Below are 115,343 nucleotides of genomic sequence, written 5' to 3'. Positions count from 1 at the left end.
GAGATGCGGATCTGGCGGCCAGGGCGGAGCAGACTCGCGGACGTCGTGATGTCCGGACAGATGTGGACGAGGCTTAAATGTACAAGCTCTCGGTAATATTCCCTGAAGAAAGTGACCGTAGGAGGAGTGTTCGGTAGTGGTGTGGGCAATTGTTAGCTTGGTTGCGCTGCTCGTAATCCCCGGCGCTGCTGTAGTGCGAGCCAGCGGCGTTCGTACACCGTGGGCGCTGGCCCTCGGTCCTGCGGTGACGTTTGGTATCGCAGGCACCGCAGGGTGGGCGCTCGGCGCTATCGATGTGCGCTTTACCTTGGTCAGTGCGTCTATCTGCTGGGCCGTGACACTACTTCTCGCGCTTTGCTGGAGTGGCGGCAGCGCTTTGATTCGGCGGCGTCGCGGTAGTGTTGATCGCTCGGCGTCGGCCGAGGCGCAGCCGCTCGCCGCAAGTCGATGGCGCGAGTTGGGCTATGGGCTAATCGCAAGTATCGGGGTCATCATCGCAGCGGCGGTTCTCACGTGGACCGCTATCGGCCGCATCGCTTCAATGTCCGAGGGGATGGCGACCATCCAGCAAGGCTGGGACACACTCTGGCATGCAAGTGTGCTCCGTTCGATTACGGAAGACGGCATGGCCTCGGCCACTAGGATGGGCGAGATCCAGAATGTGGAAACTCAGTCGGTGTCCTACTATCCCGCCGCATGGCATGCGTTCGGTGCGCTTTGGGTACTGATTGTCCGTCTACCAATCACCGAGGCGGTCAATTACCTCGGCATTATCATTCCGGCCGTGACCATACCCACGGCTGCTGCGGCGCTGACCTGGCGAATTATTGATCGCCAAAAGCTGTCCACCGCCGTTGCCGCGGGGGTTGCGGCGCTTGTTTCCGCAGCGCTTCCGGTATTGATGCCCGTCGGGGTCTTCGTGGGGGCTTGGCCGTACCAGGTCTCGATTGCACTAGCGATTACCGTTTTTGCCTTTGTTACGTCGCTCCCACACACACCTCAGCGCATCTTGAGCGCCGCTTTTGCGATAATCGGTATCGGAGAGCTCCATCCGGCATCGGTGCCTACAGTCGTTATGCTCGGTGCAATCTGGTGGTTGTGCTACCGCCTGCCGCGTCCCGCGCATCCTGAACTGGGTGCAGTTCGCGCCAAGCTTTACGACGTCGCGGTGATTGCAGCCGCCTTTGTGCCAGCAGTGGCAGTTCTACTGCCGCAGTGGCTTACGGGAACTTCTCAGACCGAGGATGTGCGTGCGGTTAGCGCTGAAGTAGACGACCTCGATCGTTTCGATGCGTGGTATCGAGGCGCCACAATGCTGACTCGCCACACTGAGGAATTCCGGCCGTTCTGGCCAATTATCATCCTCGGTTTCATCGGGATGGCGGTTTTGGTTTTCGCAGGTACTTCGCGCCGACGGGTGTGGGTAGTACCGGCCTGGTTTGTTTCGGCGTTGATGACGACCCACGCGCTCAACCATTTTGGTGGCGTGCCGGGCGATATTCTCGCGCTGTATACGGATCTTCACTATTCGACGCCTCACCGGTTGGTGATGGTCACCGCGTATCTGTATTCCGCGTTTGCGGGTATCGCCGTGGCGTGGGGCTGCGCGTGGGCGGCTCGAATTAGTGAGTCAAAGGTGCCATCGACGGGGCGGGTTCTGGGGTTGAGCTTAGCGACGGTGAGCTCTGCTGTACTTGTGGTCTATGGAGTGGCGTCTAATGCTAGCGCTGCGGATTTCGCCTACAAGAGCCCTCGAGAATGGCAAATCATTTCCAATGCTGACTTGAAGGCATTTGATTGGTTGGCCGAGCAGCCGGAGGCACATAAGTACCGCACGTTTACGAATCCGCCGGAGGGGTCCAGCTGGATGTACGCTCGCAATGATCTGCCGGTAGTGTTCCCGCACTATGACTGGCCAGTGGCGAATAAGTGGACTGCCACCTCAATGCTGTATTGGCACGCTGATTACCTCGGTTTTCCAGACCCCGATCGGCCGGATGGGGTGAACGATGTCGATCGCTCAGCCCGAAAGCTGAACGTGGGATTCATCTATTTGTCACCCCCTGGTATTTGGGATTCCAAGGAGGATTTAGAGTTTCCTGGTGAAGGGCTCTGGGTAGCTCCAGGGGTAACCCCTGTTTATCGAGATAGGGAAGTAACCATCTTCGCTTTCAATGATGTGATTACGCCAGAACGCATCGACGAGATGCGAGCTAGTTCTCCGGAAGTAATTCCTCCCTCGGCTACTAGGGGATGGAGCGATGGTCGGGTAGGTTAGGACACCATGCGGATGAATAAATTTATGGCAACAATCGCAGCCGGTGTGATGATGACTTTCGCGCTGGCCGGATGTGGAGACGACGAGCCGGCTAAGCCGGAAGTCTCGAATCGCTCCGTCAGTTCTTCCGCAAAGACTAAATCCTCGACTCCGCCGAAACCGACTGAGGAGTCGACGAAATCGACAGAATCAGAGACGCCGACGGAAACTCCTGCAATCACCCAGGTCAATGATGCGGATTACACTCCGGCGGACGGCCCAAATACTCGACTCTTTCAGTTGGAGGATGGCACGACACGTTGCTTCCTCAACGATTTGAGCGGTGACGCCTACTTGGCCTGTCAGGTGAATCTTGCCAATCCTCCGATGGTCGATGACGGCACGGGGAACAAGGTTCCCGCCAATGCTGTGTCCTGGAACCCGGGGGGAGTTACTTACGAGGTCCTTACTTTCCCGCCGGCGGGTGAGATGAAGACGCTACCAGCGAATTCTCAGTTGAACGCATTCGGATACAGCTGCGCGGCCTATGGCCCGTCGACTCTGGAGTGCTCGGGACCAGCGGGAGCTGCCACTATCGACAATGGCAATGTCACCGGTGCACAGATGCCGAAGGAGGATGTGCCTCCTGCAGCAGGCGGTCAGCCGGGTGGCCAAGAAAATGGCGCTCCGAATGACCCAGCGCAGCAGGATGAGCCTGACGGCTCCCCGGCGCCGGAGGGTCTGCCAGATTTGGGCGCGTTGATTCCGGGACTGAACCGCTAGTTGCCCGCATAGCCAGTGGCTGCAATTCATCGGTAGTGCGTGAGGTAGATAGCGTCCAGGTGAATTCGCCCATCACCAGTCGAGGACACGAAGCTGGCTTTTCCGATGCTGCTGCCGTGGGCGAACCTGCACGACTGACCGCGATGATCCTCGCGATTCCCGTACGCAGGTCGGGCTCATACTCTTCGACGACAACCACATCGACGGTGTCGTCTCCAGCTCGCGCGAGAAGTACTGCGCCCAGATCAAGAGCCACAGTAAAGAAATGTGGACGGGACGTGCGAATTCCTACTCGATAGCCGAGCGAGAGCATTCCGATGAGCAACTCGCAAATGTCCTGATTTCCGCAGTCGACCTCCAATCGGGGGAGGTTCGCCGGACACATTGTGATGGTTTGTCCACTGCTCCCGGCCCCTATGACCTGCGCCGGACCATTAGTGATAGCGATGTCACGTTGTCGGCTTAACCACAGGTGCGGTTTGCGCCCCAACGCCGCCACATGATGAGAGCGTCCAGTGCGGCGCAGCTGTACTACCTCCGCAGAGCTCTCAGTCAGAGCACACTCCTGTGCCGTTAATCGCCGTGCGCGAATGCCAAGGGTCCCCAGCCTGTGGATGAGGAAGCGTAGGGCTTTGTCAGTGGAGGCTTCCACCGGAAGAGTTGCCACCAGATGTGTCCAGGGCTCAGGGTTTGTGCCGGAGCGTTCGGCCGCTCGGAAGTAGCGGTGCGCATGCTCTCCGCGGATTTCCGGCGCAATGTGATAAAAACACAGCGCATCCAGGGTCACCGGGCTGTCGTCGGCAAGCGAGACGATATCCGCAGCGCTTAGCTGGCTACGCAGGCCTGGTGTGAGACGTAGTCCGATGAATTGTCCTGGTTCGGTGCGTCGCAGACGGTCGCGAAGGCTGCGTCCGCGCACAGGGACATGCGCGCCTGCAGTGATGATTATTGCTGTAATGAGCAGCCACAATGACAATGGCATGTGAAAATCCCCCCAATATGTTCCCCACTAAAATTCCCCTGGTCGCACAGTAGCGCGGCCTGGCTTACTCTGCAGGGTAGAGATTATTTGGGGGAATAGTTTTGGGGGGAAACTCATGCCACGTACACCGACCACGCCTAGCCAGGTCAGCGGTCATCGATTCTTGATTCGTCGGATTGAGCATGCGCTTGTGCGTGCGGATTCGCGAATGCTGCACGACCCTCTGCGCACGCGAACCCGAGCACTGTTTATTGGCTGTGCGCTGGTGGTTTTACTGGCCGCCGGTACTGCGGTGCTGTCGTTGGTGCGACCGCAGGGCGGTTCTAGCTCCAATGAGCAGCTGATTGTCGTGTCGGGGTCGGAGGGCCTACATGTACGTGTCAATGGTCGATTGCATCCAGTCGCGAATCTCGCATCGGCGCGGTTAATTTTGGGCAATCCTGCTGAGCCGAAACGGGTGCGCAGTAGCGAGTTGGACAAAGAGGACATCAGTTTTGCTGTTGGGATTGAGGGCGCACCAGCAGTTCCGGCCGCGCCGGCAGGCTCTGGGGCCTCGGGAGCTGCCAAGAAGGGCAGCGCAGGCGCGCCGGAGCTGGCACTGTCTTTATGCGAGCGGACGGTGCAAGACCTCGGGCAACCGTGGATTGTTGCAGAGTCACTTGCGCGTCTTGAGGAAGTACGTGGTGAACCGCAGCAGCTTACCCGGACTCACTCGGACAGTGCCGTTGTTGCCGATGGCCAAAACCTCTGGTTGATTACGCAGGGCTACCGCTCGCGGTTGGATATCAACCACCCGGAGCACGCCGCTGTTTCTCGAGCGCTGGGGTTGGAGCGCTCCGCAGTCCGGCCTGTCAGCCCTGCATTGCTCAGAACGATTCCGGAAGTTCCGATTCTGGCCGCGCCAGCAATTCCAAACCGCGGCGCACCCACACACTTCGCCGCCCCATTCGACACAGTCGGCAATGTGGTCGAGGTCGGGCAGCGGCGCGTTATCGTGCTTGACGATGGTGCCGCGATTCTCTCCCCGGTGCTAGGAGAGCTATTAGCTGCGCATAGTCCAGTTCTGCAGGCCAGTGAAGGGCAGCTGGCGGCAGTTCCCGTAGCGAATGCGCCAGTAGTCCCAGGACTACCTGAAAAGCCGTTGACGTTTGCCGATGCTGATGGCTGGTTGTGTACCGGCCGGATAGCAGGACGGCCGCAAGCTCTCGTGCAGTGGTCGCAGCATGCTCCGGAGGGGCGGCACGTGGATTACCCGCATGCCGACGGTTCGGGTGTGGCCGTCGACGGTTTCGTGGATGGTCGCAGCCGTGAGCGCAGCTCAATCGCAGTAAGCGTAAATGGGGCTGTACACGTCATTTCGCCAGAGGGGATGCGCTTTGCTGTGCACGATCGCACGACGTTGGCTGCCCTCGGGTTTAATGCATCAACCAATGCCGATAGCGGTGGCACGCGACCAGTGGACTGGGAAGTGCTGGCCGCGTTGCGCGGAGGCCCTGAGCTGAGTAAGCAGGCGGCGCTAGGGCCGCTGTCTGGGACGCGAGAGCAGCCAGGCACCTAGGCCGAGCGCGCATATCAGGAGCAAACCAGTCGCCCGGAGCGGTGCGTTGCGCTCCTGCGAAGAAAGCAGATCCGGCGGAGCCGGTGCGGTAGCGGGATTGGCGTCGTGCTGCGCAGCGGTGTCCACAGTGGTCCAAATCAGAGCGTCATACGGTGCAATGATGCCGCGACCAAGGCCGAGGTCGGAACTAATTGGGCTCGCGGAATTAAGGATGATGTCGCGAACCTGTGCTGGGGAAAGCTCTGGGTTTCGTGCCAGCAGCAGGGCAGCCGTTCCCGACACGGCTGGCGTGGCAAAACTGGTGCCGGCGATTTGCTGAGCTCGGGTGTTATCCCCGGACCCGAACACGTGGCGGTCTATGAGGCCGGTAGGGGTGCGCGGATCGGGACCGAGTACGGGGCCGCCGGGAGCGGAGACATTGACCCATTGTCCCGTGACTGCATACTCCGCGGGTTGTGCTTGGCCAGCATCGTCGAACTGTACTGCTGATACTGCGATTACCTCCGGCAGGACTGCGGGCCACGCTACGGATCCGGCCTGACAACTATCGCCCTTATTTCCTGCCGCTGCGACCACTACGGCGCCTGAGGCTTCCGCACGTGCGACGCTCTCGGCAACATCCGTTGCACCTTGGGGCATTACACCTGCCGGGGCACACGATGTGAGCGAGATATTGATAACCCTCGCGCCCTCCGCGACGGCCCTGTCGATAGCTTGTGCCAGCGACTCCAAATTGCCTTCGCCATCGGCCGTTTGTCTTATCGACAACACGTGCGCGTCGGGCGCCAGTCCCGCGAAACCATCGGCACCGGGCCGGCCTGCAATAATGCCGGCTACTAGAGTTCCGTGACCGTCGCAGTCTACGAACCCGCTGTTGCCGTCGACAAAATCGCCACCGTCGAGAACCTCGCCCAGGCGCTCATTGGGTGAGACCCCGGTATCGATCACCGCCACCGTAATCCCCGCACCCGTCGTCAGTTGCCATGCTTGGCGAAACCGAAGAGTTTTTTCGATCACTGTCGGTTCACGCAGTGCGCTTTCCGACGACAGCATCGTGGCCACGCAGTCCTGGCTGTTCTGGGCAGCCGCTATTGGTGCGATGCCCGACGGTGCTACTGCGGTGGCCGCCGTCAACGTGGAGATAAGCACTGTGGAAAGTGCGGTCGTGGCGGTGAGACGGGGTTTTATGGCATTCATGAAAAGTGGGTTTTTCACTGGAAGAACCCACTTACGAACTCAGGGAGTTCGGCAATGATGGCCGCAATGGGCAGAATGACGGCGATGCTGCAGGCCTCGGTTAGCTCAGCTATGCGGCGCGTTGTAGGTGAGATGCGTGACGCTGGAAATGCGGCTAAGGCGGTGGCTGCAAGCATTGGGACGACAAGGCCAGCGGAAACTGGCCAATTGCCTTCGAACCACTGTTGAAAGGCGACAGCCACAATGACGGCAAGACCAGCTAAAGCAGTGCAGGTGGAAGCTACTTTCCGGGCTTGGCCGCGGGAGTGAATTGCACAAAAGACTATGACAGCAGCAGCCATGCCCAGAGGCCACCACCTGTTCGCATAGGCTCCGGAGAAAAGTACCACCAGGGTGAAAATGCTGAGACTTCCGGTGCCACTGCAGAGGATGCCGTCGAGAATCCAACCCGCTCGCTTAGGTGCGGTGTGGGATATTTCGGGAGTTTCGCTGTCATCGAAGCTCTCTCCGGCGGCAGGGACTTTGGGTACGCGAATACCGGCAGCTTTGATAGCCAGGGAAGGTGCCAGCAGTATCAGGATGACTGCACTAGCAGCGGTGAGTGCTCCTGATTGAACCGAGTTCTGGAAAAGTGCGACAGCCGCAGCGTAAATACCGAAGGTAACTGCAGCGCTGAGACCCGCGGCGCCCAGGGTAACAGTGATGCGGTTGTCGCCGTCGTCGGTATTGGAAATGAGAAAAACCAAACCGGTGACGGCAAGCGCGACGCTAATCGCAACAGTCGGCGGCCAGTCGGTGAGTATGCGGTGTAGGTCGAGGCCAACGAAGCAGAGCCCCGAAGCGGTGCCCAGAATGAGCACTTGCAGCTCCAGGGACATGACAATCGCCGGTTTTGCGCTACGCAACAGAGCCAGGCGCAGTCCACCGGCTACTGCCAGCAGCGCGATGAAGCTGATTGCCGCGGCCAGTGTGGAATCGGTACTGCTCAAGCTCAGTGAGGCAGCTGCAATTGAAGCTGTGGCCACGAGGGCGGCGGTACAGCCAACAACCAAATCAGCCGTACCGATACCGTCGGTATAGGTGGTGTCGGTAATAGCATCGGCGGCATCGAAGAGCCGAGGTTTGGGCACGGGCCCTGGGTCGTTGATAACAACCAGGCGTTCGCCTGGCGCAATACCGGCATCGTTCAGGGTGTCGTCGGCAAGCAGTACCGTGCCAGCGGCGGTCCGTAGCTGCCACTGTGCCAGCGGGAAGTCCGCAATGTCGATATCGAAAATTTGCAGGATATCCGGTACGAGTGCGGCGATTGCGACGTTGGTCGGTAACGCAAGGTCTGCGTGTGCTCGGTTGGCGTCCTCGGGCATGTGTGCGGCATCAATGCGCACGCGAATGAGTTCCCCCAGCATGTATTTCCCCCCATGAATTCTGCATGCTTTAGTCCCTCTAGAGTGGCGTACAACTCGTTAGAGCGCTACTCGGGGTAGTAACTGCGCGTGCCCCCGCTATCAGTCTCGGTCATGCGCTGCGAGAATCCGGAGTGTGTTTTAAGCTATGCGTACACCGATTGGTCGGGGGATTGGCCGTCGAGTGAACACAAGGGGCGACACATAGCGGGGGGATTTTTGTGACTAGTGCACGGGCGGGGATTTCGGCTACCCGAAAAGCGGGGCCGCAGCCTATGACGGGCACAATCGCGCCGGATGCGCCACCGGAAGCGCCGGAGCCACAGCCGGTGCCGCTGATGCGTGCACTCATGCCGTTGATCATGGTCGTGGCGGTGGTTGGCATGGTGGTGTTGATGTTTGTCTCTGGGATGGGACGTAACCCGATGTCGTTTATGTTTCCGCTGATGATGGTGTTTTCCACTGTGGGCATGATGGTGTCGGGCGGGGCGGGAAATAAGGACATGGCACCGGCGCGGAAGGACTATCAGAGGCATTTGTCCAGTATTCGCCGGGCGGTGGCGAAAGCAGCGAGGATGCAGCGTGAATCGGCGCAGTTTATCCACCCTCGGCCTGGAACTCTGTGGCAGCTGGGGGCGATGGGGCGGGCGTGCGAACGCCGAAAGGGGGACCCGGATTTCTTGCAGCTGCGCATCGGGGTGGCAACGCAGCAGCCCGCAACGCCTGTGACACCGCCGGCGATTCCGGCGCCCGAGAAACTGGATCCGGTTTCCGCCGTAGCACTGCGGGAAGTTATTCGATCGGCTCGTCAGGTTGAGGGAGTGCCCTTTGCCATAGATGTGTCGGCCTTTGAGATTATCGCCCTCACTGGAGATACCGCGGCGCAGGGGCTGGCTCGAGCGATGGTCGCCCAAGCCGCTGCGCTGCATCATCCGGAGGATTGCCTGATTGCAGTTGTGGGAGATGGGTGGGAATGGCTGAAATGGACACCACACCACGGACACCCCGCAGTTACTGATGCCTGTGGCTCAGCGCGGTTGCGGGCAGCGACGTGTGCGCAGCTGACGGAGCTACTCACGGCTATCGACACACTGCCAGCTGCAGTGCTGATTGTGCTGGCGGATTCGAGCGGACAGCTCGATGTCACTGAACTGACACCGATTTTTGACGCGGCGGGGTCGGAGACCTCGGTAGTGCTGCTGACCGTCGTGGAAGCGCAGTCAACGTTGTGGGAGGCCGCGGTTAACCATGGCATCGCGCTGGTCGTTTCCACTACTGCTGTGCATGCGGAAACCGCGTCCGGAAGGGAGGAGATTGGTGTACCTGATCAGCTGAGTCCAGCAGAAGCGGAGGTTCTTGGGCGGAGCTTGGCGCGATTTGAAGTGCCAACAAGCGCAGATGATTCTGTTAAGACCTCGGAAGATCCGGTGATGGAGGAGCTCGGGTTGTATCCGCCTCCGACAACTCTGCGCTACCGACCGCGCTCTGGCAGTGCTCGTCTGCGTATTCCCGTTGGGGCTGATGACGGCGGCGCGCCGGTCTATCTGGATTTTAAGGAGAGCGCCGAGGGCGGCATGGGCCCACACGGTCTGTGCGTTGGTGCCACAGGATCGGGTAAGTCGGAATTCCTCCGAACGACCGTGGTAGGGCTCGCAGCCACGCACAGTCCGGATCAGTTGAACTTTGTGCTGGTGGACTTCAAAGGCGGTGCGACGTTTCTGGGACTGGATCAATTGCCTCATGTCTCGGCGGTGATTACCAACTTGGAGCAGGAGCTTATCCTGGTCAACCGCATGGAAGACGCACTGCGCGGTGAGATGACGCGGCGCCAAGAGCAGCTACGCGCTGCGGGGAATTTCGCCGGTGTCAGCGACTATGAACAGGCCCGGCGCGCTGGGCAGATAGATGCGCCACCTATGCCCGCGTTGTTGATTGTGGTGGATGAGTTTTCGGAGCTGCTCTCCGCACGCCCGGAGTTTGCTGAGCTCTTCGTTGCGATTGGTCGGTTGGGGCGCAGTTTGCACATGCATTTGCTGCTGGCCAGTCAGCGTCTGGAGGAAGGCCGCTTGCGCGGACTGGAAAGCCATCTTTCCTATCGCATTGGGTTGAAGACCTTTTCCGTCGCGGAGTCCCGCAGCGTGCTGGGGGTTCCGGATGCCTATCATCTGCCGGCCATCCCGGGCATTGGGTATATCAAATCTGCTGCCGCCGAGCCGGTGCGTTTTCGGTCGGCGTATGTTTCCGGTCCGGTGGTCCGTCCGCAGCCTGTTGACGGTGCGACGGCTGGGGCAGAGCAGGGGCTGCAGGGCCAGGTCGCAGCTGTCGCTGAGTTTACCGCTGAAAATTGGACGCGGGAGGCTTTCGGCGCGTCGTCAAGCGATGGTGGAATGGTGGATCCGCCTGCACAAACGTCGGAGCAGACGGTGCTCGGTGCCGTGGTGGCAGCGGTGTCGCACGTACCGACACGTGCGCATCGCGTGTGGCTGCCACCATTACCGGAGGCCATCGAGCTTCAGCCCGACGAGCAGCTGCCGCGACAGCGGTTGACCGGTGTGATTGGGCTGGTGGACAAGCCGCTGTTTCAGCGTCAAGACCCACTGCGTATTGACCTGCGCACGACCGGCGGGCACGTGGCAATCGTCGGAGCACCGCGGTCAGGAAAGACCACTGCTGCACGCACAGCGGTCCTCGCGCTTGCCGACGGCATCAGCGCCCGTGACCTGCATTTTTATATCGTTGATTGTGGTGCGGGCGGCTTGAGCGACCTGGCTGAGTTGCCGCATGTCGCGTCGGTTGCACACCGCGGAGACGAGGAGCTTATTCGCCGTACGCTTGGTTTTTTGCGTCGTGAGGTAAGTCGTCGGGAACAGCTCTTTCGCACTAATGGATGGCTCTCGTCGGAAGCAGCACGGGCGGCAGGGCAGCCAGATTCGGTGTTGGTCATTGACGGCTGGGGTGCGTTCAAAACGGAGTTTCCGGCGCTGAGTGACGATGTGCAGACGCTGGTTGCAGATGGATTGGCGGTGGGAATTCATGTCCTGCTCACAGCCCATCGGTGGACGGACATGAGACCTGCCGTTCGCGACCTGATTGGTACTCGGATTGAGCTGCGTCAGGCGGAGTCGATGGATTCAATGATTGATCGTAAGGCAGCGGAGCTGGTGCCGGAGAGCCCAGGACGTGGGGTCGCGCCGGGCGGGTTTGCGATGTTGGTAGCTCTCACCGGCGCTGCGGACACCAAGCGGATTGTAGAGATGGTCCCGCACGGTGAGCAGGCGCCCAAGCTCCAGTTGTTGCCGCGGCGGATTGATATTGCGCGTTTGCCGCGACCAGCGGCCGCGACGAGAGGTGCGATTGCAGTGGGTCTCGAAGAAGCCGGTCTGGGCGCGGTGATATTCCACCCCGAAAAGGATCGCCACCTACTGATATTCGGTTCGGCGGGCAGTGGCAGAACCGCCGCGCTGAGGGGCATCGTTCACCAGCTGCGGTACTCGCAGTCGGACTCGAAATTCGTCGTGATTGACTACCGCCGTGGGCTAATGGAGGCCGTGCCCCAAGAGCGGCTGGCCGGCTATGCGGGCTCGGCTGCGGTGGCGACGCCCATGCTGGCAGAGCTGGCAGAGGTACTGAAGGCTCGTCTCCCGCAACCGGATATCACCCCAGCGCAGTTGAAGGCCCGAAATTGGTGGAGTGGTCCAACCATCAATGTCATCGTGGATGACTATGACCTCGTGGCTGGCTCACGGGGTAACCCCTTGCAGCCGCTGGCAGAAGTCATCGCTCACGCCGCCGACATTGGGCTCAATATCTTTTTCGCCCGTCGAATCAGCGGGGCGTTGCGTTCCCTCCACGACCCGGTCATGGGTGCGGTTAAGGATCAGGGCGCCAGCGTCTTTGTCATGGACGGCACACGCGACGACGGCCCCATCCTCGGCGTAAAGCCCTGCGAACAGCCGCCGGGTCGTGGCTATTGGGTGGCGCACGGCCAGAGTCCGCAGGTTGTGCAGTTGGGTTGGTTGGATACTGCTGGTGACCAGGAGGACAGTTGATGATTCGGGTCGAATCTCCTTACACCACGCAGACCCCGACGCTGCGCCACGGTACCTGGCACCTGTGGGGACTCGCGGCACCTGCAGACACAGCAGAACTGGCTGTGCATGGCCCGAGACCGCTTCTCGAGAGCATGCAAACAGTCATTGTGCCCAGCTATTGGGGTGCTGTGCGACAGTGCCGGCTGGCCTCCGCACTATTGGCTGCCGAACTCAATCCGTACATCCTGACGCTTGCCGACGCCGTTGTGGAACTCGATGAGGCAACTGTGTCTCATAGCGTGTTGGTGGAAGTAGAGGAAACGCGTGTCTGTGTCACTCGCCTGAGCGGTGGGCACATTGACAGTCGGATGACACATTTGGTCGGAGCGAACGACGGCGCACCGCTGGTGGAAACAGTTATTGCGCTGGCTTATCAGCTGACCATGTATCCGGATGTGCCCCAGGGGATACCTGATGATGTGGAAGTTAGCGGTGGGCGCGGTATTACCGAGTATCCGCCCCGCTGGCAGGAGGATATTGAGTTCATCGTCGGCGAAGTTCCACCTGGGCTAGCGAAACCGCGGCGAGCTCTACTAGTCGATCGTCTGCGCGACCGTGGATTTTTAGTCTTCGACTGCCCAGCCTCGCGGCTCGGGGAGTGCGTAAATCCGGCCTGGTTGAAAAGCATCGGCGACGCTGAAACCGGCGAAGTGGAGCAATTGGAGGATTTCGCGGGGAGGCGTCCTGCGGCCAGGGAAAAAGCCAGCGCAGTGTCGAATCAAAGCGCAGTTGTGTCAGTAGCTGCCGTTGGTTTGTTGACGGTGGTGGTGCTGATTGTTGGGATTGCTGCATGGATCATTAGTGGCGGCATAGTCAGGGAGAACGAGGGGAGGCAGAAGCAGCGTGAGACATCGCACGCACAGGCTCCTCCTGTAACTACGCCATCGGTAACTACGCCACCTGTAACTACGCCTCCACCCACATCGAAACCGGTTCCCGATTCTGCTCCAGTAGTCACGCTGGCCAATGCGGGCGTGGAAGCTCGGTTTCCCGGCGGGTGGGAGCTTGACTCGGCAAGCCCGTTCGACCGTCTGATTGCGGTGGATGGCGGAGATATGCGCGTATTGGTGCTCGCTAATCCGCTTTCGCAGGACATGGCGCTTGAACATCTAGCCGCAGCTTTGAGCAGCTCCGTTGCCGGGGATGAGACAAAGTCCGCGCCGGAACGCAGGCAAGTACTGGGCGCCGATGTCGTAGTCGTAGAAGAGCGGCTGCCGTCAGGTAATTCGATAGTGCTCTGGCATCACAAAGTGATGGACGGAACTCAAGTCAGTGTGGGGTGCCAGTTCAGAGGAAGGACTATTGCGCCGGTACGGCCCGTATGCGACCAGGCAGTAGTAAGCGCTCGGCCGGTGCCGTAATACGCAAGGGGCGTAGAGAAGGTGACTGGGGCGGGGCGGGGGTAGGTAGGGGTAAAGGTCGGAAAACCAAAATGGAACCGAATCGGGGTTTTTCGCGCCAAACAATATGACGGGTTTTTAACGCGGGAAGCTGGCTGGCTCGCGCGGGGAGGTAAAAATGCCGTCGTTAATCAGTCACTCAACACGAAAAAGGGGGAAACAGTGGCAAACCTATTTGCAGCCGAATCAGATCAAATGACCACTACCGCAGGGGACGTCGATGGCGTCAACTCGGAAGTACAGGGCGAGCTGGGGCGCATTCGCGGCGTCGTGGACGGTCTGGCGGGGGAATGGAAGGGCCAGGCTAAAGACAGCTTCGATGATCTGATGCTTCGTTGGGATGACGCAGCTATGCGTCTATCCAATGCGCTGACGGATATCGCGGATAACATCCGCGCAAATTCCAGCAGCTTCGATGCGGGCGAGGACGAGGGGGCGTCGTCGTTCAAGCAGGTGGCAGCAGCGGGTGCGTCGTTGCTGAACCTCTAACCGTTTTGGCGGATCGCACAATTACAACACTGAATCACACAACACACATCACCTTTTGGGGAAAGGGTTCTTAATGCAACCAATTAGGTACAGCTTCGGCGGCATCGACGGTGCTGCGGATGACATTCGTTCCACTTCTGGCACTATCAACGGGCTGCTCGGAGATTTGAAGAAGCGCATCGCGCCGATGGTCTCTACGTGGGAGGGTGAGTCTTCGGATTCTTACCAGGAGGCTCAGCGTGAATGGGACACAGCAGCGGAGGAGCTTAATATGATTCTCACGACTATCGCGGATACTGTCAGCGCAGGTAGTCAGCGAATGGCGGATATTAACCGCCGTGCGGCAGCTAGCTGGGGATAGCTTGGATCCTGGTTGAGGTACTTTTGATTGAGCTATGTAACCGGGGGGAGGGGAGGACATTTGCTCAATTGAGTTCCTCAATTAGGTATCTGCCTTTGAAGTATTCTTGCTAGCAGCACTCCGGGGGGGGAAGCCAGTCTCAGTGGTTTGCAGCTGAGACTGGCTTTGGCATTTTTGTTCTAGCGCCATCTCAAGGTAAAGTAGCCAAATTGTGTGCGCACACGTGAATGTTGCCTCGGGTCTCCACCGGCCGCCGGGGAATAACAACAGTGTGCACGGTGGCTGGCAAATCTACACGGACCCTAAAAGGAGTCATGTTGTCTACTTTCCATCCGAAGGACGGTGACATCGAGCGCAAGTGGTACGTCATCGACGCTACCGACGTTGTTCTCGGCCGTCTGGCTACTCACGCCGCAGACTTGCTGCGCGGTAAGGGCAAGGCTTACTTCGCCCCTAACGTCGACTGCGGTGACCACGTCATCATCATCAACGCCGATAAGGTGCACGTCTCCTCTAACAAGCGGGAACGTGAGATGCGCTACCGCCACTCGGGCTTCCCGGGCGGCCTGAAGTCGATGACCCTGGGTCGTTCCCTCGAGGTTCACCCGGAGCGCGTTATCGCTGAGGCTATTGAGGGCATGATGCCGCACAACAAGCTTTCGCGTGCGTCCATCAAGAAGCTGCACGTCTTCGCCGGCTCCGAGCACCCGTTCGCCGGTCAGAAGCCTGAAAACTACGAGATCAAGGCGGTGGCACAGTGACCAACCCACAGGACGTCAATGAGAACCAGAACGTAGAGGCCACCGAGGCTTCCTACGATGATGTTCAGGCTGCCGCTGCTGCTGCCACCGAAGAGTTCACCTCTTCCATCGGCGATGCAGTTGCTACTGAGACCGAGGCTGAGGCTGCTCCGGCTGCACCGCTGACCCTGGATCGTCCGATTCAGACGGTCGGTCGTCGTAAGCGCGCTGTCGCCCGCGTCGTTCTGACCGCTGGTTCCGGCAAGATTGTCTGCAACGGTCGCGAGCTCGAGGATTACTTCCCGAACAAGCTGCACCAGCAGGAAATCAAGGACCCGCTGGTCCTGGTCGAGCGCGAGAGCCAGTTCGACATCAAGGCCAACATCAACGGTGGTGGCCCGTCCGGTCAGGCCGGTGCTCTGCGCCTGGCTATCGCTCGTGCCCTGAACGAGTTCAACCCGGAGGAGCGCAGCGTTCTCAAGAAGGCTGGCTTCCTCACCCGTGACGCCCGTGCTGTCGAGCGCAAGAAGGCTGGTCTGCACAAGGCCCGTCGCGCACCGCAGTACTCCAAGCGTTAAGCTTTACTGCTTCGAAAAGCACCTCAGTTTGCGTATTACACGCAAGCCGGGGTGCTTTTTTGGGTTAAAGTCCGCCGTGACCAGGCATGGCTGCATTTTCGGGACAAGCCCCGTACGTTAGACTTTTATCCGTTAAAAACTGCCACGAGAATCGTTTTTCGCGGTGCGATGGAAGTGCGATTGCAGTGCGATTGCAGTGCGATGGGAAGAAGGAAACCGTATGGCGGTGAGCACCACAGCCACCAAGACCTCCGACGCGAAAAGTTCCTCTAGCTCATCGTCGGTGGTGAAGCATCCCTTCCGCATTCGACGCGTACCAGGCATTGATGGGCTGCGCGGTCTGGCCGTTGCCACAGTGGTGATCTACCACTACTTCGATAATGTGCTGCCCGGTGGCTACATCGGCGTGGATATCTTCTTCGTGCTCTCCGGATTTCTTATCACCTCGCTGCTGGTGCGCGAACGCGCGGTCACTGGGCGCATCGATCTAAAGGACTTCTGGCTCCGTCGACTGCGACGCATCGCCCCGGCTGCGATGTTTGTGTTATTTATTTCCATCGCCGTCGCAGGTCTGGTTGGCGGTGATCCCGCTGTTGGCTTGTCGACGCAGTTTCTCGGCACGGTCTTTTTCGTCAATAACTGGACGCAGATTGCGGGCTCTCAGTCCTATTTCGCTGATTCTGGTGTGCAGCTGCTAGCCCACTACTGGTCACTGTCGGTAGAGGAGCAGTTCTACTTGCTCTGGCCACTAGTCTTTGTGGCTCTTCTCGCGCTGAAGCTGGCATCTCGCAAGCTGGCAGCAGTGGCGGGCATTGGCGCGGTTGCTTCTTTCGTGTGGATGGTGTCACTCTACGATCCGAAGGTTGACCCCACGCGGGTCTACTACGGTACCGATACTCACGCCTTTGGTCTCCTGCTTGGCGCGGCTCTCGCATTGTGGTTGACGTCGACGTCGTCACGCGCGGAAGCGGACTCCTGGCCACGCACAGAACCCTTGCTGCGGGATTTCTTTGGCAGTTCTGCCCAGGCTTTCGTAGTGGCCTCGCTGCCGCTGATTTTCCTGTCGTTGGTTTTGCTGATGATGTCAGATACCGCGTCGGCGACTTACCGCGGTGGGTTGGTGTTCGCGTCGTTGCTGTCGGCGGCGATTCTCTATCTCGTCGTTCGCGGTGTTTCACCCGTGCGTCAGATTTTTGAGTTCAAGCCACTGTGCTGGCTGGGAAAGATTTCTTTCTCGCTGTATCTTTGGCACTGGCCGGTCATTGTGCTCATCCGTGAACTGCTGGAGCGCAATGAGGCCATGCAGTATGAGAACCTCGCTGCCTGCGCAGGTATTGCGCTATCGCTGCTTTTGGCGAATTGGTCGTACAAGAATGTGGAATCGCCAATTCGCCGGATGGGTTACCGCCGTTGGATGGCGCAGTTTTCGGGCACGCAGTTTGCCGGTTCCTGGAAGCCGCGCGTTGCAGCAGGGCTGGCGCTGGTCGTCGTGATTGGTGCAGTTGTGGGAATGGCCACGGCACCGAAGATGACGCGTTTGGAGGCGCAGCTACAGGAGGCGGCAGAGCGCCGCGCGCTGGCGCAAAAGGCGGAGGAGGCCGAGTTGGCCAAGCGCGTTATGCCGCGTGGTGACCAGATCACTGCTATCGGCGACTCTGTGATGCTCGCCTCGGCGACCGCGTTGGAGGAGAAGCTGCCCGACATCTACATCGATGCGGCTGTTTCCCGTGGTTATCCGGCCGCGCCGGAGATTATCGCCAGTATGAAGGCGGCGGGCACGCTCGATCCATTCGTCGTGCTGGGTCTTGGTATCAACCAGTCGGCTGCGGCGTCGGACGAACACCTGTTGGATGAGATCCTTGATTCGCTGGGTGAAGACCGCATCATTGTCCTAATCAACCCGTACGGTGATCGCGTGTGGATGCCGCAGTCGGAGAAGGAAGTCCTCGACTCGGCAAAGAAGCGCGACAATGTCTATGTGGCTGACTGGTGCCATGGTGTGCGTGACGATTTGTCCAAGCTGCGCGCGGACCTTATCCACCCGACCCCGGATGGCGCCGAGGTCTATGCCGATGCCGTGGTCGATGCTTTCCAGCAGTATGCGAAGAACAAGAAACGCATTCCGGACACCTGCGGAATCTAATAAAAATCTAGTTAGTAGTGTTTCCACGGTAAAGTAAGTGGCTGTGGCCAAACAAAAGTCTTCCTCCAGTCACCGCGGATTAAAGATTTTCCTCGGCATCGTCCTCGGTATCTTCGCGCTCTTCGGTGTGTTTTACGCTGTCGATTACGTGCTGAATAAGGACCATGTCCCGCGCGGGTCTACCGTTGCGGGGATTGACATCAGCACGCTGAGCGCGAATCACGCTGAGGCGAAGCTCGAAGAGCAGCTCGGTGATCTTTCCACTCATCCAGTGGCGTTGCGTGCCGGCGAACGCACGGCGGAGGTTCTGCCCGAGGAGGCGGGGCTGAGCATCGACTGGGAGAAGACGGTCGCGCAGGCGGGCAAGCAGACGGCGAACCCAGTTACCTGGGTGCGCAGTTTCTTTACTACCCGTGAGCTGGATTTGGTCAGCGATATCGATAGCTCTAAGTTCGAGCCGCAGGTCGACCGTCTCGTCGGCGAACTGACTATTGCTCCCGTCGATGGTGAGGTCAAGCTTGTTGACGGCCGCGTGGAAACAACTCCACCGGTCATCGGCCAAGATGTCGACCGCAATGCGGTCAGCGGGGATTTGGCCGCCAAGTGGTTGTCGCCGGAGGGTATCGATGTGGAGACCACCGAGCACGACCCGGCTATCGGTGAGGATCAGGTTCGTGAGGCAGCTGAGGGAGAGGCCGCCGATGCGGTGTCGGGTCCCATTGTTGCCAAGGGCCGCGATGGCAAAGATGGCGTAATTCCTCCGGAGCGCATCGCTGAGATCATCAGCTTTGTGCCGCGCGACGGCGGATTGGCCGCCGATATCAATGTCGACCGTGCACGCGAGATCCTCGAGGAGGGGCTGGCTGCTTCCGAGGTTGATAAGCGCAATGCGTCGATACGCTTTAGCGGTGGTTCGCGTGAAGTGGTCCCCTCGGTTGATGGCGTAGCCGTGAAGTGGGATGAAACTATGAAGGACTTCGCCGAGCGTGTGACTTCGACGGATAAGCGCGAGTTCGATGCGGTCTACGAGGACCAGCCCGCCACCTACACCACCGAACAAGCGGAAGGCGCCACCTTCGATGATGTCATTGGTGAGTTCACCACCGGTGGCTTCAGCTCGGCATCGGGAACAAACATTGCCCTGGTGTCGCAGATGGTCAACGGCGCATTCGTGGCGCCGGGCGATACATTCAGCCTGAACGGCTACACGGGTCCGCGCGGTACTGCGCAGGGCTTTGTCGAGTCGGGCATCATCCTCAACGGCCATGCGGATAAGGCTGTCGGCGGTGGCATTAGCCAGTTCGCCACTACTTTGTACAATGCTTCGTACTTTGCGGGCATGGAGGATGTCGCGCACACTCCGCACAGTTACTACATTTCGCGTTACCCGGCCGGCCGTGAGGCGACGGTGTACGAGGGCGCAATCGACCTAGCGTTTAAGAACAGCTCCGACACTCCGATTCTTATCGAGGCCGTTACTACTGGCTCCGACGTCACTGTGCGCATCAAGGGTGTGAAGAAGGTCAACATCGAGTCCATCAATGGTGGCCGTTGGGCATACACGCAACCGCAGCGCATGCAGGTCAGTGGCAGCTCTTGCCAGCCGTCGTCGGGTGCGCAGGGCTTTACCACTTCCGACACACGCGTCATTCGGGACCTCTCTGGCGCGGAAATCTCGCGTGAAACTCAGACTACGGTTTATGACCCGCAGCCAATTGTGTCCTGTGGCTAGTCTGGATTCGCCTGCGCGACCGGCTAAAGTAATACAGCATTGACAATGCAACAGTCCGCGATACCAAAACTCATAAACCCCCAAGGAGTGGTCTAGCAATAATGGCACGTCTTTTCGGAACTGATGGCGTCCGCGGTTTGGCGAATAAGACTCTGACCGCACCGCTGGCAATGCGGCTGGGTGCTGCTGCGGCCACTGTGCTGACTAGCGGCACGAATCCGTCGGGGCGTCGTCCCCTGGCCATTGTTGGCCGCGATCCGCGTGTCTCCGGTGAGATGCTCGCCGCAGCGCTGTCTGCCGGCATGGCTTCCCAGGGCGTCGACGTTTTGCGTGTCGGTGTGCTGCCCACTCCGGCTGTCGCTTTCCTCACCGACGACTACGGTGCCGACATGGGTGTGATGATTTCGGCTTCTCACAACCCTATGCCGGACAACGGCATCAAGTTCTTCGCCGCTGGCGGCACCAAGCTTGACGACGCGGTGGAGAAGGAAATCGAACACGCTCTCCACAACCTGCCGGAGACCGGCCCCACGGGCACCGGAGTGGGTCGTGTCATCGAGGAGGCCCCAGACGGGCTCGACCGCTACCTGTTCCACCTCTCCCGTGCGGTCAGCACCAAGCTCGACGGCATTCGCGTCGTGGTGGATTGTGCAAATGGTGCTGCTTCGCAGGCCGCCCCGATGGCGTACGCGGCCGCCGGTGCCGACGTCGTCGCTATTCACGACAAGCCGAACTCCTACAACATCAATGACAACTGCGGTTCTACCCACATTGAAGTTTTGCGGGCGGCAGTGTTGGAGCACGGCGCAGATCTGGGCCTGGCTCACGATGGCGATGCCGACCGCTGCCTGGCTGTGGATTCGCAGGGCAACATCGTCGACGGTGATCAAATCATGGCCATTCTGGCCGTTGCCATGAAGGAAGAGGGGTTGCTGCACCACAACACGCTGGTGGCCACTGTGATGAGTAACCTCGGCCTCAAGCTGGCGATGGAGGAAAACGATATCGCCCTGCGCACCACCAAGGTCGGCGACCGCTATGTGCTGGCTGATTTGAACGCTGGCGGTTATTCGCTCGGCGGTGAGCAGTCGGGGCACGTGGTCATTCCGGATCACGCCACCACTGGTGACGGCACCCTCACCGGTCTGTACCTCATGGCGCGGATGGCACGCACCGGTAAGTCTCTGGCTGAGCTGGCCTCCGTAATGAAGGTGCTGCCGCAGACTCTTATCAACGTGCCGGTGTCGAACAAGGCCGCAATTCTGGAGTCTGCTGAGGTCAAGGCCGCCATCGATGCAGCCGAGGAGAAGCTGGGCTCCACCGGTCGCGTGCTGCTGCGCCCGTCCGGCACCGAGGAGCTCTTCCGCGTCATGGTGGAGGCCGCCGATGCGGAATCGGCCCGCAAGATTGCCGGGGAGTTAGCTGCGGTTGTGGCAGCGGTCTAGAGTCAGGAGTGTGGAAATGAATGATGCGCCAGCGGACATTAAAGCCCGCTTTGCCCCGGGTGAAGCCGACATCCAGGTAGAGGTAGTCGATCGTGACGGTCGAGTTCTCGGTACCGTCGGCAAGCTTGAAGCACACGTTCCGCCGGGAATTTTGCACCGTGCTTTTTCTCTTTTCCTCTTCGATGAGCAGGGACGCATGCTGCTGCAGCGCCGTGCGGAGTCGAAGTATCACTCACCACTGCTGCTGACGAATGCGACCTGCTCGCACCCACTGCCGGGGGAGCCGGTGGCCGATGCCGTTGAGCGTCGTGCGAAGGAAGAGCTCGGTGCGGATGTCTCCCAGTTGGAGGAAATCGGCATCGTTATCTACCAGGTCATCGATGATCGTTCGGGACTGGCGGAGCACGAGTACAACCATGTGTACGCCGGCATCGTCGATCCGAAGTCGGTGGATATCAACCCCGATGAGGTCGATGAAGTGGTGTACGTGACCCCGCAGGAACTCGCCGAACGCCGCGCGAACGAACCGATGACGGAGTGGTTTAACCACGTCTGGGGTGTTGGTGCGGAGAAGTTCTCCAAGTACGGTTTCGACATTGCGGGTGTGCCGGGTATCCATGGCCCCGCGGAGGCGCAGGCTGCCGCACAGTCGGTTTCGGAAAGGGATGTGTAGCTTCGTGACCAGCGTAGAAAACGCCAGCGTCGACGACTTCGGCCTCGACAAGTCCGAGGAATTGGAGACCGGGGAGTTCTATGCCCTGGCCAATGAACAGGGTGCCGCATTCGGTGAAGGGCATGCCAAGTCGATTCTGTTGGGCGAGCACTCTGTTGTCTATGGCAAGCCGGCTATCGCGCTGCCGGTGACATCGCTGCGCACGATGGCGTGGATTGACCGTGTGGAGGATTCTCCCGTCCTGTTTTCCATGGACGGCGAGGTCATTGACATCGACGAGCTGCCGGAGCGCTTTGCCTCCATCGCCGCTGCACTCCGCGCTGGCCTGCGCACTTTCGGTATTCCCGAGCGTGACCTGCTGATTCGTCTTCGCTCCGGTATCCCGCCCGCCGCAGGGCTGGGTGGTTCTGCCGCTGTGGCACATGCGCTTATCGACGCAGTGCGTGACCTCGCTGATGGCACTTTGACCGAGCGTCAGCGCTTTGACCTGGTGCAGGAAGCTGAGCGTCTGGCGCACGGTAACCCCTCTGGCCTGGATGCCACGGTTGCCCGTGCGTCTCGTCCGGTCTACTTCAAGCAGGGGGAGTTCCATCCGCTGCAGGTAGCCAAGAAGATGTGGCTGGTGCTGGGGGATACCGGTGTGCGTGGCTCGACGTCGCTGGCCGTTGCCCGCGTGCGTGGTTTCGTCGATTCCCATCGAGTCCACGGCCAGGAATTGTTGGATTACTTGGGGCAGCTGACCGATGCCGCGGTGCACAACCTGGCCAAGGGCGATTTTGTCCGTCTGGGACATCGCATGGACTCGGCTCAGGAAGCGCTAGAGGAACTAGGTGTTGGGCATGAGTCCATCACTGATCTCGTCACTGCCGCACGTCTGGCGGGTGCCCACGGTGCAAAGCTCACTGGTGCCGGTTGCGGCGGCTGTGTGATGGCGCTGGCAGAGTCCGCCGATCACGCGGAACTGATTAGCCATGCCATGATGGGCGCCAATGCCGTTGCTACTTGGACTGTGGAGGTAAATCCCTCGTGACCACGACCGCTACCGCCGTCGCTCATCCCAACATCGCCCTGATTAAATACTGGGGCAAGCGCGATGAGGCCGTGCAGCTGCCGGCCACAGGTTCGCTGTCCCTTACTCTGGGCATCGCTCCGACGACTACCACGGTGTCGCTTATCGACGATCCCAGCGTCACCGCCGACTTGGGCACCTTGAACGGCCAGGAGATGGTGGGCAAGGATCTGTCCCGTGTCCAGAAGTTTTTGGATTTGGTCCGCGAGCGTGCGGGCAGCACTAGCTTCGCAGAGGTGATCAGCACCAACGAGATTCCGACGGGCGCTGGACTGGCTTCGTCCGCGTCAGGTTTCGGTGCTCTCGCGCTGGCCGCGGCGAAGGCCTACGGCCTGGACTACACCCCGGAACAGCTCTCGGCTCTGGCCCGTCGCGGTTCGGGCTCGGCCTGTCGCTCTATTTTCGGCGGCCTCGTCGAGTGGCTGCCCGGCGATGATGATGCTTCCAGCCACGCAGTGGCTCTGCCGGATTCCGGCCTGGACCTCTCCCTGGTCGTGGCGGTTTTGGCCCCAGGCCGCAAGAAGATCGACAGCCGTGCCGCCATGCGTCGCACGGTCGAGACCTCACCGTTCTTCCCGGCGTGGGTGGAGCAGGTGCCCCGCGATATCGAGGACATGAAGGCCGCCATTGCCGCTGCGGACTTCACTGCGGTCGGCGAGCTTGCCGAGGCCAATGCCATGCGCATGCACGCCACTATGCTGGGGGCTCTTCCTCCGGTGCGTTACTGGAATCCGGATTCAGTGGCGGCTCTTGATCTCGTCGCTACGCTGCGTGACGAGGGCACCGAGTGCTACGCCACCATGGATGCCGGTCCGAACGTGAAGGTGTTGTGCCGCAGCGGCGATGCCGAGACCATCGCGGATCGTTTCCGCGCAGAGTTCGAGGATATTGACGTGCTGGTTTCCGGCTCCGGCCCCGGCGCATACCTGGTGTAGCTGGGGGAGTAGTTGAGTAGCGCTAAGGGCGAACCTCTCGAAGGCGAATCGATTGGCCGCGGCTGTGGCAAACTGTATCTCACCGGCGAATATGCGGTGATGGATGTTGATGGGCTGGCCGTCATCGCAGGAGTCAACCGCTATGTAACGGTTCGGTGCCACGATGCCGACCCATCGCAGCCGGTCTCTCGCGTGTACTCCAGCTATTACGGCCCGCAGGGGCGCGTCATTGATATCGATGCACCAAGTGACATCGCTACCCAGACGATTTCCCTGGTCTATCGCATTGCTGCGGGCGAGCTGGAAAACACCCCAGAGAGCCCCATCAATATCGTCATTGAATCGGACCTCGATGACGCCGACAGCGGTGCGAAGTATGGCCTGGGATCCTCCGGGGCTGTCGCTGTGGCAGTGACTCGTGCGCTGGGAGCGCACCTAGGTCTGGAGCTCACTTCGCTGGACGTGTACAAGATTGCGATGGTGGCCACGCTTCTGGCTGGTGCGGCTGGTTCCGGCGGCGATATCGCGTGCTCCGCGCACGGCGGGGTGGTGCTCTATCGCCGACCGAATCCGACGGCGCTCGCAGAACTCGTGGCGGCTGATCCTGTCGCTGCCGTGGCCGCACCGTGGCCGAATCTTCGCATTGACGCCCGTGCCGACCTCGGCGGGCTACAACTGTTGGTCGGCTGGACGGGCAGTCCGGTGAAGACGGACTCTCAGTTGAAGAAGGCCGGTGGCGCAGACCGTGATTTTGTACGCGGGGTCTCGTCGATAAGCGAAAAACTCTGGCAGGCGCTTGCCGACGGCGACCACACAGCGGCGTTTGCCTGCCTGCGCGAGAATCGGACGCTGCTGCAGGACTATGAGCGCGAGCGTGCTGTGTGCATCGAGACGGAGAAACTGAAAGCGCTCGCCGACATCGCCGATGGCGCGGGGGCCGCGGGCAAGAGCAGTGGCTCCGGTGGTGGTGACTGTGGAATCGCGCTGGTGGGAGTCTCAAATGGTGCCGATGTCGAGGCGACTGCCGCGGACATCACCGCGCGCTGGCAAGCAGCTGGCATTCGGCCGTTGCCGCTGAAGCTGGCCGCTCAACTTTGACCACAATTTTTAGACCGTAGAATTTAAGACAGCTGGAATTTACAGAAGCTGGGAACCGAAGCTGCATGCAGCTAGAAAGGGTCGCTTAGGACAATGGCTGAAAAGAGCTCGCACGACCTGGAATATGCACACGTACCACTGAGCTGGATTGGCCCGGTACGCATTAGTGGCAACGTCATGAATGACGAGGTGAAGATTCCACTGGCGACTTACGAGACCCCGCTGTGGCCGTCCTGCGGTCGCGGTGCGAAGGTCTCCCGCATGATTGAAGGTGGCATTACCTGCACTTTCGTCGGCGAGAAGATGACTCGCTCGGTGATATTCACACTCGACTCGGCAGCTGATGCCGTCGTTGCGCGCGACAACATCCTGTCTCGTTATGACGAGCTGAAGAAGGTTGTGGAGTCCTCCTCCCGCTTTGCCAAGCTGGTCGACATCCACTTCCAGATCGCCTCGCGTCTGCTGTTTGTCCGCTTTGACTTCTTCTCCGGTGACGCCTCGGGCCACAACATGGCCACGCTGGCGTCTGAGCGTTTGATGTCCTACCTGATGGAGCAGATGCCAGAGTTGGGCTATGGCTCTATCTCGGGAAACTACTGCACCGATAAGAAGACCTCCGCCGTCAATGGCATTTTGGGTCGCGGTAAGTACGTGATTGCCGAAGCCGTCATTCCGGAGCCAGTTGTCCGCGAACGTCTGCGCACAACTGCCAAGCGTCTGGCCGAGCTCAACGAGCGCAAGAACCTCGTCGGCTCCATCATGGCCGGTTCGCTGCGCAGCGGTAATGCGCACTACGCCAATATGCTGCTGGGCTTTTACCTCGCTACCGGTCAGGACGCTGCGAACATCGTCGAAGGCTCGCAGGGGCTGACGCAGGTAGAGGCGCTTGACGACGGCTCCGTGCGCTTTAGCTGCACCCTGCCACATTTGATCGTCGGTTCCGTGGGCAACGGCAAGGGCTTGGACTTCGTGGAGAAGAATCTCACGGCGCTGGGCTGCAAGGAGGACCGTGAGCCGGGTGAGAATGCCCGTCGTCTAGCAGCGTGCTGCGCGGCAATCGTCTGGTGTGGTGAGCTTTCCCTGCTCGCGGCACAGACAAACCCGGGTGAGCTGATGGAGGCGCACGTTTCTATCGAGCGTGCGAAGTAGTGCGTCGCAACAATTCGCAAAACCTAAGACAAATCTCAGGTAAACGCGCTAGATTTCTGTAGTAGGCAATTAACATTTTGTGGGCAAAATATCCTGTGCTCTAGTGGCCGTTCTGATGGTCGTTCTGATGACATGGGATGTTTCGTTGCCCGTTATTTCTTAAAATCTGTAGAGGTAGTGAAGGCACGGTTTTGATGACAACAAGCAATGTGACCCCGGTCGGTATTGATGACATCGCTTTTGCGACGGGTTCGTACTGCATTGACCTCGCCGATATTGCGCCCCGACTCGGAGCGGAACCGGCAAAATATCACAAGGGCCTGGGGCAGGAACGCTCCAGCGTGGTTGCCTCTGATGAAGATCCGGTGACGATGGCCGCGACTGCGGTGAAGAAGATTGTGGATCGCCACGGTATCGACGGCGTGCGCACCATCATGTTCGCCACTGAGACCGGTATCGACCAGTCGAAGGCCGCTGCCGTCTATGTCCACGAGTTGGTTGGTCTTGACCCGCACGCGCGCTCTGTTGAGCTGAAGCAGGCTTGCTACTCAGGTACCGCGGCGCTGCAGTTTGCGTGCGCTCTGGTGGCCCGCAATCCGGAGGAAAAGGTCATCGTTGTCGCCTCCGACATTGCCCGCTATGACCTGGACTCCGCTGCGGAGCCAACCCAGGGCGCAGGTGCTGTAGCCATGCTGGTGACCGCTAATCCGCGCATCCTGGCCATCGATGCGGCTTCGGGCGTCTTCACCCGCGAAGTTATGGACTTCTGGCGTCCGAACCACCGCAGTCAGGCGTTGGTGGAGGGCAAGCTCTCTATTGGCGCTTACATCGACGCTGTTCAGGGTGCTTACGAGGACTACCGTGCCCGCGGCGGTGTGGACTTCAGCGAGATTGACTACTTCAGCTACCACCAGCCGTTTACCAAGATGGCCTACAAGGCGCACCGGCAGCTGTCTGCCAATAACGGTGTGGAGCTCACCGCAGAGGACGAGGCCCGCCAGCTCGGCCCAACCACTGAGTACAACCGCATCATCGGTAACTCCTACACAGCATCGGCCTACTTCGGCCTGCTCTCGCTGTTGGACACCGAGAAGGACCTGGCTGGTAAGAAGGTCGCTATTGTCTCCTATGGTTCCGGCTCAGTTGCTGAGTTCCTCACCGGCAATGTGGTCGAGGGCTACGAGTCCCAGCTGCGCGCCGCAGATAATGCTCGTGAATTGGAAGAGCGCGTAAAGCTCGATGATCCGACCTACTACCGCCACGCTCAGGTGACGCATGAAGATCCGGGTGAGTACTCAAACCTGGGAGACGACGCACTGATCGGCACCGGTCCTTTCAGCTTCACCGGTGTTGAGGGGTGTAAGCGTATCTACCGCGCTCGTTAGCCCGGGGGCACCCGCACTAGTGCTTCAACGGAACCGAATCCCCTTTTTTCGCGCCTAACAGTAATAAGAACTGTTTTTCGCGGGGAAGGGGATTTTTCGTGTCCGCAAGTTTTACTGGAGGCCGTGGCGGAGGCTTGCTGCACTTTTCGGAAGACGCAGTGATAGCGGCTGCCCGAGAGATTGAGCAGCGCGGCCGTGACGGACATGAGCGGTGGGGAAGCGCTCCCGATATTTCCGCAGCAGACTGTGGCCAGGGTTTTGCCGCCCAGGGGCGTCGTCTGCAGCAGGCGGCAGTGCGGCTGCGTGAGCACGGGCAATCGATGTACGCGGGACTTGGCAACCATGCTCCGGCAGTGCGGGAACAGTGGCGTGTCTTTGCAAGCTGTGACAGCGACGGGAGTGCCGACCTCGGGGGAATTGAGGTAGTGGACTGATGCCATGGGTTGCTCGAATTCTTCCGATATTGGTGCGTGTTATTGGCCGTGGAAGCCGTATCGGAGCCAAGCGCGGGGTCGGCGGCATCGGCAAGAATCTGCCCAAAGTCTTGGATAAGGTGCGACGCGCTGACGGCTGGAAAGGCAGCGCCCTATCCAAGTTCTCCAACTCCGTGGGGTTGATAGCCTCCGCGATAACTATTGCTATGGCTTTCGATTGGGGCGGTTTGAAAGGCGATGCTGCCGACGCTGCCAAAGAGCGCTGCGATAAAGCCGCGCAGGACTGTGCGAATCAGGATGAGCAGTCCGCCGATGGCGCGCAGAGTGTCGGCGAGTGCGGCAAGAAAGTTGATGAGGTCCTCGAGGATTGCGAAAAGCAGGCCGAAGATATGGCTGAGCAAACCGACGGTGTCCTCTCTCAGTGCGAAGCGCTTGTCGACGATCCGGAGGTCGGCGCCGAAGCCGCACAAGTGGCCCAGCAGGTGTGCAACAGTCTCGTCGACTCCACTGGTCAGCTCTACGATGCGCGCAATACCTGCATCGAGCAGTGTCTTGAACAGGCAGCGTGTGACACTGAGGCCGCAGTGGTCGCCACCCCGCCGCAGCCTCCTACTGTTCCTGCCAGTTCGGGTGCTACCTCGGCGGCCTGTGCAGAGGTGGCTGAGCCTGTGAGTGGCGAAGGAGCTACTGTAACCGGTGGCAACGGTGCTATCGCTGGTGGAATTGGGGTTGCTGCCAACGTTGATATTGGGATTGAGGCAGGCGTTGCTGCTGGGATATCCGCTGGAGGTGCCATTGGTGCTGTAGGTGCGGCCAGTATCGCCGGAATTGCGGGGGCTGTCGGGGTTGCAGGCAGTGTCGCGTCCTCACTGCTCAACTTAGACATGTGCACGGAGACGGAAGAGCCAGTGTGCGAACAGGCACCTGCGCCAGCACCAGCTCCTGCGCCGGAGGACTGTGAGCCGGAACCTGAACGGGAACCTGAGGATTGCGAACCGGCCCCGGAACCTCAACCCGAACCCGAGCCCGAGCCTGAACCTGAACCAGAACCAGAAGATGCGCCTGAACCGCCTCCTCCAGCTGAGAAACTAAAGCACCTGGGAATCGAGCTGCCACAGGAGCCGCAAGCAGAACCGCAGCCAGAACCAGCTCAGGACTCGGCAGCATCAGTGCAGGAATCTGCTTCAGCTGTGCCCGAGCCCCCTGAGCAGCCCAACGCCCAGGAGCTTGTGGGCGCGGTCAATTCGCCAACGGCAGGTGAGTGGTAATGGGGAGTAAGCATGCCGCGAAATATGACCGGATCGGGCAGGCCTATTACGACGCTGCTGCAATGACCAGGCAGGAGTTCGAAACGGCGATACAGAGGGCACAGAAAGAATTGCAGGGTTTGGAAGAGCGTCGTAAAGCACGCGAAATTAAGGAGAGAGAGGTGGCGAAGGGCGTCGAGAAGCAGCAAAAAACCGCCCGATCGAAGGGAACCGTTACGCGGCTATTCGGGCGGGCGGGGAAAGGGACGCCGACGGTGAAGTCGATTCGGGGCGTGTCCTGAAGCGTGGCCTAGTGACTACTTGCCGGGAATCAGCGAGTGCTCCGGGTTTTCCGGCAGCTCCTTGATGAGCCACTCCATGTCGCGGTTAGTTGTGCCTTTGATAGTGGCGGTCGGGTCCGCGAAATCCGAGTACTTCTTGTCGTCACCGACCGTGGCCAGCAGGAAGCCTGTGAGCGCGGCGCGCGCAACCTCCCGGTACTTCACCTTGGAAGAAGAAAAGCCCGCTAGACGACGGAGAAGAGTTGTCTCCGAGAAGCTGCCCTGATCAGCCTTGTCTACTTCGCGGTAAACGACATCGCCCTTCCACTGAACAGCCAGGCGAGCCGGGTTGCCGCGATCGAGCCACTGATCCTCGCCAGGGGCCAGGACGAGGCCCGGAGCCGAGACATTGGTGGCAGCGGCGGTGGAGGAAGGTGCAGTGGTTGCGGGGAAGACGCAGCCAACTCCGGAAATGAGGTCGTGACCGGCAGCGGCGAGGACGGCTACGCCAGCGCCCATGCCGTGGCCGGCGACACCGAGTTTCTTCGGGTGGACGACGACCTTGCCCTCACCGAGGCGGACACCAGCGAGAATCTGGAGCGCTGTCTCCAAATCGTTGGCGAGACCTCGGTGGTCTGCCACAATGCCATTTTCGGTGTCCGGAGCAGCGACCGCGATGCCCCACGAAGCTAGGTGACGCAGCGTGGCGTGGTACTCCTCAATCGGTGTGCGCCAATCGTGTGCGAAGGCGATACCGGGGATGCCATTGCCCTCGGCAGGCGTGTAGACCTTTCCTGGCAGGCCAGTAAAAGCTAGGTCACCGACCATGACGCGGTGCGGTCCACGCTTGGAAAGATTAGATGTCAGAGTCTTCAAGTTGTCAGCCACAGTGAATAGCTTAACTATAAGGTGCATACCTTTGCTGAAAAAGTGCCAGGATGAGCGAGAATGTCTATTTCGTTATGACGATTTTCCGCTTCGCGGGTTATTCTGTAGGGCATGTGTGGAATCGTTGGATATGTGGGCCATCAGCCCGCCCTGGATATTGCTGTCGATGCGCTACGACGCATGGAATACCGTGGCTATGACTCCGCGGGTGTTGCCATTGTCGACAATCAGGGGCATATCACTGTAGAGAAGAAGGCCGGTAAACTCGCCAACCTCGAGGCTGCTCTTGACGCGGATGGGCGCGACAAAATCACTGGAACCACCGGAATTGGGCACACCCGTTGGGCTACCCACGGTCGTCCAATTGATGAGAATGCCCACCCACACCAGTCCTATGACGGCAAGGTGGCTATCGTCCACAACGGCATTATCGAGAACTTTGCTCCGCTACGTCAGGAGCTGGAGGATGCCGGCATTGAGCTGAAGTCCGAAACCGACTCCGAGGTCGCCGCGCACATGCTCGCACGTGCCCTGGACGGTTCCGACGGCGGATCTACCGCTGGTGATTTCGAGGCCTCTGCGCTGTCCGTGCTCAACCGCCTCGAGGGTGCTTTCACGCTGCTGTTTACTCATGCAGACCACCCGGCTCGCATCATCGCTGCTCGTCGCTCCACTCCGCTGATTGTCGGAGTGGGCGAAAACGAAATGTTCCTCGGATCTGACGTTGCGGCTTTCATCGCGCACACCCGCGAGGCCGTGGAGCTGGGGCAGGACAACGTCGTCATCATCACCGCAGATGATTACCGCATCCTGGATTTCGCCGGCAACGAGCAGCAGGGCCGCCCATTCACCATCGACTGGGATCTCGCCGCAGCCGAAAAGGGTGGCTATGACTCCTTCATGATGAAGGAAATCCACGAGCAGGCTGCCGCCGTCCGCGATACGTTGGCCGGCCACCTCGTTGATGGCCGCATCGTTCTCGACGAGTCCCGCCTGAGTGACCAAGATCTGCGTGACATCGAGAAGGTCTTCGTCGTCGCTTGTGGTACCGCATACCACTCCGGTTTGTTGGCCAAGTACGCCATTGAGCACTGGGTTCGTATCCCGGTAGAGATTGAGGTCGCGTCCGAGTTTCGCTACCGCGATCCGGTGCTGGACCGCCAGACGCTGGTGGTCGCTATTTCGCAGTCGGGTGAGACTGCGGACACCCTCGAGGCCGTGCGGCACGCAAAGAGCCAGGGCGCCCGCGTGCTGGCTGTCTGTAATACCAACGGTGCACAGATTCCGCGTGAGTCTGACGCCGTGCTCTACACGCACGCTGGGCCGGAGATTGGTGTTGCTGCAACCAAGTCGTTCCTGGCGCAGGTAGCCGCAAATTACCTGGTCGGATTGGCTCTTGCCCAGGCACGCGGCACTAAGTACCCGGATGAGGTCACTCGCGAGTTTGAAGAGCTGGAGACCATCCCGGCACTGATTGACAAGGTCGTTGCTAAGGGCGATGAGTTCATCGACATGGCCAAGGAAATCGGTGCTATTCCGACGATGCTCTTCCTCGGCCGTCACGTTGGCTTCCCAGTCGCACTTGAGGGTGCGCTGAAGCTCAAGGAGCTTGCCTACATTCACGCAGAGGGGTTCCCGGCCGGTGAGCTCAAGCATGGCCCAATTGCACTCATCGAGGATGATCTTCCGGTCGTCGTTGTAGTGCCATCGCCGAAGGGACGCGCCGTGCTGCACTCCAAGATTGTCTCCAACATCCAGGAGATTCGTGCCCGTGGCGCCAAGACCATCGTGATTGCCGAAGAAGGGGATCAGTCGGTGGTTCCGTTTGCGAACTACCTGATTGAGATCCCGGAGACGTCCACGCTGCTCCAGCCGCTGTTGTCTACGATTCCGATGCAGTTCCTGGCAGCTGAGATCGCTCGCCAGTGCGGTAACGAGGACATCGATAAGCCGCGCAACCTGGCTAAGTCAGTCACCGTCGAGTAGTTCGTCCTGCTTTCGTCGGTACTGCGCAATCTCCGCATCGAGTTCTTCATCCGTGAGGGACTCGATGCGTTTTGCTTCTTCCTCGGATAGCTCCCAGACCTCATCGGATACGTGGCAAAATGACAACATCCAATCGAGGTTGCGTTTCTGAATCGTCTTCATCTTTCGTGTCACGCGCTGATGAAAAGTTTGCTTGCCGACGTTCTTTAGCGGCCCAACCGGAACGCTAGTCGCGGCGTCTCCATCACGGGAAGTCCACACTTCCGTTCCTTCGGGGTACCTGTCGATGTCCCAGCCCTCGTGAGTTTTTAGGTTGTGGTGTCGGCGGCAGAGGCAGTGCAGATTCTCCGTGTCAGTTGGCCCGCCCTGCTCGGGATTGTCGTGGTTGTACGGCTGAATATGGTCCAGGTCGCACTTGGATGCCGGGACGTCGCAGCCGGGGAAGCGGCAGGTACCGTCGCGACCACGGACGCGAGCCACTTGGCTCTCGGTGGGGCGGTAACCATCCACCTTGCTGTCGGCGGAGATACGGATGTGAGTTGCGCGAGCAATCCATTCTTCGGTGGCTACCTCGCTCAGCCAGCCGACGCCATCAATCCATGCTGGCCCACCGCCGACCTCGCGGTAGACATTGATGACAATCTCGGCATTGGTCGAATTCTGTGCCAGCTGTAGTAGCGCTTCCGCCTGCGTGCACTGTTCACCACGATTGATTGCGGTGTTGCGAATCCCCTGGATCCTGGCCATGAGCTCGGTCGCGCGGTCGTTTTCAAGGATTGCTGTGACCTTTTTGTGCTTGCCATCGCCCGTGTCGGCGAGTGTGACCGCTTCGCCTTCTGGAACCCGTTGGGTGCCGTCGTTGCGGGCGCAGTCGTTGTACTCAGAAACCAAGTCGCCGATTAGGCGAGACAGCGTGTAGACACCGATCATTGCCTGTCGAGGTCGCGTCGGAGTGAGCATTTCCAAAAGATGGGGCTCTACCGTGTCGAACTGGTCTGGTGACAGCCCGGCAACGCCATTGGCGATGGCGCGGAGATGGGCTAGAGAGAAACAGAAGGTGGATTCGATGAGAGCTCGGACTTTTGGTAGCCGCTCGAGCATCAGTGCAATTTCGCACAGCGTAGAGCACTTGCCGCGGCTAAGACCAGTTCGGATGCTTATGCGGGCGAGATGGTGATTGACATCTACCGCGTCACCGGGAGCGCAGATATCGATGAGCTGAAGGTCTGCGGCGTTGGTGGCACGGGCCGCGATGCTAATGGGGTCGTCGGATTGCTGGTTGGCCCATGAGGGCTTTTGACCTGGTGCTGGAAGTTCTATGGGCGGCGATGACATTGGTTATCCCCCTGATTACTACGTGTCCGCCGGAGAATTGAAGATTGAGTTCTGTGGTGGAGAGGAGCGTGGAGAGGCTCGTTCAACCAGCCCCGCCAACCTCTGTGCACTGGACAAAGAACTTTTGCTTACAAATTTTCCCTACAACCTAAATCGTACACCTGTTTGAAAAAGTGTCAATAGACTTTTAGAAATATGTTCTAAAAGTCCATGTTGAATTAGATTCGGCCGCGCCGTCCGAGTCTCCGCCGTCCGAGCCTCGTCGGCAGTGCGCCGTACATAGGCAGGACTCGCTGCCGTACATGGCGCGGCGTTTGCTTGTTGGTCGAAGAGTCCTCGGCGCCACCCTCCTCAGCGCGATCCAGCTCGTCTAAGAACTCGTGGATGAGTTCTAAGGTATTGGGGGAGTAGAGCAGCGCGAGGTGGTCAGACCAGTCGCCACCGCCGGTGGCGTTGTTGACGTTCGTAATGTGGTGACCCTCTTGTTCGGGCAAAAAGGCGCCGGTCCACGGGCGAACTACGGTGTCGAAAGGGGTGCCGATATTCAGGTACTGCGGGCCGCGTCGGGTAATGCCACGCGCTGCGCGGTTCAGAGTCGCAATATAGTCAGAGTCCAGCAGCTGTTGAATACAGGCACGGCCGACAAGGCGGTCGACGAGTTTGTGCATCGGAAGGCCGCATCGCTCAAGGGCACTGAGCCTTCGGCGCATGCCCCACGCAGTAGTCCCGCGATGGTTTCCCGCAAGCGAGATGACTGCCCGCACGGGGCTGTTGTCGGAGGCGAACTGCTCGGCGTCTTCTTCGTTGAGGCCATGGTTGAGGGCGTCGTCGTAAAGCGAATCGATGCTCGCGTTGGCGTAACTGCGACAGTGCAGACCGCCCTGGGAATGACCGATGAGGTCGACGCGGGGTAGGGAGAGTTGGGCTCGGAAGCGGTCGAGAAGGTCGGTGACTTCGGCGAGCGCATCGCTCAAATCGGTGGTGGCTTTGACGCTGCGGAGGCGGCTGACCAGCGCGGCGGGGTCGGAGCCGTAATCGAGTGAGAATACAGGGCGATTCCGGGCGAGGAACGGCCCCAACATGGCGAAGGAGTTGAACGAGTTCATCCAGGTGCCGTGAACCAGGACAATTGGTGTGCGGCCGTTGTATCCATCCAGGTCGGGAGTGACTTTGCCGTCGAGGATTTCGCGAACGTCCTGCACGCTGTGGGGGATCCATTCGGGATGACGCAACGAGCGCAGGTATGCCTGCGGAAAGGCGCGCAGTAGAGGGCCGAAAACTCGCGTGCTCGGGGAGTAGTCATCCATAGGGGCTAATCGTAGGCTGGGTTTATGACGTACTGCTACACAGCTGCCGAAATTCGCGCCGCGGAACAGCCCTATCTGGACGCACAAACGCGTGACGACGAACTCATGCGCCACGCAGCCGCCGCTGTGTCGGAGGTGGCGGAGCGGATGCTCGCTAAGGTGTCGCCGGAGCCTGGTCGCGGTCGTGTGCTGCTGTTGGTTGGGTCGGGAGGCAATGGTGGCGATGCGCTCTATGCCGGCCGGGACTTGTCTTCGGGCGGACATGGCGTGGATGCAGTTTTGCTGGGCACCAAGCCACATGAACGGGCGCTGAAAGCGTTTGAGCTCGCAGGCGGGCGGGTGCTGCCGTTGGGGCGTGACCGGGAGACGGATTTATCGAAGATTCTGTGGTCGATAAGTGAAGACTACGCACTGATTATCGACGGAATTGTGGGGCTCGGTGGTCATGGTGCGCTGCGCGAAGAGGCTGCGTGGCTGGTGCGCGAGGCAAACATAGGCGAGGTGCCTATTCTCTCGGTCGACGTGCCGAGTGGTGTGGAAGCCGATACCGGACGCACTTTTGATCCGCCCTCCCAGACCATCAACCCCGACCTCGACCTGGAAGAGGGGCAGGATCCGTACCTGCCATCCCACGTCGAGGCCACGACAACGGTGACCTTCGGCGGACTGCGCTACGCGCATGCGCTGTCGGAAGCCTGTGGTGAGGTCGAATTGCACGAAATTGCGCTCGATGCCTTCTCCCTCGAACTTCCAGGACTGGGGCAGACGCTCTATGAAAACGGTCACTACAATGCCGTCCACCACCAGACTCCGACCGTAGAGTTTTACGAAGCCCTAGGCGGGAGCTTTCCGGCGCCTTTTGGCGCGAAAACTCAGCTCGAACCCAGTGCTGCTGACCACAAGTACTCCACCGGAGTTACAGGTATCGCCGCCGGTAGCGAGGCGTATCCGGGCGCTGGTCAGCTGTGCGCCTCCGCTGCCGTGCACGCGACCAGTCCCGCGGTTATCTATGTCGGCGATGTGGACGCCCGCAACCGCATCACCGCAGCCTTGCCGACGGTCATTACACAGCCGGACTCGGTGGATCGTAAAGAGGTACGCGTCGATGCCTGGGTTGCCGGCCCTGGCCGGGGCACTGATGAGCGCGCGGCCGAGGAACTGCGCGACATTCTGGCCACCGACAAACCAGTCGTCATCGACGCTGACGCACTGACGCTGCTGTCGAAGCATGAGGACATCCAACAGCTCGTCCGCGAGCGCGGCCAAGAGCGCAACCTGCGCACTGTTCTCACTCCGCACGCCGGCGAATTTGAGCGCCTTACCGGGCACGAGGTCACTAACGCCATCGCAGATGCCCGTGAACTTGCCGAGCAGTTCTCCTGTGAAGTGCTGCTCAAGGGACGCCGCACCGTGATTGCCAATCCGACAACGCAGCGCACAGTCGTGGTTGACGCGGGTAGCTCCTGGGCAGCCACGCCGGGCTCCGGCGATGTACTGTCCGGTCTTCTCGGCGCCTGGGTAGCGCGTGGCGAATCCCTCTACGTACCAGTAATTATTCACGCTCGCGCCTCATTCTTGGCCGCGCAGACAGAGTTCGGACCAGCACCCTGCAGCGCCCAGGACATCGCTGAATCCATCCGAGATGCCACCGCATGGTTCACCAATGAAGGCAGCAGTGGCAAAATACGGCTATGACTTCCTCGGCACCAGCCATCCTGACCCATACCGTTAATCTCGACGCAATCACCCACAATGTGAAGACCGTCAAGGCCATCGCAGGGGTGTCGGAATTCATGGCCGTCGTCAAGGCGGACGGCTACTCGCAGGGTGCGCTGCAGACCGCGCGTGCCGCACTGGCCGGCGGCGCAACACAGCTCGGCGTCGCAACAATCGACGAGGCGCTCTCCCTCCGCGAGGAACTCCGCACCACGCTTGACGACGGCCACACCATCCCCATCCTCGCCTGGATCTGGGACGCAGCAGCCACCTCGTTGGTGCAGCGTGCTGTGGCTGCAGATATTGACCTCGGCCTGCCGTCGATGGCTCATGCGCTGGCCGTGGCCAATGCCGGGCGGGCGCTATCGGTGACACCACGTGTGACGGTGATGGTCGATACGGGCTTGGGTCGCTCGGGATTCTCTATGGCCAATGGGGACTTTGAGAATGCGGTTGATCAGCTGGTCGAGCTGCACAAGACTGCCGCGTTGAACATCACCGGTGCTTTCACGCACTTTGCGTGCGCGGATGAGCCGGGCAACGAGAGCGTCGATAAGCAGGCGCAGAATTTCCGAACCGCCATTTCTGTCCTGCGCGAGGCGGGGCTGGACGAGATGATTAACCATGCGGCGAATTCGCCGGCATCGTTGTCGCGTCCTGACCTGGCCTTCGACATGGTGCGCCCAGGCCTGGCGATTTATGGGGGCGAGCCAATTGTGGGGTCCACCCATGGATTGCGTCCAGCGATGCGGTGGGAAGCGTCGGTCATCTTGGTCAAGAAGCTGCCGGCAGGGCAGTCGGTGTCCTACGGGCAGACGTGGACAGCTGACCGCGACACCACCATCGGCATCGTGCCCTGCGGCTATGCCGACGGCATGATGCGCTCGGCATCCGGGCGTTTCGAAGTCAGCATCAATGGCACACGCTATCCGCAGGTAGGACGCGTGTGCATGGATCAGTTCGTCGTCGACCTTGGCCCCGACAGTGATGTCGAGGCCGGCGACACTGCGGTCATCGTCGGTGATCCCGCACTGGGGGAGCCCGGTCTCGATGACCTCGCGGAGGCATCCGGCACCATTAACTACGAAATCCTCACCGCGCCGAAGGGACGCAGCGAGCGAAAGTGGGTGCGCAGCCGCATCGCGCCAACCGCAGAGGACATGCGTGACCTCGGTGAGGAGATTGGCCGGGAGCTAGCCGCCGGGGATCTGGTGATTCTCGATGGCCCACTCGGCGCGGGTAAGACCACTCTCACGCAGGGCATCGCCCGCGGCATGAATGTGCGCGGGCGCGTGACGTCGCCGACGTTCACCATCGCCCGCGAGCACCGTCCGCTCGCAAAAGATGGCGTCACCCTCATCCACGTCGACGCCTATCGTCTCTTCGGCGAAGAGGGACCCGGCTCCGATGGCGAGGCCTTCGATGCGCTGGACTCACTCGATCTGGACTCCGACCTCGAGGACAGTGTTGTGGTCGCTGAGTGGGGAATGGGGCTCGCCGAGGTGCTCTCCGAGCGCTATCTGCAGGTGAGCATCGATCGTTCGCGTGACGACGATGCCCGCGTCGTCACCTGGAAGTGGAGCAAGTAGCTTCAAGTCGGTTCAAGTAGGTTACTGAGTATGAACATTTTGGCCGTTGACACATCGACTCCACAGGTCACCGCGGGAATTGTCCGCGATGGTGAAACCGTGGCCGAACAGCTGCACCTGGATGCCCGCGCGCACAACGAGGTGCTGGTGCCGCTGATTCAGCAGTGCCTCACCGACAGTGGGGTGGCAGCAACCGAGCTAGATGCCGTGGTTGTCGGCTGTGGTCCGGGACCTTTTACGGGCTTGCGCGTTGGTATGGCCACCGCAGCCTCCTTCGCCGACGCTCTGGGAATTCCCTGCTACGGCATCTGCAGCCTGGATGCGCTCGCGGGTGGTGTTGGCGATGAACTGGTCGTCACCGATGCTCGCCGTCGCGAGGTGTACTTCGCGGCCTACCGCGATGGCCAGCGAGTTTTCGGTCCGGCAGTGGCCAAGCCAGCCGACGTCATGGAGCTGCTCAAGGAAGAACTCGCAGCAGAAGTCGCCGACTTTGCGCCGAGCCACGCCCGCGGCAGTCTCAGCCACATCGAGCAAATTGCCGGGCTTGAGGTTGCTGGGGAACAAGTCTTTCCCACTCCGAAAGCCATGGTTGAAACGGCCCACTTTGACTCCGCGCCGGGTCCACTGGTGCCGCTGTACTTGCGCCGTCCGGATGCCGTTGTCCCGAAGGCTATGAGATGAGCGTCGTCAAGCTAGTGCGTCTCGGACCTCCTGCAGCCAAGGCGTGTGCGGCGATTGAGGCGGAGCTATTTGCCGGCGATGATCCCTGGCCGGAATCGGCCTTTATGGCGGAGCTGGCCGCGCCGAACAATTTCTACGTCGGGCTGATCGCAGAGGCAGACGGGGACGAAGAATTGTGCGGCTATGCGGGAATTACCAAGCTGGGGCCTGCGGGTGCCGCCGAGTACGAGATTCACACCATCGGTGTGGGGCAGAAGTGGCAGCGCCGGGGCTTTGGGGCGCAGCTCATGGACGCGCTGATGGCAGCTGTGGCGGAGGATCCGGGCCCAGTGTTTTTAGAAGTGCGCACGGATAATGAACCCGCTATCGCCATGTATCGACGCTACGGCTTCGAAAATATGGGGCTGCGAAAGAACTATTATCCGGGCTCTGGGGCGGACGCGTACACGATGTGTCGGCCTGTGCCCGCCGGCTAAATGTTGACGTAGCGACTATTCTGCGTTAAACCGGGCGCATGGCTAAAACCTTTGCAAAGCAGCTCGTAGAAACCCTAGAGAATCAAGGTGTCAAGCGAATTTTCGGCCTCGTCGGAGATAGCTTGAACCCCATTGTCGACGCGGTGCGTGAGTCCTCCATTGAGTGGGTGCACGTCCGCAACGAAGAGGCTGCCGCCTTCGCCGCCGGCGCGGAGTCCCTGGTCACCGGCGAATTAGCAGTGTGTGCGGCCTCTTGCGGTCCGGGTAACACCCACCTCATTCAGGGTCTTTATGACTCCCACCGCAACGGCGCAAAGGTGCTGGCGCTGGCATCGCACATTCCTTCTCGCCAGATTGGCTCGAACTTCTTCCAGGAGACCCATCCGGAGTTTATCTTCAACGAGTGCTCCGGTTACTGCGAGATGGTGAACTCCGCTGAGCAGGGTGGCGTCGTTTTGCATCATGCTGTCCAGTCGACCATGACTGGCCACGGTGTTTCCGTGCTGGTTCTGCCGGGCGACATTACAACGCACGAGGTGGAAAATGACGAGTTCGTCAGTTCCACCATCAGCAGCGGTCGCCCAGTCGTATTCCCGGACGCCGGTCAGGCCGCCGCGCTTGCCGACGCAATCAACGAGGCTAAAACCGTCACGCTTTTCTGTGGCGCAGGTGTGAAGGATGCCCGCGAACAGGTGCTCAAGCTTGCGGAGAAGATTAAGTCGCCGGTGGGGCATGCGCTGGGTGGCAAGATGTACATCCAGTACGACAACCCCTATGACGTCGGAATGTCCGGCCTGCTGGGCTACGGCGCCTGCCACGATGCCTCTAACGATGCTGATTTGTTGATTCTGCTCGGTACTGACTTCCCGTACAACGACTTCCTGCCGACTAAGAACGTCGCCCAGGTCGATATCGATGGTCGCGCCATCGGTCGTCGTACCACGGTGAAGTACCCAGTCGTCGGCGATGTGGCTGCAACGATTGAAACCATCCTGCCGTACCTGGATGAAAAGACCGACCGCTCCTTCCTGGACAAGCAGCTGCGGAACCACGAGCGCCTGCTCAGCCACGTCATCGAGGCATACACCCATGACGTTGAGAACATGCGCCCGATTCACCCGGAGTATGTGGCCGACCTGATTGATAAGCACGCCGACGACGATGCCGTCTTCACCGTCGACACCGGCATGGGCAATGTCTGGGCTGCACGCTACGTCACGCCGAATGGCAGGCGAGAGCAGATTGGTTCCTTCCGTCACGGCACTATGGCCAATGCACTGTCGCAGGCCATTGGTGTGCAGGCTGCTGACCGGGACCGTCAGGTCATTACCTTCAACGGTGACGGTGGCCTGTCAATGCTGCTCGGTGAGCTCATCACCGTGAAGCAGGAGCAGCTGCCCATCAAGATGTTTGTGTTTAATAACTCCTCGCTCGGCATGGTCAAGTTGGAAATGCTGGTTCAGGGGCTGCCCGAGCATCAGACCGACCACGGCGCAGTTGACTACGCCGGAGTCGCAGAGTCGTTGGGTATCAAGGCCATCCGAATTGAAGATCCGGCCGATGCACCTCGCCTGATTCAAGAGGCGCTGGCCTACGACGGTCCGGTACTGGTGGACATGGTCACCGACCCGAATGCCCTGTCCATCCCGGCAAACATCACCTGGGACATGCTGATGGGATTCTCCAAGGCCGCTACGCGCACCGTCTTCGGCGGCGGCGTGGGCCAGATGATCAATATGGCACGGTCGAACCTCCGCAACATCCCGCGGCCATAGTGGGGGTAGCGCTCTCGAGATGCGGGAGCGGGTGCGGTGCGGTACCTCTGTTTCCATGATTAAAGGTTTTCTGGTGAACCCTGACCTGACGCATCGCATCGTCGAATTTGAGTTGGAGGCCGCTGCTACATTCCTCGGCGGAGTTTCCTCCGACCGTGTTTCGGTGGCGTTCCAGGAAGATGGCGCCGATTACGCCGCTCTCTACAACCCGACGGCCAAGGCTGAGGGCGCTGAACCGAACCCGGTCGCGTCCCTAGGCCGCAATGAGGCTGCTACGGGCAACTCGGCTTTCTTCACCGACCCCACCACCGCAATTTGCGGAACGGTCGTATTCGTCGACGCCGAGGGTGAGGATATCGGCGACGAGGAAATTGAGCGTATTAAGCACGGTATGCGCGCCGTTCGCCACTACCGCGATGACTACCCAGAGGAATACGCTCTCTGGCGTGCCGCTGTGAGGAACCTCGGCCGCCTCGAAATTTAAACTCGGTCGCTGGTAAGCGACCCGGTGGTGCGCTAGTACCATGACTGCTATGACCGAGTTGACCCTGCTGGCAATCGAGAGTTCCTGCGATGAGACAGGCGCTGCAGTGATGCGTGTGCGCTACGACGACACGGACACCAGCACCCCAGCCATTCCAGAGGTGGAAGTGCTTGCCGACGTCGTCGCATCCTCCATGGAACAGCACGCCCGCTTCGGCGGTGTGGTCCCGGAGATTGCTTCCCGCGCTCATTTGGAAGCCTTGCAGCCAGTGGTTTCCGAGGCGCGTGCGCAAGCAGCTGCCAAGCTCGGTATCGAAACTTTTATCCCAGATGCCGTCGCCGCAACCGTGGGGCCCGGTCTCGCCGGTGCGCTGCTGGTTGGTTCGGCAGGCGCGAAGGCCTATGCCGCCGCCTGGGGTGTGCCTTTCTACGGCATTAACCACCTTGGTGGCCACGTTGCTGTCGGAGCTCTCGACGGCGCGGATCTGTCCAATGCAGTGGCGCTGCTAGTTTCCGGCGGGCACACGCAGCTGCTGCGTGTGCAGGGGGTTGGTCGTCCGATGGAGGAGCTCGGATCGACGCTTGACGACGCGGCCGGAGAGGCATACGACAAGGTTTCTAGGTTGCTGGGGTTGGGTTACCCGGGCGGCCCGATTATCGATAAGTTGGCTAAGCAGGGAAATCGCAAGGCCATCGCGTTTCCTCGGGCCATGATGCGCCAGCAGGATGCGCGCCATGACTTCTCCTTCTCCGGCTTGAAGACAGCCGTGGCCCGCTATGTCGAGGCAGCGGAGAAGGAAGGTCGTGAATACTCCGTAGAGGACGTTTGTGCTTCTTTCCAGGAGGCGGTCTGCGATGTGTTGACCAAGAAGGCTGTCCGTGCGGCTCAGGATGTGGGGGCTACTACGCTGCTGCTCGGTGGTGGTGTAGCTGCGAACTCGAGGTTGCGTGAACTTGCAGCGGCGCGAGCTACCTCGGCGGGAATTACGCTGCACGTGCCGCCGATTAAGCTGTGTACTGATAACGGCGTCATGATTGGCGCAGCTGCTGCCTACTTAATTGCGGCGGGAGCTAAGCCTTCTGGTTACGCCTGCCTGACCGACCCATCCATGCCAGTGGAAGAACCTGTAATGCAATGAGCGGAAATTACGATCGGTGGGAGCTAAAACCCGAGCAGTCCGGGCAGTCGGGGCAGTCCGAGTGGGGAAATCAGTCCCAGGGGACGGAGACACAGCAGTTCGCGCCAGTATCTGGCGGTAGTGGTAGCAGCGCTCGCGGTGGCCTGGTCTGGGCACTTGTTGTAGTCGTAGCTATCGCGCTGGTTGCCGTGCTGGGAGTTGTCGTATGGGCAGTGAGCACCGAGCGGATAAGTGTGCCTTTTAGGGGTGAAACGCAAGCGTCGTCGTCAAGCGTGGCGGAAACGCCCGCGGAGGAAACGGCTACGAAGACAGCCACCGCGACCGTAACGGAAACGACAGTTACGGAGACACAGACCGAGACTCAGGTGCAGAGGGAAAGCTCTGGCATTATTTTGTCGGTGGAGACGTCTCGGGGAACCATCGTGCCGGCGAGCCTAGCGTGTGACGGCCACTATGTGCTGATTGTTCAGTCCGTGATGGGTGGCGACAATTCCTCGACGAGGCAGGAATTGGCGCGTGCGCTCGAGCAGGACTCGGACCTTCAGTACGCCACTCCTGGGCTGTGTCCGTCGTTGAGGTCGTCTTATGAGGGCAAGGATGTTTACGCTGTCTACTTCGATGCTGGTAGCGCGGAAGAAGCCTGCTCGTTGAAGCGTCAATGGGATGGGAACGTGCGCGCGATGAAAAATGAAGCTGATTACCGCTCGGACCCGTGTTAAATTCCGTTAACTGACTTTGACGAGTATCTCAGTTACGGATTGCAGGACAACTACAGGAAAGCGTTTGCCCAAAAATGAGTAAAGACTACAGCGAGTGGGAACTTCAGCCATCTGATAAATCGCAAGGGCAGACTGAGCTGTTTCCGCCGCAGCCGCAAGTGCCGCAAGTTGAAGACCAGCGCGGTCGTGGTCGGGGAGTGTTATGGGCGGTAGTCGCGCTGCTGCTCATTGTGATTGTCGCTGCGGCGGCGGTGCTTTACCTAGTTGTGAGTGGTCGAGGTGAGCAGTGGCTCGGTGCAGGCGCCAAGGATGAAGCAGCGCCGAAGCGTACTGTTACCGCGACTGCGACGGAGACCGTGAAGGTGAAGTCGTCGGAGAAAACCAATCCAGACAAAACCAAGAAGGATCGCTGTGCGGCATCGGCTTTCATCAATGATCCAAGTCGATTCGTTGTTCATTTTTGTGATGGCCAGTGGGCTGTGACTGGGGTTGAAGGCACCGGTGGTGTCGCGACGTGGCGCTGGGGCGGTTCGGGATGGGCTGAATACGAGCGCCACGGGACACAATGGCCCAGTGACTACGCTTGTTTCGACATGGGCCGGCTGAAGCGAGAAGGTGCCCCGGCTGGCTTCCGGAATGCAGTGACAGCATGCGAGGAATCGGAGACTACGAAGACGACGACCAAGAAGAAGGAAACTACGAGTACGGCTACGCCGACTGCGGTTTCTATTGAGGAACGTTGCGCACCGAAGATGTTCGCGCCGAGCGGAGATGCGCCGGAGTCGGGGATTGGCAGCGTTGTAGTTAAGTACTGTGATGGGCAGTGGGCGTACTGGGGAGTCTATGGTGTCGGCGGTCTAGTGGTATCCAAGTGGAATGGCTCCGAGTGGAATGAGTACCAGCGTTTTACTGAGTCGATGAGTGACGCAGAGGCATGCGCGCAGATGGGCAAAGCAAGGTCTGACGGCATGCCAGAAGAACTTGTGTCCCAGCTGTGGACATGTGATGGCTAGCATTAGCGCTCGCTGTTGTTGAGTGTTAGCACTTGCAGAGGTAGAGTGCTAACGAAGGTTGTTTGACACACAGTTGTTCACCCGCGACGACGGCTGTGCACGGCAGACCAACCGGCACAAGAACATCACATCACCGCATGTATGGAGGAATTCATCGTGGCGAACGTCAACATCAAGCCGCTGGAGGACCGCGTCCTCGTCCAGATCAACGAAGCAGAGACCACCACGGCTTCTGGCCTGGTTATCCCGGACTCCGCTAAGGAGAAGCCGCAGGAGGCTACCGTTATCGCAGTTGGTCCGGGTCGTTGGGCCGATGACGATGACCGCATTCCTATGGACGTCAAGGAGGGCGACATCGTCATCTTCTCCAAGTACGGCGGCACTGAGCTGAAGTACCAGGGCGAGGAGTACCTGCTGCTGTCGCAGCGCGACATCCTGGCTGTTATCGAGAACTAAAGGGAGGACGTACCCACACATGGCGAAGCTTATTGCTTTTAACGAAGAGGCTCGCGAAGGCCTCAAGCGCGGTGTGGACACGCTTGCCGACGCAGTCAAGGTCACGCTTGGCCCGAAGGGTCGCAACGTTGTCCTGGACAAGGCCTTCGGCGGTCCGCTGGTCACCAATGACGGTGTGACCATCGCCCGCGACATCGACGTTGAGGATCCGTTTGAGAACCTCGGTGCGCAGTTGGTTAAGTCCGTTGCGGTCAAGACCAATGACGTTGCCGGTGACGGCACTACTACCGCAACGCTGCTGGCACAGGCGCTGGTCCACGAGGGTCTGCGCAACGTTGCAGCCGGCGCAAACCCGATTTCTCTGAATCGCGGTATTCACGCTGCATCCGACAAGGCGGTTGAGCTGCTGAAGCAGCGTGCCACCCCGGTCAGCAGCTCTGCTGCCATCGCGCAGGTGGCAACCGTTTCCTCGCGCGACACTGAAATCGGTGACCTGGTTGCAGGTGCCATGGACAAGGTTGGTAAGGACGGCGTCGTCTCTGTGGAGGAGTCGCAGTCGATTGCCACCGAGCTGTCCGTGACCGAGGGCGTGTCCTTCAACAAGGGCTTCCTCTCGCCGTACTTCATTACCGACGTGGAGGCTCAGCAGGCAATTCTCGACGGTGCACAGGTGCTGCTGGTCCGCGAGAAGATTTCCTCCCTGCCGGAGTTCCTGCCGATTCTGGAGAAGATTGCCGAGTCCGGCAAGCCGACTCTGATTATGGCTGAGGATATCGAGGGCGAGGCTCTGTCCGCGCTGGTTATCAACGCTATGCGCAAGACCTTGAAGGTTGCCGCAGTGAAGGCGCCGTATTTCGGTGACCGTCGTAAGGCGTTCATGGATGACCTGGCAGTTGTCACCGGTGCAACCGTCGTTACGGCTGACACTGGCATGCAGCTGAAGGACGTTGGACTTGAGGTGCTGGGTAACGCACGCCGCATCACCATTACCAAGGACGAGACCGTCCTGGTTGACGGTGCCGGCACCGCTGAGGCCTTGGAAGAGCGTCGTAACCAGATTCGTGCCGAGATTGAGCGCACTGACTCTGACTGGGATCGCGAGAAGCTGGAAGAGCGTCTGGCGAAGCTCTCAGGCGGTGTGGCTGTTATTAAGGTCGGCGCTGCAACCGAGACCGAGGTCAACGAGCGCAAGCTGCGCGTCGAGGATGCCATTAACGCTGCTCGTGCAGCAGCTCAGGAAGGCGTCATCGCCGGTGGCGGTTCCGTACTGGTGCAGATTTCCCGTGAACTCGAGGCATTTGCTGACGAGTTCGAGGGTGACGAGGCAGTCGGCGTCCGCGCTGTTGCCAAGGCTCTGACCCGTCCGGCCTTCTGGATTGCTGAGAATGCTGGTAAGGATGGCGCAGTTGTCGTTTACCACATCGGTGAGCAGGAGAACGGCAACGGCTACAACGCTGCTACTGACACTTACGAGAACCTGATTGAGTCCGGTGTCATTGACCCGGTCAAGGTCACTCACTCCGCAGTCGTCAACGCAACCTCCGTGGCACGCATGCTGCTGACCACTGAGGCTTCCGTTGTGGACAAGCCGGAAGAGGAGCCGGAGCACGATCACGCTCACTAGTTACTACTGAGTTTGGGCTCTGGCCTTTGGCACTAAAATGCTCCCCACCTTTCAATCTGAGGGTGGGGAGCATTTTGGTTTTATGTGAACTGGAACTGGCTGGAGTCCGAGAGAAGGGGAGGGACTACATGGCAGTGACTAGAACGCGTTCAAGTTCGCGTTCACGTGCGGCCGGCTTAGCTCGAAGGATTTCATTTCGTTCAGATTCGCTGAGACCACCCCAGACGCCGTATGGCTCACCAACCTTGAGTGCGTGACTACGGCACTGCATAAGAACGGGGCAAGAACGGCAGATAGCCTTCGCACGGGCTTCGCGTAGGCTGCGTGCGCGTCCGCGCTCGCCTTCCGGGTGGAAGAAGGTCGCGGAGTCCTGCCCGCGGCAAGAGCCGTGCAGCTGCCAATCCCACAAATCCGCATTGGGCCCGGGCAAGTGGTCGATGTACGTCATCGGAATTGATGTCTCCTTCATTGAGCTTTCTTGAAGCAGTGAGCTCAAGTGTGGAGGCCAACAATGAACGGTTGGTAAACCTAAGGAGGCCAGCCGGGATACTACGCAAACAATTCCGTCAAACTCTTACCAAATTTTTAGAAACGGCCAGGTCGGCGAGAACGCAGACCGTCGACAAAGCCTGCGCAGTAGTCCCATGGGGCGTAGCGGGAGGGGTCTGGATCGAATTGTGGCTCGTGAACCGGGGACGCCTGTCCAGACAGGAGCATCAGGTAGTGGTTTTCCAAAACTTCCCAGTTGTAAAAGTGCTCGTCTCCGCAGTCCTCACACAACATGCAGACGCCCAGTAATCCCTCTGGGCTCAAAGCGGTGCGGAATAGGCGAACTGCGGCCAGATCTTCAAGAACCTCTCGACGTTCCTGGTCTGTCAGCGGAGCAAACGGCTCATCCGGCTCGAGAAAGCTTGCCGGGTCATTGGGATCTCCTTCGAACGGATCCCGCGGCATGGATGAGAAAAAGTTGTGGTTCACAACCACTACCGTAACAGCTCTGTACGGCAATCCTGACGATTGGCAATCTACTTAGTTGGGGTTTAGTTCACCTTGGTATAACCCTCAGCTAGCTTTTGGCTAACCCTTGTCGGGCACCTGTCGCTCCGCCTAATTGTCGCGTTCCATTACTTAAGGACTACCCTGTATATAACGTTTGGCAACCACGAAGCGATAGCGCCCCTGGCCGGATGTCGGCAAGGGTGGAGCAGGAGGAGTCCATGACCAACCCCACGGGAATTAGCCTCGGCGGAGACAATCCCAACAAGATTCCACTAGTCGGCCTTACATTCGATGACGTCCTGCTTCTGCCGGACGCTTCGGACGTTATCCCCTCCGGCGTTGATACTTCGACGCAGCTCACCCGTGAGCTGCGTCTGAACATTCCGATTGTGTCCGCTGCTATGGACACCGTCACCGAGGCTCGCATGGCTGTTGCCATGGCTCGCCAGGGAGGTATGGGTATCCTGCACCGCAACCTGTCCATCGAGGAGCAGGCTCAGCAGGTCGAGATTGTGAAGCGCTCTGAGGCTGGCATGGTGTCCGACCCGGTGACCTGTTCCCCGGATGACACCATCGCCGAGGTAGATGCCAAGTGCGCTCGTTACCGCATCTCGGGCCTGCCGGTCGTCGACAAGGACGGCAAGCTGGTCGGTATCTGCACCAACCGCGACATGCGTTTTGAGGCAGACCTGAACCGCAAGGTTTCCGAAATCATGACACCGATGCCGCTCGTCGTGGCTGAGCAGGGTGTGTCTGGCGATGCGGCGCTGAACCTGCTGCGCGCTCACAAGGTGGAGAAGCTGCCGATCGTCGATGGCGAAGGCCGTCTGACTGGTTTGATTACCGTCAAGGACTTCGTCAAGAAGGATCAGTACCCGAATGCTTCCAAGGATGGTTCCGGCCGTCTGCTGGTTGGTGCTGGCATCGGTACCGGCGAGGACTCCTGGAAGCGCGCACACGCATTGGCTGACGCAGGCGTAGACGTGCTCGTTGTTGATACCGCTCACGCCCACAACTCAGGTGTACTTGAGATGGTCTCCCGCGTTAAGAAGGAATTCGGCGAGAGCATCCAGATTATCGGCGGCAACCTGGCTACCCGTGGTGCTGCACAGGCCATGATTGATGCGGGTGCAGACGCCATCAAGGTCGGTATCGGCCCGGGCTCGATTTGCACCACTCGCGTTGTCGCAGGTGTAGGTGCCCCGCAGATTACCGCCATCATGGAAGCCTCTGTCGCAGCTAAGAAGGCTGGCGTTCCGATTATCGCCGATGGCGGTATGCAGTTCTCCGGCGACATCGCCAAGGCTCTGGCGGCCGGTGCATCCTCCGTCATGCTCGGTTCGATGCTGGCTGGTACCGCTGAGGCTCCGGGGGAGGTTACCTTCGTCAACGGCAAGCAGTACAAGATGTACCGCGGCATGGGCTCGCTGGGCGCCATGCAGGGCCGCGGCCTGACCGGTGAGAAGCGCTCCTACTCCAAGGATCGCTACTTCCAGGCTGACGTCAAGAGCGAAGAGAAGCTGGTTCCGGAAGGTATCGAGGGCCGTGTTCCGTTCCGCGGCAGCATCGACTCCATCGTTCACCAGCTGGTCGGTGGTCTGCGCGCAGCTATGGGCTACACCGGTTCCGCCACCGTCGAGCAGCTGCACGACGCACAGTTTGTCCAGATCACCGCTGCAGGCCTGCGCGAGTCGCACCCGCACGATATCCAGATGACTGTCGAAGCGCCGAACTACTACCAGCGCTAAACTGGCTTAGTCGAGTTAAATTCCACGGAAAGGGCATGTGAGGAAAGCTCATGCGCGACATCGTTGAAATCGGTATTGGCCGCGAGGCACGCCGGACCTACGAGTTGGACGATATTGCACTCGTTCCCACTCGTCGTACCCGGTCGTCCAAGGACGTCGATGCCTCCTGGCGAATTGACGCCTACGATTTCGAACTCCCGATGATGATGCATCCGACAGATGCCATCGCCAGCCCGGAATCCGTCGCTGAGTTTGCTCGCCTGGGCGGTTTGGCGGTTCTCAACGCTGAGGGTATCTGGGCCCGTCATGCCGATGCGCAGGACAAGATTGCCGAGCTGGTGAAGTTGGCAAAGAATGCCGCCACCAAGCGCGAATCCGAGGCAGTGAACCGCAAGCTGCAGGAACTGCACTCTGCTCCGATTGATACGGAGCTGTTGGTTGAGCGCATCAAGGAAATCCGCGCAACCGGCGCGATCACTGCAGTTCGTGTCTCCCCGCAGCACGTCCGTGAGTTGGCGCCGCTGGCTATTAAAGCTGGCATTGACTTGTTGGTTATCCAGGGCACGCTGATTTCCGCAGAGCATGTCACTGCTCAGGGTGCGCCGCTGAACCTCAAGGACTTCATCGGCAGCCTGGACGTTCCGGTTATTGCCGGTGGCGTTGTCGACTACCAGACTGCGCTGCATCTGATGCGCTCAGGCGCCGCTGGTGTAATCGTCGGTACAGGCTTTACGACGTCCCCGGATGCGCTCGGCATCGATGTGCCAATGGCTACCGCTATTGCGGATGCTGCAGCTGCTCGTAAGGACTATCTCGATGAGACCGAGGGCCGCTACGTCCACATCATTGCCGACGGCGGCATTGATACGGTCGGTGATATTGCCAAGGCAATCGCCTGCGGTGCGGATGCTGTGGCGCTGTCCAGTGTGCTGGCAACCGTCAACGAAGCTCCGGGGCAGGGCTATGTCTGGCCGTCTGTTGCGGCACACCCGAAGTACCCGCGCGGTGCGGTGTGGCCGGTTGTCGACGATGAGAAGGAATTGGTCAGCCTGGAAGAGGCTCTGTTTGGCCCGTCCGCCTCGCCGTTCGGTGACCGCAATCTCGCCGGTGGCCTGCGTCGCGCAATGGCCAAGTGCGGCTTTACCAACCTGAAGTCCTTCCACCGCGTTGAGCTGTCGGTACGTCCAAAGGGTTTTTAATTAAAGTAATCGGATAGTTTTTTCGCAAAACTACCTTACTGAAAAGCCACCTCCGCTTAGGGTTAGGAACATGAGTTCCGCGCATTAGTGTTACGCCCTTAGAGAAGGTGGCTTTTCCCATGGTTAAACAACGCGATTTCGATGTTGTAATCGTCGGTTCCGGTTTCGGTGGCTCTGTTTCTGCTTTGCGGTTGACCGAAAAAGGCTACCGAGTGGCAGTTCTCGAAGCCGGTCGACGGTTCGAAGATAAAGACTTTGCCAAGACCAGCTGGCGGCTTCACAAGTACCTGTGGGCTCCCAAGCTGGGGCTCTTTGGCGTCCAGCGCGTGCACATGTTGAAAGACGTCATGATTCTCGCTGGTGCTGGAGTCGGCGGTGGTTCCCTTAACTACGCAAACACTCTGTATAAGCCGGGTACCGAGTACTTCCAGCACCGTCAGTGGGGGCACATTACCGACTGGGAGTCAGAACTTACTCCGCACTATGACAATGCATCTCGCATGCTCGGGGTGGTCACCAACCCAACCGACACGCCTGCCGACGTCGTCATGCGTGAGGTAGCTGAAGATATGGGTGTGGGCCATACTTTCCGCTCAACCCCGGTGGGCGTGTTCTTCGGTGCCAAGACCGGTGGACAGGGTGTGCCAGGGCAAACAGTTTCCGATCCCTACTTTGGTGGCGTTGGACCGGACCGGACTGCTTGTACGGAATGTGGTGAGTGCATGACTGGTTGCCGCCACAATGCCAAGAACACCCTGGTTAAGAACTACCTCTACTTGGCGGAGAAATTCGGTGCGCAGGTCTTTGACCGCACTACCGTTACCGGCCTGCATCCTCAGGCTGATGGCTCCTGGGTTATTGACACTGAGCGCAGTGGCCGTTGGGTAGCTAAGGGCAAGCAGCAGTTTAGCGCTAAGCGTGTCATTCTCGCCGCAGGTGCCTGGGGAACCCAGAATTTGCTGCACCGGCAGCAGGCCGATGGGCACTTGCCACTGCTGCCGAAGTCTTTGGGCAAGCTGACCCGCACCAACTCCGAGGCTATTTTGGGCGCGATGGGTACGAAGGTGGACCCGGAAAATGACTTCTCTAACGGTGTAGCTATCACTTCGTCATTCTTCCCAGACGAGGACACCCATATCGAGCCAGTGCGCTACGGCAAGGGCTCTAATGCCATCGCAATGCTGCAGATGATTATGACCGAAGGGGGCCGTGCAACTCCGCGTTGGCTCCAGGCTGTTGGAATCGTCGTAAAGCACCCTAACTACCTGACACAGCTCGTGAATCTGCGTAAGTGGTCGCAGCGCACAGTGATTTCTTTGGTGATGCAGAATCGCGACAACTCGATTACGACGTACCTGCAAAAGATCGGGCCGGTGCGTTTCCTGATGAGTAAGCAGGGCGAGGGGGAGCCGAATCCGACGTGGATTCCGTCGGGTAACGAAGCTACGCAACGTGCGGCGGATAAGCTCAATGCACGTGGTCGGAATGGTCGTGTGTTGGCTGGTGGCACTATCGGTGAGTTGGCAAATATTCCTTTGACAGCTCACTTCATTGGTGGCGCGACGATTTCGGATTCGCCCGAAAACGGCGTCGTTGATCCGTACCTGCGCGTGTGGGGCTACCCGACGCTCTCGATTCACGACGGCTCGGCGATGGCAGCCAACCCGGGAGTGAACCCGTCACTGTCGATTTCCGCGAATGCGGAGCGTGCAACGTCGCTGTGGCCGAATAAGGGTGAGGAAGATCAGCGCCCGGCGCAGGGTGAGTCCTACGTGCGACTGGAGCCGATTGCTCCGGTGAACCCGGCTGTGCCGGAAGATGCTCCGGCTGCACTGAACCTGGGTATGCCTGCAGTCCGGAAGTCTTGATAAGCTTTAGGGCGTGTCTGAACAGGTGACTAAGCCCGTCCTCGTCGTGGACTTCGGTGCGCAGTATGCGCAGCTCATCGCGCGACGTGTGCGCGAGGCAAAAATTTATTCCGAAGTGGTCTCGCATGATGCGACGACCGAAGAAATCAAGGCCAAGAACCCGGCCGCGCTGGTGCTGTCCGGCGGCCCGTCCAGTGCCTACGCCGAAGGTGCCCCGAAGCTCAACCCAGAGTGGCTTGAGCTGGGCATTCCGGTGTTTGGTATTTGCTACGGTTTCCAGGTGATGACTGAGGTGCTCGGCGGCACGATCGCTGCTACCGGTGACCGTGAGTACGGCCGCACGCAGCTAAACGTCGTTGACGGTGGCGGTGTCGCTCACGCTGGTGTGCCGGAGACACACGAGGTGTGGATGAGCCACGGTGACGCGGTGTCTGAGGCACCGGAGGGCTTCACCGTTACGGCGTCCACCAAGGGTGCTCCGGTAGCCGCTTTCGAGTGCTTGGAAAAGCGCATGGCCGGTGTGCAGTACCACCCGGAGGTCAACCACTCGCCGTACGGCCAGCAGGTGCTGGAGCATTTCCTGTACGAGATTGCTGGCCTGGAGCCGGACTGGACTGCCGCTAATATCGCGGAAGAGCTGATTGAGCAGGTCCGTAATCAGGTCGGTGAGACCGGCCGCGCAATCTGCGGTCTGTCTGGCGGCGTTGACTCCGCAGTTGCCGCCGCGCTGGTGCAGCGCGCTATTGGTGACCGTCTGACCTGTGTCTTCGTCGACCATGGGCTGCTGCGTCAGGGCGAGCGCGAGCAGGTTGAGAAGGATTTCGTTGCCGCAACTGGTGCGAAGCTGATCACCGTCGACGATTCCAAGATTTTCTTGGATGCCCTGGCTGGTATCACCGATCCGGAGACCAAGCGTAAGACTATCGGCCGTGAGTTCATCCGATCCTTCGAGCGCGCTGTCGCTCAGGCGCTGGAGGGCGCTCCGGAGGGCGAGACCGTGGACTTCCTGGTCCAGGGCACCCTGTACCCGGATGTGGTGGAGTCCGGTGGCGGTTCTGGTACTGCCAACATCAAGAGCCACCACAACGTCGGTGGTCTGCCGGATGACGTTGAGTTCACCCTCGTTGAGCCGCTACGCCTGCTGTTCAAGGACGAGGTCCGTGCGGTCGGCCGTGAGCTGGGTCTGCCGGAAGAAATCGTTGCTCGTCAGCCGTTCCCGGGTCCGGGGCTTGGTATCCGCATCATCGGCGCTGTCGATGAGGAGCGCCTGGATACCCTCCGCCGCGCCGATGCTATCGCGCGCGAGGAGATGACGGCCGCAGGTATGGACGAGGTTGTCTGGCAGTGCCCAGTCGTCCTGCTTGCCGACGTTCGCTCGGTCGGTGTCCAGGGCGATGGCCGTACTTATGGCCACCCAATCGTGCTGCGTCCGGTTTCCTCTGAGGATGCGATGACCGCTGACTGGACTCGCGTTCCCTACGACACTTTGGAGAAGATCTCCACCCGTATTACCAACGAAGTGCCAGAGGTCAACCGAGTGGTCCTGGATGTGACTTCCAAGCCGCCGGGAACCATTGAGTGGGAGTAAGCCACTAGTTGGCAAGGGCCGTGTCTGTGAGTTGTGCAAACTCGCGGGCGCGGCCCTTTTCCGTCAGAGCCGAGGTGTTCTTGGTGATGGTGATGCGCTTATCGGCCACGAGCGTGTGGAGGGCTGCGTTCACGGCATCGTCGTCAAGCATTGCGAAATAGGGGAGCTGATCGACGAAAAAGACGTAGCCGTCGCGTAGACGCGAGATGAAGAGGACAGCGAGGATACGTGCTTCGGGGGAATCGGTGGGATAGGGGCAGCGCTGTGCGAAGTCATCGGGAAGCGGTGCGGCCAGCGGGAGGAATCCGAATTGCCGTGGCAGGATTGCGCAGGTAGCGGTGATGGCTGAAAGTGCGATGACTACGACAGTCGCGGCGAGGCTTGATGGGATGCGCTCGGCGACAGCAGCAATGATCCATGAGCCGGGGAAGATCAGCAGCACGCTTACGCTGGAGTTCCAAGAGATGTCGTTTGGGGACTCTCGCATTGGCTCGGCGAAATAGGAAGGCCGAGTTTCTTTGGTGGGTGTTTTTGCGTGGCGCGGGAAAATGGTGATGCCAATGAGTGCGAGTAGAAGCGTCAGGATCCACCAGCCAATGGCGCCGATGATATGGGCGTTAAGCAGCGCGAGCAGTGTAATCACTGCGGTGATGACGCCAAGCACCGTCCCCAGTGGCACGGGATTATTGATAAATTTTGTCGTGCGTTGAGCCGCGTCTTGGTAAGATCCTGAAGAGTGTTGGTGTCGGCTGCATTCAGTCATACTTCTTAAGTTTAGTAGCGGTGGAACTATAGATTGTTGAGAGTTGTGTGGCTAGTGTTATGACCATGAGCATTGTAAAAATTAACGCTATTACCGTTCCTGAGGGGGCGGGAGAAGAGCTCGAACGTCGCTTTTCCGCTAACTCTTCGAAAATGACCGATGTCCCGGGGTTTATTGGTTTCCAGCTGCTGCGTCCAACCGCAGGGGAGAGCCGCTACTTCGTCTTCACTGAGTGGGAGAGCGAGGAGGCCTACCAGGGGTGGCGTGAGGGCCGTGCCTTCAAGGCATCGCATGAGGGCGAAAAGCGCAAGCCGGTGTCGTCGTCGGCTGATTTGCTCGAATTCGATGTAGTCCTGGATGTGAAGGCGTAAGCATTACGCAATGTAGTGTTCGGCTGAGGTTAGAGCGTCGCGCGGTGGTGTGCGGCGCTTTTCTTCGCACATTAATATCGAACGTACGTGCTATTTAAGGTAGTGTTTAATCCGCTTGTTGGGAAAGAATATTCGAGCAGGGTTCGTGGTGAGTATGGCAGTGGCATGGCAGTGAGTCGACAGAGAGGCGACAGCGGGATAACAACGAAATGAGGTGGAACAAGAAGTGACAACGGCGGTCAATATTGCTGCGGGGCAGTCTAGGGAGCAGACTATTGCGGCATTGCGGCAGGCGATGGCAGCTCAGTCTGGTGGGACTGTAACTGGTGCAACCTTTGGGCTCGGTGAGGCGCTGCCGGTGCCGGTGGCGTTGGAAAATACGTTGGCGGGAGCAGTGCGAAAAGGGGCTGTCAGTGTCATTGAACAGCCCGGTGCGGTATTGGCAGGCCTAATCGCGGAAGTTACGAAGACAGGTCATGTTGCGCTAGTTGGGCTCTCCGAGCAGGGGTTGCTCTCCGTGGTGGAGTTGGGCGGGAAGCTATCGAACATTGTCTGTGTGCCAGATCCTGGAATGCAGCCACTTGAAGTAATTGGGCTGTTGGCGGACGGCTTTGACTTGGTGGTGGCTTCGTTGGCACGCACTCCGCCGCCGTCGCAGGCACGTCCGCTGCAGGCACGACTGCGCACGAGTGGTTGTGCTCTGGTTTTTGTCGGGCAGCAGTGGCCGGGCGCTGAGTCGGAAATTTCCAGCTCTGTTGCTGGCGTTTCCGGGATTGGTACTGGTTATGGCCGGATTCGGGCAGTGGATTACCAAGTCAGTGTGTCGGGGACGCGGTTTCCGCAGAGGCAGTGCCGTTGGCGGGTGGGGGAACAGGTGGAACAGAACAATGTGGTCGCCTTTCCCACACAGAGGAGGTCCTAATGGCAGCGGCGGAATCGAGCCGTGTGGTGGCGCTATGGCTTCCTGATTGGCCAGTGCAGGCAGCGCATCTAGCATCTGTGATGTCGCAGGCTAATCCGCTCAGTCCAGTTGCAATTGTGGGTGATAGCGGAGTGGCTGCTTGTTCTCCAAGTGCGCGCCGTGCAGGGGTGCGGCGCGGGCAAAGTCGTCGCCATGCGGAAGCGTTGTGCCCGGAGCTGGAGGTTGTCGAGGAAAGTGCGGTGCGCGACGCTGCGGAATTCGAGTCCGTGCTGCAACGGTTGGAGGCGGTGGCAGCTGGTGTCGAAGCTCTACGGCCAGGCTTGGCGGTTGTGGCAGCGCGAGGGGTAATGCGTTATTACGGCGGACAGGATGTGGCCTTGGAAAAGCTGCTTGATGCCGCTGCAGTACCGGGCGTGGACTGCAGCTTGGGGCTCGCGGACGATATTGTGACAGCTATTTTGGCAGCGCGCCGGGGAGTGCTGGTAGCTCCCGGGGAGGATGAAGGCAAAAGATTTCGGCAGGGAATCTCTCTGGTGGAGCTTAGGGCGGAAAGTGCACTGGAGATGCCCGCAGAGCTTGCGAAGTCGTGGCAGGAACTCGGCCTGCGCACATTGGGAGATGTCGCTGCGTTGCCGAAGCGGGATATAGCCAACAGGTTTGGGGCGCAGGGGGCTAGATGGCATGATTTGGCCTGTCGTGGGGAAGTGCGGTTGGTGGCGCCGCGATCTTTGCCACCAGGATTGGTTGCGAGCTACCAGTCTTGGGAGAGTCCACTTCGGAGAGTGGACGAGGCCTCATTCGTGGCGCGTTTTCTAGCTGGACAACTGCATGAACAGCTTTTTAACCACGGGTATTCGTGTTACCGCTTAGCGGTGGCGGCGCAGTTTAGTGACGGCTCAGAGGTGCGCAGAGTATGGCGCTGCACTGAGCCACTGGCAGAACAGACTACGGCTGACAGAGTTCGGTGGCAGCTCGATGGCTGGCTGAATAACAGGAATCGGCAGCAGCCACGAGGGAACAGTGGCACTGTTGCTGGAGTTGTTGACGGCGCTGAGGAAAATGACGGAGATGATAGCCGCGGAATCGTAGAGCTGCAGTTAGAGCCACTGGATGTGGTCGCTGCCGGGACTGTAAAGCAGGATTTGTGGCACGGTAGTGATGATGCGCGAGCTAAAGCGCGCCGGGCTGCCGAGCGTGTGCAGGGGTTACTGGGGCCAGAGGCAGTACAGCAACCAATCATGCAAGGCGGGCGTGGCCCAGGAGAAAGAGTGGGATTTGTCGCTTTCGGAGAAAACCCCAAAAACACAAAAACCGCAGAAATTAATCAGCCATGGCCGGGAGCTGTTCTTGCCCCCAATCCGGCAATTATTCCCGCGACTGCGAATGCAGAGGTGGAAGTGCTCGACGCCGATGGACACACCGTGGGCGTAACTGGGCGAGCGACTATGACGGCGGAACCGTCCCTGGTGCGACATGGAGTAACAACGTATCGCGTGTCATCGTGGGCTGGGCCCTGGCCGATTGATGAGCGCTGGTGGGTACCCGATGAGGCTCGCCGAGCGGCAAGAATACAAATCCGTGCGGTAGCGAATGACGGTACCATCGCCGCCTGGTTGCTCATAGGGCATGCCGGCGCATGGAGAATCGAGGGTGCTTACGCGTAGAGACGCAGTGGAGGAGGAGGGCGTCAGTGGGCAAACCGATTACTTCGATTGGAAGTCAATAACCAGGCGGTTCGGATTGCTCAACGAGAAAACCTTGAACGGGGTCTTATCTCCCTTGAGCCCGACGACATACTGAGTCTGCCCCTCGAAGGTTCCGGCACCGACGACTTCCTTAATAACGGAAGTCGATGTCGGCTTGACTGGGTCAGAGGGGAAGTCCTCCATCTGGAAATCAAAGGGGTAGCCCATGCCCCGCAAGTCGATTACCAGCTTGGCTGTACCGTCGACAGAAATCGGCTTGCCGGAGCCCTGCTGGGTTGGGACATCCTCGTAACGGACGAAGTATCCCGGTGTGCCCTCGCCGGTGAGTTCAAAGACAATGCGGTCATAGCCGTCGTGGGAACCGACGCGGACATCTTGAATACCCAAGTAAGCGCCATCGGAAGGAGCAGCTTCTGCGGAGGAGCTAGTGAAATCGCCCTCCGGAGCAGCATCGTCATCCATGGTGGTCTGCGCCGCCGCAGACGAGCTAGTGGAGCTGCTAGAGCTGCTCGACAAATCGGAGGTGCCAGCGGTTGAGTCAGTTTTCATAGACAGTGCAGCAGCCGAGTCTGAGGAGGAGTCAGAGGAGCAGGCACCGAGAGCTAGGCCCAATGCGAGGCACAGGGATGCCGCGATACGGGTACGAGTGCGCGAAGCATCCAGCGATTTCGTATTCATACGTCCGACGGTATGTGCGCAGTTGTGGAATTTCAACAAGCTGAACTGTAAAAGCCGAGGTCAAAAGTATTTGTTGTCAAAGTGTTGCACAATAGTAATAAAACAGGGGTGAACGCTGCGACCTAAGACCCAATCGCAGAGGCGCTCAATTACGCTTAGGCGTATGAGCCAGGCCAAATTTGATACCACCTGTTCCGCTCAGATGACTGAGCCGCTTCCCGGTACCGCAAAAGCCGGAAAGCTCTTTATTGCGTTGGAGCACCAACTCGGTTGGTCGCACGATATTTTTGACGGCGGGGTATGGGGAGCAGGGATCACCGGTCAGGTGGAAGCCTGGTTGTCTGAGCGCGGTGGCGCGTTGCAGCTAATTCGCAAACCAGGCCGAATCGGCCAGCAGCCGTGTGATGGCGTTAACGTCTATATCGCGCATTGCGAGTCAGCGGATGGCTCTGAGGTTTTCCTCGAACATCGCATGGTTGCCGATGTTGAAGACCTGATGACTCTGGATATCCGGCTTGGACAGCCCACTGAGGGGGCCACTCGTCTAGACCATCCACTGTTTCTCATCTGTACGCACGGTAAGCGCGATCGTTGCTGTGCGATTAAAGGTCGCCCGCTCGCTGCGGCGATGCACAACCTCTACCCAGAGGCCGTGTGGGAAACCTCGCACTCTAAGGGGCACCGCTTTGCGCCGGCTAGCGTACTGCTGCCATGGAATTACAGTTTTGGACGTCTGAGTGCGGTGGACGCCAAGGGGGTTATCGAAGACGCTCAGCGGGGCATCGTGCATGCAGAGGGCTGCCGCGGCCGTGGTATCTACACCCCGCAGGGGCAGACAGCCGAGTTGGCTGTGCGTCGTCAAGCAGATGCGTGGGGCGTAGACGACGTCGCACGCGTTGACGTCGACGGTACGGCTGCAGTCGTCGCGCTTTACGACGGCCCCAGCGACCGCGACAAGGTCGTGGAATACGAAGTGGCCCTGGAGAAAATCACCACGGAAGGCGTTGTGTCTTCCTGCGGTGATGCTCCAGGGCCAAAGAAGGGCTGGGCTGCGGTCGAGGTGACCCGCCGCTAGCTAGTGGCTAGCTAATGTGTGCGGCTACCTGCGCATAATCTTCTTGGAGAGCCAGTTGCCGAAGATCTGCGCCAACTGGACGATGAAGATGATGACCAGGGTCGTCACCAGGGTGACGTTCCAGTCAAATGCCTGGTAGCCGTAGGTGATTGCGAAGTTGCCCAGTCCGCCGCCGCCGATGTAGCCGGCCATAGCCGACATGTCGACCACGGCGATGAATGCGAAGGTGTAGCCAAGTACCAGTGGGCCCAGTGCCTCCGGCACGACGACCGTGCGGATGATGCGCCACGGACTTGCGCCCATCGCACGGGCGGCCTCAATCACGCCGGGGTCGATGGACATCAAGTTCTGCTCCACCAGGCGCGCGATGGCGAATGTGGCGGCAATCGACATGACGAACACCGCGGCTTCGGTGCCGATCGTGGTGCCGACCACGTTCTTTGTCAGTGGGCCGATGGCCGTGACCAAGATGATGAACGGGATTGGGCGGACAAAGTTAATCAGGACATTGAGGACCTGGTAGACAAACTTGTTGCGCAACACGCCACCGTCGCGGGTGGTGTAGAGCAGCACGCCGATTGCCAGACCTGCGACACCACCAATCAGCATGGCGACACAGACCATGTAGAGCGTCTGGCCGAATGCCTCGCCCAGCATTGGGCCGAGGCTATCCCAGTTGGTGTCCTTGCCACTCACCGATGGCAGAGAGTTTAAGAGACCGATCATGATGCAAGCTCCTCTACCTGTGTCAGTTCGGAAATAGCAGCAATGGCGGCATCGAAATCAGAGGAATCCGAGGCGGAATCACCTGTCAGCGGAGTCAACCGCAAAGTAAGGCGACCGTAGGACTTCGCCTGCACATTGGCGACTGCACCGTGTGCCACCGAGGCGGCGACACCGTTGGCACTAGTGGCCTGTGCCAGGGCACCGAGGTCAACACCGTCATTGATAGTGATGGTGACCAGGCGAGCCGCTGCGCTCTCGGCAGACTGATTCACCGAATCGCGTTCACGGCCAATCGGAACATCGCGCAGCGCGGTGGTGGCGAAGCGACGGCCAACCTCAGTCTTGGGATTGGCAAAAACCCCGTGGACCGTACCAGTTTCGACGATGTGCCCATTTTCCATGATGGCCATGCGGTCAGCGATACCGCGCACAACCGACATGTCATGGGTAATCAGCACGATAGTGACACCCATTTCGCGATTGATGCGGCGCAGCAGGTCCAGGACGCCGGAAGTTGTTTCCGGGTCGAGGGCCGAGGTGGCTTCGTCGGCAAGCAGGAGCGTCGGTTCGGTGGCGAGCGCACGGGCGATGCCGACACGCTGCTTCTGTCCACCCGAGAGCTGCTCTGGGAAGGACTCCGCCTTGTCGCCGAGGCCGACGAACTCCAACAGCTCCTGGGCGCGAGCGCGGCGCTTGGCCTTCGGCATACCGGCCAGTTCCAGCGGATATTCAACGTTGCGAATCGCGTTGCGCGAATGGAAGAGGTTGAAGTGCTGGAAAATCATGCCGATATTGCGGCGCAAGCCCCGTAGCTGGCGCTCAGAGATGCCGACGATGTCGGTATCATCTAGCAAAACCTGCCCGGAGGTTGGCTTTTCCAGGCCGTTAATCATACGGATGAGCGTTGATTTACCAGCGCCGGAATAACCGATGACACCGAGGATTTCGCCGGGTTCAACGGTTAGGTTGATGTTGGCGAGCGCGGTGACGTCGCCGAATTGCTTGTTCAGCTCGCGGAATTCGAGCTTCGTTCCCCTGTTGGTCACGAATGAATCAGTGCCCCTTGGTCTGTGTTCCCTGGTGTTGGGCGGTACTTAAGTGGCAGTGGCGTTAGTTCTGCTCGCGCTGCTGCTCTTCGACGCGGTCCAAAATGTCCTGCAGCTCCTTAGCCGAACGGTCAACCGGAACCGAGGTGCCCTTGGAGTCCTCTGCGACTGCGTCCTGGACCTCCTTGGAGTGCCAGATCTTGGAGAGCTCCGCGTACTTCGGGTCGTCAGCATTTTCAGCCTTGGTGACAAAGACGTTGATGTACGGCTCTGCCTCCGTGGAGTTCGGGTCATCCTGGAAGATGGCGGTATTCGGGTCGATGCCGGCGCGGTCCAGGAAGGAGTTATTAATAATGGCAGGCTTGCCCTCGCCGTAAGCGGCCGGGGTCTGAGCGGCATCCACTGGCAGGACCGTGACTGTGGAAGCTTCCTTATCGATGTCGGCCGGGGACGGAGTCAGCAGGTCATCCTGCTTCAGCTTTAGCAGGCCAGCCTGAGCCAGCACGTTAATAGCGCGCCCCTGGTTGGAAGGGTCGTTCGGGATAACGACCTCGGTGCCCTTCTCCAGCTCATCAACCGACTTGTGGTCCTTCCAGAACAGAGCCAGCGGGACAATCTCGCTCGAACCAATCGGAGTCAGGTCCGACTTAGCGCCGACGTTGTACTCGGCCAGGAACTTGATGTGCTGGAAGAGGTTGACGTCGAGCTGGCCCTCATCGAGTGCGCGGTTCGGGGTCTGGTAGTCGGAGAAGTTCTGAACATCCAGATCAATGCCCTGCTCGGAAGCCTTCTGCTCGAAAACGGTCCAGGCCTTCTTGCCGGCATCCGTGGTGCCGATGCGAATGGCATCATCCGAGCTGCCACAGGCAGTAAGGCCGGTTGCGGCGAACGCGACAGTGAGTACACCGGCGGAAAAACGCTTGAGGTTCATCGAGGGGTCTCCTTATTTAATGGGATTTGTTAGCTGAAGTTTTAAGGCAGAACTAGACCAAGCTGTCTTTAATTCTGGGGTTAAGGCTAGCACTTGCCCAGGTAGTGCTGAAAATTCAATTTCAGCCTAAACAGTCGAGCGTGGCTGAGGTGTGACTTACGGATGTGTCCCGGGGGTGGCGCTTAATGCAGATATTAATCGAAAATACGTTTGAATGCGGTCCGTGGGATGGGTTAATGTTCGTGGCATGGAAAACATCTCGGGCGGGCAGTCGGAGCAGTCCGGTCGGCCACTGAGCTGGTCGCGGATTGAGCGTATTCTATCGGGCAAGTTTTCAGGAAAACTACAGCCTAATGGTAGCTTCAACGGCTGGCGGGGACAGTTGTCAGATTCCATCGTTGGGGCTTTTGAAGCACCGGAAAGCGGTGCTGGTGGCAGAGGTGGCATGTCATTTACGTCTGCGGACATTAAGGCTGAATTGCACTGCCGTTCGAGTTATTCGTTCCTGCATGGCGCATCGGATCCGGAAGAGTTAGTGTCCGAAGCTGCGCGTTTGGGGTTAAACGTGTTGGGGCTGACAGATCGCGATGGTTTCTATGGAATCGCTCGTTTTGCCGAAGCTGCAGCAGAGGCGGGTATTGCCACAATCATCGGCGCGGAGCTGGGGCTTCCGCAGCGGCCCCTCACGGTGCTGGGGCGGGGGCCCGAGGGCTATCGGCGCCTGAGCCACGCGCTGTGTGATGCGCATATGTCGGCGGGGGAAAAGTCCGTCGTCCGCTATCCCTCGCTGCCAGAGTTGGGGAAGGCTGCAGGCGGTTTCTGGCAGGTGCTTGCCGACGTCAGCTGGGTCGGCGACTTGGAAGAGCTCATTGCGGCCTTCGGTGCGGAGAACGTGGCGCTCGAGCACCGCGTGAGCCCCACCTCGCAGGCGGCCGATGACGCGGAGGCGATTTCAGCCGCAGCTGTGAAGTATGGCCTGCGGGAGGTGGTTTCCTCTGCTGCGACGTCGGCTTCGCCTGCGACAAGCCGGTTGGCTGGGGCGAAGCAGGCCCTTGCTGTGCGGGAGGACTTAGACGGGTTCGAGTCACGACTGGAGCCGGCAGGCGGAGCTTGGTTGCGTTCGTGGGAGGAGCTAGCGGCGGCAACACGGTATCTGGGGGCGCAGGTGCTGCAGGCAACACAGGACATTGCAGGTGAGTGTGCTTTTACGCTTGACCTCATTGCGCCTGAGTTGCCTCGCTGGGAAGTGCCAGAGGGCCACGATGAGGACTCCTGGCTGCGGGAAATTGCCCGTGCGGGGGCACGGCGGCGGTATGGTCCGGTCGATGGAGCTGGGGACGGCTCCGTGCAAGCGCGGGCGTGGGCGCAGTTAGAACATGAGCTGACTGTGATTCGAGAGCTGGGCTTTCCGGGCTACTTCCTCATCGTGCATGACCTCTGTGAGTTCTGTCGCCGGGCGGGAATTCTGGCGCAGGGGCGCGGTTCGGCCGCTAACTCGGTGGTGTGTTTTGCGCTGGGGATCACCAATGTTGACCCCATTAGTGCCGGGCTGTTGTTCGAGAGGTTTTTGTCGCCAGAACGGGATGGTCCGCCGGATATCGATGTAGACATCGAGTCTGGGCGTAGGGAAGAGGTTATCCAATACGTCTATGAAAAGTATGGTCGTGACAATGCCGCGCAGGTAGCCAATGTCATTACCTACCGGCGGCGCGGCGCATTGCGCGATGCGGCACGGGTGTTGGGATACTCGCCGGGCGTTATCGATGCGTGGGTCAGAGACCGGGAAGCGTGTCCGCCGGAGCCGGTGCGGCAACTGGCGGAGCAGCTTCGTGGGCAGCCTCGTCATTTAGGCATTCACTCTGGCGGAATGGTGATTTGTGATCGGCCGATTGCGGATGTCGTGCCAGTGGAATGGGCACGCATGGAGGGGCGCTCAGTAGTGCAGTGGGATAAGGATGACTGTGCGGCAGCGGGACTGGTGAAGTTCGATCTGCTTGGCCTCGGAATGCTGGAGGCCATCCACCATTGCATTGACTTGATCTATGAACAGCATGGGCGCCGAGTGAACCTGTGGGAAATAGATGTCGCTGAACCGGAGGTTTACGAGATGTTGGCACGCGCGGACGCGGTGGGCGTGTTTCAGGTGGAATCGCGCGCGCAGCTGGCCACCTTGCCCCGACTGAAGCCGAGGGAGTTCTTTGATCTGGTGGTGGAGGTGGCACTCATTCGCCCAGGCCCCATTCAAGGCGGTAGCGTGCACCCCTACATTCGCCGCCGAAATGGGCTCGAACCGGTGACCTATGAGCATCCGGTGTTGGAGAAGTCTCTCGGGAAGACACTGGGCATTCCGCTATTTCAAGAGCAGCTGATGCAAATGGCCGTCGATGCGGCGGGTTTCAGCGGGGCGGAAGCGGACTCGCTGCGCCGCGCTATGGGGTCGAAGCGCTCAGTGGCCAAAATGGAAGCGCTCCATGCCCGTTTTCTGGCTGGGCTGGAGCGCACCAGTGGCATTGATGCGGATATTGGGGAACAACTGTGGAACAAGGTAGTGGCCTTTGCCGCCTACGGTTTCCCTGAATCACACGCGCAGTCGTTTGCCTCCTTGGTGTATTTCTCGGCCTGGTTTAAGTACCACTATCCGGCGGAGTTCTGTGTAGCGTTGCTCCGTGCTCAGCCCATGGGGTTTTACTCTCCGCAGTCGTTGATTGCCGATGCCCGCCGGCACGGTATCGGCTGCGATGGTCCGGATATCGCAGTTTCAGGCGTGGAAGCCAGCGTCATCGATGGGCGCATTCGCTTAGGGCTCGGTGCCATCTCCGGTGTGGGCAATGACGTGGCGGAGCGCATTGTCGCAGCGCGGCCATTTGTCGACGCAGCAGATGTCGCCCGCAGAGCTCGGCTGGGTGTTGGGCACATGGAAGCACTGGCGCGCGCAGGGGCACTTGGGTCGCTGGGGATTGACCGTCGTCAAGCACTGTGGGCGGCGGGCGTGGCGGCAACGGAAAGTGAGGGCATGCTGCCGGGGCTCACGCTTGCCGACGCACCTGCGTTGCCCGGCATGACGGAGTTTGAGCTGGCAGCCGCTGATTTGATGGCAACGGGCGTGACCCCAGGGCAGTACCCGGTGGCCGCGTTGCGGGCAGACCTGCAGGAACGTGGAGTGGTGCCTGCGGCGGAACTGAAAGCAGTGCCCGACGGAACACGGGTGGAGGTGGCGGGAGTCGTGACGCATAGACAACGTCCGGGGACCGCTGGCGGAGTGACATTTTTGGGCATGGAGGACGAAACTGGGCTGGTGAATGTGCTGTGCACGCCGGGGCTGTGGAATCGATTTCGGCCGGTAGCGGTGAATTCGCGGGCGATGGTGGTGCGCGGTATCGCGCAGACAGCCTCTGGTGCGGTGACAATCGTGGCCGATCGTCTGGTGGATATGTCCGAGGCTCTGGGGCGGCCGGTGGTAGCAGGTCGAAGTAGAGATTTTCGCTGACTATTAGAATGGATTGTCATGCGCCAGACCTATGAATCCTCGTTAGCGCCGGATGGGAGTGCGATTGCCTTCATTGTCCGCGATAGCGGCTACCCGCATGCAGTACAGCAGGAGATTACTCCGGAGGGGCTAGGGCAGGAACGCCCCGTGAAACTGCCGGTGGAAGGCCCGGTCACCAGGGTGCTGCACTCCCCGGATGGAAAGTGGATTGCCTGCGAGGTCTCTCCATACGGCACGGAGCGACTGCAGACCTGGCTGGTATCCACCGATCCGGAGGTCGACGGTGCCCGACCCCTGCGCATGGATGCGGATATGCGCGCAACACTGGTGGAATGGGATAACGATTTGCTAGCGATGAACGCGGTCGATGCCCAGGGCATTAACTATGCACGTTTGGTCAACCCGACAAACTCAAAGTATGAGGTCATTGATAAACGCACTGACAGCCAACTGGTAGCGGCTGAAAGTGGGTTTGGCCTCGTGCGGGTGGGGCCGCGAGGCCACCGTGAACTACTGCTAGTCGGGCCGGGGCAGCAGTGGCAGCCGCTGTTGCCATCCGATCCTGGCTCCACCACGGATGCCGGTGTCTTATTGGCGCATCCGGGGCAGGAGAAACTGACCGCATTCGTGCTCTCAGATCATGGCGCGGAACAGCGTCGCATCCTGCGCCTGGGTATTACTCCCGACAGCGGTATCAGCACCACTGAGCCGCGTACAGCGGAATCGACCGCAGCGGAGATTTTGGATATGAAGATCGGCATCGAAGTTGATGTCGAGGAGTTCATTGGCAATCCGGATCAAGACGTCGAAGAATTCGTCATCAGTGAGGATTCCTCCACTGCGGCTGTGCTGTGGAATAGCGGTGGGGTCAGCACGCTCGAGGTGCTAACCCTTGGCCTTCACCCGCAGACTGACGACATGCGGGTGATGGTGCGCCGCAATGTGGAATTGCCGGGCATGGTTGCGCGCGAGCTGTCAATCTCCGGGGACGGTGAGCTGATCTCCCTGACAGTAGAAGGGCCAGGCCTTGCGCCAACGGTGGAGATTCTGCGCAATATCGGTGGTGTCATTGAGCCATTGGATATGGAACGCACCGAACGGATTTTGGCTCTGGAAGAGAAAAATCTGGAGACTATGCCGGCCCCAGAGCTGGTCTACTTTGTCTCCCGCGATGGGCTGGAACTGTCTGGCTGGCTCTACCTTCCGGAGTCGGTGCGCAATAGTTCTAATGACGTTTCCGGAAACGCACTACCACCGGCTTTCATCCACATCCACGGTGGCCCAGAACTGCAGGCGAAACCCATCCACCACGATGTTCTAGCCAGCATTGTGGAGGCGGGCTTCGTGGTGTTCACTCCTAATGTGCGCGGTTCCTCGGGGTCCGGTAGATCATTCGAGCACGCGGGCGACCGCTATGGACGCTTTGCCGCTATTGCGGATATTGCAGCGGCGCGTGCCTTCCTCGTTGATGCCGGGTTGGCGGACCCGGAACGCATTGCCCTGGGCGGGCGATCCTACGGTGGCTTCATGTCGCTGTTGGCCTCGGCATGGTATCCGAATCAGTTTGCTGCCATCGTGGATGCCTGCGGAATGACAAGTTTTGAAACCTACTACCAATCCACAGAACCCTGGTTGGCGCAGGCCGCGTTCCCTCGATACGGCTACCCGTACCAGGATGCTGAGCTCCTGCGCGACATCTCGCCACTGCACCGTGCGGAGGAAATGAAGGCTCCAACCCTATTCATCCACGGCGAGTGGGATACCAACGTGCCTCCGCGAGAGTCCGGTCAGATGCGCAACGCCATGGACGCCTATGGTGTGCCCACTGATTTTCTGGTGGTTGAGGGAGAGGGCCATAAGTTCTCGAAGCCGAGGAGCCGAGCGCTCATCGGTGAGACCATCATCGCGTTTTTCGCCGAGCACGGCGTGTGTGATGCGGTGCCCAGCGCGTCAACGGCAGTAGAAACCAATAACGAGCAGTAATAGAAGCAGCGGAAAAGAACTGACGGAAGAAATGAATAGCGCCACGACCGAGCCGACGAACGCCGAGCCAACCAACTCCACAGACTGGATTAAGAGCCACACCTGCCACGTGCTTTTTGACCGGCCTGTCATCCCGCCGAACACCGGAAACGCTATCCGCATGTGTGCGGGCTCTGGAGCTATGCTGCATCTGGCCAAGCCACTGGGGTTCAACTTCGATGACAAAAATCTGCGTCGCGCCGGGCTGGATTACCATGACCTGGCAGATGTGCGTATTCACGATTCCATCGATCAAGCGTTGGAGACCTTTGCCAGCCAAGGGTGCCGCATCTTTGCCTTTACCGCACACGCTGACACTTGGCACACAGACATTGAGTACACGAACACCGATGTACTGCTCTTCGGCCCGGAGCCAACCGGGTTGGAACAGTCAGTGCTCGATGATCCGCGAATTACGCAATTAATCCGAATTCCCATGCTGCCCGCTCGTCGCAGCATGAATCTTTCCAACGCCGCTGCAGTGGCTGCTTATGAAGTCTGGCGTCAGCAGGGCTTTATGGGCGGTAAATAGGGTCAAAGGCGAGGGCGGTTACAGGGCGTTTCTGGGCATTATTCGCTCCTGTGCCTAAGATAAATGCCATGGCAGCGACAAAGCTTGATGGCAAACTCTACCGAGACGAAATCTTTGAAGACCTGGAAAAGCGCGTTGAGCGCTTGAAGGAAGCCGGCTACACCCCGGGGCTGGCCACCGTGTTGGTTGGTGATGATCCAGGCAGCCACTCTTACGTCAAGATGAAGCATCGTGACTGTGAGCAGATTGGTATCGCCTCTATCCGCCGTGATCTCCCAGCTGACACCACGCAGGAAGAACTCGAGGCAGTAATCACCGAGCTGAACGAAAGCCCGGAGTGCACAGGCTATATTGTTCAGTTGCCACTGCCGAAGCACCTGGATGAAAACCGTATTCTGGGCCTCATCGACCCGGAGAAGGACGCCGATGGCCTCCACCCGGTAAACCTGGGCAAGTTGGTCCTCAACGAGCCAGCACCACTGCCGTGCACCCCGAACGGCTGTATCCACCTGCTGCGTCGCTTCGGTGTCGAGCTCAATGGTGCAAAGGTTGTTGTTATCGGCCGCGGTGTCACCGTCGGTCGCCCAATCGGGCTGATGCTCACTCGCCGCAGTGAGAACTCCACCGTGACGCTGTGTCACACCGGCACCAAGGACTTGGCCGCTGAAACCCGTCAGGCTGATGTCATCATCGCAGCCGCTGGTGTCGCCCATATGCTTACTGCAGACATGGTCAAGCCTGGCGTTGCTGTACTCGACGTGGGAGTTTCGCGTGTCGACGGCAAGCTGGCCGGTGACGTTGCTGATGACGTCTGGGACATTGCCGGTTACGTATCCCCGAACCCAGGTGGTGTCGGCCCACTGACTCGCGCTTTCCTCGTACGCAATGTCGTCGAGCGCGCTGAAAAGCTCGCTGGCCTGGCCTAGTCAGCCAGGAGGAACAAGTCATGTCGAAAAGGGAAATTGCGCAGCGTGCCCGGCGGGAAGATCTGCCGGATCCAATGCTGAACCCGCATAGCCCGAAGACCCCGCCGCCGGGGGCATCGTGGCCAATGTGGGTGCAGTATACGATTTACGGCGCGCTCTTTTTCGGCATGTCCTCCTTCGTCGTGTTCCTGGGGCTGGAGCGTTGGCGACGCGCCACATTCATGCTGGGAAGCACAATGGTGCTGCTCGGTGTGGCTAGGCAGTACCTGCCGGACAGCATTCTAGGTGTGTTCTCTGTACGATCCCGGGCCTTTGACCTATGGTTTTGCTCCATAATCGGGATGGGGATTGTATTCCTCGCAGTCAGCGTGGATGCGCTGGGAAGCTAGCTGACATTAGCTGACATCGCGAGAGAGGAAATTACGCACAATCGAATCCACTCGCTCGAACTCCGTCAAGAATCCGTCGTGACCCACGGCGGATTCAATCTTTTCTAGCCCCATGCAGTTGCCCAGATTGCGGGCGAGGTGCTCCTGCTGGTGGAAGGGGTAGAGAATGTCCGTGTCCACACCGGCAACCATGGTCGGCACGGTTGACGAGTGCAGCGCCTCGTTGAGGCCACCGCGATCACGGCCAATATTGTGCCGATTCAAGGTATCGGTGAGCACGACATACGACCCGGCATCGAAACGCTGAGCCAGCTTCTTCGCCTGATGATCCAAGTAGCTTTCTACCTGGAATCGGTCTTCCGTGCGCATCGCGCCCAGCGGATTCTCACCGGGCTGCGCTGCCGCACCAAAGCGGTCATCCATCTCCAGTTCGCCACGGTACGTCAAATGCGCGACCCTGCGTGCAAACCCCAGACCTCGGGTCGGGGTCACACCGCGGTCGTAGTAGTCGCCGCCATGCCAATCGGGATCGGACTCAATGAACTGAATTTGCGCAGACTGAATACCAATCTGCCAAGCAGACGCACGTGCGCCGACACACATCACCAATGCCTTGCCGACGAAATCAGGGTGCATCAGTGACCACTCAAGCGCGCGGGCCCCACCCAAGGAGCCGCCAATGACAGCTTGGAGGCGGGAAATTCCCAGTTCTTGCAGCGCAAGGTGCTCCACTGTCACCGTGTCGCGCACGGAGATAGCGGGGAAGCGAGAGCCCCAGGGCTTGCCGTCGTCCGGATGTGGGCTGGAGGGGCCAGTTGTCCCGCGACAGCCACCGATGACGTTGGTGCAGATGATGCAGTACTCGTCGGTATCCAGTGCGCGGGCAGAGCCAATCATACCGTTCCACCAACCCGCAGTCGGGTGGTACTCATCCGAGGGGCCGGAAGCGTGGGCATCGCCGGTTAGAGCGTGCTCGAGGAGGATGACATTCGAGCAGTCGTCGTTAAGCCGGCCCCAGCGTTCGAACTCGACGGTGACGTCGGGGATGACCGCGCCAGCCTCGGTGGTGACATCGCCGATAAAGACATGCCCCGGCTCGCCCTCGGGTGGGAGGACGGCCGGGGTGGATGGGGAAAAGCTCATGCCTTATAGACTACTTAGTCCGCAATATGTCTGTGTACAAACGGTCTACGCGAGTGCTGCGAAGCCGCCCTCGAGGTCAGCGATGATGTCATCGATGTTCTCGATACCGACGGAGAGACGCACGGTGGCCTGGGAAATGCCGGCGCGAGTCAGACCCTCCTCATCGGACTGGGAGTGAGTAGTGGTGGCCGGGTGGACAACCAGCGAGCGGACATCACCGATGTTGGCGACGTTGGAGTGCAGCTTCAGAGCGTCAATGAACTTCCAAGCCTTGGCGGTGTCGGCATCCTTCAAGTCGAAGGAGAGCACGCCGCTGGCGCCGGAGAGACCCAGTTTGTTCAGGGTCTCGTGCCACGGGGAGCTCGGCAGACCAGCGTAGTTGACCTTGGCGACCAGCGGGTGGTTTTCGAGGAACTCGGCAACAGCCTTGGCGTTTTCATTGTGGCGCTCGATGCGCAGAGCCAAGGTGTCCAGGCCCTGTGCCAGAACCCAAGCGTTGAACGGAGCCGGAGCAGCGCCGGTGTCGCGGAGAATGCCAGCGCGGGCGCGCAGTGCGAAGGCTGGGGCGCCCAGGTCGGCGAACTTCAGGCCGTGGTAAGCCTCGTCGGCCTCGGTGAAGTTCGGGAAGATGGAGCGGCCGTTGCGGGTCTGAGTCCAGTCGAAGTTGCCACCGTCGACGATGACACCGCCGAGGGAGGAACCGTTACCGGTCAGGAACTTGGTGGTGGAAGAAACCACGATGTCAGCACCGTGCTCGAGCGGGCGCAGCAGGGCAGGGGTCGGAACCGTGTTGTCGACGATCAGCGGAACGTTGTTGCGGTGTGCAACCTCTGCGATAACCGGGATGTCCAGGATGTCGATCTGCGGGTTGGCAATGGACTCGCCGTAAAAACCGACGGTGTTGTCCTGAACTGCTGCCTGCCAGGATTCCGGGTCATCCGGGTTCTCGACGAAAGTGCAGTCGATGCCAAGGCGCGGCAGGGTGACCTTGAACAGGGTCTCAGTACCACCGTAGAGGCGCGGCGAAACGACGAAGTGGTCGCCCGCACGAGCCAGGGTGAGAACAGCAGCGGTCTCAGCTGCCTGGCCGGAGGCGAACAGTACGGCTGCGACGCCACCCTCAAGGCTGGCGATGCGCTGCTCGACGGCGTCCACAGTCGGGTTGGTCAGGCGTGAGTAAATCGGGCCTGCATCCGAGAGGTTGAAGCGGTTGGCAGCGTGCTCAGCCGAATCGAAGACGTAGGAGGAGGTGTTGTAAATCGGCAGGTTACGCGCGGAGGTCTGTGCGTCCGGAGCGAAGCCGGCGTGAATAGCGCGAGTGGACAGGCCCCAGTCGGCGGCGTTGCTGTTGTCGTACTTGGTGGTCATTTCAGATACTTCCTTGCGGTTTTTGAGGTTGTTCAAAACGTTGCTTACAAACAATAGTGAACCAAGCTGTCTATTGCAAAGTTTTGGAAAAACCCAAGGTAAGAGGGTGTGTGGATCTGTGTCGAGAGTGCTATAGCCCGCTTAGTACGGATTGTGTTGATTGGTCGTGGGGTGTGATTAGTTGTGGGGGTGGAGCCGGGGCATCGGGCGCTGCGGTGCCGAGTGTCGGGTTGAGCCAAGCTGGGGGCTGAGTATGGGCGAAGAGTACCGGAGACCGCCGAAGAGCACTGGAAGTTGTCAAGGCCGTTATGGAGGTCAAGGTACAGAAAAAGCCCCACGCATCATGTGCATCAAATGCAACATGAGCGAGGGGCTATCGCTTGAAATCGGCGGGCAGCCTAGGTCAGCCAGGGCCAGCCTGGGGCAATCAGACCAGCCAGACCACCCAGGGGCAAGCAGTTAGTCCTACTTCTTCAGGCCGTCGATGATCTCGTTGAACTCAGCGGACGGACGCATAACTGCGGAGGTCGTCTCATCGTCCGGCAGGAAGTAGCCACCCAGATCAGCTGGGGAACCCTGAGCATCAATCAGGGTCTTGGTGATGGACTCTTCCTTCTCCGTGAGGGCCTTGGCAACCGGTGCGAAAGCTTCCTTCAGCTCGGAGTTCTCGTCCTGCTTGGCCAGCTCCTGTGCCCAGTAGAGAGCCAGGTAGAAGTGGGAGCCGCGGTTGTCGATCTCTCCAGCCTTGCGGGACGGCGACTTGCCCTCGTCGAGCAGGGTAGCGGTTGCCTTGTCCAGGGCCTCGGCCAGGACGCGCGGACGTGGGTCGTCGTCATCCTCAGCGGCGTAGCGCAGGGACTCGGCCAGTGCCAGGAACTCACCCAGGGAATCCCAGCGCAGGTGGTTTTCTTCCTGAACCTGCTGGACGTGCTTCGGGGCGGAACCGCCTGCACCGGTCTCGAACAGACCGCCGCCGGCCATCAGCGGCACGACCGACAGCATCTTAGCGGAGGTGCCCAGCTCCATGATCGGGAACAGGTCAGTGAGGTAGTCACGCAGAACGTTACCGGTTACGGAAATGGTGTTCTCGCCGCGGCGGATGCGCTCGAGGGAGAACTTGGTGGCGGACACCGGATCCATGATGCGGATATCCAGGCCCTCGGTGTCGTGATCTGCCAGGTACTCGTTGACCTTGCTGATCAGGTTGTTGTCGTGCGCACGCTGCGGGTCCAGCCAGAACACTGCAGGGTCACCAGTGATGCGAGCGCGGTTAACGGCTAGCTTCACCCAGTCGCGGATTGGGGCGTCCTTGGTCTGGCAGGAGCGCCAGATGTCACCCTCGGCGACGTGGTGCTCAATCAGAACTTCGCCAGCGGAGTTGATGACCTGCAGGACACCGTCAACCGGAACCTGGAAAGTCTTGTCGTGGGAGCCGTATTCCTCAGCTTTCTGAGCCATCAGGCCGACGTTCGGGACAGATCCCATGGTTGCCGGGTCGAAAGCGCCATTGGCGCGGCAGTCCTCGATAACAGCCTGGTAGACGCCGGCGTAGGAGGAGTCCGGGATAACCGCGAGAGTGTCGCACTCGTCGCCATCCGGGCCCCAGCCCTTACCGCCGTTGCGGATCAGCGCCGGCATGGAGGCGTCAACGATGACGTCGGACGGAACGTGAAGGTTGGTGATGCCCTTGTCGGAGTTCACCATGTAGAGGGCCGGGCCCTCCTTCAGGTCCTTTTCAATCGCGGACTTGACGGCTGCAGCGGTTGCGCCGTCCAGCTTGTGCAGGCCGTCGAGGATGGCAGCGATGCCGTAGTCCGGAGTCAGGTTGGCAGCAGCCAGCTTGGACTCGAACTTCGGGAAAACAGATGGCAGGAAGGCCTTGACAACCTCACCGAAAATCAGCGGGTCGGAGACCTTCATCATGGTGGCCTTCAGGTGGACAGAGAACAGGATGTTCTCGCGCTTTGCGCGACGGATCTGAGCGCGGAGGAAGTTGTCCAGGATGTGGACGTTCATGCCCGTGCCGTCAATAATCTCGCCCTTGAGGACCGGCATGTCCTTCTTCAGGGTGATGATCTGGCCGTCGTTGGACTCGAGCTGGTAAGTCAGCTTGTCGTCTTCCGGCATGACAATGGACTTCTCATTGTGGCGGAAGTCGTTGGAGGCCATGGTGGCGACGTTGGTCTTGGAGTCTGCGGACCAAGCGCCCATGCGGTGCGGGTGCTTGCGGGCGTAGTTCTTCACCGGCTCCGGAGCGCGGCGGTCGGAGTTGCCCTCACGCAGTACCGGGTTAACGGCAGAGCCCTTGACCTTGTCGAACTTTGCGCGGTCGGCGGTCTCTTCCTCGCCTTCCGGCTGCGACTTGTACTTCGGAATGTCGTAGCCCTTTTCCTGCAGCTCTGCGACAGCGCGCTTAATCTGCGGGACGGATGCAGAGATATTCGGCAGTTTGATGATGTTGGCGTCCGGCTCCTTGACCAGCTTGCCCAGGGCTGCCAGTGCATCCTCTACCTTCTGCTCGTCCGAAAGGCGCTCCGGGAACTGAGCCAGAATGCGGCCTGCGAGGGAGATGTCGCGGGTTTCAACATTGACACCAGCCTGGCTTGCAAATGCCTCCACGATTGGCTTCAGCGAGTAGCTCGCCAGCAGAGGGGCTTCGTCAGTACGGGTCCAAATAATTGTCGCCATAATTCATGTCTCCTATCTGTTTTGTTCCACGATAACCCAGTTTTGAATCTTGGGTTGTGTCGGGGCATAGCGCAAAAACAGTGATAGTGATATGAATAACGCAATTATGTGAGGTAAGTCACGAAATGTGTAATTATTTGTCGCTTATTCGCCGCTTTTCATTCCATTTTTCGCTTTACGACGGTCCCCGCGCCCAGGCACCTCAAATACAAAAAACCGCGCTGGGGCGTCGTGCACGCCGGCGCGGTTGTTCAGGGCAGCTTAGTTAGTTCTGCGCATTGTTTGGAGGATTGTTCTGACCGAACTGGAAGCCCTGGTTGTTCTGGGCCTGGGGGTACTGCGGAGCGAACCCCTGTGAAGGAGCTGGCTGAGTGGTTTTGACGAAGGCCTGGCCGCGGAACCATGCGCGCATGTCCTTGAGGAGAACCAAAACTGTCACGGCAATAAGAGTAAGGCCCGACAGTCCAGCGAAAATAGTGATGAACACGTCCTGGATGAAGTAGCACATGGCAACGAGTCCCACACCGAGTGGACCGGTGGCGGCCACCAGGAAATAAGGAGCGCGGATGTTGCGACCCAGCAAGACCTTATTGAGCCAGAACATCGAAATCACGGCGATGACGATACCGAGAGCGAAAAATGCGGCACCTGAGCTAACGTTAATCAATCCGACATAGATATCTCGGATGTCGTCCCCGATACTCGCCAAGGAACTGTCACGTTCTTGGGCTTCTAGGGCGGAGTTCAGATTATTAATCCCGAGAATGATCGCAGCGGCCGCCAGAATGTATCCCAGCACAGAGGCAGCTGCTAGCAGGCCGGCCGTGATCTTGGGGAATCGGGGCAGGCGCTTCCACGCATCCTGAAGGCTTGCGTCTTCCGGTAGTGGAGGTACATCCGTGGTCACCGTGGTGGTTACCGTCATCGGCCCGGTCTGAGCGGGGTTGGGCCACTGCGGCTGGCCCTGCTGCGGCTGGGCTTGGGATTGTTGGGACTGCTGCTGGAATGAGAACTGTGGGGCCTCGTTCTGTGCGCCGGAATCTGCATTAGTTTCAGGTTGTGCGTTCTGCTGCTGAGCGGCCTGATTTGGTGCCGGAGAAAAAGTGGAAGCAGGGGCAGCAGAGGTTGGGCGACTTGCTAGTTCCCTCAGCGTCGCAATGGTGATGGTGGCGTTTTCATCGGCCAGCAAAGCGTCGTATTCGCGGCGACGTCCCTCATCACCAAGCACCTGGAGAGCAGTGAGCTTCTCCTGGAACTCGCCGGAGTACTCCGAGACACCGGCATCCCGCAGTTCGGAGAGCTGACTAGAAAGGTTTGCATGGAGCTCTTCGGTGCTGGCTGCGCTATCCAGCTTCAGAGATTCGTAGAGGTTATAGCGGTCGCCCATAGTGGATCAAGATCCTATCGGTATTGCAGTTCGAAATATCTTTTAAAACAATTTACCCGGTAGCTAGTACGGCAGCATCGAAGACCCGGAGCGCTCGATGGTAGGAAGTCCGTGGCGCTCGGAAGGAATTGGTAGTCCTTGGCAAACAATGCCGATTGCAAAATGTATTAGAAGAACGTGAGTGAGCGACTACCACTAATGGCCGTAGATGTTATTCCGCGCACAAATACGCGGGGAACAGGAGGATAGAATAGCGAACTTTTTGTGTTGCGGAGTAGAGTCTCACTTTTCCCTTTCGGCTCCCCTCGCGGTTTTGCGAGCCCGTCTTGGGTTGAAAATCGAGGGGAACTGAGAGTCCACCAACTGGCGTAAGAAGAGAAAAGGAGACGGTCGCAATGACGTCGTTAAGCGAAGTAACAACCCACAACGACGACCACAATCCGCGTGCGCGTCGTGCGGGAGCGTTTAGCTCGCATCGCCGTCCTGTTCCGGTGCAGGACGACATCTCTGATCTACGCCGAATCTTGGTGATTGTGGCTCTGTCGGTCGGTGCATTCGGCATCGGGGTTACCGAATTTGTGGCCATGGGCCTGTTGCCGTACATCGCTGACGCCTTCGGGCGCGATGAGGATGCCGCGGGGCGCATGATTTCGATGTACGCCCTCGGTGTTGTCGTGGGCGCACCGGTGATTACCGTGCTGACCGGCTCGATTCCGCGCAGGCGCATGCTACTGCTGCTGATGGCGGCATTTACCATCGGCAATGGTGCCACGGTATGGGCAGGCACACTGGGGTCTTTCGAAGCTGTCATGGTCTCCCGCTTCATTGCCGGTTTGCCGCACGGTGCGTATTTCTCGGTGGCAGCTCTGGTGGCGGCCTCCCTGGCTAAGCCGGGGCAGCGTGGAAAGATGGTGGCCCTGTCGGGCGTGGGACTGTCGGTGGCGACTGTGATTGGTGTGCCGGCCGCGCAGGTGCTGGGACAGATGTACGGTTGGCGCAGCGCCTTCGCGTTTGTAGCGGTCATCGGCCTGATTGCACTTGTTTCGCTGTGGTTCGCTGTGCCGCATATGAACCGTATGCCGAAGACGCGTCCGATGGATGAGCTCTCGGCCCTGGTGACACCGCAGGTGCTGCTGACCGTCGCAATCGGCACCGTTGGTTTCGGCGGAATGTTCGCGGTCTACACCTATATCACTTGGACCATGACTCGCGAAGCGGGCATGAGCGAAGACCACATCTGGATTGTGCTGATGGCCTACGGCATCGGCATGGTAGTCGGTACCTACATTGGCGGATGGCTCTCCGACCGCATCGGGGAGTGGGGCATCATGGTTGCGCTGGTGCTGATGGTAATCATGCTCAGCGCCTTCTACTTCACCTCGCAAAATGCTGTACTGGGCACGATCAACTTCCTCCTTATCGGTCTGCTGGGATCGGTGTTGGTACCGAATCTGCAGACCCGTCTGATGGATGTCGCAGGTCGCGCACAGACGCTGGCGGCAGCTCTCAACCAGGCCGCATTGAACATGGCCAACGCATTCGGTGCGGCGCTCGGTGGTTGGGTCATCGCTTCCGGTTATGGCTACCGCGCACCGGCTTTGGGCGGCGCAACGTTGGCGATGTTGGCTATCTTCATCGCTCTGCCGACCATTGTTCTGTACCGCCGCTCACAGGCGAAGAAGTCCGGGCGCATCGAACTGCGCTAGGGGTCTACAAGGCGCGATGCACGCATAGGTAACGTATGAGGGCATGAGCCTTACAATCGCGACAATCAATGTCAACGGCATCCGCGCCGCCGTCAAGGAGCGCAGCGAAACCAACCTCGGACTGTTGGAGTGGCTGAAGCACACCAGTTCCGATGTCGTTTTGCTGCAGGAAGTCCGCGCCACCGACGACCAGGCACGCAAGGCTCTCGCGCCCGCCTTTGATGCCGGATGGCATTGGGTCGGCGCTGAAAACCTGGGTGCCAAGGGGCGCGCCGGGGTGGGCATTCTCTCGCGCTTTCCGCTTAACGACGTCCAGGTGGGCATCGGCTCGGAGGAGTTCGAAGAATCCGGTCGGTTTATCAGTGGGGTTGCCCCGGCAGCGGACACTGGCCTGGATGCGGATGTCCAGATTGCCAGCCTCTACCTGCCCTCTGGTGCTGCCCTGAGCGAGAAGCAGGATGAGAAGTACCGCTTCCTCGATGCCTTCTCTGACTACCTGGCGGAACTGGGTGCCAAGGGGCGCGACGGTCACCACGCAGTTATCGGCGGCGACTGGAACATCTGCCACCGCGAACAGGATCTGAAGAACTGGAAGACCAACCGTCGCAAGAGCGGTTTCCTACCACAGGAGCGTGCCTGGATGGATTCGGTCTTCGGCTGCTGGCCGGACGAGGTTCCCCAGGATTCGCAGGTGCAGGCCAGCGACAAGGAGCTGGAATCCGGTGCCTTCTCCGATGGTTCTGTGTGGGAGGCCCCGGCGCTCAATGCAGATCCGGTGTGGTTTGATGTCACTCGCCGTCTGCACCCAGAAGCTGACGGCCCTTGGTCCTGGTGGACCTACCGCGGTAAGGCGTTCGATACCGATGCCGGCTGGCGCATCGACTACCAGGCGGTAACCGAACCAATGCTCGAGCGTGCCGTCAGCTCGGTGGTGGACAAGCCTGCCGCCTACGATCTTCGCTGGACGGACCACGCGCCGGTGATCGTGGAGTACGCCTAAACTCGGCACGCACCTAGGCCGCGGACTAGTGTGCTCCGACGCCAGCGAATTCGGGGATTAACTCCGGTTCGGGAGCGGTTACGAGATGCCGATTCTGTCGCAACATGGAGGCAATGCCGTCAACGATGGCGTCGGCCCATTTGTCCTGCATAGCGGGGTCGGCCAAATCGTCGGTGAGCTTCGCGGTGCCCACCGCGCCCAGCGATAGCGCAACCGTCGGGGCATGCGGCCGCGAACTCGGGTTCACTGTCACCGCCGGTGCCAGGCCGGTCCGGAACTCTGTCGGCACCCCGTTTGTGCTGAAGCTGCTATGCGGATTGAAACCTCGGAAGACCATTCCGTCACGTACACCTGCCGCCAGCTGCCAGTCAGCAGGGGCATCGTCCTTCGGCTCGAGGGACTCCACCACAGCGGATACCGAAAAACCACGATCGCCGATGTTATCCCCAGAAAGGGTCTGGCCCTCTGATGAGCGACCGACGATTACGGTGGCTGCGCTCGCCGTGTCGTCGGCAAGCGAATGTGCTCCGACGATTGCGCCGCGCTGACGGAGCTTGTCGCTGGCGCGTTGCACGATGCTGTCGATGTGGGCGGAAGTGTCCCCACTCAAACGCAGCGCGCGAGGCAGGTCAGCGTTGATAGCCTCGATGGCCTCGCGGCGAGAATCGACGGTGATGTGCGCGCCGGCGAGCGGATCGACAGCCTCGTCGGGGGAGGGGATGATCGGCTGGCGCGGAGGCATCCACAGCGGATTGGGGCGCGCCGGGCGGTGTGGGGAACTGTTGACAACAGCGTGCAACTCTTCAGGTGAAAACATCTTGTTGACCGCGAAAATCATCACCGATCCGTGGTGATACACAGGTGTTAGCCCCGGCGCGTGCCATGCCCAGGAACGCATCGACAGCGCTTCCGTGCCATCCGTGTTCACACCTGGCGGGGAACTAATGATGTAATGCACTCCCAGTTTTTTCGCCATGGCATCGAATTCCGGATGTGAGCCCAGCAAGTCAACGTTTGTCGGTAGCTTCTTGCTTGCCTCGGCAGTTTTGTCGGAGAAGGAGAAATGGCGGAACAGCGTCGGCAGCCCCGCGATGGCGTACATCCACGCAGAACCGTCACGACGGTCATTGAGGATATGCCCCTCAAACGCATGCGGCTGCTCGGACAGCCAATCAATAGCTTCCATGTCCGCAGCGGTCACAAACGTGCTTCCGTAACTTGCACGAATTGCATCGCGCTGAGCAGGCCCACTCACCCAGGTCGCAGGCACAATCGCCAGTGCCGCCACGAGCCCCATCGCCAGCGCGGGATTCCACGACTTGACCGGCTGATTTCGCTTTGCGACGATCCACTGCGCCGCAGCCGCAATCGCGACAACGGCAGCCGCGACTGCGTAGCCGACCAGCACTGCGCGCAGAGTTCCCATAACCGCCTGCATGCGATACGGCATGTCGTAGAAGAAAGTGCCAATAAACTTCAGATAGGTGCCGAACGGCTCAGCCCAACGGGACTGCGCACTATCGGACACCACAAAGAGCAGCCCGAAAACCAGTGCCGGCCACGGCGCCCATGGGCTGTCTGGCAGGCGAGAGACAAGCGCCACCACCAGGCCGATGAGTACAAGAACCAGAACGGTCCGGGAAAAGATGGGCTCGTCAGCATATCGGGAGAATCCGATAAGCGTCCGCCACAGCGATTCGGAGCGGGAAATCTCAATTTGGCCGGTAAAGCCCGCAACGGATTCGCCTTGCCCACTCGCGGACAATGCCGCCGGGAGAGTCATCACCAGCGTGAGCGCTCCGACAATTAGCGTGCGAGCTAGGCCACTGACACTCGGCTGGGTGATCAACCACAAGCCAACAAAGAGCACGGCAGCAATTGCGCCGGCCGGGTGAGTGATAAACGTGCCGACCAGGGCAAGCGTAGCGGGGATAATATAGCCCCGCATGGTCAAAGCCGCAGCAATCGGCAAAGCGGTCACCGCCAGCAGATACGGCATGGAGGATGTGCGCCAAAGAGCCACCCAAATCTCCGGGAGCATCAGCGTCGCGACGGCAGCTGCGGGACCGGCATAGGCCGCCCACTTAGGGCCAACTGCGGTGCGGGCTAGCACCGCAGTTGCTGCGGGCAGAAGCAGCGCCGGCGCCAAGAACGCAAACACGTTGGCATCGAGGAAAACCGAGCCGGGCAGCAGCCCCGCCACAGCATGCCAGCCGGTGGGGTAAAACATTTCGGCTCCGGTCTCCTGATTCATCAGGTCACCGGCCGCGGTGGGCGAGGCTATTGCGTGTTCGTCAATGAACCGGAGGAAGTTGGTATGCCAGAGCATGTCCCAGGCTTCGCGGATAGCGCCGGGGCCGCCGGGGACGTCGTTAAGCACGAGCATGGCGCGCATCGAGCCGACTACCGTGACCCCGGCGACAATCATCGCGGTGACAGCACCGGAATCGAAGCCGTCTTCTGGCGTTGCGCGGGGGATGAATCTGCGCACCAGATAGCCAATGGCACAGAACCATGCCCACATGCCGGCCACGAATAGCCAGGTGTAATCCAGCCCGAGCGCGTGGGACAACCATGCGGAAAAACCAGCCACGCCCAGCATTAATGGGCCGGCAGATGCCAACGCGAGCGTGGGGCGTAGCCCACTGACCCAACCGAGAACTGCGCCTGGGGCCAGCAAGATGAAGACAGCAACCGCAATGGCAGCGAGCATGGGACTCCTGACGGATAAGAGCATTGAATTAGTCCAATAATACCTGTGGGTTAGTTCGGCGCTTGGGACGTGAGCGCCTAAGATTTGAAGAAGGACTGATGGGACTTCAGCTGCTGTAAAGCCCAAGCGCGAATTTGCGCGAGACTTGAAGCGAGCTCGGTGCGGACCCGGAAAGGAGAGGACATTCACAGTGAAAAACGGCGAGAGAGATAACGAGCGGCACCAGATGGCCGATTTGGAAGCCATCGCACGGAGCCTGCAGAACGATCCTGGTACTGCTGTCAATGTCCCGGTGGTTGTGACTTCCGGTGTCATCGTTGCGTTTATCGTGCTGTCTTTTGCCTACGCGTGGCCACTGTGGATTTCCCTCGGACTCATTGTTCTGCTGGGAGTCGTGATGGTCGTGTCCTACACCCGCAGGCCTCCCGTAGCGCCGCTGGAGTTGACCCAGGGGGAGCGCGAGCGTGTTCGACGTGTTCTCTCTGAACACGGCATCCGCCCGGCTGTCACGCTGGTGCGCGCACTGTACCCCGAGGAATCGCCAGCCGCTGCAGCGCGCACCGTTAAATTGCTATCCGATCGAATGGTTGTGGAGCAAGGGTACAAGGGCCGTCAGGACTAGTTTTTGGTAGTCGCTTTCCCGGTAGTCGACGTCGATTTAAAGACCGGATGTTAAGGATTGTCGTTCCTGTAACGCCTGCGATGTCGTCGAAATGGGTACGTCGCCGACTCTCCACTATGAAGCTCGCGCTAGACTTATTGGCTATGAGTGAAAGCAAGGGGCCTGAAGCAACTAATCCTGCACCGAGTGCTCGTAAGCAGCGCGTTCTGTCCGGCATTCAGCCGACCGCAGATTCCTACCACCTGGGCAACTACCTGGGAGCATTGAAGAACTGGATTAATCTGCAGGATGACTTCGACGCTTACTACTTCATCCCAGACCTGCACGCCATCACTGTCGAGCAGAATCCGAAGGAGCTGCGTCAGCGCACTATCGCAGGTGCCGCACAGCTGATTGCACTTGGTATTGATCCGGAGAAGTCGGTGCTGTTCGTGCAGTCGCATGTGCCCGAGCACGCGGAGCTCGGATGGGTGCTGACCTGCTTGACTGGCTTTGGTGAAGCCAGCCGTATGACGCAGTTTAAGGACAAGTCCTCTCGTCAGGGCGCGGAACACACCTCCGCTGGTTTGTTTGCGTACCCGATGCTGATGGCTGCCGACATTCTGCTCTACCGCCCACAGCTGGTGCCGGTGGGCGAGGACCAACGCCAGCACCTCGAGCTGACGCGTAACCTGGCGCAGCGCTTCAACTCTCGCTACAAGAAAACCTTCGTTGTGCCGGATCCGCACATCATGGAAGGCTCCGCCAAGATCTATGACTTGCAGGATCCGACCTCGAAGATGAGCAAGTCGGGTGCAAATCCGAAGGGCATTATTAACCTCTTGGACGACCCAAAGGTCTCCGCCAAGCGCATTCGCTCGGCCGTTACCGACAATGATGGCGAAATTCGTTTCGACCGTGAGAACAAGCCGGGCGTTTCCAACCTGCTGGTCATTCAGTCGGCGTTGACCGACAAGCCTGTCGACGAGCTCGTTGCCGGCTACGAAGGCGCAGGCTACGGCCAGCTGAAGGCTGATACCGCAGATGCGCTGGAAGCATTCACCACGCCACTGCGTGCACGCTATGAGGAACTCATGGCTGATCGCGGTGAGTTGGAACGGATCCTGGCCGAAGGCGCTGACCGCGCCCGTGAAGTTGCCGCCAAGACACTTGCAGATGTGTACGAGCGCGTCGGGTTCCTGAAGGCCGCCAACCGTTAATTCAGCTGTAGACTCTGCACTTCAGTCTCCGTACCGAAAGCGGGCACGTTAAGGTAGAGGACATGGCAACCTCTACTCAAAAAGATCCGAAGAGAACGGACCGCTATGGCATCGAGCGTGTACACGCCGATGAGCCGAGCGCAATCGACCGCCTCCGCGAAAAGTGGGCGTGGTTCGATCACGTTATGCGGATGCAGGAGCGCTACTCCGAGCAGGGCGGCAACTTTTTTGCCGCCGCTGTCACGTACTTCTCCGTGCTGTCGATTTTCCCCCTTATCATGACGGCATTTGCCATCCTCGCACTTGTGTTGCGTGGTAATGAGCAACTGCTCGAGCAAATTCAGTCCGCTATCACCGACTCCATCGATGGGTCAATGGGCGACACCATCAACGCAATTATTGAAGGCGCGATCGATCAGGCCGGTGGCGTTTTCACCGTCGGTTTCATTGCCACCCTGTGGTCGGGTCTTAGTTGGATGAGCAACCTCTCCAACGCAGTGACACAGCTGTGGAAGCGCCCGCTGGGCGCTAGCAACTTCGTGATGGGAAAGGTTCGCGACCTGCTGCGTCTGCTGGGCATGCTGGTTATGATCCTGCTGACCTTCGCTGTCACCGCGGCCGGCTCTTCCGGACTGACACAGTCCCTGCTGGACAAGATTGGTCTGGCCGATGTCCCGGGAATCACAATCATCGCGGGATTGATTGCCATCGCCATTGGTCTCGTTGCCAACTGGCTGCTGTTCTTCTGGATGCTCGCTTTCCTGCCGCGCGGGGGCGCCCCGTTCCGCTCTGCGGCAAAGGGTGCGATTATCGGTGCGATTGGCCTTGAGGTTGTCAAGCAGCTCGGTAGCGTTTTCTTCTCCAACGCCCTGTCGAACCCGGCCGGTGCAGTTTTCGGTCCGGTCATTGGTCTGATGGTCGTTTTCTACCTCATCTGGCGCATCACTATGTACGCCACCGCCTGGACCGCGACGACCGAAGAAGCGCTTGCCGACGAGGAGCTGGATGCACCTGCTCCTGCTGTCATTAACGTCCGTGCGGAAGCGGCCAACCCGTCCGGATTGAACCGCCTGCTCGGTTCGAAATAACTAACCGCGATTGCGTCTGCCGAAGCGGTAGGTGACCATCGCAATCAATGCGATGACACCTACGATGGCAGCGCTGACAGTAATTTTCAGCCCGGTTCCTGTTGACTCGTCGTCCAGGATATCGGGCAATTTTTCTACCAACGTATCCTCAGTCGCTTCCGCTTCGAGGACACCGACAGAGCTGTCCTGCGGGGCCGCGAAGCCGGCGTCGAGAAGCGATGCCGCCTGCTCCCAGGGGCGCGGTGAATCCTCCACAGTGACATCGAGAACGATGACGCCGAGACGACGGCCGTCGCGCTCAGCCACCCCAGCGAAGGTGTGACGGGCATCGTCGGTAAAACCGGTTTTGCCTCCAAGCGCGCCGGGATAGTCCTGGGCAATCAGCTGATTGTCGTTGGCGATTTCGAAGTCATCGACCTCGAGAGCTTTGTCTCCGGGGATGGTGGCCAGGCGTGTGGCCGAGAGTTTGCGATAGGTCTCATTGTTGAATGCGTGCTGGAAGAACAGTGACATGTCGTATGCCGACGTCATCTGGCCCGGAGCATCGAGACCAGTCGGGTTGACCACTCGTGTATCCGTCGCCCCCAATTTCTTTGCCAGGGCGTTGACTTTTTCGGTGGTCTTATCCATGCCACCAAGTTCGCGGGCCAACGCGTGGCCGGTGTCGTTGCCGGAGTTGAGCAACAGGCCAGTCAGGAGCGTTTCTACCGAGTAGTTCACGTCCTCGACGATGCCGACACGAGAGCCCTCCATGTTCGCGTCCTCGAATGTCGCTTTAACCGAGGTGTCGAGCTTCAAATCCTCGAGCGCCTCCATCGCCAGCAACACCTTAATAATCGATGCCGGACGGTAGCGGCCGTGCGGGTCCTTCGCCGCAAGGACATTGCCGGATTTCAAATCGAACACCGTCCATGCAGAGGCGGAGAGGTCTTTCGGAACGTCAAACCCCTCACCGCTGACAATGCCGCAGGCGGACATTTTGCTACCTCCAGCCGGTTTTTGGGGAACCGGAAGTGGAGGGGGAGATGTTTCGCCGGGAGCCGGAACCTCCGAGGAGTCCACTGGTGCTGGTGGGAGGGTCTTGTAGGGGCAGCCCTCCGTGTCACGGATGTCAGGTGCGGGGCCGACAATCGGGGCGTCGTCGGTAAGCGAGGTGCTCTGCGCCATGGCTGCGGGGGCAGTGCTCGGCAGAAGCAGAGCGCTGGTGGCTAGCAGCGTAACGGCAGATGAGTAGCGGCGAGAGGGAAACATGATGAAATAAGGGTAGTAAAACGTCACCCGGAATGACGTATTTCTCGTGTGTGGATGGGGGAAAACGGGGGAGAGAAAGCCTTTGTGCAAAGCGGAAATACGATTCCGCGGCAGTGAAGTAGAAGCGGAGGGCGCAGTACCGATAGTCTGGCCATTATGACTAATTCTTTGCACAGTGATGCTCAGTCTCTGGACACACAGTCTTCGGCATCGAATCTCGATGAGATGCGCAAGGTTGTCGCCAGCCTGCCCAAGGTACTGCTTCACGATCACCTCGATGGCGGCCTGCGCCCGCAGACCGTTATCGACCTGGCCGCGGACTGCGGTTACACCGATCAGCTGCCCACCACCGACGTGGATGAACTGGAGAAGTGGTTCATTGACACCGGCAACTCTGGCTCGTTGCCGAGCTACCTGACTGCCTTCGCGCACACCTGCGCCGTCATGCAGACCGCTGAGTCGCTGACGCGCGTGGCGCGTGAGGCCGTCGAGGATTTGGCTGCCGACAACGTTGTCTACGCTGAGCTGCGCCTCGCTCCGGAAAACCATCTGGAAAAGGGCCTGGATATGCAGGCTGTTATCGACGCTCTGGTCGAAGGCCTGGCGCAGGGTGAAGCCCATGCCGCCGCTGAGGGAAAGCACATCACTGCACGTCTGTTGGTCTGTGCGATGCGCCAGAATAACAATTCCAAGGAAGTCGCACAGCTGGTCATCGACAACTACGGGAAGAACTCCGACGGGTACGTTGTCGGTTTTGACATCGCCGGACCGGAAAACGGCTTCCCGCCGGCTAACCACGCCGAAGCATTCACTATGCTGCGGGAGAACCTCATTCCGGTCACCATTCACGCAGGTGAAGACGCCGGTGTGGATTCGTTGCAGGACGCTGTCGTGCAAGGTGCTCACCGCCTGGGGCACGGTGTGCGCATCTACGAGGACTTCGGTGCTTCCCTCGAGGGCATCGAATGTCAGGAGGTTGCCTCCGCTATTCGTGACCGCCAGATTCCGCTGGAAATCTGCCCGACCTCCAACGTTCAGACGGGTGTCTGTGACAGCGTTGCGGATCACCCGTTCTCGCTTCTCGACGATATGAGTTTCGCCTGCACCGTCAACACGGATAACCGCCTGATTGGTGCGACTTCCATGACCAGGGAGTGCATGGAGCTGGTGGAGAACTTCGGCTACGGCTACAGCGAGCTGTTCGAACTGACCTCGAATGCGCTAAACAACGCATTCGTGGACCTGCCGACCCGCGAGCACATCATGGACACCATTATTTACCCCGCTTACCTGCAGCTTATCGACAACAGTGACGAGGACATCGAAACTGATGTCAACGGTGCGGGTTTCGGTGCCGAAGATGAGCTGAACCTGACGCTGGACTAGCCAGCGCCGGCCAGCTTTGCTGGGTGGGAGCTAGATCTTGGTCGTAAACCGAGCGGCCAAGTCCTTCTCCAGCTGCCTCCAACCCTTGGCCTCATCGTCGTAAGGCGGAACTGGCTCGGACAGCTCTCCGGTGTCCAGCAGGAAGTTCAGCAGCCACTGCAGCTGCTGGTTGCCCGCCAGTACTTCGTTCACGGCATCATCACCAGCCCAGTCAGCGGCGTCTGCGAGTAGCTCGTACGCGCGGGCGAGCTGGGCGGTGTCCACGGCGTTCGGGCCCTTTTCAATATCCTCGGCCAGACCGGTAAACGAGTACTCATTGTCCTCGTGCACCACGGCCTCTAGCTCACCTGCGTTGGCTGCGGTGATGATTTCATCCCACGTCGTCAGCGCCGACATGTCGTGATGCTTGTTCTCCAGCAGCCAACGCACCATCGTGCGTGGCTGCGAGAACGTGTGAATCTCACCGGCGCTGCCCAGGAATAGCGGGCGACGCCCCATGTAACAACGCAAGGTGTATAGCGTGCGGCCAGCGATGGAGATCTTAATCGGGTCGATGCCAGCGTTGGCCCACACCGTCTGATCGTACGGATCGCCGACGGTCTCCTCTGCGGACTTCTTTTCCTCTTCGCGCTTCTTCTCCGCTGCTTCACGACGCTCACGCTCCGCGGCCTCCGCTTCCTTTAGTGCGGCTGCAGCAGTGGTTTCAGACTCTTCATCGATGTTCGGAGTATTTGCGCCGATGGCGTCGATAGCGTCAATGCAACTGTCCCAGTTGGTCAAGATGACATTGCCGATAGCCGACCACTGAGCGGCGCCACCGCCCTGGAAGTGATCAGCACCATTTTGCGTGGCAGCCAGGACAGAGTGAGAGGCGAACATCTGGTTGATCGGATTGAGATCCGCGATCGCACCAATCGAGCGAGTGATGGCAAGAATGCGGTCTGCGCGCGAAACATGGTCGTAGTCGGCCCGGCCAGCCAAAATTTCTGGCAGCCCAATCAGGTCATAACGGTGGCGTGGCGCCGCGATGGCCGCTCCCGGTAGCTGCTGGTTGAAGTTGTGCCAGCTGGGGTGCTGCGTGAAGTCGTGAGGAGCATCCGACTGAAGGAAAGCCAGGAGCTTTGCCGCTGATGAGAACAAATAGATGTCATCGCCGCGGCCGAGCAGAGCCTGCCACTCGGAGCTACCTTCACGCCAGCTTGGAGCCCACAACGTGTAAAAGGTGCCCGAGGTCAGCTCGAGTTCGATAGGAACGATGCCTTTCCTGGCCATAGTTTTCGTCGCAGCCCTTCTGCTTGTCGGTGATTATTAAATCTCAAAAATTGTCATACCTGCAGCGCCCCCACGGGTGGCAAGTTTGCGTAGTCCTATCTTAGAAGTTTTACGACGCAGATACCCACCGCACTATCCGGTCGGGCGGTAGAACCCCTTAAACGGCATGCCGATGTTGGTTGTACGCACGGGGTTTACCTGTACCGGATCGCCCGCTTCGACCATCTTTCCGTCGCCGATAACCATGGCGACATGGCCGTCCCACACTGCAAGATCGCCAGGCAGCAGTTCATCCTGGCTCACCTGTCGGCCGACGGCCTGTGCTTCTGCCGTGCGGGGAATATCAACACCAGCTTGCCCGTAGGCCCAGTGCGTCAAGCCTGAGCAATCGAGCGCCTGCCCCGGAGTATTTCCGCCCCAACCATAGGGCGTTCCGACGGCACTGAGTGCAGCCTTCACCGCGGCTTGGGCTTCTGGTGTCGGCGCGCCAGCCCCCGCATCCGCAGGCACCGGCGCGCTGCCCGAATCGGACGACGCCTCCGAACCATCTGCAGCGTCGGTAGCGCTGGCCGATTCTGGGGTGTTCGTAGACGTAGAAGCGAGGGCGGCTTGAGTGGTTGCTGGGGCCTCCAACTGCGCCGGATGGGGTGGGGTAGGGGTGTCAACCGCGGTGCTTGCCTGCTGTATCAGCGACTGCACCAGAGGCCGCAGTTCTTGTTCTAGTTTCATGAGCCGCGCAATGGCCTGTGAGATCGCGGAACTGGCCGCTGAGACTAGGCTGGCACCGGTCGCGGCGAGACCTGCGGGCCCCGCAGCCGTCGCAGTCAGCGAGCCCATGGCGGAAGTAACAAAATCCATGGCAATCCGGGCCAAATCAGTGGCCGCTGACATTACTGCGGCTAAGCCCTTGGCAATGTCGCTGTCAATGGTTCCGGCGCGAGCTTCCAAGTCGGCTGCCGCATTTGCAGCCCGTTTGAGGCTTGTTCCCGCGGCTCCTGCCCCGGAACCAGCACCATCGCCCCAGTTGCGGTCAACGGAATCTGCCACTGAGCGCCAGGCAGTACTCGCGGCGGGGATTGCGGCCCCAGCAAGTCCTGCCAGTGCGGGTGCGATGGCAGGACTTAGCTGTTGTGCAATCGCGCTGGGGACCTCCGTAAGTAGATTGGTGGGAAGCATCACGCACCGCCAATCCCGCGAGCTGCAACGGCTTCCATTTTCGGTGAGATGGACTGCAACGCATGTGCGCCTGCATCTTCAGCAGTGGACACCGCAGAGACAAGAGCGTTCAGTGCGCGAGCAGCGCTGGTGCCGTACTCATTCAGCTCAGCCACATGCTCATGTTGGCGCTGTAGAGCAGTGGCTGCAGCGTGACAGAAGGGGCCGGCAAACGGGACGTCGCCAAGCGAGTGCAGTGCGCTGATGTCCAAGGCAGTGCCGCTGTTCTGCTGCGACAATGCGTCAAGGTGCGCGGCATTGGCAGAAATAAGCTCGGGCACCAGCGTAAAGACTGAGTCATTCCCGCTAGTGGTCGGAGAGAGAAACGATTGGCTGTGGGGACTGTGTGGTGATGGACGGGACAAGATTTACGGCCTCTCTAGGAAATTCGCGTGTGGTTAAACACTCAGTGCTGTGGCAGAACGGCTAGCGGGGTTCGGACGGCGGCTGAGCGGCAGTGGTTTGGTAGTAAGCGGGCTTACGCAAATGGGGCGCAGTACAAAGCCCTCGTATTGTTAGGCGCGAAAAAGGCCGATTCGGTTCCATCTTTTTTGGGGAACACGTTTTCAGAAACTTGCGATGCCGGCACCAGAGCGGCAAAAGCAAAGCAATGTATTTTGGAAGGCATGGAGATTACCGTTGTCAACCATCCCTTGGCACAGTCACGTTTGACCATTCTGCGAGACGCGCGCACTGATAACGCGGGCTTCCGTGCGGCACTCGCCGATCTGGGCGCGATGCTGATCTACGAGGCAAGCCGGGAGCTGCCCGTCGATAACTTCGATGTTCAGACCCCAATCACCACCGCGCCGGGTTACCGTCTGCAGGATCCGCCGATTATTGTTCCCGTCATTCGTGCGGGGCTTGGCATGATTGATCCGTCGCTGTCGATGATTCCGGATGCGCAGGTGGGCTTTATTGGCTTGGCTCGTAATGAGGAAACCCATGAGCCGGTGCCGTACCTTGAGGCGCTGCCGGAGGATCTGTCCGGGCGCACTGTCTTCCTGGTCGACCCAATGCTGGCAACCGGCGGTTCACTGCTGCATGCCCTGAAGCTGTTGGCGGATCGCGGAGCGGACAACATCACGGCCGTGTGCATCATTTCCGCACAGCAGGGTGTCGACGCCTTGAAGGAATCCGGTTTCCCGGTGCGTCTTGTCACCACTGTGGTGGACCCGGATCTTAACGAGGATGCCTACATCGTGCCAGGGCTGGGAGATGCGGGCGACCGCCTCTACGGTCCCCGCAACATTGATCTTTAAGTTGATCTCTTAGGCAGTGCCCCAGGCTTCTGCGGCGTACTTTTTGACGACCTCGTTGTCCTTGGTCACAAGAACTCCGTCGGGGGACATCTGGTACTTGTACGAGCCGTTTTGTGCAACAACGCGGTCGCCCTCATCGACGATGATGTCCATCGATCCGGAACCCTGTGGCGTATCCGAGCGGTAGTACTTCTCGCCGGAGCGTGTCTCACAAGCAGCAGCCTTAATGCCCTGCTCAGCGGCGACAACAGCAAAGGCGCGGTCGCCGCTGTCGCAGCGTGCGGAGCTGCCCACGAAGCCCAGGCCGTCCAAGTCGGAGCGCCCAGTGCCGAAGTCCTGTCCCTCCGGAGCTGATGTCGGCTCGGAGCTCGTCGTCGTGGCTGACGAAGACGTGGTGCTCGGCGTCGACGACGAGGAAGATGTCGAAGTGCTCGGCGTGCTTGACGACGTCTCGGAGGTCTTCGACGTAGTTGTCGTCGTGGTGGTCGTCTTGCTCGTAGAAGTCGAACTCGTCGAGGACGGCGGTGTCGAACTGGGCGACGTCGGCTGCGAGGAGGAGGGGACCTCCGGACGCTGGGGCTCATCACTATTGTTCAGCGACAGGCCGATGGCGATGCCGATGACGACCACGAGTGCTGTGGCCACGATGATGATGGGGATGCTGAGAGACTTAGGTGTGCCATTGCCGGACATGCCTATTATCATCGCAGACTTCCTCAAAATGTGAAACATCTGATAATTGAAGAGGCCAAAGTTAAAGAAGTGACTCCTGGTCATGTGTACGTCTGGCGCTGACATTCAAGCGCTTGCCGGCCACGGCTATCGCTGGCGCAGTCGTCGGTAGGCCTCTTGTTACGGCCTGTCGGTGGAGCGCTTACACTGGAGAGTTGTGATTGAGGAGTTTATTAAGCACTGGTGGGCCGAGCACGCGAACGAGATTCTCGAGTGGCGGCGGCATCTTCATGCGCACCCAGAGCTATCTCACATGGAGCACGCCACCACGGCCTTTGTGGAGGAGAAGCTGCGTGCTGCAGGGCTGAAACCAGTGCTGTTTCCCAACACCGGCTTGATGGTTGACATTGGTGAAGACGAACTCGCTGGTAGTGACGCCGGAGGTGAACTCCCAGGGCGTCTCGCTTTCCGCGGTGACATAGACGCGCTTCCAATTACAGAGACCACGGGGCTGGAGTTTGCCAGCACCAACGATGGCGTCATGCATGCCTGCGGGCATGATTTTCACACCGCGATTACGCTCGCGACGGCATTGGCCATGGCTGAGTACCACGAGAAGCACACGTTGCCCACTCCGCTGCGTTTCATTTTCCAACCGGCAGAGGAAGTCATGGTTGGCGGTGCGCCCGAAGTTATTGCCGCCGGTGCGCTCAATGGTGTTGAACGTATTTTTGCTGTCCACTGTGAGCCGAAGTTGCGTGTCGGTCACGTTGGCGTTCGAACAGGTGCCATCACCTCTGCAGCCGACACCCTGGAGATTCAGGTGCATGGTCCGGGCGGGCATACCTCCCGTCCGCAGATGACGGCCGATGTTGTCTATGCGCTGGGCAAATTGATTGTCGATTTGCCCGGTTTGCTGTCGCGACGCGTCGATCCTCGTACGGGCACCGTGCTCACGTTCGGCTCCGTTCACTCCGGGTACGCGCACAACGCGATTCCGTCGGAAGGCAGCGTCAGTGGCACCCTGCGCACCGCGGACATCAAGACCTGGCGCGACATCGATCCACTGGTGCGCGAACTGATTGAACAGGTCCTCGCTCCGACCGGCGCCGATTGCACCATCAACTACGAGCGTGGCGTGCCGCCTGTGCTTAACGACGAATACTGCACCGCCCTGATTGCGGAAGCGGTGCGACGAGTGGACGAGAATGCTGTCATTCAGGCCCCACAGTCGTCCGGCGGCGAGGACTTCGGTTGGTATCTCGAGCACGTCCCGGGTGCGATGGCTCGTCTGGGTTGCTGGTCCGGTCGTGGAGACAAGCACGATTTGCACCGAGATGACCTAATTGTGGACGAGCGTTGCCTGGGCGTTGGTGTGAGACTCTTCGCTGGCATCGTCGCACGCTATGAGGATGGCGCGCAGTCAACCATGACTGTCCGTTAGACTATTGGGGCAAAGCGGGGAAAACGCCTCCCGCGGTAGTTACATTGTGATATCCACGGCAACTTTGGAGGATTTGTGGCACAGAGGATCGTAATCATTGGCGGCGGCCCAGCCGGCTACGAAGCAGCGCTGGTTGGCGCCAAGTACGGTGCTGAAGTCACTGTGGTTGAGGATGCCGGTATGGGCGGTTCTTCCGTCCTGTGGGATTGCGTTCCCTCTAAGGCCTTCATCGCGGCGACGGGCGTTCGTACCGATATGCGTCGTGCGGACGAGATGGGTCTTCGCCCGGACTTCTCCCAGCGTAAAATCGACTTCACTGCGGTCAACGAGCGCGTTAAGCGCCTGGCACAGCAGCAGTCTGACGATGTTCGCGCACAGATGGAGCGTGAGGGCATCAAGATGCTGCAGGGCCGCGGTCGTCTCGATGACCACGACCCGGGCCGTGTAACTCACTACGTCACCGTCGACTTGCTCGAGGGCGGCGAGGTCACTCTTGAAGGCGACCTGGTGTTGGTCTGCACCGGTGCGTCCCCACGTATTCTGCCGGGTGCGATTCCTGATGGTGACCGTATTTTGACCTGGCGTCAGGTTTACGAACTGGAGGAGCTGCCGGAGCACCTCATTGTGGTCGGTTCTGGTGTTACCGGTGCGGAGTTCGTATCCTCGTTCACCGAGTTGGGTGTGAAGGTCACCATGGTCGCTTCGCGTGACCGCATCCTGCCGCACGAGGATGCTGACGCTGCAGATGCCCTGGAGGAGGTCCTGCTGGAGCGCGGTGTGGACGTTGTGAAGAACGCCCGCTGTGATCTTGTCGAACGCACTGAGGACGGCGGCGTTCGCGTCGTCACTTCCGACGGCCGTGAGGTCTTCGGCTCCCACGCGTTGATGACCGTCGGATCGATTCCGAACACTGCAGATATGGGTCTGGACGCAAGCGGTGTGAAAATGACCCCGTCTGGCCACATTCACGTTGACCGTGTTTCCCGCACCAACGTGCCGGGTATCTACGCTGCCGGTGACTGCACCGACTTGTTCCCGCTGGCTTCCGTTGCAGCTATGCAGGGTCGTATTGCGATGTACCACGCCCTCGGTGAAGGTGTTTCGCCAATTCGCCTGCGCACCGTTTCCTCGGCAGTGTTCACCCGCCCGGAGATTGCGACTGTTGGTGTCTCCCAGGCTCAGATTGAGTCCGGTGAGGTCTCCGCTCGTGTTGAGGTTTTCCCGCTGGCAGGTAACCCACGTGCGAAGATGCGCTCGCTGCGCCACGGCTTCGTCAAGCTGTTCTGCCGTAAGAATTCCGGCATGATTATCGGTGGTGTGGTGGTCGCTCCGACCGCCTCGGAGCTGATTCTGCCAATTGCTGTGTGCGTTTCCAACCAGCTCACCGTCGATGACCTGGCAAGCTCCTTCTCTGTCTACCCGTCGCTGTCTGGCTCGATTACCGAGGCTGCTCGTCAGCTGATGGCACACGACGATCTGGACTAATGCTGGTATCGCGACTGGCAGCATGACCGGTCGCACGGTCAATAGACAAAATTTACGGGCTGCAAATGTGAAACTGTGCGAGTTTATGGTACTTTCAGGCCATTTTGTGGGCGATTTTTGCTATAAGCGAGGTCAGTAACTTACCCCTCTATTAACCCCGGTCGCACGTGAACATAAAAAGCCGAACCCGAAAGTGGGGTTCGGCTTTTTGCTTACTTAGCTTTTAACTACTTGCTGGAGAGTTCAGCGTACTTAGCGGTGACTTCCTCCACAGACGGATTCGTGGCGTGCTCGCCATCGGAGTACAGCACAGTCGGCACAACGCGGTTGCCGTCATTGACGGACTCAACCCACTTCGAAAGGTCCTCGTGCTTTTCGACGTCCCAAGCCTCAAACGGAGTGCCGTTTTCCTTCAGGCCAGCAATGAGGTTCTGGCAGAAAGGGCACCAGGTCGCAGCGTAAATGGTCACGTGTTCGGTGGTCTGTGGAGTCTTCACATCAGTCATACTCAGTCCAACGCGCGGACCAAGGCCGATATTCCATTGTGCAATACGTCCGCTGGGCAGTAGCCCCTCCTCAGAGCCTTGCTAGGCAGCATTCCCAGATGCTCTTCGGAGGTTTTCCTTCCGCGGCTTTTAAAGGAAGCTAATCCTCTAGACGCCGCCACGTGCAGAAGCGGTAGCGTAGGCCGGTCGTTGACGTCTGCCACGGGCCATCCTCGACACGAACCCAGTCGTAGAGGTCGGGAGCCATGACTGGTACCGGGACATCGACATCAGTATCAATGTCGGTGACCACGCATTCGTCGGCAAGCGAAAGTGCATCGCGATAGACACGTCCGCCCCCGATAATCCATGCTGCGGGCTCGTCGGCGACGGCTGCGAGTGCCGCTTCGAGGCTGGCTGCGGATTCAGCGCCGGGGAAATCGGACACGGAGCGCGAAAGGACGATGTTTCGACGACCCGGGAGCGGACGGAACTTGGGATTCAGCGAGTCCCACGTGCGACGCCCCATGATGACTGGTGCGCCCATTGTCGTTGTTTTGAAATGCTGAAGATCTTCAGGCAGATGCCAGGGCATAGTCGCGCCGTCGCCGATAACGCCGGCCCGAGACTGCGCCCAAATCATCCCTACAAACGGGGGCCTTGCGCTGGTGGAAGCGGTGGACTCGTTCATGTCGACACTCACCTTTCGCTGACTTAGACAGCCACCTGACCGCGAATCAGAGGATGCGGGTCGTAGCCGATGACCTCGATGTCCTCGTAAGCGTAGTCGAAAATGCTGTCGGCCTTCCGAAGCTTCAGCGTGGGGTAGGGGCGTGGCTCACGGGAGACCTGCAGTTCGCACTGTTCAATGTGGTTGTCGTAGATGTGGCAATCACCACCGGTCCAGATGAACTCACCAACATCCAAGCCCGCCTGCTGCGCCATCATGTGCGTCAACAGTGCATAGGAAGCGATGTTGAATGGCACGCCCAGGAACATGTCCGCGCTGCGCTGGTAGAGCTGGCAGCTGAGCTTGCCATCTGCGACGTAGAACTGGAACAGCAGATGGCATGGCGGCAGCGCCATATTGGAAATCTCGGAGACATTCCAGGCGCTGACGATGTTGCGGCGGCTATCCGGGTTGGACTTCAAAGTCTCCAGCGCCTGTGCAATCTGGTCAATGTGGTGTCCATCCGGAGTGGGCCAGGAGCGCCACTGCACGCCATAGACCGGGCCGAGGTCGCCATTGTCGTCTGCCCACTCATCCCAAATAGTCACTCCGCGGTCCTGGAGCCATTGGACGTTTGAATCGCCGCGGAGGAACCACAGCAGCTCGTACACGATGGACTTCAGGTGCACCTTTTTAGTGGTGATCAGCGGGAAGCCCTCGCTCAGATCAAAGCGCAGCTGGCGGCCGAACACTGAGCGAGTGCCCGTGCCAGTGCGGTCTGATTTCGCTGCTCCGTCAGCGAGAATTTCGCGCAGCAAATCCTCGTACGGAGTCTGAATGCCCTGATGAGCCTGTGTCGTGATGTCAGTGGAGTCGGTCATAGCCGCCCTAGCTTACCTACTTCTGCTCTTGATTCTTGAATTCCTTCACCGCTGCCAGAATCTCCTCCGACAGGTCCGGTCGGCAGAACAGCATATCCGGCAGGAAAGTATCGACATTATTGTAGGTCGGCGCGGAGCCGTCTAGGCGGCTGACAAAAAGCCCTGCGGACTTAGCGACACCAACCGGCGCTGCCGAGTCCCACTCGTACTGACCACCGTCGTGGATGTAGGCGTCGTAGTCACCGAGCAGTACGTGCATTGCCTTCGCACCAGCGGAGCCCATCTCTACCAGCTCCATGCCCAGTTTGTCAGCGACGTACTTCGCCACAGCCGGTGGGCGAGTACGCGAAACGACAATCTTGCCCGCACGCGGCCCCTGCACCGCCTTGGCCTCTCCCGTGTGGAAAACCTGGCCGTGATCCGGCAGACCAACAGCAGCGTGGGTCGGCTGACCGTCCTCTACCAGAGCGACATGAACTGCCCAGTCCTGGCGGCCCGAAGCGAACTCACGCGTGCCATCGAGTGGGTCAATAATCCACACCCGCTTTGAGTCCAGGCGCTCACGGTTATCCGCGGCTTCCTCCGACAGCAGTCCGTCGTCCGGACGGTGCTGCTCCAGTACGCGGGCAATCCACTCCTGTGCCAGTGCGTCGCCGGCATCTCCCAGAATGCGGCCACGCAGCAGGCCTACGTTGCGGACACCCTTGAGAATTTCACTGGCGCCCACGGCAAGTCGATAGGCAAGAACATCATCTTCAATGTAGGCAGACATGACTTAGATACTATTAGCTTTTTCCCAACCCCGCTTTACGACGGGATGCCGCGGCATATTCTCGTGGCAGCCGCGTGGCCTCGTGGGTTTTTGCATGACTTCGTGTAAGTGATAGTCGAGCCTTGCTAGCTCCAGGTGCCGACTACGCATCCTGACTACACTTGGTGGCATGAAGACCTTGCTGAATATCATTTGGCTGTTGTTCGGTGGCCTGTGGCTTGCTTTGGGTTACATTTTCTTCGGCGTTCTTGCCTGTATTTTGATTGTCACAATTCCCGCTGGTGTGGCCTCTTTCCGCATGGCTTCTTATGCACTGTGGCCGTTTGGGCGCTCCGTGGTGGAGCGTTCCGGTCGGGGCGCGGTCGGTGCCGTTAGCGCCGGTGTGATGAATGTAATCTGGTTCCTCATCGCCGGTCTGTGGCTGGCCATCGGTCACATCATGACTGCGGCGGCGCAGGCAGTCACCATTGTTGGAATTCCACTGGCGGTGGCCAATGTCAAGATGATTCCGGTGACCTGCTTCCCATTTGGCAAGGAGATTGTTAAGGGCTATCGCGCTGACGGTTACGCGGTGAAGATTTAGAGGGATACGAATAACAAAAGTCCGCCCCAGCGAGAATCAGTTCAAGCCGAGGGCGGACTTTTAGCTATTTAGGCAAGCTGTCTAAGAGCCGTTAGCGCTTGTCGCGGTACCAGGTCAGCAGCGCATCGGTGGAAGCATCGCCTGAATCCGGTGCAACTTCACCGGTGACAGCAGGCAGTAGGTCGCCAGCCTGCTGCTTGCCCAGCTCCACGCCCCACTGGTCGAAGGAGTTCAGACCCCAGACAATGCCCTCGACAAAGGTGATGTGCTCGTAGAGTGCAATCAGTGCACCCACAGCATCCGGGGTCAGTTCCTCGGCCATGATGGTCGTGGTCGGGCGGTTGCCCGGCATGACCTTGTGCTCCACGAGCTCCTCGGCAATGCCCTCTGCGCGGATTTCTTCTGCGGTCTTACCGAAGGCCAGCACCTTGGTCTGTGCGAAGAAGTTACTCATCAGCAGGTCGTGCATGGAACCATCGCCGGATGCCGTCGGCAGATCCTGGCGTGGACGGGCAAAGCCGATGAAGTCAGCCGGAACCAGGCGAGTTCCCTGGTGAAGGAGCTGGAAGAAAGCGTGCTGGCCGTTCGTTCCCGGCTCACCCCAGAAGATTTCTCCGGTGTTGTAGTCCACCCTCTTGCCGTCGGTACGCACGGATTTGCCGTTCGATTCCATGGTGAGCTGTTGAAGGTACGCCGGGAAGCGGGAGAGGTCTTCAGAGTAGGGCAGCACGGCATGCGACTGAGCGTCGAGGAAGTTTGAGTACCAGACGTTCAGCATGCCCATCAGCACTGGCACGTTCTGCTCCAGCGGAGCGTTGAGGAAGTGCTCATCCATTGCGCGGAAGCCCTGCAGGAAGCGCATGAAGTCCATCGGGCCGACGACGGCCATGATGGACAGGCCGATGGCGGAGTCGACGGAGTAGCGGCCGCCGACCCAGTCCCAGAAGCCAAACATGTTCTCAGTGTCGATGCCGAAATCGGCGACCTTTTCGGCATTCGTGGAAACGGCAACGAAGTGCTTGGCCACGGCTTCTTCGCTGCCCAGCTGCTGGATAAGCCAGCGGCGAGCTGCGTGAGCGTTGGAGAGCGTCTCCTGCGTGGTGAAGGTCTTGGAAGCGACGATAAACAGCGTGGACTCCGGATCGACCTCATCCAGAACTGCCTGCAGATCAGACGGGTCAACGTTGGAGACGAAGCGGGCATCAATGCCGGCAGTGGCGTAGGTGCGCAGCGCCTTGGTCACCATTGCCGGGCCCAAGTCGGAGCCACCGATGCCGATGTTGACCACAGTCTTAATAGTGTGACCCGTGTATCCCAGCCAGTCTCCACTGCGGAGGCTGCGAGCAAAGTCGCGCATGCGGCCGAGCACCTCATGCACGTCGGCAGCGACATCCTGGTCGCCGACGGTCAAATTTTCCTCTGCTGGCAGGCGCAGCGCTGTGTGCAGCACGGAGCGGTTTTCAGTGGTGTTGATCTTGTCACCGCGGAACATCTTTTCGCGTGCTTCCTCGATACCAGCGGCGCGAGCAAGTTCAACCAGCTCGGCAAAACCGTCGAGGCACATCAAGTTCTTGGAGAGGTCAACGTGGAGAGTGCCAGCATCGAAAGTCAGCTTCTCAGTGCGGCCTTCTTCATTTGTGAAGAGCTCACGCAGCGAGGTGGCGCGAACATTGTCCACGCGCTTAGCCAGCTGAGCCCACTGCTCGGTTCCAGTGATATCTACAGTCATTCCTGCTCCCAGGTGATTTTTGACGAAATGCACTTTATACATCCCCAGACTAGTTACGTTTTGGCGCTCTCGCCGGGCGGCAGGATTCGACCAGGCGTGACCGCAATCTGCCAGCAACTCGATTCCGCGGTGCCTATGCTTCGCCTATGCACCGACCATCCATCGGCTATCCGCCATCTACGAGCCCCTAGCCCGCTTCAGCAAAGGCACCTACCCTGGAAAATATGACTGATTTCACCCCTGATTACGACAACATCCTCAAAGACGTCCCCACAGGCCTTCTCCTCGGCGGCGAGTTTCGTCCCGCGTCGAATGGCGAGACCTTCCATGTCGTTAACCCCGCGACAGATAAGCCGCTGGTCCAGGTCGCTTCCGCCACAGAGGAGGACGCCAGGCAGGCGCTTGACGACGCCGTCGCAGCCCAGAAGGAGTGGAAGGTAACCCCGCCCCGCAAGCGCAGCGAGATTCTTTACCGCGCTTTTGAACTCATCCGTCGGGATGCAGACAAGTTGGCCCAGCTGCAGTCCCTGGAAATGGGCCGTGCGTTGCCGGATTCCAAGGCTGAGGTCGGCTACGGTGGCGAGTTTTTTCGTTGGTTCGCTGAGGAGGCCGTGCGTATCTCCGGCGATTACCGAATTTCTCCGAGCGGGACCTCGCGCGTCGCGGTGATTAAGCAGCCGGTCGGCCCGGTGCTGGCGATTACGCCGTGGAACTTTCCGCTGGCTATGGGGACTCGCAAGATCGCCCCGGCACTGGCCGCCGGTTGCCCGGTCATTATTAAGCCCGCGTCCAAGACTCCGCTGACCATGCTCTACCTGGGCAAACTTCTTGTCGAGGCCGGTGTTCCCGCAGGTGTCGTTTCCGTGTTGCCGACGGGGCACTCAGCCAACGTTTCTGCCCTGCTTTCCGATGACCGCCTGCGCAAGTTCACCTTCACCGGTTCCACCGAAGTTGGCCAGATGCTCGCTGCGAAGGCCGCGGAAACTTCGATGAAAGTCTCCCTTGAACTCGGCGGAAATGCTCCGTTTGTCATTCTCTCTGATGGTGATGTCGATAAGGCTGTGCAGGCAGTCAGTGACGCCAAGCTCCGCAATGGCGGCCAGGTGTGTATCGCCCCGAATCGCTTTATTGTTCATGAATCCAAGAAGGATGCGTTCGTCGAGGGCGTCGTCAAGCGTTTTGCGGAGCTGAAGTTGGGCGAGGGTACCGATCCGGCGACGGACCTTGGGCCACTCGCGCTGCGTGATCAACAGGAAAAGGTTCGTGATCTGGTTGACGATGCGGTCAAGCGCGGTGCGAAGGTAGAGTGCGGCGGCAAGATCCCAGATCTCGGCGGCGCGCTTTCCGACGGCTACTTCTTCGAGCCCACAGTTCTGACCGATGTGCCCGAGGATGCGGATATTGTCCGCGAAGAGATTTTCGGTCCGGTGGTTGCGGTGACGACCTTCACGGACGATGGCCGTGCGATTGAGCAGGCAAATGACACCATCTTTGGTCTGGCGGCGTATGTGTTCAGTGAGAACCTGACCAAGGCACTTGGTGCGGCAGAGACGTTGGAGTCGGGCATGGTTGCGGTCAATAAGGGCTCGCTGTCGGACCCGTCGGCGCCGTTCGGTGGTGTCAAGCAGTCCGGCCTTGGACGTGAGGGTGGTTTCACCGGTATCGATGAGTTCCTAGAGGAAAAGCTGATTTCCCTGGAAGGCTAGCCGGACAGGTAGCTGGCGAGGGTTAGCCCAGGCGACCGCGTCCCATGCGCAGCAGAGCCGACGCGATTGCCGGGCCCTCTGGGCCAAGTGCGTCGCGGAACTCGTTGATGATCTGCACCTCTCGGCCGTGCACGAGACGCGTGCCGCCAGATCCCAGGCGGGTTTTGCCGACGGCCTTACTGATTGCGGTGCGGCGTTGAATGGCATCGATAATCAGCCCGTCAAGGCGGTTGATTTCCTTGCGGTACTGTTCGATCTCCGCGGAGCTCAACGGATCATCGGTGCCGGTGGGGGTGCGGACTTCAAAAGGGGATACTGCCGCCGCCTGCTGGCTGTGCTCGGCGTCGTCGGTGTTGTCGGTGTGTGCGGCGGGAGTGTCCGCAGGGTTTTCGCTCATAGTTCTTATTGTGCCAAAGGATTCGAACAGTCCAATCCGGGGGCTCGGCTACTGTAGTAGCCATCATGGGAAATGAAACTGGAATGCTGTTCGGGTCCTTCAATGCTGACGATGGCCGTAGTGGCGATAGCCATGCTGGTTCGAACCACGGTGAGGTGGGCGGTGCTACGCCTGGCCGTGGTGGGTTCGGCCGCTTCACCGGCGCTGGTAGCAATAGCGCGCCGAGTGGCGCTGCCAGCTTTGGCGGCGGTTTTGGCGGTGGCTTCGAGCCCAGTTTTGATTCAGAGTCGTTGCTAGAGGGGCTTAATCCGCAGCAGCGCCAAGCAGTGGAGCACATTGGTTCACCACTGTTGATTGTGGCTGGAGCGGGTTCAGGAAAGACGTCTGTGCTGACGCGCAGGATTGCATACCTGATCGGTGCGCGTGGGGTCCTGCCAAGCCAAATTCTGGCTATTACCTTTACCAATAAGGCCGCAGCCGAGATGCGCGAGCGTGTGGCGGGACTGGTCGGTGACCAGGCGCGGCGTATGTGGGTGTCCACGTTCCACTCGATGTGTGTGCGTATCCTGCGCATGCAGCATGCACTAGTGCCGGGGCTTAATTCCAATTTCTCTATTTATGATTCGGACGACTCCCGGCGTTTGCTGTCCATGATCGCTAAGGACATGGATCTGGATGCCAAGAAGTTCACCGGCCGCGTGCTCTCGTCGCGTATCTCCAATCTCAAGAATGAGTTGATTGACCCGGAGAAGGCCATCGCGGACGCGTCGGCGACGCGCAATCCTTTTGATGACGTCGTTGCACGGGTTTACCTGGAGTACCAGACCAGGCTGCGGGCTGCTAATGCCGTGGACTTTGACGATCTAATCGGTGAGGTCGTTCGGATTTTCACCAATCACCCGCAGGTTGCAGAGTATTACCGTCGCCGTTTCCGGCATGTGTTGGTGGACGAGTACCAGGACACCAACCATGCGCAGTATGTTTTGGTCTCGACGCTCGTCGGCAAGCCCGGTGGAGATGTGCCTCCGAGTGAGCTGTGTGTGGTGGGCGATTCGGATCAGTCCATTTATGCCTTCCGTGGTGCGACTATTCGCAATATTGAGGAGTTTGAGAAAGACTATCCGGAGGCCACGTCGATTCTGCTGGAGCAAAACTATCGCTCGACGCAGACGATTCTGTCGGCGGCCAATGCGTTGATTGCGCGCAATGAGAACCGCCGGGAGAAGAAGCTGTGGACCGATCTCGGGGAGGGCGGCAAGATCAAGGGCTACGTGGCGGACAATGAGCACGATGAGGCTCGGTTTATCGCTAACGAGATTGAGCAATTGGTCGACTACGGGCCGTACTCGTACTCGGATGTGGCGATTTTCTACCGCACCAATAATTCCTCCCGTGCGCTGGAGGATGTCTTCATTCGTATGGGCGTGCCGTACACGGTGGTTGGTGGCACCAGGTTCTATGAGCGTAAGGAAGTACGCGATATTGTCGCCTACCTGCGCGTTATTGAGAACTTCGACGATGATGTATCGTTGCGTCGCATTATCAATACGCCGCGGCGCGGAATCGGTGACCGTGCGGTGGCGCATGTGTCGCTCTATGCCGAGGATGAGCGTTGCTCGTTTGGCACCGCGCTACGTGCCGTAGCTGAGGGCAAGGTTCCGGCGGTGGCGGCGCGGAGTCGAAACGCGATGGCGACATTCGTCGAGATGATTGATGGCTTGGCAGCGGATATGGCATCCGGTGACCTGGCCGATATCGGTGACTTGGTCAATGCGATTATTGACCGCAGTGGGTACAAGTCGGAGCTCGAGCGCTCCAATGATCCGCAGGATGCCACACGCCTGGACAACCTCAATGAGCTCGTCAGCGTTGCGCGGGAGTTCTCTGCAGAGGCGCGGATGATGTCGTCGGTGGATATTAGTGCTGATGTAAATGAAGAATCTGGCGCTGCAGCCGATGCCGAAGGCAGTGCTGATACCAGTGGCGAGTCCGAGGTGGAATCTGGAATTGCGAATGACCTCGCGCGTGATTTCACAGCTGACTTCGACAACGACGGGGAAGCGGAACCGGGAAGTCTGCAGGCATTTCTCGAGCGAGTTTCTCTGGTGGCGGATGCGGACCAGATTCCGGATGATGACACAGGTGTAGTGACGTTGATGACGCTACATACGGCAAAGGGCCTGGAGTTTCCGGTGGTATTTCTCATTGGCTGGGAAGACGGACTGTTCCCGCACCTGCGCGCCCTGGGCGATCCGAAGGAGCTGGCTGAAGAGCGACGTCTGGCCTATGTGGGTATTACCCGAGCTCGCAAGCAGCTGTATCTCACGCGCGCTGTGACTCGGTCCTCGTGGGGTTCGCCGCAGAATAATCCGCCTTCACGTTTCCTGGGGGAAGTCCCAAGCGACCTGATCGATTGGCTGCGCGAGGCTCCGGCTCGAAGCTGGGGCGCCGGTTCTGGTGGTTTTGGTTCTGGTGGCTACGGCGCGGGCAGCGCGTTTGGTCGTGGCCATGGTGCCTCGTCGGGCTTCGGTTCCAGCTCGGGCTTCGGCTCGGGGTCGGGCTCGGGTGGCTCCGCCAGCTCTGGTGCATCATCCCGGAAGAAGAATCAGGTCTTGCACCTAGAGCCCGGGGACAAGGTTGTTCACGACAAGTACGGCTTAGGCACTGTGCTTGAGGTCCAAGGGGCCGCGCCCCGGGCAACTGCGATGATTGACTTTGGATCCGCAGGTAAGGTCCGCATGATGCTTATCGGCGGCGTGCCCATGGAGAAGTTGTAAAAACTATAGATGCACGCGGGCTAGCTGGAGGGTGGTTCGGCCCCCACCCGCTAGTAATTAGTCCGCTTGTCACTATTTCGGCTTCTTCGCTGTCACCCAGCAGTTGATGGTGGCATCTTGTACTTCGGTGCCGTCCACATCGGTCAGCACGATGTGGACGGGGAGATCTACGCCACCAGTCTCCGGTGTGATGGTGGAGAAGTCCGGCAACTCAGCCTTGGCCACAGCCGTCAGACCACCAACGGAGATGCGCTTGTAGTTCGTCGTCATGCCCTTTGGCACCCAGCGATGCGTTGTCGGTACGCTGGCCTCACAGAGCATGCCCATCGCGAATTCAGCGAGGTTACACGCAGCAATCGCATGCACGGACTTAATGTGATTACGCACGCCCCACCAAGCGGGCATATGCGCTACCGCCAGTCCAGGCTGCATCGTCTCTAACTTGGGGCAGATTGTGCGGAAATATGGCGCCGTCAATGCGGCGGTTAAGGAAAATAAACGCTTGCCGACGACCGGAGTCGCTGCCAACTTCTTCCACATGCGGAATGTTTGAGTCTCTGCCATGTGTCAAGAGTAAAGCCCCAGTGCCGGCGGTGATGTCGGTTTCTGAAAACTTAATCAGGCGAGGCTTGCAGCCGCGGTCAAACAGGGGGACAGTGCACAAGCAGAGCCCTCGCAGAGCGGCCAGGCCTGCTCGTATTTGTGCCGATACCTGATTAGTTCAGGTTCAGACCACGCTCGATGAACCAGGTCACCGGGTCGACCGGGGTGGTGCCATCCGGGTGAATCTCGAAGTGGAGGTGCGTACCGGTGGAGAAGCCACGGTTACCCATACCAGCAATGACCTGACCGGCTCGGACAGCTTCGCCGACAGCAACGTAGATGGACTCAATGTGGCCGTAGACGGAAACAGAGCCGTCGTCATGGCGAACGCGAATCCACTGGCCGTAGCCCTGAGCCGGGCCGGCATCGATAACAGTGCCGTCCATGACGGACATGATTGGGGTGTTGGTCACGTTAGCCAGGTCGACACCATAGTGGAAAGTACCCCAGCGTGGACCGAACGGTGAGGTCAGCAGCCCCACGGTCGGAATGGAGAGCTTGGGAGCACGAGCAGCCTGATCGCGGGCGACGCGCTCCTGGTTGTACTGCAGGGCAGTAGCGAGGTGGTCGCTGAGGTTAGTGCTCGGATTGAAGGAGCTGGAGGCCAGCACCATCGGAGCATTGTTCTTCGGCTGAGCAGCGCGGGTCTGAGTCGAAGCTGAGTTCTCTGGAGCCTTATTCTCGGTCTCAGCTGCGTGGGCGACCGCGTTGGAAGAAGCGATTGTCGATGCGGACAGCGCGACCAGTGCTGCGCGAGAAGTTGCGGAAACCTCTACCTTGCGGTGCTTTCCGCCTCCGCGACGAGCATTGAAAAACGTCACTTCAATCTCCCTGCCAACCAAACTCTTTGTAACCTAACTGTTATCTAACTTCTGCGATAATAACGGTTCGATATAGGGCAAGCAACTCATATTTAGAGAACTTGTTCACTAATTTGTCAGTTTCAGTTCAATAGAGCCGTGCTGTGGCCATGGTGTTGTGGTCTTCTATCGCGGATCCTGCGAAGCGCAACCTGCCTGTTGCCAGGGGGTTTATACCGAATGCCCCTTAATCGAGGGGGCGGGTAGGGAGATTTGCAAGTAGTTTCCGGGTGACCTAAGGGTGTGGTAGCGGGGGTGACAAAAGGTAACCCATCGACGTTGACAAATGGAAACCAACGGCCAAGCCACCTTGGGGGGGGGGATAGCGGAGGGGATCGGGCGCAACGGATACCGTCCGTCCTGGGATCCGTACTTTCAAATTAGACTCTGCAATGCCTGAACAAAGAGGTGTTGTATGTATGGCACTATATGGCCATGGCTGTGACGCACCCTTGCGTGGCACCCTATCTATATAGGTGGGCAATCAGCTGTCAATGATTAGACGCGGGAAGGACGATGTCACTGTGAAAGGCGCGGATTCGCGGAGAGGTTCCTCCGGTAGCGATCGAAATCGGCGAAGCCGCACCGGTGCCGGTGGCAGCGGCGGGGGTTCCCGTAGCGTCCGCAGCGAGCGCAGTGAGCGCACTGCCCGCGCATGGCAGAACACGCAGGCCGGTCAGACTGGTGGTGCGCGCAGCGTCGGTGCCGACCGCAATCGAGGCGCCGCGACGAAGATGAAAGCGGGGGGCTCTGGAACGTCGTCACGCAAGGGGCGCCCCTCGGGGTTCCGTCGCCTCATTAACTCGCCCCGTGCACGCCGGTTTGGGCTGTCTGTTGCCGGTTCTTACGGCGTCGTATTGCTGTTCATCATCTCGGTAGCTCTGATTGGCGTCATCGTCAGCGGCGCTGGAATGGCTCCGCTTCCAGCGAGTATCGCGTCGATGTGGATGATCTTTAACCTCGCGCCGTTCCGTTTTAACGGCACGACGCTGGGGCTCACACCAGCACTGCCCGCGGTGCTGATGGCGTTGTTCATCGCCTGGCGTGTACGCCGCGAAGTCGCTGACCGCATCAGCATCAAGGACGTGCGCGCGCTGGTCGGCGCGTATCTGGGTACGCCCATTGTGCTCACCGTCATCGCGTGGCTCATGCTTTACGACGCGTCGAAGGTGTTTCCCCGCATTCAAACCCCCAGTTTCGGCCTTGCGATTGCGGCTGCGCTGCTCGTAAATCTCGTGGCCTTGGTGCTGGGAATGGGGCAGCGGTTGCTGCGTGCACTACTGCTGCGCCGGAAGCTGCCGGAGTGGTTGCTTGGGTCGGCTCGTCTGGCGGGCAGCTACGTGGCATGGCTGTGGCTGGTCGGTGTTGTGGTGACACTCGTTTCGCTGATTTGGCATCGAGAGTTGCTGGCAGAGACATTTGCAATCACAGATACCGTCGGTGAAAGTGTTGCGGTCAGCGGCCTCTCGCTGCTTTACCTGCCGAATGTTGCCTTCGGTGCTGTCGGTGTGCTGGTAGGTGGAAAATCGACCTTCGGGCCTGCGGAGGCTGGGCTATTCGCAGTGCACCCGGCTCAGCTGCCACCCCTGCCGATTTTGGCCGCCATGCCTCAGTCGCTGGTGCACTGGGCTTTCGGAGTGCTGATTGTGCTACCGCCAGCCGTCGCAGCTTGGCGCGTCGTGGCATTCCTGAAGAAATCTGCACCGAAGCAGCCCTACCTGGTCGTCGTTCTCGCTGCCGTGTGGTCGATCGTGTTCCTCATGGGGCTGGCTTGGCTGCTCGGCGGTGAGGTTGGCATCTTTGGGTGGGCCGGTGCCTCCTGGTGGCTGACCGGGCTGCTCGGCTCAATGTGGCTGGTTGTTCCGGGGGCCATCGTGGTTGTTGCGATGACCGGTGTGCCGTCACTTGGTAGGGACAAGGGAGTCTCGGAAGTGGCCGCAGAAAAGTTCCCGCCGAAGCCTGCGGGAGATGGAAACGGTCACGCCGAGGCTGAAAATGCCGGCGACGCCGACAAGTCCGACAGTGGCGCGGACGGTTCGGAGCAGTCGGAGGAGATTGTCGACGGGGAAGTCGTAGCGACCTCTGAAGATGAAGCCGAGGAAGCGGACGACGCGGAGGCTGGGGCTGAATCCGCCACAGAAGCTGAGCCTGCCACCGAAGATGAATCAGAGTCCGGTGCTGAGTCTGAAGATGCTTCAGGAGACGGTGAGGAATCGGACGACTCTGAAGAAGACGCGGAAGGTGTCGCAGCTGGGGAAGAGCCGAGCGAAGTAGATGCGACCGATGAGGGTGAATCCGATGAGGACACCGACGACTCAGAGGAGGGTGGCGATGGGGAACCGTCGTCAAGCGAAAAGAGCTAAGCCAACTTAGGGGGAGCGGAATTTGGGGTCTCTGCCGGGCTGGGTAAGCTAAACGCCGTGACTGAAGCACAGCCCGTCGCAGAAATTTCGCACAATAATTCCTCCAGCAAGCAGCTCCGCATCGTAGTCCTGGCCTCTGGCCTGGGCTCCCTTTTGCAGTCGATGCTGGAACTGCTGGACGCTGAAAAGGTTCAGATTGTCGCGGTTGGTTCGGACAAGGATTGTCCGGCGCTGGAGAGGGCTCAAAACCTCAATATCCCAACTTTTCGGGTGCCTTTCGATGCTGAGGCAAAGAAGGACCGAGAAGGTTGGGATATTCGTGTTTTAGAGGCCGTGAACAGTTTTTCGCCGGATATCGTTGTCTCGGCGGGTTTCATGCGCATTCTGGGGCCATCATTTGTGGAGGCCTACAGCAATCGCATCATTAATACGCACCCTGCGCTGCTGCCGTCCTTCCCAGGGGCGCGTGCGGTACCGGATGCACTTGACTACGGGGTGAAGGTCACCGGCACGACCGTGCATATTGTTGATAATGGAGTGGACACCGGGCCGATTCTGGCGCAGCAGCCAGTGGCCGTCGAGGACGGCGACACGGTGGAGACCCTGCACGAACGAATCAAGGTTGTCGAACGCCGACTCCTGGTTGATGTATTGCACTCGATTGCCGATCACGGAATTGAGCGTGACGGACGAAAGGCTTATCTGAAATGACCAACGACAACACGCAGCGTAAACCGATCAAGCGCGCTCTGATTAGCGTCTACGACAAGACTGGGCTGGAGGAGTTGGCTCGCGACCTGCACGAGGCTGGCGTGGAAATCGTTTCCACCGGTTCCACGGCTGGCAAGATTGCTGCAGCTGGCGTGCCTGTGACCCCGGTTGAGGATCTCACTGGTTTCCCGGAGTGTCTCGAGGGCCGTGTGAAGACGCTGCACCCGCGTGTTCACGCCGGTATTCTGGCTGATACTCGCAAGGAAGACCACCTGGCTCAGCTGAAGGAGCTCGGTGTGGAGGCTTTCCAGCTCGTTGTCGTTAACCTGTACCCGTTCCGGGAGACCGTTGCCTCGGGCGCTTCCTACGACGAGTGCGTGGAGCAGATTGACATCGGAGGCCCGTCGATGGTTCGCGCTGCGGCGAAGAACCACCCGTCGGTCGCCATCGTCGTCGACCCGGCTCGTTACGGCGATGTCGGTACCGCCGTGAAGGAAGGCGGCTTCACCCTCGAGCAGCGCCGTGAGTTCGCTCGCGACGCTTTCCTGCACACCGCTGAATACGATGCAGCTGTGTCCAACTGGTTTGTTGAGCAGCTCGGTGGCGCTGAGGGATCCACTCCGACTCCGCTGCGCTACGGCGAGAACTCTCACCAGTCGGCAACTCTGACCCGCATTGGTACCAAGGGGCTGGCAAACGCCAAGCAGCTGAACGGCAAGGAGATGTCGTACAACAACTACCAGGATGCCGACGCAGCATGGCGTGCCGCCTGGGATCACGAGCGTCCGTGTGTGGCAATCATCAAGCACGCTAACCCGTGCGGCATCGCAGTCTCGGATGAGTCCATCGCCGCAGCTCACCGCGCAGCTCACGCATGTGACCCGATGTCCGCATTCGGCGGTGTCATCGCCGTCAACCGCGAGGTCTCCGTTGAGATGGCCGAGCAGGTCAAGGACATCTTCACCGAGGTTATTGTCGCTCCGTCCTACGAAGATGGTGCCGTTGAGGTTCTGAAGGCCAAGAAGAATCTGCGTATTCTCGTCGCCGAGTACGAAGCACCGACCACTGAGAACAAGTTCATCTCGGGTGGTCTGCTTACCCAGGATCCGGATACCTACCAGGCAGAGGGCGATAAGCCGGAGAACTGGGAGCTGGCAACCGGCGAGGCATTGAATGCTGAAGAGCTGGCTGAGCTTGAATTTGCATGGCGCTCCGTCCGCGCTGTGAAGTCCAACGCCATCCTGCTGTCCAAGAACAACGCCACCGTCGGCGTCGGCATGGGCCAGGTCAACCGCGTGGACTCCGCAAAGCTCGCTGTTGAGCGCGCTAATACGCTTGCCGACGGAGAAAACCGTACTCAGGGAGCCTACGCCGCGTCCGATGCCTTCTTCCCGTTCGCTGACGGCCTGCAGGTCCTGATTGATGCCGGTGTGAAGGCAGTTGTCCAGCCAGGTGGCTCCATCCGTGACGAAGAGGTCATCGCTGCTGCCAAGGAAGCTGGCGTCACCATGTACATGACAGGTACTCGCCACTTCTTCCACTAATTCCTTCACAGGCTAAGGGCTAACCGCCGAGGTGCTAACTGTCACCTCGGCGGTTTTTCTCTACCTGGACGTGTGGGGACCTGTGGGCGAGGATGCGTATCTGTTGCTGAGCGGTGGATTATGCGGACACATGCTGGGGGCAGGCACTGGTGAGAATTATGCATACGCAACCGCTCAAACACGTTTAACATAAGAGTTTATGTCACGTAGAGCCGAAGCACGACGGCGTCGAGAAGCAGAAATTCTCTCCGCTGCTGCCGCGATTATTGCCGACCGAGGGTTTCATCAGACTCGGTTGGAGGATGTCGGCTCTGCTGTCGGCATTTCCGGCCCAGCTCTTTACCGCTACTTCAGCGGCAAGGAGGAGCTGTTGGCTCAGATCCTGATTGATATTTCTATCCGACTCGTCGATGGTGCGCGTGCAGTCCTTGATCAGGCGAAGGGCAATGATTGGACTGCGGAGGAGACGCTTCGGGGGCTTCTCGCGCATCACGTGCATTTTGCTGTAACAGAGCCTGATCGCATTCGTGTCCAAGAACGCGAAGGCGGAAATTTGGCGCCAGAGCAGAGCGCAAAAGTGCGCTCCTTGCAGCGTCTGTACATGGTGTTGTGGGTGGATGCTCTGCGTGAACTGCAGCCTGAGCTCACCTCCGACGAGACGCAGCTTAAAGTCCAGCTCACCGCTGGGTTGATTAACTCTTCCAGGCATGTGCTCAAATGGGCTGGCCCCGAGGCGACAAGGGAAAATGCCTTTGAGATGGCCCTCGCTGCGCTGGGCATTAACAGCCAATAATCCGCATTAATTTTTCTGCCGTCTGACCTTGCTGTGCTCAGCAGTGTGGGGTCAGGCGGTTTTATCGTGTGGCGCGGTCGGTCTTATCAGAGTGGATTTACCCCCGAAACAGATTTCTAGGAGAAACTTAAATCTCTGTTGGAAACATGTTGTGACCTCGGGGAGAGGTGTGCATTTCAAGCTGCATAAAAGACTTCCGGGGGTGAAAGTGTGGTCTAAGAAACAAAATTTGTTGTGAGGTGACTGGGGTCACATTAATCTTTCCGTCAAGAAAGTTAATAGTCATTAACGGAAAGTATTTCGCCCATGACTCACGCTCCAGCATTGACCAACCGACAGCGCCACGAAGAGCTCGTCGCAGAGCTCAAAGAGCTGCTCAGCACAACAGCGCGTGGTGGTTCCGAACGTGCCCGTGCTCGCCATATTTCCCGCGGCAAGCTGCTGCCACGTCAGCGCATCAACCAACTGCTTGACCCCGGCAGTCCTTTCCTAGAGGTCGCACCTTTAGCGGCCCACGAAATGTATGGCGGCAAGGTTCCGGCTGCTGGCGTCATCGCCGGCATTGGCATCATCGAAGGTCGTCGCTGCCTGGTTGTAGCCAATGACGCAACCGTTTCCGGCGGAACGTACTACCCGTTGACTGTTAAGAAGCACCTGCGCGCACAGGAGATTGCCAGCCTTAACCACTTGCCGTGCATTTACCTGGTCGACTCCGGCGGGGCCATGCTTCTCAACCAGGATGAAGTTTTCCCTGATCGCGATCATTTCGGTCGCATTTTCTACAACCAGGCCAACCTCTCCGCTCGCGGGATTCCGCAGATTGCCGCCGTGATGGGATCCTGTACCGCCGGTGGCGCCTATGTGCCGGCGATGAGCGATGAAGCGGTCATTGTGAAAAACCAGGGCACCATCTTCCTGGCAGGCCCACCACTGGTTAAGGCTGCAACTGGTGAAGATGTCACACCAGAGGAACTCGGTGGCGGCGAACTGCACTCCAAGACCTCCGGCGTTACTGACCATCTCGCGGTTAACGATGCCGACGCACTGCGTCGTGTCCGCGATATCGTCGCAACGCTCCCCAAGGATCCGGAAGTTCCGTGGGACACAGAACCCACCGTCGCGCCGACTCGCAACCAGACCGATCTTTACGATGTCGTCCCCGTCGATGCCAAAGTGCCTTACGACGTTCACGAGGTTATTGAAATTATTGTGGATGGAGGTCAATACCAGGAGTTTAAGGCCGAATTTGGTACGACCCTGGTCACTGCTTTCGCCCGCATCCACGGCCACCGCGTCGGCATTATCGCCAACAACGGCATTCTCTTCGCGGAATCTGCGCAGAAGGGCGCGCACTTCATCGAGTTGTGTGACCAGCGCGGTATCCCACTGGTATTCCTGCAGAACACCACGGGCTTCATGGTTGGTCGCGAATATGAGGCAGGCGGTATCGCAAAACACGGCGCCAAGATGGTCAACGCCGTGGCCACCACTCGCGTGCCCAAGTTCACCGTCGTCATCGGTGGTGCCTTCGGCGCCGGCAACTACTCCATGTGCGGTCGCGCATATTCGCCGCGCTTCCTCTGGATGTGGCCGAATGCTCGCATCTCTGTCATGGGTGGTCCACAGGCGGCGATGACGTTGTCAACCGTCCGCCGCAACCAGATTGAACGCTCAGGTGAGACCTGGTCACAGGAGGAGCAGGAGGAGTTCGAAGCTCCGATTCGCAGCCAGTTTGAACGCCAGTCGCACTGCTATTACTCATCGGCTCGCCTGTGGGATGACGGTGTCATCGACCCCGCAGATACCCGCCGAATTCTCGGCATGGCCCTCGATGTGGCAAGTGGCGCACCCCTGGATGAACAGGGCTTCGGCGTCTTCCGCATGTAGTAACCAGCTAAAAACTCTCGACACCGCATTTTCTGGAAAGGAAACGAAAGGGCACATGACAGCGCACAACACGCAGCCCCACGCAGCTGGCGGAAGCCTGAGTACCGTATTGGTCGCAAACCGCGGGGAGATCGCCTGCCGTATTATCCGCACTCTTCGTGACAACGGTATTCGCTCCGTCGCGGTTTACTCCGATGCCGATGCCGACGCCCCTCACGTCCGCATGGCGGATATGGCCATTCACATTGGCCCATCCCCAGCACGCGAGTCGTACCTGGTCATTGACAAGATTATCGATGCCGCTCGCCGCTGCGACGCAGACGGAATCCACCCCGGTTACGGCTTTCTCTCTGAAAACGCAGACTTCGCGACCGCTTGTGAGGAAGCAGGTATTGAATTCATCGGCCCACCGGCCAGCGCCATCAACACGATGGGCGACAAAATCTCCGCCCGCGCCGCCGTCGAAGCCCGCGATGTTCCCACCGTTCCGGGTCTGTCTCGCCCAGGGCTTAGCGACGAGGATCTCATTGAGGCAGCCCCATCGATTGGCTTTCCGGTACTGATTAAGCCGTCGGCAGGCGGTGGCGGCAAGGGTATGCACCGCGTGGAAAACGCTGCTGACCTGCCGGCGGCACTCGCGACAGCCCGTCGTGAAGCGGCGGGTGCCTTCGGCGATGATTCCCTGTTCATCGAGCACTTCGTCGACACCCCGCGGCATATCGAGGTGCAGATTCTCGCGGATAAACACGGCAATGTAATCCACTTGGGCGAGCGTGAGTGCTCGCTGCAGCGACGCCATCAGAAGGTCATCGAGGAAGCGCCGAGCCCTCTGCTGGATGAGGAAACGCGCAGCGCAATTGGTGTAGCGGCCTGTGACGCGGCACGCTCGGTTGGCTACGTCGGCGCGGGCACGGTGGAGTTCATTGTGCCGGCGAAGGACCCGTCGTCGTTCTTCTTCATGGAGATGAATACGCGCCTGCAGGTTGAGCACCCCGTGACTGAGCAGGTCACCGGCCTGGATCTGGTGGCGCTGCAGGTTGACATTGCCTCGGGACGCCCACTGCCGGTTGCTCAGGAAGACGTGACTCTCACCGGTCACTCGATTGAAGCTCGCGTGTATGCCGAAGACCCGGCGGCGGGATTTCTGCCCACCGGTGGCACGGTCACACGTGTCGTCGAGCCGAGCGGGGCGGGGATCCGGGTGGATTCCGGCATTGTCGACGGTTCCGAGGTCTCATCTCTCTATGACCCGATGTTGATGAAGATTATCTCCCACGGGGAAAACCGTGAGCAGGCGCTCGAGCGACTGGACCGGGCGCTGGGAGACACCGTTGTCGCAGGTGTCGGAGTCAATATCGATTTTTGTCGCTACCTGCTGAACGTCCCCGAGGTTCGCGCCGGCGATCTCGATACCGGTCTGCTCGACCGCGTGGCGGAAGGTTTCGCCACCACCGAAACACCGGATGATGTGTACCTAGCCGCTGCGATGGACTGGCTGACTTCCCGCTTTGAAGAGGCCACCGACTCGCCGTGGCTGACCCCGGATGGCTGGCGCTCCAGTACTCCTGCCGCGCAGCGCATCCGCTTCGGAACGGGGGAGGACTCGCGTCTGATCTCGATTGTGGGCACGCCGTCGAGTGCCGACGTCATCGTCGGTGATGTGGTCGCAGGCCTGTCCGCCGAGGCGGAGAACGGAGAGACCGACGTCTCGGAGCCGCGGAACTACAAAGTTTCGGTCTACCGCGACGGGGAACATCTGCGCATCGTCCGCGACGGTGTCGCACAGCACTTCCTGGTCGAGACCATCGACAATGCGGGGTCGGCGAACCATGAAGAATACGTCGTTGCCGGTGCTCACGGCACCTGGGTGCTGCCTCGCACCGAGGTAGTCACCGCCGGCGCCGAAGCCGATGCCGGTGGCTCAGGGGTTATCCAAGCTCCGATGCCCGGCGCGATTATCGCGTTGGCGGTGGAGGAAGGAGCCCGCGTCGAAGTTGGTGACGCTCTGTTGGTCATGGAGGCCATGAAGATGGAGCACACTCTCACCGCCGAAATTGCAGGTGAGGTTAGCTTCACCGTCGCGCCGGG

Annotated in this window: 95 protein-coding genes (2 of these 95 running past the window's edge); 64 read left to right on the top strand and 31 right to left on the bottom strand. The window is 59.5% G+C overall.

What is annotated here, in order from left to right:
* Together HMPREF2708_RS00755 and HMPREF2708_RS00750 are read left to right on the top strand one after the other, a co-directional pair.
* Positions 1-77, top strand: the end of a protein-coding gene (locus HMPREF2708_RS00755; RefSeq protein WP_070831432.1) for a tRNA pseudouridine synthase A. The gene continues 793 nt to the left of window position 1, outside the view; only the last 77 of its 870 coding nucleotides appear in the window; the start codon falls outside the window, past its left edge; its stop codon occupies positions 75-77.
* A 59-nt stretch (positions 78-136) separates the two neighbouring features.
* On the top strand, positions 137-2,278 hold the full coding sequence (locus tag HMPREF2708_RS00750) for a DUF6541 family protein (RefSeq protein WP_070831141.1): 2,142 nt from the start codon (positions 137-139) through the stop codon (positions 2,276-2,278).
* Between the two features lie 589 nt (positions 2,279-2,867).
* Here HMPREF2708_RS00750 and HMPREF2708_RS10810 read toward each other — a convergent pair.
* Complete coding sequence (locus tag HMPREF2708_RS10810; protein WP_083321816.1) at positions 2,868-4,022, bottom strand: hypothetical protein; 1,155 nt, start codon at positions 4,020-4,022, stop codon at positions 2,868-2,870.
* 115 nt (positions 4,023-4,137) lie between these two features.
* Between HMPREF2708_RS10810 and eccB the strand changes: the two genes are divergently transcribed.
* Positions 4,138-5,580, top strand: coding sequence for a type VII secretion protein EccB (gene eccB, locus HMPREF2708_RS00740; protein ID WP_070831135.1), 1,443 nt, complete (start codon positions 4,138-4,140; stop codon positions 5,578-5,580).
* On the opposite strand, the gene mycP is transcribed toward eccB, so the two are convergent.
* A complete protein-coding gene (gene mycP / locus HMPREF2708_RS00735) occupies positions 5,539-6,777 on the bottom strand; it encodes a type VII secretion-associated serine protease mycosin (protein WP_246840281.1) in 1,239 nt (412 codons plus the stop codon). The genes eccB and mycP overlap by 42 nt on opposite strands.
* Before the next feature lie 14 nt (positions 6,778-6,791).
* On the bottom strand, positions 6,792-8,183 hold the full coding sequence (gene eccD, locus HMPREF2708_RS00730; protein ID WP_070831129.1) for a type VII secretion integral membrane protein EccD: 1,392 nt from the start codon (positions 8,181-8,183) through the stop codon (positions 6,792-6,794).
* A 272-nt stretch (positions 8,184-8,455) separates the two neighbouring features.
* On the opposite strand from eccD, the gene eccCa reads away from it, so the two are divergent.
* From eccCa to HMPREF2708_RS00640, 18 genes are all read left to right on the top strand, one after another.
* On the top strand, positions 8,456-12,229 hold the full coding sequence (gene eccCa / locus HMPREF2708_RS00725; RefSeq protein WP_070831126.1) for a type VII secretion protein EccCa: 3,774 nt from the start codon (positions 8,456-8,458) through the stop codon (positions 12,227-12,229).
* Positions 12,229-13,632, top strand: a complete 1,404-nt coding sequence (locus tag HMPREF2708_RS00720; protein WP_070831123.1) for a type VII secretion-associated protein — start codon at positions 12,229-12,231, stop codon at positions 13,630-13,632. The genes eccCa and HMPREF2708_RS00720 overlap by 1 nt, the downstream gene beginning before the upstream one ends.
* Positions 13,633-13,833: 201 nt before the next feature.
* Positions 13,834-14,160 carry a WXG100 family type VII secretion target gene (locus HMPREF2708_RS00715; RefSeq protein WP_005510029.1) on the top strand — a complete coding sequence of 109 codons (327 nt, stop codon included), beginning with the start codon at positions 13,834-13,836 and terminating at the stop codon, positions 14,158-14,160.
* Between the two features lie 73 nt (positions 14,161-14,233).
* Positions 14,234-14,521, top strand: coding sequence for a WXG100 family type VII secretion target (locus HMPREF2708_RS00710; RefSeq protein WP_005509924.1), 288 nt, complete (start codon positions 14,234-14,236; stop codon positions 14,519-14,521).
* A 317-nt stretch (positions 14,522-14,838) separates the two neighbouring features.
* The gene (gene rplM / locus HMPREF2708_RS00705; protein WP_005509852.1) at positions 14,839-15,282 is read left to right on the top strand and encodes a 50S ribosomal protein L13; all 444 of its coding nucleotides are present in this window, start codon (positions 14,839-14,841) and stop codon (positions 15,280-15,282) included.
* Positions 15,279-15,839, top strand: coding sequence for a 30S ribosomal protein S9 (gene rpsI / locus HMPREF2708_RS00700; protein WP_016422091.1), 561 nt, complete (start codon positions 15,279-15,281; stop codon positions 15,837-15,839). The genes rplM and rpsI overlap by 4 nt, the downstream gene beginning before the upstream one ends.
* 220 nt (positions 15,840-16,059) lie before the next feature.
* Positions 16,060-17,982, top strand: coding sequence for an acyltransferase family protein (locus HMPREF2708_RS00695; protein ID WP_070831120.1), 1,923 nt, complete (start codon positions 16,060-16,062; stop codon positions 17,980-17,982).
* 43 nt (positions 17,983-18,025) lie between these two features.
* Positions 18,026-19,714, top strand: a complete 1,689-nt coding sequence (locus HMPREF2708_RS00690) for a VanW family protein (protein ID WP_070831429.1) — start codon at positions 18,026-18,028, stop codon at positions 19,712-19,714.
* Between the two features lie 101 nt (positions 19,715-19,815).
* Positions 19,816-21,159, top strand: coding sequence for a phosphoglucosamine mutase (glmM, locus tag HMPREF2708_RS00685; protein ID WP_070831116.1), 1,344 nt, complete (start codon positions 19,816-19,818; stop codon positions 21,157-21,159).
* A gap of 16 nt (positions 21,160-21,175) precedes the next feature.
* Positions 21,176-21,832, top strand: coding sequence for an isopentenyl-diphosphate Delta-isomerase (gene idi / locus HMPREF2708_RS00680; RefSeq protein WP_070831111.1), 657 nt, complete (start codon positions 21,176-21,178; stop codon positions 21,830-21,832).
* A 4-nt stretch (positions 21,833-21,836) separates the two neighbouring features.
* Positions 21,837-22,862 (top strand): mevalonate kinase, encoded by a 1,026-nt coding sequence (gene mvk, locus HMPREF2708_RS00675; protein WP_246840280.1) that lies wholly within the window; start codon positions 21,837-21,839, stop codon positions 22,860-22,862.
* Complete coding sequence (mvaD, locus tag HMPREF2708_RS00670) at positions 22,859-23,836, top strand: diphosphomevalonate decarboxylase (RefSeq protein WP_070831105.1); 978 nt, start codon at positions 22,859-22,861, stop codon at positions 23,834-23,836. The genes mvk and mvaD overlap by 4 nt, the downstream gene beginning before the upstream one ends.
* Positions 23,837-23,848: 12 nt before the next feature.
* Positions 23,849-24,934: a phosphomevalonate kinase gene (locus tag HMPREF2708_RS00665; protein WP_070831095.1), complete on the top strand. Its 1,086-nt coding sequence runs from the start codon at positions 23,849-23,851 to the stop codon at positions 24,932-24,934.
* 93 nt (positions 24,935-25,027) lie between these two features.
* On the top strand, positions 25,028-26,083 hold the full coding sequence (locus HMPREF2708_RS00660; RefSeq protein ID WP_070831092.1) for a hydroxymethylglutaryl-CoA reductase: 1,056 nt from the start codon (positions 25,028-25,030) through the stop codon (positions 26,081-26,083).
* A gap of 194 nt (positions 26,084-26,277) precedes the next feature.
* On the top strand, positions 26,278-27,468 hold the full coding sequence (locus HMPREF2708_RS00655) for a hydroxymethylglutaryl-CoA synthase (protein ID WP_070831089.1): 1,191 nt from the start codon (positions 26,278-26,280) through the stop codon (positions 27,466-27,468).
* Positions 27,469-27,566: 98 nt separating this feature from the next.
* Positions 27,567-27,902: a hypothetical protein gene (locus HMPREF2708_RS00650; protein ID WP_070831086.1), complete on the top strand. Its 336-nt coding sequence runs from the start codon at positions 27,567-27,569 to the stop codon at positions 27,900-27,902.
* Complete coding sequence (locus HMPREF2708_RS10975; RefSeq protein ID WP_070831083.1) at positions 27,902-29,170, top strand: hypothetical protein; 1,269 nt, start codon at positions 27,902-27,904, stop codon at positions 29,168-29,170. The genes HMPREF2708_RS00650 and HMPREF2708_RS10975 overlap by 1 nt, the downstream gene beginning before the upstream one ends.
* Complete coding sequence (locus HMPREF2708_RS00640; RefSeq protein ID WP_038627723.1) at positions 29,170-29,451, top strand: hypothetical protein; 282 nt, start codon at positions 29,170-29,172, stop codon at positions 29,449-29,451. Before HMPREF2708_RS10975 ends, HMPREF2708_RS00640 begins: the two co-directional genes overlap by 1 nt.
* A gap of 15 nt (positions 29,452-29,466) precedes the next feature.
* Here HMPREF2708_RS00640 and HMPREF2708_RS00635 read toward each other — a convergent pair whose 3' ends face one another.
* Positions 29,467-30,318: a dienelactone hydrolase family protein gene (locus HMPREF2708_RS00635; RefSeq protein WP_246840279.1), complete on the bottom strand. Its 852-nt coding sequence runs from the start codon at positions 30,316-30,318 to the stop codon at positions 29,467-29,469.
* Positions 30,319-30,429: 111 nt separating this feature from the next.
* Here HMPREF2708_RS00635 and glmS point away from each other — a divergent pair, with 111 nt between their 5' ends.
* Positions 30,430-32,304 carry a glutamine--fructose-6-phosphate transaminase (isomerizing) gene (gene glmS, locus HMPREF2708_RS00630; RefSeq protein WP_070831078.1) on the top strand — a complete coding sequence of 625 codons (1,875 nt, stop codon included), beginning with the start codon at positions 30,430-30,432 and terminating at the stop codon, positions 32,302-32,304.
* Here the strand turns inward: glmS and HMPREF2708_RS00625 are convergent.
* Both HMPREF2708_RS00625 and HMPREF2708_RS00620 read right to left on the bottom strand, forming a co-directional pair.
* Positions 32,287-33,405, bottom strand: coding sequence for an HNH endonuclease signature motif containing protein (locus HMPREF2708_RS00625; RefSeq protein ID WP_246840278.1), 1,119 nt, complete (start codon positions 33,403-33,405; stop codon positions 32,287-32,289). The two genes, glmS and HMPREF2708_RS00625, sit on opposite strands and share 18 nt — an antisense overlap.
* A gap of 452 nt (positions 33,406-33,857) precedes the next feature.
* Positions 33,858-34,946 carry an esterase/lipase family protein gene (locus tag HMPREF2708_RS00620; RefSeq protein ID WP_070831072.1) on the bottom strand — a complete coding sequence of 363 codons (1,089 nt, stop codon included), beginning with the start codon at positions 34,944-34,946 and terminating at the stop codon, positions 33,858-33,860.
* Positions 34,947-34,970: 24 nt separating this feature from the next.
* Here HMPREF2708_RS00620 and HMPREF2708_RS00615 point away from each other — a divergent pair, with 24 nt between their 5' ends.
* The 11 genes from HMPREF2708_RS00615 (at position 34,971) to groL (ending at position 46,617) form a co-directional block, all read left to right on the top strand.
* Complete coding sequence (locus HMPREF2708_RS00615) at positions 34,971-36,641, top strand: NAD(P)H-hydrate dehydratase (protein WP_070831068.1); 1,671 nt, start codon at positions 34,971-34,973, stop codon at positions 36,639-36,641.
* On the top strand, positions 36,638-38,251 hold the full coding sequence (gene alr, locus HMPREF2708_RS00610; protein ID WP_070831066.1) for an alanine racemase: 1,614 nt from the start codon (positions 36,638-36,640) through the stop codon (positions 38,249-38,251). The genes HMPREF2708_RS00615 and alr overlap by 4 nt, the downstream gene beginning before the upstream one ends.
* Positions 38,252-38,281: 30 nt before the next feature.
* A complete protein-coding gene (tsaB, locus tag HMPREF2708_RS00605; protein ID WP_070831063.1) occupies positions 38,282-38,932 on the top strand; it encodes a tRNA (adenosine(37)-N6)-threonylcarbamoyltransferase complex dimerization subunit type 1 TsaB in 651 nt (216 codons plus the stop codon).
* Complete coding sequence (gene rimI / locus HMPREF2708_RS00600; RefSeq protein WP_070831060.1) at positions 38,929-39,408, top strand: ribosomal protein S18-alanine N-acetyltransferase; 480 nt, start codon at positions 38,929-38,931, stop codon at positions 39,406-39,408. The genes tsaB and rimI overlap by 4 nt, the downstream gene beginning before the upstream one ends.
* Positions 39,409-39,446: 38 nt before the next feature.
* Positions 39,447-41,183 carry a pyruvate dehydrogenase gene (locus HMPREF2708_RS00595; protein WP_070831057.1) on the top strand — a complete coding sequence of 579 codons (1,737 nt, stop codon included), beginning with the start codon at positions 39,447-39,449 and terminating at the stop codon, positions 41,181-41,183.
* Between the two features lie 55 nt (positions 41,184-41,238).
* Positions 41,239-41,667 carry a hypothetical protein gene (locus HMPREF2708_RS00590; RefSeq protein WP_070831054.1) on the top strand — a complete coding sequence of 143 codons (429 nt, stop codon included), beginning with the start codon at positions 41,239-41,241 and terminating at the stop codon, positions 41,665-41,667.
* A 58-nt stretch (positions 41,668-41,725) separates the two neighbouring features.
* Positions 41,726-42,805: a tRNA (adenosine(37)-N6)-threonylcarbamoyltransferase complex transferase subunit TsaD gene (tsaD, locus tag HMPREF2708_RS00585; RefSeq protein ID WP_070831426.1), complete on the top strand. Its 1,080-nt coding sequence runs from the start codon at positions 41,726-41,728 to the stop codon at positions 42,803-42,805.
* Positions 42,802-43,524 carry a hypothetical protein gene (locus HMPREF2708_RS00580; RefSeq protein ID WP_070831051.1) on the top strand — a complete coding sequence of 241 codons (723 nt, stop codon included), beginning with the start codon at positions 42,802-42,804 and terminating at the stop codon, positions 43,522-43,524. The genes tsaD and HMPREF2708_RS00580 overlap by 4 nt, the downstream gene beginning before the upstream one ends.
* Positions 43,525-43,598: 74 nt before the next feature.
* The gene (locus HMPREF2708_RS11160) at positions 43,599-44,537 is read left to right on the top strand and encodes a hypothetical protein (protein WP_070831048.1); all 939 of its coding nucleotides are present in this window, start codon (positions 43,599-43,601) and stop codon (positions 44,535-44,537) included.
* Between the two features lie 156 nt (positions 44,538-44,693).
* Positions 44,694-44,993, top strand: a complete 300-nt coding sequence (groES, locus tag HMPREF2708_RS00570; protein ID WP_005510054.1) for a co-chaperone GroES — start codon at positions 44,694-44,696, stop codon at positions 44,991-44,993.
* 19 nt (positions 44,994-45,012) lie between these two features.
* Positions 45,013-46,617, top strand: coding sequence for a chaperonin GroEL (gene groL, locus HMPREF2708_RS00565; protein ID WP_070831045.1), 1,605 nt, complete (start codon positions 45,013-45,015; stop codon positions 46,615-46,617).
* A 124-nt stretch (positions 46,618-46,741) separates the two neighbouring features.
* Here the strand turns inward: groL and HMPREF2708_RS00560 are convergent, their stop codons facing one another.
* Both HMPREF2708_RS00560 and HMPREF2708_RS00555 read right to left on the bottom strand, forming a co-directional pair.
* Complete coding sequence (locus tag HMPREF2708_RS00560) at positions 46,742-47,065, bottom strand: WhiB family transcriptional regulator (protein ID WP_016422117.1); 324 nt, start codon at positions 47,063-47,065, stop codon at positions 46,742-46,744.
* Positions 47,066-47,202: 137 nt separating this feature from the next.
* Positions 47,203-47,571, bottom strand: a complete 369-nt coding sequence (locus tag HMPREF2708_RS00555; protein WP_038629374.1) for a DUF5319 domain-containing protein — start codon at positions 47,569-47,571, stop codon at positions 47,203-47,205.
* 263 nt (positions 47,572-47,834) lie between these two features.
* On the opposite strand from HMPREF2708_RS00555, the gene guaB reads away from it, so the two are divergent.
* The 4 genes from guaB (at position 47,835) to guaA (ending at position 54,019) form a co-directional block, all read left to right on the top strand.
* Entirely contained in the window at positions 47,835-49,364 is a 1,530-nt protein-coding gene (guaB, locus tag HMPREF2708_RS00550; protein ID WP_070831042.1) for an IMP dehydrogenase, read from the top strand.
* 50 nt (positions 49,365-49,414) lie between these two features.
* The gene (locus tag HMPREF2708_RS00545; protein WP_070831039.1) at positions 49,415-50,563 is read left to right on the top strand and encodes a GuaB3 family IMP dehydrogenase-related protein; all 1,149 of its coding nucleotides are present in this window, start codon (positions 49,415-49,417) and stop codon (positions 50,561-50,563) included.
* Between the two features lie 119 nt (positions 50,564-50,682).
* Positions 50,683-52,431 carry an FAD-dependent oxidoreductase gene (locus HMPREF2708_RS00540; protein ID WP_070831036.1) on the top strand — a complete coding sequence of 583 codons (1,749 nt, stop codon included), beginning with the start codon at positions 50,683-50,685 and terminating at the stop codon, positions 52,429-52,431.
* 13 nt (positions 52,432-52,444) lie between these two features.
* On the top strand, positions 52,445-54,019 hold the full coding sequence (gene guaA, locus HMPREF2708_RS00535) for a glutamine-hydrolyzing GMP synthase (RefSeq protein WP_070831033.1): 1,575 nt from the start codon (positions 52,445-52,447) through the stop codon (positions 54,017-54,019).
* A 4-nt stretch (positions 54,020-54,023) separates the two neighbouring features.
* Here guaA and HMPREF2708_RS00530 read toward each other — a convergent pair whose 3' ends face one another.
* Entirely contained in the window at positions 54,024-54,698 is a 675-nt protein-coding gene (locus HMPREF2708_RS00530; RefSeq protein WP_246840277.1) for a hypothetical protein, read from the bottom strand.
* Between the two features lie 149 nt (positions 54,699-54,847).
* On the opposite strand from HMPREF2708_RS00530, the gene HMPREF2708_RS00525 reads away from it, so the two are divergent.
* The 3 genes from HMPREF2708_RS00525 to HMPREF2708_RS00515 all read left to right on the top strand — a co-directional run bounded on the left by HMPREF2708_RS00525 (position 54,848) and on the right by HMPREF2708_RS00515 (position 57,739).
* Positions 54,848-55,153 carry an antibiotic biosynthesis monooxygenase family protein gene (locus tag HMPREF2708_RS00525; RefSeq protein WP_038629377.1) on the top strand — a complete coding sequence of 102 codons (306 nt, stop codon included), beginning with the start codon at positions 54,848-54,850 and terminating at the stop codon, positions 55,151-55,153.
* A 226-nt stretch (positions 55,154-55,379) separates the two neighbouring features.
* Positions 55,380-56,075, top strand: coding sequence for a hypothetical protein (locus tag HMPREF2708_RS00520; RefSeq protein WP_070831423.1), 696 nt, complete (start codon positions 55,380-55,382; stop codon positions 56,073-56,075).
* Positions 56,075-57,739, top strand: a complete 1,665-nt coding sequence (locus HMPREF2708_RS00515) for a Y-family DNA polymerase (protein ID WP_070831027.1) — start codon at positions 56,075-56,077, stop codon at positions 57,737-57,739. The genes HMPREF2708_RS00520 and HMPREF2708_RS00515 overlap by 1 nt, the downstream gene beginning before the upstream one ends.
* 39 nt (positions 57,740-57,778) lie before the next feature.
* Here HMPREF2708_RS00515 and HMPREF2708_RS00510 read toward each other — a convergent pair whose 3' ends face one another.
* On the bottom strand, positions 57,779-58,459 hold the full coding sequence (locus tag HMPREF2708_RS00510; RefSeq protein WP_070831024.1) for an AMIN-like domain-containing (lipo)protein: 681 nt from the start codon (positions 58,457-58,459) through the stop codon (positions 57,779-57,781).
* Positions 58,460-58,622: 163 nt separating this feature from the next.
* Between HMPREF2708_RS00510 and HMPREF2708_RS00505 the strand changes: the two genes are divergently transcribed.
* Positions 58,623-59,534 (top strand): sucrase ferredoxin, encoded by a 912-nt coding sequence (locus HMPREF2708_RS00505; protein WP_070831021.1) that lies wholly within the window; start codon positions 58,623-58,625, stop codon positions 59,532-59,534.
* A 24-nt stretch (positions 59,535-59,558) separates the two neighbouring features.
* Here the strand turns inward: HMPREF2708_RS00505 and HMPREF2708_RS00500 are convergent, their stop codons facing one another.
* From HMPREF2708_RS00500 to HMPREF2708_RS00490, 3 genes are all read right to left on the bottom strand, one after another.
* The gene (locus tag HMPREF2708_RS00500) at positions 59,559-60,191 is read right to left on the bottom strand and encodes a methionine ABC transporter permease (protein WP_224433327.1); all 633 of its coding nucleotides are present in this window, start codon (positions 60,189-60,191) and stop codon (positions 59,559-59,561) included.
* A gap of 65 nt (positions 60,192-60,256) precedes the next feature.
* On the bottom strand, positions 60,257-61,306 hold the full coding sequence (locus tag HMPREF2708_RS00495) for a methionine ABC transporter ATP-binding protein (protein ID WP_070831018.1): 1,050 nt from the start codon (positions 61,304-61,306) through the stop codon (positions 60,257-60,259).
* A gap of 64 nt (positions 61,307-61,370) precedes the next feature.
* Positions 61,371-62,237: a MetQ/NlpA family ABC transporter substrate-binding protein gene (locus HMPREF2708_RS00490; protein ID WP_070831015.1), complete on the bottom strand. Its 867-nt coding sequence runs from the start codon at positions 62,235-62,237 to the stop codon at positions 61,371-61,373.
* 247 nt (positions 62,238-62,484) lie between these two features.
* On the opposite strand from HMPREF2708_RS00490, the gene HMPREF2708_RS00485 reads away from it, so the two are divergent.
* The 5 genes from HMPREF2708_RS00485 to HMPREF2708_RS00465 all read left to right on the top strand — a co-directional run bounded on the left by HMPREF2708_RS00485 (position 62,485) and on the right by HMPREF2708_RS00465 (position 69,593).
* Entirely contained in the window at positions 62,485-65,724 is a 3,240-nt protein-coding gene (locus HMPREF2708_RS00485) for an error-prone DNA polymerase (RefSeq protein ID WP_070831420.1), read from the top strand.
* An 18-nt stretch (positions 65,725-65,742) separates the two neighbouring features.
* Positions 65,743-67,707, top strand: coding sequence for an alpha/beta hydrolase family protein (locus tag HMPREF2708_RS00480; protein WP_070831013.1), 1,965 nt, complete (start codon positions 65,743-65,745; stop codon positions 67,705-67,707).
* 31 nt (positions 67,708-67,738) lie between these two features.
* A complete protein-coding gene (locus HMPREF2708_RS00475; protein ID WP_070831010.1) occupies positions 67,739-68,278 on the top strand; it encodes a tRNA (cytidine(34)-2'-O)-methyltransferase in 540 nt (179 codons plus the stop codon).
* Positions 68,279-68,346: 68 nt separating this feature from the next.
* Entirely contained in the window at positions 68,347-69,204 is an 858-nt protein-coding gene (locus tag HMPREF2708_RS00470) for a bifunctional methylenetetrahydrofolate dehydrogenase/methenyltetrahydrofolate cyclohydrolase (protein ID WP_070831007.1), read from the top strand.
* A 20-nt stretch (positions 69,205-69,224) separates the two neighbouring features.
* Positions 69,225-69,593, top strand: coding sequence for a DUF3017 domain-containing protein (locus tag HMPREF2708_RS00465; RefSeq protein ID WP_070831004.1), 369 nt, complete (start codon positions 69,225-69,227; stop codon positions 69,591-69,593).
* Between the two features lie 6 nt (positions 69,594-69,599).
* Here HMPREF2708_RS00465 and HMPREF2708_RS00460 read toward each other — a convergent pair whose 3' ends face one another.
* From HMPREF2708_RS00460 to HMPREF2708_RS00445, 4 genes are all read right to left on the bottom strand, one after another.
* Positions 69,600-70,736, bottom strand: a complete 1,137-nt coding sequence (locus tag HMPREF2708_RS00460) for a homoserine O-acetyltransferase MetX (RefSeq protein ID WP_070831001.1) — start codon at positions 70,734-70,736, stop codon at positions 69,600-69,602.
* 45 nt (positions 70,737-70,781) lie between these two features.
* Positions 70,782-72,104, bottom strand: coding sequence for an O-acetylhomoserine/O-acetylserine sulfhydrylase (locus HMPREF2708_RS00455; RefSeq protein WP_070830999.1), 1,323 nt, complete (start codon positions 72,102-72,104; stop codon positions 70,782-70,784).
* Positions 72,105-72,569: 465 nt separating this feature from the next.
* A complete protein-coding gene (locus tag HMPREF2708_RS00450) occupies positions 72,570-74,792 on the bottom strand; it encodes an NADP-dependent isocitrate dehydrogenase (RefSeq protein WP_070830996.1) in 2,223 nt (740 codons plus the stop codon).
* Positions 74,793-75,057: 265 nt separating this feature from the next.
* Positions 75,058-76,179: a molecular chaperone DnaJ gene (locus HMPREF2708_RS00445; protein ID WP_070830993.1), complete on the bottom strand. Its 1,122-nt coding sequence runs from the start codon at positions 76,177-76,179 to the stop codon at positions 75,058-75,060.
* A 395-nt stretch (positions 76,180-76,574) separates the two neighbouring features.
* Between HMPREF2708_RS00445 and HMPREF2708_RS00440 the strand changes: the two genes are divergently transcribed.
* Together HMPREF2708_RS00440 and HMPREF2708_RS00435 are read left to right on the top strand one after the other, a co-directional pair.
* Positions 76,575-77,885 (top strand): MFS transporter, encoded by a 1,311-nt coding sequence (locus HMPREF2708_RS00440; RefSeq protein ID WP_070830990.1) that lies wholly within the window; start codon positions 76,575-76,577, stop codon positions 77,883-77,885.
* A gap of 43 nt (positions 77,886-77,928) precedes the next feature.
* Positions 77,929-78,885 (top strand): exodeoxyribonuclease III, encoded by a 957-nt coding sequence (locus tag HMPREF2708_RS00435; RefSeq protein ID WP_070830987.1) that lies wholly within the window; start codon positions 77,929-77,931, stop codon positions 78,883-78,885.
* Positions 78,886-78,910: 25 nt separating this feature from the next.
* Here HMPREF2708_RS00435 and HMPREF2708_RS00430 read toward each other — a convergent pair whose 3' ends face one another.
* The gene (locus tag HMPREF2708_RS00430) at positions 78,911-81,598 is read right to left on the bottom strand and encodes a DUF6541 family protein (RefSeq protein ID WP_070830984.1); all 2,688 of its coding nucleotides are present in this window, start codon (positions 81,596-81,598) and stop codon (positions 78,911-78,913) included.
* 190 nt (positions 81,599-81,788) lie between these two features.
* Here HMPREF2708_RS00430 and HMPREF2708_RS00425 point away from each other — a divergent pair, with 190 nt between their 5' ends.
* The 3 genes from HMPREF2708_RS00425 to HMPREF2708_RS00415 all read left to right on the top strand — a co-directional run bounded on the left by HMPREF2708_RS00425 (position 81,789) and on the right by HMPREF2708_RS00415 (position 84,507).
* Positions 81,789-82,220, top strand: a complete 432-nt coding sequence (locus HMPREF2708_RS00425) for a cytochrome c-type biogenesis protein CcmH (RefSeq protein ID WP_141762896.1) — start codon at positions 81,789-81,791, stop codon at positions 82,218-82,220.
* A gap of 143 nt (positions 82,221-82,363) precedes the next feature.
* Complete coding sequence (gene trpS, locus HMPREF2708_RS00420; protein ID WP_049171954.1) at positions 82,364-83,419, top strand: tryptophan--tRNA ligase; 1,056 nt, start codon at positions 82,364-82,366, stop codon at positions 83,417-83,419.
* 62 nt (positions 83,420-83,481) lie between these two features.
* Positions 83,482-84,507 (top strand): YhjD/YihY/BrkB family envelope integrity protein, encoded by a 1,026-nt coding sequence (locus tag HMPREF2708_RS00415; RefSeq protein ID WP_070767606.1) that lies wholly within the window; start codon positions 83,482-83,484, stop codon positions 84,505-84,507.
* Here the strand turns inward: HMPREF2708_RS00415 and HMPREF2708_RS00410 are convergent, their stop codons facing one another.
* Complete coding sequence (locus tag HMPREF2708_RS00410; RefSeq protein ID WP_070767661.1) at positions 84,508-85,758, bottom strand: D-alanyl-D-alanine carboxypeptidase family protein; 1,251 nt, start codon at positions 85,756-85,758, stop codon at positions 84,508-84,510.
* A 156-nt stretch (positions 85,759-85,914) separates the two neighbouring features.
* Here HMPREF2708_RS00410 and HMPREF2708_RS00405 point away from each other — a divergent pair, with 156 nt between their 5' ends.
* Entirely contained in the window at positions 85,915-87,144 is a 1,230-nt protein-coding gene (locus HMPREF2708_RS00405) for an adenosine deaminase (protein WP_070767607.1), read from the top strand.
* 30 nt (positions 87,145-87,174) lie between these two features.
* On the opposite strand, the gene HMPREF2708_RS00400 is transcribed toward HMPREF2708_RS00405, so the two are convergent.
* The 3 genes from HMPREF2708_RS00400 to HMPREF2708_RS00390 form a co-directional block, all read right to left on the bottom strand.
* The gene (locus tag HMPREF2708_RS00400) at positions 87,175-88,416 is read right to left on the bottom strand and encodes a hypothetical protein (protein WP_070830978.1); all 1,242 of its coding nucleotides are present in this window, start codon (positions 88,414-88,416) and stop codon (positions 87,175-87,177) included.
* A 132-nt stretch (positions 88,417-88,548) separates the two neighbouring features.
* Entirely contained in the window at positions 88,549-89,592 is a 1,044-nt protein-coding gene (locus HMPREF2708_RS00395; protein ID WP_070830975.1) for a C40 family peptidase, read from the bottom strand.
* Positions 89,592-89,912, bottom strand: coding sequence for a hypothetical protein (locus HMPREF2708_RS00390; RefSeq protein WP_070830972.1), 321 nt, complete (start codon positions 89,910-89,912; stop codon positions 89,592-89,594). The genes HMPREF2708_RS00395 and HMPREF2708_RS00390 overlap by 1 nt, the downstream gene beginning before the upstream one ends.
* Positions 89,913-90,257: 345 nt before the next feature.
* On the opposite strand from HMPREF2708_RS00390, the gene upp reads away from it, so the two are divergent.
* Complete coding sequence (gene upp / locus HMPREF2708_RS00385; RefSeq protein WP_049171962.1) at positions 90,258-90,893, top strand: uracil phosphoribosyltransferase; 636 nt, start codon at positions 90,258-90,260, stop codon at positions 90,891-90,893.
* Between the two features lie 9 nt (positions 90,894-90,902).
* Here upp and HMPREF2708_RS10970 read toward each other — a convergent pair whose 3' ends face one another.
* Positions 90,903-91,586: a hypothetical protein gene (locus HMPREF2708_RS10970; protein WP_141762895.1), complete on the bottom strand. Its 684-nt coding sequence runs from the start codon at positions 91,584-91,586 to the stop codon at positions 90,903-90,905.
* Positions 91,587-91,782: 196 nt separating this feature from the next.
* Here HMPREF2708_RS10970 and HMPREF2708_RS00370 point away from each other — a divergent pair, with 196 nt between their 5' ends.
* Both HMPREF2708_RS00370 and HMPREF2708_RS00365 read left to right on the top strand, forming a co-directional pair.
* Positions 91,783-93,009 (top strand): M20 family metallopeptidase, encoded by a 1,227-nt coding sequence (locus tag HMPREF2708_RS00370; protein ID WP_070830963.1) that lies wholly within the window; start codon positions 91,783-91,785, stop codon positions 93,007-93,009.
* A 75-nt stretch (positions 93,010-93,084) separates the two neighbouring features.
* Positions 93,085-94,494 carry an NAD(P)H-quinone dehydrogenase gene (locus HMPREF2708_RS00365; RefSeq protein WP_070830960.1) on the top strand — a complete coding sequence of 470 codons (1,410 nt, stop codon included), beginning with the start codon at positions 93,085-93,087 and terminating at the stop codon, positions 94,492-94,494.
* 227 nt (positions 94,495-94,721) lie between these two features.
* Here the strand turns inward: HMPREF2708_RS00365 and HMPREF2708_RS00360 are convergent, their stop codons facing one another.
* From HMPREF2708_RS00360 to HMPREF2708_RS00345, 4 genes are all read right to left on the bottom strand, one after another.
* Positions 94,722-95,000 (bottom strand): mycoredoxin, encoded by a 279-nt coding sequence (locus HMPREF2708_RS00360; RefSeq protein WP_070830957.1) that lies wholly within the window; start codon positions 94,998-95,000, stop codon positions 94,722-94,724.
* A gap of 139 nt (positions 95,001-95,139) precedes the next feature.
* A complete protein-coding gene (locus tag HMPREF2708_RS00355) occupies positions 95,140-95,670 on the bottom strand; it encodes a dihydrofolate reductase (RefSeq protein ID WP_070830954.1) in 531 nt (176 codons plus the stop codon).
* 23 nt (positions 95,671-95,693) lie between these two features.
* Positions 95,694-96,530, bottom strand: a complete 837-nt coding sequence (locus HMPREF2708_RS00350; RefSeq protein WP_049171972.1) for a thymidylate synthase — start codon at positions 96,528-96,530, stop codon at positions 95,694-95,696.
* A 16-nt stretch (positions 96,531-96,546) separates the two neighbouring features.
* Positions 96,547-97,302, bottom strand: coding sequence for a 3'(2'),5'-bisphosphate nucleotidase CysQ (locus HMPREF2708_RS00345; protein WP_070830952.1), 756 nt, complete (start codon positions 97,300-97,302; stop codon positions 96,547-96,549).
* A gap of 169 nt (positions 97,303-97,471) precedes the next feature.
* Here HMPREF2708_RS00345 and HMPREF2708_RS00340 point away from each other — a divergent pair, with 169 nt between their 5' ends.
* A complete protein-coding gene (locus tag HMPREF2708_RS00340) occupies positions 97,472-97,885 on the top strand; it encodes a YccF domain-containing protein (protein WP_048731591.1) in 414 nt (137 codons plus the stop codon).
* A gap of 91 nt (positions 97,886-97,976) precedes the next feature.
* Here the strand turns inward: HMPREF2708_RS00340 and pgi are convergent, their stop codons facing one another.
* A complete protein-coding gene (gene pgi, locus HMPREF2708_RS00335) occupies positions 97,977-99,614 on the bottom strand; it encodes a glucose-6-phosphate isomerase (protein WP_070830949.1) in 1,638 nt (545 codons plus the stop codon).
* A gap of 224 nt (positions 99,615-99,838) precedes the next feature.
* Between pgi and HMPREF2708_RS00330 the strand changes: the two genes are divergently transcribed.
* Positions 99,839-101,320: an NAD-dependent succinate-semialdehyde dehydrogenase gene (locus HMPREF2708_RS00330; protein ID WP_070830947.1), complete on the top strand. Its 1,482-nt coding sequence runs from the start codon at positions 99,839-99,841 to the stop codon at positions 101,318-101,320.
* A gap of 22 nt (positions 101,321-101,342) precedes the next feature.
* On the opposite strand, the gene HMPREF2708_RS00325 is transcribed toward HMPREF2708_RS00330, so the two are convergent.
* Positions 101,343-101,717 (bottom strand): chorismate mutase, encoded by a 375-nt coding sequence (locus tag HMPREF2708_RS00325; protein ID WP_048731597.1) that lies wholly within the window; start codon positions 101,715-101,717, stop codon positions 101,343-101,345.
* A gap of 65 nt (positions 101,718-101,782) precedes the next feature.
* Here HMPREF2708_RS00325 and HMPREF2708_RS00320 point away from each other — a divergent pair, with 65 nt between their 5' ends.
* Positions 101,783-104,494, top strand: coding sequence for a UvrD-helicase domain-containing protein (locus HMPREF2708_RS00320; RefSeq protein WP_070830943.1), 2,712 nt, complete (start codon positions 101,783-101,785; stop codon positions 104,492-104,494).
* Between the two features lie 72 nt (positions 104,495-104,566).
* On the opposite strand, the gene HMPREF2708_RS00315 is transcribed toward HMPREF2708_RS00320, so the two are convergent.
* Both HMPREF2708_RS00315 and HMPREF2708_RS00310 read right to left on the bottom strand, forming a co-directional pair.
* Entirely contained in the window at positions 104,567-105,058 is a 492-nt protein-coding gene (locus HMPREF2708_RS00315) for a hotdog fold domain-containing protein (RefSeq protein WP_070830940.1), read from the bottom strand.
* Positions 105,059-105,210: 152 nt separating this feature from the next.
* Positions 105,211-105,918 (bottom strand): M23 family metallopeptidase, encoded by a 708-nt coding sequence (locus HMPREF2708_RS00310; protein WP_070831416.1) that lies wholly within the window; start codon positions 105,916-105,918, stop codon positions 105,211-105,213.
* A 533-nt stretch (positions 105,919-106,451) separates the two neighbouring features.
* On the opposite strand from HMPREF2708_RS00310, the gene HMPREF2708_RS00305 reads away from it, so the two are divergent.
* From HMPREF2708_RS00305 to HMPREF2708_RS00280, 6 genes are all read left to right on the top strand, one after another.
* Positions 106,452-108,320 (top strand): cell division protein PerM, encoded by a 1,869-nt coding sequence (locus HMPREF2708_RS00305; RefSeq protein ID WP_070830937.1) that lies wholly within the window; start codon positions 106,452-106,454, stop codon positions 108,318-108,320.
* Positions 108,321-108,377: 57 nt separating this feature from the next.
* Positions 108,378-109,031, top strand: a complete 654-nt coding sequence (gene purN / locus HMPREF2708_RS00300) for a phosphoribosylglycinamide formyltransferase (RefSeq protein ID WP_070830933.1) — start codon at positions 108,378-108,380, stop codon at positions 109,029-109,031.
* The gene (purH, locus tag HMPREF2708_RS00295) at positions 109,028-110,575 is read left to right on the top strand and encodes a bifunctional phosphoribosylaminoimidazolecarboxamide formyltransferase/IMP cyclohydrolase (protein WP_070830930.1); all 1,548 of its coding nucleotides are present in this window, start codon (positions 109,028-109,030) and stop codon (positions 110,573-110,575) included. Before purN ends, purH begins: the two co-directional genes overlap by 4 nt.
* A 199-nt stretch (positions 110,576-110,774) precedes the next feature.
* Entirely contained in the window at positions 110,775-111,368 is a 594-nt protein-coding gene (locus HMPREF2708_RS00290) for a TetR/AcrR family transcriptional regulator (protein ID WP_070830927.1), read from the top strand.
* 306 nt (positions 111,369-111,674) lie between these two features.
* Positions 111,675-113,255, top strand: a complete 1,581-nt coding sequence (locus tag HMPREF2708_RS00285; protein ID WP_070830921.1) for a carboxyl transferase domain-containing protein — start codon at positions 111,675-111,677, stop codon at positions 113,253-113,255.
* A 55-nt stretch (positions 113,256-113,310) separates the two neighbouring features.
* A protein-coding gene (locus HMPREF2708_RS00280; RefSeq protein WP_070830918.1) for an acetyl-CoA carboxylase biotin carboxylase subunit crosses the window boundary here: on the top strand, positions 113,311-115,343 show its 5' portion. Its footprint extends 61 nt past the window's final position; the window shows 2,033 of its 2,094 coding nt (coding positions 1-2,033); the start codon lies at positions 113,311-113,313; its stop codon lies off the right edge, out of view.

The sequence above is a fragment of the Corynebacterium sp. HMSC073H12 genome, assembly GCF_001837775.1.
Classification (GTDB): Bacteria; Actinomycetota; Actinomycetes; order Mycobacteriales; family Mycobacteriaceae; genus Corynebacterium; species Corynebacterium amycolatum.
The sequence above is the reverse complement of the archived record's forward strand: the minus strand, read 5'-3'. Positions and strand labels throughout refer to the sequence as shown.

Excerpts from the sequence above, each read along its gene's own strand:
- groL (WP_070831045.1), top strand. The coding sequence starts at position 45,013 with ATGGCGAAGCTTATTGCTTTTAACGAAGAGGCTCGCGAAGGCCTCAAG.
- HMPREF2708_RS00430 (WP_070830984.1), bottom strand. The coding sequence starts at position 81,598 with ATGCTCGCTGCCATTGCGGTTGCTGTCTTCATCTTGCTGGCCCCAGGC.
- rimI (WP_070831060.1), top strand. The coding sequence starts at position 38,929 with ATGAGCGTCGTCAAGCTAGTGCGTCTCGGACCTCCTGCAGCCAAGGCG.
- eccD (WP_070831129.1), bottom strand. The coding sequence starts at position 8,183 with ATGCTGGGGGAACTCATTCGCGTGCGCATTGATGCCGCACACATGCCC.
- HMPREF2708_RS00465 (WP_070831004.1), top strand. The coding sequence starts at position 69,225 with ATGTCGAAAAGGGAAATTGCGCAGCGTGCCCGGCGGGAAGATCTGCCG.
- idi (WP_070831111.1), top strand. The coding sequence starts at position 21,176 with ATGAATGATGCGCCAGCGGACATTAAAGCCCGCTTTGCCCCGGGTGAA.
- trpS (WP_049171954.1), top strand. The coding sequence starts at position 82,364 with ATGAGTGAAAGCAAGGGGCCTGAAGCAACTAATCCTGCACCGAGTGCT.
- HMPREF2708_RS00445 (WP_070830993.1), bottom strand. The coding sequence starts at position 76,179 with ATGGGCGACCGCTATAACCTCTACGAATCTCTGAAGCTGGATAGCGCA.
- HMPREF2708_RS00400 (WP_070830978.1), bottom strand. The coding sequence starts at position 88,416 with ATGGCCAGGAAAGGCATCGTTCCTATCGAACTCGAGCTGACCTCGGGC.
- glmS (WP_070831078.1), top strand. The coding sequence starts at position 30,430 with ATGTGTGGAATCGTTGGATATGTGGGCCATCAGCCCGCCCTGGATATT.
- HMPREF2708_RS00435 (WP_070830987.1), top strand. The coding sequence starts at position 77,929 with ATGAGCCTTACAATCGCGACAATCAATGTCAACGGCATCCGCGCCGCC.
- HMPREF2708_RS00540 (WP_070831036.1), top strand. The coding sequence starts at position 50,683 with ATGGTTAAACAACGCGATTTCGATGTTGTAATCGTCGGTTCCGGTTTC.
- HMPREF2708_RS00440 (WP_070830990.1), top strand. The coding sequence starts at position 76,575 with ATGACGTCGTTAAGCGAAGTAACAACCCACAACGACGACCACAATCCG.
- tsaB (WP_070831063.1), top strand. The coding sequence starts at position 38,282 with ATGAACATTTTGGCCGTTGACACATCGACTCCACAGGTCACCGCGGGA.
- guaB (WP_070831042.1), top strand. The coding sequence starts at position 47,835 with ATGACCAACCCCACGGGAATTAGCCTCGGCGGAGACAATCCCAACAAG.
- HMPREF2708_RS00450 (WP_070830996.1), bottom strand. The coding sequence starts at position 74,792 with ATGGCGACAATTATTTGGACCCGTACTGACGAAGCCCCTCTGCTGGCG.
- HMPREF2708_RS00555 (WP_038629374.1), bottom strand. The coding sequence starts at position 47,571 with ATGCCGCGGGATCCGTTCGAAGGAGATCCCAATGACCCGGCAAGCTTT.
- HMPREF2708_RS00455 (WP_070830999.1), bottom strand. The coding sequence starts at position 72,104 with ATGACCACCAAGTACGACAACAGCAACGCCGCCGACTGGGGCCTGTCC.
- HMPREF2708_RS00615 (WP_070831068.1), top strand. The coding sequence starts at position 34,971 with ATGACGTACTGCTACACAGCTGCCGAAATTCGCGCCGCGGAACAGCCC.
- HMPREF2708_RS00620 (WP_070831072.1), bottom strand. The coding sequence starts at position 34,946 with ATGGATGACTACTCCCCGAGCACGCGAGTTTTCGGCCCTCTACTGCGC.
- HMPREF2708_RS00595 (WP_070831057.1), top strand. The coding sequence starts at position 39,447 with ATGGCTAAAACCTTTGCAAAGCAGCTCGTAGAAACCCTAGAGAATCAA.
- HMPREF2708_RS10810 (WP_083321816.1), bottom strand. The coding sequence starts at position 4,022 with ATGCCATTGTCATTGTGGCTGCTCATTACAGCAATAATCATCACTGCA.
- HMPREF2708_RS00415 (WP_070767606.1), top strand. The coding sequence starts at position 83,482 with ATGGCAACCTCTACTCAAAAAGATCCGAAGAGAACGGACCGCTATGGC.
- upp (WP_049171962.1), top strand. The coding sequence starts at position 90,258 with ATGGAGATTACCGTTGTCAACCATCCCTTGGCACAGTCACGTTTGACC.
- HMPREF2708_RS00410 (WP_070767661.1), bottom strand. The coding sequence starts at position 85,758 with ATGTTTCCCTCTCGCCGCTACTCATCTGCCGTTACGCTGCTAGCCACC.
- HMPREF2708_RS00405 (WP_070767607.1), top strand. The coding sequence starts at position 85,915 with ATGACTAATTCTTTGCACAGTGATGCTCAGTCTCTGGACACACAGTCT.
- purH (WP_070830930.1), top strand. The coding sequence starts at position 109,028 with ATGACCAACGACAACACGCAGCGTAAACCGATCAAGCGCGCTCTGATT.
- HMPREF2708_RS00720 (WP_070831123.1), top strand. The coding sequence starts at position 12,229 with ATGATTCGGGTCGAATCTCCTTACACCACGCAGACCCCGACGCTGCGC.
- eccCa (WP_070831126.1), top strand. The coding sequence starts at position 8,456 with ATGACGGGCACAATCGCGCCGGATGCGCCACCGGAAGCGCCGGAGCCA.
- HMPREF2708_RS00695 (WP_070831120.1), top strand. The coding sequence starts at position 16,060 with ATGGCGGTGAGCACCACAGCCACCAAGACCTCCGACGCGAAAAGTTCC.
- HMPREF2708_RS00490 (WP_070831015.1), bottom strand. The coding sequence starts at position 62,237 with ATGAACCTCAAGCGTTTTTCCGCCGGTGTACTCACTGTCGCGTTCGCC.
- HMPREF2708_RS00315 (WP_070830940.1), bottom strand. The coding sequence starts at position 105,058 with ATGGCAGAGACTCAAACATTCCGCATGTGGAAGAAGTTGGCAGCGACT.
- HMPREF2708_RS00560 (WP_016422117.1), bottom strand. The coding sequence starts at position 47,065 with ATGACGTACATCGACCACTTGCCCGGGCCCAATGCGGATTTGTGGGAT.
- HMPREF2708_RS00625 (WP_246840278.1), bottom strand. The coding sequence starts at position 33,405 with ATGCTCGAGCGGCTACCAAAAGTCCGAGCTCTCATCGAATCCACCTTC.
- HMPREF2708_RS00320 (WP_070830943.1), top strand. The coding sequence starts at position 101,783 with ATGGGAAATGAAACTGGAATGCTGTTCGGGTCCTTCAATGCTGACGAT.
- eccB (WP_070831135.1), top strand. The coding sequence starts at position 4,138 with ATGCCACGTACACCGACCACGCCTAGCCAGGTCAGCGGTCATCGATTC.
- HMPREF2708_RS00660 (WP_070831092.1), top strand. The coding sequence starts at position 25,028 with ATGGCTGAAAAGAGCTCGCACGACCTGGAATATGCACACGTACCACTG.
- glmM (WP_070831116.1), top strand. The coding sequence starts at position 19,816 with ATGGCACGTCTTTTCGGAACTGATGGCGTCCGCGGTTTGGCGAATAAG.
- pgi (WP_070830949.1), bottom strand. The coding sequence starts at position 99,614 with ATGACTGTAGATATCACTGGAACCGAGCAGTGGGCTCAGCTGGCTAAG.
- HMPREF2708_RS00525 (WP_038629377.1), top strand. The coding sequence starts at position 54,848 with ATGAGCATTGTAAAAATTAACGCTATTACCGTTCCTGAGGGGGCGGGA.
- HMPREF2708_RS00345 (WP_070830952.1), bottom strand. The coding sequence starts at position 97,302 with ATGTCTGCCTACATTGAAGATGATGTTCTTGCCTATCGACTTGCCGTG.
- alr (WP_070831066.1), top strand. The coding sequence starts at position 36,638 with ATGACTTCCTCGGCACCAGCCATCCTGACCCATACCGTTAATCTCGAC.
- HMPREF2708_RS11160 (WP_070831048.1), top strand. The coding sequence starts at position 43,599 with ATGAGTAAAGACTACAGCGAGTGGGAACTTCAGCCATCTGATAAATCG.
- HMPREF2708_RS00330 (WP_070830947.1), top strand. The coding sequence starts at position 99,839 with ATGACTGATTTCACCCCTGATTACGACAACATCCTCAAAGACGTCCCC.
- HMPREF2708_RS10970 (WP_141762895.1), bottom strand. The coding sequence starts at position 91,586 with ATGTCCGGCAATGGCACACCTAAGTCTCTCAGCATCCCCATCATCATC.
- HMPREF2708_RS00355 (WP_070830954.1), bottom strand. The coding sequence starts at position 95,670 with ATGAACGAGTCCACCGCTTCCACCAGCGCAAGGCCCCCGTTTGTAGGG.
- HMPREF2708_RS00655 (WP_070831089.1), top strand. The coding sequence starts at position 26,278 with ATGACAACAAGCAATGTGACCCCGGTCGGTATTGATGACATCGCTTTT.
- HMPREF2708_RS00340 (WP_048731591.1), top strand. The coding sequence starts at position 97,472 with ATGAAGACCTTGCTGAATATCATTTGGCTGTTGTTCGGTGGCCTGTGG.
- HMPREF2708_RS00505 (WP_070831021.1), top strand. The coding sequence starts at position 58,623 with ATGAGCCAGGCCAAATTTGATACCACCTGTTCCGCTCAGATGACTGAG.
- HMPREF2708_RS00590 (WP_070831054.1), top strand. The coding sequence starts at position 41,239 with ATGATTAAAGGTTTTCTGGTGAACCCTGACCTGACGCATCGCATCGTC.
- HMPREF2708_RS00710 (WP_005509924.1), top strand. The coding sequence starts at position 14,234 with ATGCAACCAATTAGGTACAGCTTCGGCGGCATCGACGGTGCTGCGGAT.
- HMPREF2708_RS00485 (WP_070831420.1), top strand. The coding sequence starts at position 62,485 with ATGGAAAACATCTCGGGCGGGCAGTCGGAGCAGTCCGGTCGGCCACTG.
- HMPREF2708_RS00510 (WP_070831024.1), bottom strand. The coding sequence starts at position 58,459 with ATGAATACGAAATCGCTGGATGCTTCGCGCACTCGTACCCGTATCGCG.
- HMPREF2708_RS00395 (WP_070830975.1), bottom strand. The coding sequence starts at position 89,592 with ATGCTTCCCACCAATCTACTTACGGAGGTCCCCAGCGCGATTGCACAA.
- HMPREF2708_RS00640 (WP_038627723.1), top strand. The coding sequence starts at position 29,170 with ATGGGGAGTAAGCATGCCGCGAAATATGACCGGATCGGGCAGGCCTAT.
- HMPREF2708_RS00325 (WP_048731597.1), bottom strand. The coding sequence starts at position 101,717 with ATGAGCGAAAACCCTGCGGACACTCCCGCCGCACACACCGACAACACC.
- HMPREF2708_RS00470 (WP_070831007.1), top strand. The coding sequence starts at position 68,347 with ATGGCAGCGACAAAGCTTGATGGCAAACTCTACCGAGACGAAATCTTT.
- mycP (WP_246840281.1), bottom strand. The coding sequence starts at position 6,777 with ATGAATGCCATAAAACCCCGTCTCACCGCCACGACCGCACTTTCCACA.
- HMPREF2708_RS00285 (WP_070830921.1), top strand. The coding sequence starts at position 111,675 with ATGACTCACGCTCCAGCATTGACCAACCGACAGCGCCACGAAGAGCTC.
- HMPREF2708_RS00290 (WP_070830927.1), top strand. The coding sequence starts at position 110,775 with ATGTCACGTAGAGCCGAAGCACGACGGCGTCGAGAAGCAGAAATTCTC.
- HMPREF2708_RS10975 (WP_070831083.1), top strand. The coding sequence starts at position 27,902 with ATGCCATGGGTTGCTCGAATTCTTCCGATATTGGTGCGTGTTATTGGC.
- HMPREF2708_RS00545 (WP_070831039.1), top strand. The coding sequence starts at position 49,415 with ATGCGCGACATCGTTGAAATCGGTATTGGCCGCGAGGCACGCCGGACC.
- HMPREF2708_RS00475 (WP_070831010.1), top strand. The coding sequence starts at position 67,739 with ATGAATAGCGCCACGACCGAGCCGACGAACGCCGAGCCAACCAACTCC.
- HMPREF2708_RS00515 (WP_070831027.1), top strand. The coding sequence starts at position 56,075 with ATGGCAGCGGCGGAATCGAGCCGTGTGGTGGCGCTATGGCTTCCTGAT.
- HMPREF2708_RS00350 (WP_049171972.1), bottom strand. The coding sequence starts at position 96,530 with ATGACCGACTCCACTGACATCACGACACAGGCTCATCAGGGCATTCAG.
- HMPREF2708_RS00360 (WP_070830957.1), bottom strand. The coding sequence starts at position 95,000 with ATGACTGATGTGAAGACTCCACAGACCACCGAACACGTGACCATTTAC.
- HMPREF2708_RS00500 (WP_224433327.1), bottom strand. The coding sequence starts at position 60,191 with ATGCTGGGCGAGGCATTCGGCCAGACGCTCTACATGGTCTGTGTCGCC.
- HMPREF2708_RS00480 (WP_070831013.1), top strand. The coding sequence starts at position 65,743 with ATGCGCCAGACCTATGAATCCTCGTTAGCGCCGGATGGGAGTGCGATT.
- HMPREF2708_RS00460 (WP_070831001.1), bottom strand. The coding sequence starts at position 70,736 with ATGAGCTTTTCCCCATCCACCCCGGCCGTCCTCCCACCCGAGGGCGAG.
- HMPREF2708_RS00305 (WP_070830937.1), top strand. The coding sequence starts at position 106,452 with ATGATTAGACGCGGGAAGGACGATGTCACTGTGAAAGGCGCGGATTCG.
- HMPREF2708_RS00580 (WP_070831051.1), top strand. The coding sequence starts at position 42,802 with ATGAGCGGAAATTACGATCGGTGGGAGCTAAAACCCGAGCAGTCCGGG.